This is a genomic window from Bradyrhizobium sp. USDA 4541 (assembly GCF_024171085.1).
Taxonomy (GTDB): Bacteria; Pseudomonadota; Alphaproteobacteria; order Rhizobiales; family Xanthobacteraceae; genus Bradyrhizobium; species Bradyrhizobium australafricanum.
The window spans coordinates 7,678,932-7,794,274 of the sequence record NZ_JALJZF010000001.1 but is presented as its reverse complement, the minus strand read 5'-3'; the positions used below and the strand labels follow the sequence as shown (position 1 = coordinate 7,794,274).

Below are 115,343 nucleotides of genomic sequence, written 5' to 3'. Positions count from 1 at the left end.
TCATCATCTTCATCGCAGCGAAAGCACTGCTGCCGGTGCATCCGGTGTTCGGTTTCATCGCCGCGTTTGCCGAGGCCGCAACCATCGGCGGCCTCGCCGACTGGTATGCCGTCGTCGCCTTGTTCAAGCGGCCGCTCGGCCTGCCGATCCCGCATACCGCGATCATCCAGAGCAATCAGGCGCGCATCGCCGAGAAGCTCGGCGAATTCATCGAGAACAACTTTTTGGAATCCGGGCCGGTCGAGGCCAAGCTGCGCGAGATCGATTTCGGTTCGTTCATCGCCGACTGGCTGCGCGACCGCAAACGTTCCGAGGATCTCGCCCGCTTCGTGCTGCGGATGCTGCCCGAGGCATTCGCGGCGACCGAGAGCTCGGGGTTGATGCAGTTCATCAGCCGCCGCGTCACGACGCAGGTGCTCTCGATCGACCTCGCGCCGCTCGCGGCCGGCGCGCTGCGCGGCTTCGTGCAGGAGGGCAAGCATGGCGGCCTGCTCGACGACATCCTGCGCGTGCTGCACCAGACGCTGACGCAGCAGGAGACCATGGCGGTGATCCGCGACAAGGTCCGCGCCGAGATGCCGACGCTGCTCAGGCTCTATCGTGCCGACAAGTTCGTGGTGAACCGGATCATCGCGTCCGCCACGAAATTCTTCGAGGAAGTGCGCAACGACCCGCAGCATCCGTTCCGCGGCGAGTTCGACCGCATGCTGCTGTCCTTTGTCGACCGGCTCGGCAGCGACAAGGCATTCGCCGACCGCATCGATGGTCTCAAGCGCGATTTGATGGCGCGGCCCGAGCTTGCCAATCTCGGGCGCACCATCTGGGCCAACGTCAAGGACTTCATCGAACGCAGCGCCTCGGGCGAGTCGCAGGTGCTGCAGCATCAGCTGGCGCGAATGTTGGTCGAGGCCGGCGACGCGCTCGACGGCGACACCGACCTGCGCGGCGAGATCAATCAGGGCCTGGTGGCGATCCTGCGCACCGTCGTCGCCGAGCAGAAGTGCGGCGTCTCGGGCTTCATCGCCGACCAGATGAAGAGCTGGGACATGGAGCAGCTGATCTCCCTGATCGAGGTCAATGTCGGCAAGGATCTGCAATACATCCGCTTCAACGGCGCGCTGATCGGCGGGCTTGCCGGCCTTGCGCTTTACACCCTGGAATACACGCTGCGGCTGCTGTGACCGATTGGGCACGAACGTCACTTTAGTTGTGGCAAGTGTGACCCGGACCGCTTGCACGAAAGTGTCCGGTTCCCTAGCTTTTCAGGACAGATTGTTGCGTTGCGGAACGATTCCGCCGGGTTTGAGTCAATCCCGTTGACCATTCTCGTTGGTCCCATTGCCGGCGGTCCTGCCGGAAGAGGAGCTGAAATGTCCGTTGCTGCGCAGACGCTACGCCCGCCGTCCAGGACGCTGATGTTTCTGGAAGGCCGCGCCATTCATGAGCTCGGCGCCTTTCTTGGTGCATTGCCGCTGCTCAGCCTCGCGCCGCGCGGCGATGGGCATCCGGTGCTGGTGCTGCCGGGGCTGATCGCTTCCGACATGTCGACCCGGCCGCTGCGCGACTTTCTCAGGAGCAAGGGCTACGCCGTCAGCGGCTGGCGCCAGGGCCGCAATCTCGGGCTTCGCGCCGGCGTGCAGGACGGGATGGTCGACCTGCTGCAGCAGATGAATGAGACGACCGGCCGCAAGGTCTCGGTGGTCGGCTGGAGCCTCGGCGGCCTCTATGCGCGCCAGCTCGCCAAGATGATGCCGGAGCGCGTGCGCCAGGTGATCACGCTCGGCAGCCCGTTTGCCGCCGGCCCGAAGTCGACCAACGCCTGGCGCGTCTATGAGATGGCCAGCGGCCGGCGCGCCGATGAAGAGGATTCGCGTTTCGGCGGCTCGCTCGCCAGCGCGCCGCCGGTGCCGACCACCGCGATCTTCAGCCGTACCGACGGCGTCTGCGCCTGGCAGGGCTGCCGCGAGCAGGCCTCGTCGATGACCGACAGCATCGAGGTCGAGAGCAGCCATTGCGGCATGGGTCATCACCCGGCCGTGGTCTACGCGGTTGCCGATCGCCTCGCGCAGAAGGAAGGCGAGTGGGCGCCGTTCGATCGCAGCGGCTGGCGCAGCATCGTCTATCCGGATCCCAATCGCTAGGTCTTGCGAAGGTCTCTCTTCACCTCGCCCCGCTTGCGGGGAGAGGCCGGATCGCATGAAGCGCAGCGCAATGCGATCCGGGTGAGGGGGAGTCTCCACGAGCGCAACTCGCACCGTGATTGCGGAGAGCCCCCTCATCCCGACCTTCTCCCCGCACGCGGGGAGAAGGAGAAGACCCTGCATTGTCGTGAATCGACAAAACGCGCTATGCGTTGGGCATGCCACAGCCGCTTGCCCGCATCGTCGATCAGCTGAAGCGCGAGCCGTCACGCACCGGCTCGCTCGTCATCACCGTGTTCGGCGATTCCATCGTGCCGCGCGGCGGCTCGGTGTGGCTCGGCACGCTGCTGGAATTCTTCAAGTCCCTCGACATCGACGGCAATGTGGTGCGCACCGCGATGTCGCGGCTCGCCGCCGACGGCTGGCTCGAGCGCAGCAAGGTCGGCCGCAACAGTTTTTATCGCTTGAACGCCAAGGGCCGGCAGACCTTCGACACCGCAACCCGGCACATCTACGATCCGCCGCCGTCGGACTGGACCGGCCGCTTCGAGCTGTTGTTGATCGGCAATGCCGAGGACCGCGACGCCGCGCGCGAGGCATTGAAGAATGCCGGCTTCGGCAGCCCGCTGCCCGGTGTGTGGGTCGCGCCGTCGGGCGTGCCGATCCCCGTTGAAGCGTCGCGCGTGATCCGGCTCGAAGTCTCCGCGGAAGATGACAGCGGACGCCGGCTGCTCAGCGAAAGCTGGCCGCTCGACCGCACCGCGGACGCCTATCTGAAGTTCATGAAGACGTTCGAGCCGCTGCACGGCTCGATCATCCGCGGCGAGACGCTGAGCGACGCCGACGCCTTCACCGCGCGCATTCTCTTGATCCACCATTACCGGCGGGTCGTGCTGCGTGATCCGCTGCTGCCGTATCAGCTGCTGCCGAAGGACTGGCCGGGCAGGGCGGCGCGGAAACTCTGCGGCGAGATCTATCGCGGGCTGCTTTCGCCGTCGGAACAATGGCTTGACGACCATGCAACCAACGAGAACGGGCCGCTGCCGAAGCCCAACGGGGCGGTGGCGCACCGTTTCGAGGGCGTCTGAACATATTACAAAAATTTCTTGCATTAGAAAATTTGTGTTATATATTCCTGCCTAACAACACATTGGGAGGTCGGCCATGTACACGCAGGCGCTCAACTCACCCGACGGCGACGATCGCGGCGTCGAGGATGTCGCCCGTGCCAGTCAGTTCCAGGCCCGCATCGATGCCGACGAGCGCATCGAGCCGAACGACTGGATGCCCGCCGCCTACCGCAAGACGCTGACGCGGCAGATTTCCCAGCACGCCCATTCCGAAATCGTCGGCATGCTCCCCGAGGGCAACTGGATCACCCGCGCGCCGTCGCTGCGCCGCAAGGCCGCGCTGCTCGCCAAGGTGCAGGACGAATGCGGCCACGGCCTCTATCTCTACGCCGCCGCCGAGACGCTCGGCACCTCGCGCGAGGAGCTGGTCGATGCGATGCTATCGGGCAAGGCGAAATATTCCTCGATCTTCAATTATCCGACGCTGACCTGGGCCGACATCGGCACCATCGGCTGGCTGGTCGACGGCGCCGCGATCATGAACCAGATCCCGCTGTGCCGCTGCTCCTACGGCCCCTATGCGCGCGCGATGATCCGCGTCTGCAAGGAAGAGTCGTTCCACCAGCGCCAGGGTTTTGAGATTATGGTGACCCTGTGTCGCGGCACCGCGGAGCAGAAGGCGATGGCGCAGAACGCGCTCGATCGCTGGTGGTGGCCGGTGCTGATGATGTTCGGTCCGCCGGACCAGGTCAGCCAGCACAGCGACACCTCGACCAAATGGAAGATCAAGCGCTTCTCCAACGACGAGCTGCGCCAGAAATTCATCGACGCCACCGTCCCGCAGGCCGAATTCCTGGGCCTGACGATCCCCGATCCCGGCATGAAGCAGAACGCTAACGGCAATTGGGAACACAGCCCGATCGACTGGGACGAGTTCAAGCAGGTGCTGGCAGGCAACGGCCCCTGCAACCGCGATCGTCTCGCCGCGCGCCGCAAGGCGCATGAGGAGGGTGCCTGGGTGCGCGAAGCCGCGATGGCCTATGCCGAGAAGCGCAAGCGCCGCCAGCTCGCGCAAGCCGCAGAATAAGGGAGCGCCGAGATGGCCACGCCGAACGTTCCGCTCTGGGAAGTCTTCATCCGCAGCCGCAATGGCCTGGCGCACAAGCATGTCGGCTCGCTGCACGCGGCCGACGCGACGCTCGCCCTGCAGGCCGCGCGCGACATCTACACCCGCCGCGGCGAGGGATTGTCGATCTGGGTGGTGCCCTCGAACGCGATCACCGCGTCCGATCCGTCCGAGAAGGGCATGATGTTCGAGCCGGCGGAATCCAAGATCTACCGTCACCCGACCTTTTACGACGTCCCCGACGAAGTCGGGCACATGTGAATTTCACCCGTCATGGTGAGGAGGCGCGCAGCGCCGTCTCGAACCATGACGCCCGATCGTAACCGCGGCCATCCTTCGAGACGCCTGCTGCGCAGGCTCCTCAGGATGACGTCGAGCAAGTGGATGCAGGTGGAATAGAGAACATGGCAACCGCCAACATCGAAGTCTCCGAAACGCCGCTGGTGCTCTACGCGCTGCGCCGCGCCGACGACGCGCTGATCCTCGGCCATCGGCTGTCCGAATGGTGCGGCCATGCGCCCGCCATGGAAGAGGACATGGCGCTCGCCAATATGGGCCTCGACCTGCTCGGCCAGGCTCGTGAGCTCTACACCTACGCGGCCAAGGTCGAAGGCCGAGGCAACGACGAAGACAAGTTCGCCTATCTGCGCGACGTCCGGCAGTATCGCAACCTGCTGCTGGTCGAGCAGCCGAACGGCGACTTTGCTCGCACCATGGTGCGGCAATTCTTCTACGCGGCATTCGCCGATCTCTACTGGCGCGCGATGATGGCCTCGTCCGATCCGACGCTCGCGGCGATCGCGGCGAAGTCGGAGAAGGAGAGCGCCTATCATGTCAGGCATTCGTCGGAATGGATCGTCCGGCTCGGCGACGGCACCGAGGAGAGCCATCGCCGCGCCCAGGACGCGATCGACGATCTCTGGGCCTATACCGGTGAGATGTTCACGATCGACGACGGCGAGCGCGGCCTGATCGATGCCGGCATTGCGATCGACCCGGCGGCGCTGCAGCCGCGCTGGCGGAAGACGGTCACCGGCATCATCAACGAGGCGACGCTGGCACTGCCGAAGAGCGATTGGATGCAGCAGGGCGGCCGCAGCGGCAGCCACAGCGAACATCTCGGCCATCTCCTCAGCGAGCTGCAATCGATGCAGCGGACCTTTCCGGGGGCAACATGGTGACCGTTGCGCTCAGCGATGCCGATCTGCGCCGGCGCGCCTGGAGCGCGGCCGCGCAGGTGGTCGATCCCGAGATCCCGGTGCTGACCATCGCCGATCTCGGCGTGCTGCGCGACGTCGCGGTCCACGACGGTCATGTCGAGGTCGCGATCACGCCGACCTATTCCGGCTGTCCCGCCATGAACATGATCGCACTCGAGATCGAGCTCGCTCTGGCGCGTGAAGGCATTCATGGGCCGAAGGTCCGCACCGTGCTGTCGCCGGCCTGGACCACCGACTGGATGAGCGAGGACGGCCGCCGCAAGCTGAAGGAGTACGGCATCGCGCCGCCGCTGCCGGGCTCCTCGCGCCGCGCGCTGTTCGGCGAGCAGGCGGTCGCGTGCCCGCAGTGTGGCTCGGGAGATACCGAGCTGCTGTCCGAATTCGGCTCGACGTCCTGCAAGGCGCTGTGGCGTTGCAGGAGCTGCCGTGAACCCTTCGACTACTTCAAGTGTCATTGACCATGTCGACACCACGATTCCACCGCCTGTCCGTCAGCGATCTGCGCCGCGAGGCGTCGGACGCGATCTCGATGACCTTTGCGATCCCCGACGATCTGCAAGGCGACTACCGTTTCACGCCGGGCCAGTATCTGACGCTGCGCACCACGATGGACGGCGAGGAAGTTCGCCGCTCCTATTCGATCTGTTCCGGCCCCGACGACGGCGAGCTGCGCATCGCGGTGAAGAAGGTCGACGGCGGCGCGTTCTCGAACTGGGCGGCCGAGGAATTGAAGACCGGCGACGAGCTCGAGGTGATGACGCCGACCGGCCGTTTCGGCGTCGCCCACGCGCCGGGCGAGGCGCGGACCTATGTCGGCTTCGCCGCCGGCAGCGGCATCACGCCGATCCTCTCGATCATCAAGGGCGTGCTGGCGCGCGAGCCGGACAGCCGCTTCTTCCTGTTCTACGGCAACCGTTCGACTGAGGGCGTCATGTTCCGCGAGGCGCTGGAGGAGCTGAAGGACCGCTTCATGCAGCGGCTCTCGGTATTCCACGTCATCTCGGGCGAGGAGCAGGACATTCCGATCCTGCACGGCCGGCTCGACGGCGAGAAGGTGCGGGTGCTGCTGCGCTCGCTGGTGCCGGCCGAGACGGTCGATCACGTCTTCGTCTGCGGTCCGGCCGCGATGAGCGAGACCATCGAGGCCACCTGCCGCGAGATCGGCATCGCCGACGAGCGCATCCATGTCGAACGCTTCGTGTCGGAATTCGGCGGCAAGCCGCGGGCGAAGGTCGTCGTTCCGGCCGGCGCGCCGCCGAAGGCGATTGCCGGGCTGATTATCGACGGCAAGCGCCGCGAGGTCCCGGTGGCCGACGGCGAGTCGATCCTCGACGCTGCGCTGCGCGCCGGCATGGACCTGCCGTTTGCCTGCAAGGGCGGCATGTGCTCGACCTGCCGCGCCAAGCTGGTCGAAGGCGAGGCGCCGATGGACCTGAACTATTCGCTGGAGCCGTGGGAGCTGAAGGCGGGGTTCATCCTCACCTGTCAGGCCAAGCCGTGCTCTGAGAAGGTCGTGGTCGACTACGACCACGTCTGAGATTGTGGTCATTCCGGGTTCGCTGCTTCGCATCGCCCCGGAATGACGGAAGTAGCGTTGACGCCTCGTGCGTCGCGCTTGAAATTGAAGTTCGGCACAAGAGACCCTCCGCAACGGGCCCGCGCACAGGGAGTTCGATGTGAACGTGAAGGCCACGCTATCGCCCGAGGACGTTGCCCGCGCCTGCGCGGACGCGATGTGGAAGGAAGACGACGCCAGCAAGGGCCTCGGCATGGAGCTCGTCGAGATCAGGCCAGGGCAGGCGGTGATGGCGATGACGGTGCAGCCGCACATGGTCAACGGCCAGCGCATCTGTCATGGCGGCTACATCTTCACGCTGGCCGATTCAGCCTTCGCCTTTGCCTGCAACAGCCGCAACGATCGCGCGGTGGCGGCGCAGGGCAACGTCACTTTCATCCGGCCCGGCAAGCTTGGCGACCGCCTGGTGGCGACCGCGCGCGAGATCTCGCGCAATGGCCGCTCGGGAATCTACGACGTGAGCGTGACCTCCGGCGACAGCGTGATCGCCGAATTCCGCGGGCATTCGCGCGTGATAGCGGGCACCTGGCTGCCCGACACGGACATCCAGGCATAAAGGCTTCAGGGGAAACGTCGATGGCAACGGCAAAGCTCAAGGTCAAGGACAGCGGTTATCACGCCGAGCTCGATGCGGCCGAGCGCGCCTCGCGCGACGAGATCATGGCGCTGCAGACCAGGCGGCTGGCCTGGTCGCTCAAGCATGCCTATGACAATGTCGCGCACTACAGGAAGGCGTTCGATGCCGCCGGCGTGCAGCCGTCCGACTTCAGGCAGCTTCCCGATCTCGCCAAATTTCCGTTCACGGTGAAGACGGATCTGCGCGACAATTATCCCTTCAACATGTTCGCGGTGCCGCGCGAACAATTGGTGCGGGTCCATGCGTCCTCGGGCACGACCGGCAAGCCGATCGTGGTCGGCTACACCAAAGCCGACATCGACACCTGGGCGGACGTGATGGCGCGCTCGATCCGCGCCGCCGGCGGCCGCACCGGCATGCTGATGCACAACGCCTATGGCTATGGCCTGTTCACCGGCGGCCTCGGTGCGCATTACGGCGCCGAGCGGCTGGGTTGCACGGTGATCCCGATCTCGGGCGGCATGACCGAGCGGCAGGTGCAGCTCATCAATGATTTCCGGCCCGACATCATCACGGTGACGCCGAGCTACATGCTGGCGATCCTCGACGAGTTCAAGCGACAGGGCCTCGACCCGCGCAAATCGTCGCTCAAGTTCGGCATCTTCGGCGCCGAGCCCTGGACCAATGCGATGCGCGTCGAGATCGAGCAGGCGTTCGACATGGACGCCACCGACATCTATGGCTTGTCGGAGGTGATCGGTCCCGGCGTCGCGCAGGAATGCGTGGAGACCAAGGATGGCCTGCACATCTGGGAGGACCACTTCTATCCGGAGGTGATCGATCCCCTGACCGGCAAGGTGCTGCCCGACGGCGAGAAGGGCGAGTTGGTGTTCACCTCGCTGACCAAGGAAGCCTTTCCGATCATCCGCTACCGCACCCGCGACCTGACGCGGCTGTTGCACGGCACGGCGCGGCCCGGCATGCGGCGGATGGAGAAGGTGACCGGCCGCTCCGACGACATGATCATCCTGCGCGGCGTCAACGTGTTCCCGACCCAGATCGAGGAAGCGCTGCTGGCGACCGACTGGTGCGGCGGTCACTTTGTCATCGAGCTGACCCGTGAGGGCCGCATGGACGAGATGACGGTGCTCGCCGAAGCCCGGCCGGAGAGCTGGGACGGTGAGGGGCTGACTGCACACGCCGAGAAGGTCTCCGCCTTCATCAAGAACACGATCGGCATCTCCACCCGCGTCCGCGTCGTTGCGCCCGAGACGCTGGAGCGTTCGCTCGGCAAGGCGAAACGTGTTTACGACAAGCGGCCGAAAGAATAGCCTAATCCCTGCAATTCAACAGGGCGCAGGGTATGGCCGACACCAATGAAACGACCGCTGCGGAGATCCTGGCTGATATCCGCGCCGGCAAGGTAACGGCGGTCAGTGTCGTCGAGGCCGCGCTCGATCGTGCGGAGCGGCTCAAGCACCTCAACGCCTTCATCGTGCTGAACCGCGACGGCGCGCTGGCCGCGGCGCGCGAGGTCGATGCCGGGACGCGGACCGGCGTGCTGGCCGGGCTTCCGATCGTCGTGAAGGACAATATCAACACATCAGAACTGCCGACATCGGGCGGCACGCCGGCGCTGCAACACGCGCGGCCTGCGCGCAATGCGCCGTCGCTGCAAAAGCTGCTCGATGCGGGTGCCGTCGTCATCGGCAAGACCAATCTGCACGAGCTTGCCTTCGGCATCACCAGTACCAATCTCGCACCGTTCGCGGGACCGGTGCGGAATCCATACGACACCAGCCGGATCCCGGGCGGGTCGTCCGGCGGAACGTCGGCGGCGATCGCCGCGCGCATCGCCACCTGTGGCCTCGGATCGGACACCGGCGGCTCGACCCGCGTGCCCGCGGCGTTGACCGGGACCGTGGGCCTTCGGCCTTCAGTCGGCGATGGCGGCGCCGAGCGGCGTTATCACGATGACAACCAGGTGGTTCCGATCAGCCATACCCGCGACACCGTCGGCCCGATGGGACGCACCGTCGCCGATGTCGCGCTGCTCGATGCCGTGATGACAGGCACGCCGCTGGCAACGAGCATCCCGCTACGCGGCGTGCGTCTCGGCATTCCCGCCTGTTTCTGGAGCGGCCTCGATCGCGATGTCGAAGCCGTCGCCCGCGCAGCCTGCGCCCGGCTCTCGGCGGCCGGCGCGGTGCTGGTCGATGTCGACATGCCCGATCTGTTTGAGCAGAACGGCAAGGTGTCGTTTGTGGTCGCGTTGCACGAGCCGATCGCCGATATCCCGGCCTGGCTCGCCGCCTCCGGGATTGAAGGGATCACGCTGTCCGACATCGCGGCCGGCGTCGCCAGTCCTGATGTCGTCGGCGCATTCGGTGCCATCACTACGGACGCCTTCGGTGCCGCCTATGATGATGCAATCAAAGTGCAGCGGCCGGTGCTGCAGGCGATCTATGCCACCTACATCAGGGACAACGGGCTGGATGCGATCCTGTTTCCGACCACGATCGCGCCTGCACCGGTCATCGACGAAAACAACGGATCCGGCGAGATGTCGGTCAATGGCGGCGCGCAGGTGCCGACCTTCGGCACCTTGATCCGCAACACCGATCCCGGCAGCAATGCTGGCCTTCCCGGGCTGTCGCTCTATGCCGGCATGACGTCCGATGGCCTGCCGGTTGGGCTCGAGCTCGACGGTCCGGTCGGCAGCGATGCAAGGCTGCTCGGGCTCGGCCTGTCGATCGAGGCGATCCTGGGCACGGCCCCGCCGCCGAAGCTCTGACTCGGCCGGCCGCAACAAGCCCCTTGAATTGATCGGTCAGTCGATTAGTCATGGCCCGAGGCCATCCGGCCGCCACCATCCGCGTGCCTTGCGGCGCGCTCCATGACCGAGACTGGAACGCTGATGCCGCCGGCCCCGCAAGCAAACCGTCATCCTGTCGACGCGCGCTGCGTCCGCCTGCTGACGAAGGCGGAGAACGCGGCGGCGGTGGCGCCAGCGGTCGAGACCCTTGCGTTGTCGCGCGCGGCGGACGATCTGCTCATCGAGGTGAGGGCCGCCGCGGTCAATCCGTCCGACGTCAAGGCCGCGACCGGGCTGATGCCCTATGCCATATTCCCGCGTACCTCGGGCCGCGACTACGCCGGTGTCGTAATCGATGGTCCCGCTGAATTCATCGGGCGTGAGGTGTTCGGCTCGTCCGGCGACCTCGGCATCCGCCGCGACGGCACCCATGCCACGCATCTGGTGGTCGAGCGCGATGCCGTGGTGGAAAAACCCGCGGGCTTTTCCTGGGACGAAGCCGCCGGGATCGGCGTGCCCTTCGTCACCGCGATGGAGGGCCTGCGCCGCGCCGGCCTGCCGAAGGCGGGCGAGACCGTGCTCGTGATGGGCGTCAACGGCAAGGTCGGGCAGGCCGCGGTGCAGATCGCGAGCTGGCACGGCGCGCGCGTGATCGGCGTGGTGCGCAAGAGCGAGCCCTATGAAGGCCACAGCAATTCGCCGGTCGAGGTGATCGACGCCTCGACCACCGACGTCGCCGCTCGCGTGCGCGAGCTGACCGGCGGCAAGGGCGCCAACATCGTCTACAACACGGTCGGCGATCCCTATTTCCAGGCCGCGCACAAGTCGCTGGCGCTGCGCGGCCGCCAGATCCTGATCGCGGCGGTCGACCGCATCGTGCAGTTCAACATCCTCGAATTCTACCGCGGCCAGCACACCTATGTCGGCATCGACACGCTTGCGCTGTCGTCGGTTGCGACCGGCGAGGTGTTGCGCGAGCTCGCGCCGGGCTTTGCCGGCGGACATCTGAAGCCATTCCCGATCAAGCCGAGCGCGATCTACCCGCTGGAACAGGCCAAGGCGGCGTTTGTTGCCGTGGCAGGCTCGTCGCGCGACCGCGTGATTTTGCGACCCTAGTTCACCGTCATTGCGAGGAGCGAAGCGACGAAGCAATCCATTTCTCTCCAGCGTGATAGTATGGATTGCTTCGCGTCGCTCGCAATGACGAACGTAATTGAAGGACTATTATGGACCCCGCCACGATCGTCATCATTGCCGCCCTGACCATCGGCCTCATCTATGGCTCGGTCGCGCTGCTCAGCGGCTTCTGCATGATGAGCGGCCTGCGCGGCTGGTGGGCGGAGGGCGACGGCCGCCTGGCGCGCACCTATGCGCTGGCGATGGGCGTCGCGATCGCGGCCTCGCAGCTGTTGGCGGCGGCAGGCCTCGTCGATCTCGGCAAGTCGATCTATCTGCAACCGTCCTTCTCGGCGCCGGTGATGTTCCTCGGCGGGCTCCTGTTCGGCTACGGCATGGTGCTGTCGAATGGCTGCGGCTCGCGGGCGCTGGTGCTGCTCGGGCGCGGCAATCTGCGCTCCTTCGTGGTCGTGATCGTGCTCGGCATTTTCGCCGAGATGACGCTGAAGGGCCTGATCGCGCCAACGCGGATCGCGATGGTGCAGGCGTCACAGGCCACAGTGTCAGCCAATTCGGTGCCGGCGCTATTGGCGGACATCGGCCTCGGCGCGGTGCCGGCGCGGATGGTGGCGGCCTCGGCTCTCGCAGCCGTCTTGATTATTTTCGCCTTTGCACATGCGCCATTCCGCAAGTCGCCGGGCCAGATCGCGGCCGGCCTGATCGTCGGCCTGCTGGTGGCGGGAGGCTGGTACGCGACCGGCTATCTCGGCGCCGATGATTTCAATCCGGTGCCGGTGACGTCGCTGACCTTCATCGCGCCGATCGCCGACGCCCTGCAATACGTCATGCTGTCGACCGGCTCGACGCTCAATTTCGGCATCGTCACCGTGTTCGGCGTGTTCGCCGGCAGCCTGATCACGGCCATCGCCACCGGGCGCTTCCAGCTCGAAGGCTACCGGTCGCCGCAGCATATGCTGCGCTCGGCGAGCGGCGCCGCGTTGATGGGCGCGGGCGGCGTGATGGCGTTCGGCTGCTCGGTCGGGCAGGGGCTGACTGGGCTGTCGACGCTCTCGCTGTCGTCCCTCATCGCGATCGCCGGCATCATGCTCGGCACCGGCGCCGGCCTGCGCGGGAGCTTGCGGGTCAGGCCGCTTGCGACGGCCTAGGCGTGTACTCATAACCGTCGGCTTCCCGTCATAAAGCGGAAGTTGCCCGGTTCGGTAGTTATCGGCGGCTTATGGCCCCTCAGCAGACATTCCGTTCGTGCCGATGCTCCGTTTTGGAGATAATATGCAGCATTGCGACGCGAGGGAAGAGAATGAATGAAGATCAAACCATTCGAGCGGCTTTGGATCATCACTGGGCAGCCTCAGATGCAAATGACTTCGAGGCGGAGCATGAGATTTACCGTGATGATGCCGTGCTTGAGTACCCTCAATCCGGGGAGAGAATCCGCGGTCGACGCAGTATTCAAGCGTCTCGTTTTGCGCAGCCGAACAAGAAGCGCTTTACGGTGCGACGCATACTCGGCGCTGCCGACCTTTGGGTTACTGAATTTGTCCTCACATACGACGGCTTGCCATCTTACACGGTGAGCATCATGGAATTCAGAGGCGGGAAGGTCGTTCGTGAAACCCAGTACTTCGGTGATCCCTTTGAGCCGGGGCCGTCGCGCGCCCAATGGATCGAGCCAATACGTTGAGATGTCTTTGCATTCAATCTCACCACCGCAGCGTGCTCCGGCTCATCATTCTCGTGCGTTGCCTGCCAATGCCGACGAGGTGATCGAGTAGGATGGTCATCGCACGCATGAGTCCGGGATGGCCCTAAGCTGATGGTCTGCATGACTCCCGAGAGGTTGGCTCTTCGAGGGTAACCGGAAGTCCCTCGCGCTTTTATCGAAGTTGAGTGCGGCTGCCTCTCACCCTACTCTCGCCCGGCCGGTTATCGGCAAGCTGGAGGAAATCATGAGAACTCAATACTTGATGGCATTGTCACTGCTCAGCGGCATCGCAATCGGCGGGTTCGCGTTCCAAGGTTTGCACGCTCAAACCAAGCTGAAGGCCTACAGTATCGGTGAGATCGAACCAATTGCTGGTGCAACTGTTTCGCCCGCTTATATCGAGGCAGCGAGAAGGGCACTGGCCGAGGCCGGTGGCCGCTCAATGGGGACTTTGAAAGGCAGAGTTTTCCACGCGGAGGGCGGGCCTGCTCCAATCAGTGTGGCCATGACCGAGTGGGGTAGCGCAGATGCCGCCATAGCATTTTTCCAGTCCAAGGTCTGGAAGGACCTTGCACCTGAGGGCGCGAAAACCGCGAAAACGATACGGCGATACATCGTGGAAGTTGAGAAGTGACTACCAACTTTGGTCACATGACTAGGCCGCCTCAGTTGGCGGCCTAATTCATTTCGATGTTGCCTGCTAGCCCTAAGCTGACGGTCTGCATGTCTAGCGCTCATTCCCTGCGATGTCGGTATGCGCCTCTTGGCGATGATGTTAAAGAAAGGGTGTTCGCGAAGCCCGCAAATACTCGCATTCTGCGGCATCGTCGGCGCACTGGTAAGGAGCCGCAGGATCACTTCTGCTCCCGCATGGTCGATGCGGCGCGCACACCTGAGGGCGTCTCGCCGAAGTGCCGGCGGAACGTGCGATTGAAATTAGAAACGTCACCAAAGCCGACTGCATACGCGATCTCGATGATGGCCAAATGCAGATGGTGCGGGTCAGTCAACATCGCGAAGGCACGCTCGAGCCGGCGTCCTGCAAGATGCTCGGTGAAAGACTTTCCGGTCCCCTCCTCGAGCAATTTTTGCACGTATCGCCGCGACATGCCGATCGCCCCAGCGACCTTGTTCAAATCGAAATTGGGATCGCTGTAGCGTCTCGCGACTTCCGCTAGGATCGCCTGCAGCTTTGCTGCCTTCACACCGCGCTCCGTAATGATGTCTGTTGCTTGGTCGGTCGGCCCGAGCGTCGCGGCGACAAGATCGAGGAGATGTACGCCGACGGTGGCGGCTAGCTCTGATGACGGAGGTTCTTTGAAGGATGCGAGCGACCGCAGGTAGCGGTTGAGAAGTCTCAGCGCCGGTCCGGAACGCACTGGCCGACCTGATAGGTCTTCCGGGTTGGCCACCAGAGACCTAAGGGCGGCAGCCTGCACGGTTACGAATTTGACGCTCCCCCCACGCGGCCCAAATACTCGCAGCGTCCTTCCCCGATCGACCAAACAAGCGGAGCCGACGTCATAGCCATACTCTTGGCCAGCATTTGCAAATTGGACCGGTCCAGCCTCGACGAGGTTCAGTCCGAATTGCTCACGGCTATCCTTGAGGTGGTGTTTGTGACGAATAAACTCCACCGGCGTCGTGACAAGGCTACAAACGCCAACCGCACCGAGCGACAAGCAGGTGACGTCGATACGTGGGCGGCCACCGCTGTGGTCTATCACGTCCAACGCGAGGTTCAGCCGCGCAAACTCCTCACGGAACGTGGAGAACCGCACGCGCTCCGGCAGCATCTCGGTCGACCATCGCAAAAGGTGAGATGACGTTGGCATCTCGACCTCCCGTTTTGGGGGCAGTCCCTCAAGTAATCATAATGGGCGGCGCTTCGCTACTGTGTGAAATGGCTTACAAAGGGAAGCCGGCTGCGCGACATTCGTCCTGTTGAGGACCGCTTGTGGCCCAAGGCCGACATGCAGCGCGTCGGTTTCGACGTCAGCTTCCGAGACCGAAGCGGACGTGACGAATCTATGAGCACAGGTCCTAATTACGCACGCGACGGCGCATCCGCGAGCGAGCTCAGCGCGATCCCACCGACGATCAGGGCCGCGGCAATCGCCAGCGAGAGATCGATCGGCTCGCCGAGCAAGAGGGCTGCGGTCACGATACCGACGATCGGCGTCGCCGTGGTGCCGAGCGAGGTGGTCAGTGCCGGCAGGCTCTTGTTGACCATGGACATCGCCCAATAGGCCAACGCCGTACCGATGAAGCCGGAATAGAGGAACAGCAGCAGGAGGTGTGGCGACCATTTCACCTCGGGCACGCCTTCGGTGACGAGCGCCGACATCGTCAGCACCAGCGTCGCGACCAGCACCTGCCACAGCAGCAATTGCAGCGGCGTCGCGATCCAGCGGTGCGAGCGGATATAGATGATGTTCGCGGCCCAGCAGATCGCGGCGATGATGATCATGCCGGCGCCGGCGAGGACATGCAGATTGCTCCAGTCCAGCGACGCCGGGTTGAGGATCACGCCGAGCCCGGCGAGTCCCAGCGCGACGCCGACAAGCTTGAGCGTCCCGAGCCGTTCGGTGCGCGCGGCGGCCGCGGCAAGCGCGACCCAGAGCGGCGTGGTGTAGCCGAGCACGACGCCCTTGCTGGCCGGGAGATAGCGCAGGCCGGCGGCGACCAGCGTCGAGAAAAACGTCATGTGCAGCAGCGCCACGCTGAGCACGACCGGGACATCGGCGATCCGCGGAATGATCAAATTGCCGCTGGCGCGCAGGATCACCAGCAGCGCGATCAGGGCGACCCAGCTGCGGATCGATGCGGTCCACAGCGGCGGCACCGCCTCGACCAGCGATTTCGTGACCGACCAGTTGATGCCCCAGGCCAGCACCACGACGATGAACAGGGCGGCGGCCTTGGCGGGGGAGAGTGACTGGTTCACGGCAGGATCCTTGCAGGCAATACCGCTTGTGAATAGGATCATGCTGGCTCTCTCGAAAGAGCCAGATTTGGTAGAATAGTGGAGCCAGATTGATCCTCGCCGAATTGCTCGCGCTGAAGCGATCGGACGATGCCGGGCTGGCCGCGCAGTTGACCCAGCAGCTGCGCGCGCTGATGGCGAGCGGCCGGATCAGGAGCGGCGCCATGCTGCCATCGAGCCGCAGCCTTGCGGCCGAGCTCGACGTGGCGCGCAACACCGTGACGCATGCCTATGAGCAGCTCGTCGCCGAAGGGTATCTGCGGGTCGCGGCGCGGCGGCGGCCGGTTGTGACCGACGATATCGAGGCGCGCTTCGCCAAGGCTCTGCCCGCGCCACGCCGTGATGCCGCCCGCAAGCCGCTGCTGTCGCCTTGGGCGTTGCAGCTCTCCGATACGGATTGGCCGCTGTCCTACCAGGCCGATTTCCGGCCGCTGCGTCCCGGGCTTGCGGATGCACGGGAGTTTCCGCACGAGATCTGGGCGCGCTGCCTGCGTCGCAGCGCATTGCGCCGCCGCTTCAATGACCAGACCGTGGTCAACCGGCCGAGCCTGCGCGAGGCCTTGCGCGATTATCTCGAAGTCAGCCGCGGCGTGCGCGCCGAGGCCGATCAGATCCTGGTGCTGCCGACGGCGCAGGCGGCGCTGACGCTGATCGCCGCGACCACCATCGTCGCCGGCGATGCGGTGTGGACCGAGGATCCCGGCTATCCCGGTGCGGCGGCGGCGTTTCGTGCCGCCGGTGCAAACGTCGTCGGTGTCAGCCTCGATCAATGGGGCATGATGCGGACGCGCGCGACGCGCGCGCCGAAGCTGATCTTCACCACGCCCTCGCATCAGCACCCCACAGGGCGCGTGATGCCGGTCGCGCGCCGCACCGAGCTGTTGGCTTCTGCCGAGCCCGGCAAGACCTGGATCGTCGAGGACGATTACGACGGCGAGTTTCACTATGACAGTCGCCCGATGCCGGCGCTGCAGGGGCTCGATCGCGAGGGACGCGTGCTCTATCTTGGCACCTTCGCCAAGGCGATGACCGCCGATATCCGCATCGGCTATCTGGTGGTGCCGCCATCACTGGCGCGGACGATGGAGATCGCGCAGCGCCATCTCGGGCTGATCGCCTCCGTGCATGTCCAGGAGGCGCTGGCCGGCTTCATGGCCGACGGGTATTTCCTGGCGCATGTCAGGCGGATGCGGCGGATCTATCGCGCGCGCCGCGATCACCTCGCGGCGGCGCTGGCGCGGCAGCTCGGCGAGGTGCTCACCGCCGAGGTGCCGCCGGGCGGCATGCAGCTGATTGCCCGTTTCAAGGATGGCCGTGCGGACCGGGATGCTGTGACGCGCCTGGTGGTCGCCGGCGTCGAGGTGCGCGCACTGTCGAGCCTCGCGCTGGAGCGGCCGCGCGACCACGGCCTGTTGCTCGGCTTCGCCGCCTGGCGCGAGAACGAGATCGGCGCCGCGGTGCGGATCATGGCGAACTGCCTGACCGGCAAGCGCGCGGCGCGCGGGCAAAGGGACGCTCGCACGATTTCGGAATAATGGAAGATATCCCTGAGTTGCCCGACGTGTCAAGTTGCCTTGTCGAGCGCCGGCGGCCGCCGGCACCTTTGCATGGGGTTGTTTTCGATATTTTTTAGCACGCCCCTGCGACGGCCCTCGTGCGGGAGAGGGACGCCGCCCAGATGCTGCTACGGCACGACCCGTCTCGCTGTGTCGCAGGCTTACTCCGCGGCCTTGGTGACGATCCGCACCTCCGACGTCAGCGTCTTGTGCACCGGGCACTTGTCGGCGATCTCCATCAGCCGCTTGCGCTGGTCGGCGTCGAGGTCGCCCTCGATCCTGATGACGCGGTCGATCTGGTCGAGCATGCCTTCGCGCGTCTCGCACTCCTCGCAATCCTTCGCGTAGATCTTGCTGTGCGTCAGCGTTACGGTGACGCGACCGAGCGGCAGCGACTTGCGGTCGGCATACATCCGCATCGTCATCGAGGTGCAGGCGCCTAGCCCGGCCAGCACGAAGTCGTACGGCCCGGGGCCGGAATCCTGACCGCCGACGGCGATCGGCTCGTCGGCCAGCATGCGATGCGGGCCTGCCGTGATGATCTGCTGAAACTTGCCGGCGCGGGTCTCCTGCACCACGACGTTGCGCGGCGCAGTGCCGGTATCCGCCGCCGGCTGCGGCGCGATATCGATGTAGCGTTCGGCCCAGGCGCCGATCACGTCGGCGACATAGTCGGCATCCTGTTTGCCGCTCAAGAGATGGTCGGCCTCGGCCAGCGAGACGAAGCTCTTGGGGTGCCTGGCGGCGCTGAAGATGTGCGTGGCGTTGTCGATGCCGACGGTGTCGTCGGTCGGCGAATGCATGATCAGCAGCGCCTTGTGCAGCTGCTTCACCTGCGCCATCAACTTCTGCTCGGCGACGTCGTCGAGGAATTCGCGCTTGATGCGGAACGGGCGGCCCGCGAGCGAGACTTCGCCTTCGCCCTGCGTGCGAATGTCCTCGATCCGGTCTCTGAAGAAATGCGTGACATGGACGGGATCTGACGGCGCGGCGATGGTCGCGACCGCCTTGGCCTCGGGGATTTGACCCGCGGCGGCGAGGATCGCGGCGCCGCCCAGGCTGTGGCCGATCAGGATCGCGGGTGCTGTGCGCATCTCGCGCAGATGGTCGGCGGCGCGGACGAGATCGGCGACGTTCGACGAGAAGGTCGAGTTGGCGAACTCGCCCTCGCTGGAGCCGAGGCCGGTGAAGTCGAAGCGCAGCGTGGCGATGCCCTTGGCCGCGAGCGCGACCGCGATGCGCTTTGCGGCCAGCACGTCCTTGCCGCAGGTGAAGCAGTGCGCGAACAGCGCATAGGCCTTGATCGGCCCGTCGGGCGTGTCAAGCGCGGCGGCCAGCTGATGGCCGCCAACACCGGTGAATTGAAAGCGTTCGTGCGGCACGGGCAGGCTCCATCATCTTGTTGGTGTGTCAGTCGCCAGAATAGCGCTGTTCGGCCCAGGGATCACCGCGATTGTGATAGCCACGGACCTCCCAGAAGCCGGGCGCGTCCTCGGTGAGGAATTCGATGCGCTGCAGCCACTTCGCGCTCTTCCAGAAATACAGATGCGGCACCACGAACCGCACCGGGCCGCCATGCTCCTGCTCCAGCGGCTTGCCCGACCAGCTATGGGCGAGCAGCGCGTCCTCGGCGGCAAAGTCCTCGATCGGCAGATTCGTCGTATAGCCGTCATAGGAATGCAGCGCGACGAAGCGCGCGTCCTCGCGCGGCTGGCAGGCGGCGAGCAGGTCGCTTGTGGCGAGCCCTTCCCACTGGTTGTCGTAGCGCGACCAGGTCGTGACGCAGTGGATGTCGGAGACGAATTGCGTTTGCGGCTGCGCCATGAACTGCTGCCAGGTCCAGTAGATGGTCTGCTCGACCGCGCCGTAGACGTCGAGCCGCCAGCGCTCCTGGGAGATGTTCGGCATCAGCCCGAGATCGAGCACCGGCCAATCCGCCGTCAGATGCTGGCCCGGCGGCAGGCGCTGCTCCTCCGGCCGGGTGACCTTGCCGGTGAGGAATTTGCCTTCGCGTGCCCAGCGCTGCTTGCTGCGCGTCAGCTTGCTCTCGGGCGGTTCGTTATCGTCGGTCATGGCGTCGTGCGATCATTCGTGGCGGTGCATCGCGGAGTCGCGCTTGGTATCGCGCATCGTCGAGTAGATCAGCAGCGACAGGAAAATCATGCCGCTGAGATAGTAGTAGAACCAGTCCTCATGCCCGATGCTCTTGAAATAGAGCGCGACCGCCGGCGCGGTGCCGCCGAAGATCGACACCGTGATGGCGTAGGGCAGGCCGACGCCGAGCGCGCGGACGTTGGTTGGAAACAGCTCGGCCTTCACGATCGCGTTGATCGAGGTGTAGCCGGCGACGAAGATCCAGGCGCCGCAGATCAGAAGGAAGGCCATGAACGGCGACTTGGTATCCTTCAGCGCGGTCAGGATCGGGATCGTGCCGAGCGTGCCGGCGATGCCGAAGAAGATCAGCAGCGGCTTGCGGCCGATCTTATCGGAGAGCCCGCCATAGATCGGTTGCAGGATGGTCGCGAAGATCAGCGAGCCGAAGATCACGAAGGTGGTCTGGTCCTCGGTGAGGCCGACCGACAGCTTCACGAAGGTCTGCATGTAGGTGGTGAAGGTATAGAACGCCGCGGTGCCGCCGGCGGTGAGGCCGACCACCAGCAGCAATTCGCGCGGATAGTTCAACAAGCCGACGATCGAGCCGGTCGGTTTGGAAACCTTCTTGGCCTCCTCGAAGGCCTCGGTCTCATGCAGGCTGCGGCGCATCACCGCCGCGACGATCGCGAGCATGGCGCCGATCACGAACGGAATCCGCCAGCCCCAGGCCTTCAGCTCGTCGGGCGTCAGGAACACCTTTTGCAGCAACAGCAGCACGATGATCGCGGTGAGCTGGCCGCCGATCAGCGTGACGTACTGGAAACTGGAATAGAAGCCGCGGTGCTTGGGATCGGCGACCTCGCTGAGATAGGTGGCGCTGGCGCCATATTCGCCGCCGAGGCTCAGGCCCTCGATCACGCGGGCCAGCGCCAGGATCGCCGGGGCCGCGATGCCGATCGAGGCATAGGTCGGCGTCACCGCGATGATCAGCGAGCCGAAGCACATGCAGACCACCGAGAGGGTTAATGACAGCCGCCGGCCATAGCGGTCGGCGATGAAGCCGAACAGCCAGCCGCCGAGCGGGCGCATGAGGAAGGTCGCGGCAAACAGCACGGCCGCATTGAGCTGCTGCACCACCGGGTCGCTGTGCGGGAAGAACGCCGGCGCGAAATACAGCGCAAACGCCGTGTAAGCGTAAAAATCGTACCACTCGACGAGATTGCCGACCGAGCCGATGAAGATCGCCTTCACCCGCCGCTCGACATCGTGGATGTCGAGATGATCGCTCGCGGGCTGAGCGGTTTGTTCGGTCATTGCATTGCTCCCGGACTCGTCGGTTCGATTCCGGGGCAAGCTACCTCATTGGGTGACGCGATGTAACCGCTGTCGGGTTCCTCAGGCGTTGTTGCCGAACAGAACGGGCAGTTGACGCGGGCCGCGGACCGTGCCTTCCGACCAGGTGACCTTGCCGGCCGGATCGAGCCGGAAATCAGGGATTCGCTTCAGCCATTCCTCGATCGCGACCTGCATCTCCATCCGCGCAAGGTTGGAACCGACGCAGCGGTGGATGCCGAGGCCGAAGGCGGCGTGGCGGTTCTCCTTGCGATCGATCACCACCTTGTCGGCATCGGGGAACATGGCGGGATCGCGATTGGCGGCGGGGAAGGACAGCAGCACCATGTTGCCTGCCTTCACAGGGCAGCCGGAGATCGTGGTCTCCTTCATCACCTCGCGCGCCATCGTCACCGGCGAATACGCGCGCAGGAATTCCTCGATCGCGGTCGGGATCAGCGCCGGCTCCGCAATCAGGCGCTCGCGATCGGCCGGCGTCTTGGCGAGGTGCCAGAGCGAGGAGCCGATCGCGCTCCAGGTGGTGTCGATGCCGGCGATCAAGAGCAGCCGCAGCGAGCCGAGCACATGCTCGTCTGTGAGCGGCTGGCCGCCGGGGCCCTTGGCCCGCAGCAGCTGCGAGATCAGATCGTCGCCCGGCTCGAGCTTGCGCTGCTCGAGATGGGCCACGAAGTAGCCGGTCATCTCGCGCACGCCGTTCATCAGCTCGTCTTCGTTCTTGATGCCGAGCTCGAGGATCTGGTGGATCCATTTGATGAACAGGTCGCCGTCCTTCTCGGGAATTCCCAGCATATGGGCGATGGCGCGCACTGGGATGTGCTTGGTGTAGCGCGCGGCGGCGTCGCAATGGCCATCGGCGATGAATTCGTCGATCAGCTCGTTGCAGATCGCGCGCACCCGCGGCTCCAGCCGCTTCATCGCGTCCGGCGTGAACGGCGGCAGCAGCACCTGCTTGGCGGGCTTGTGCTCCGGCGGATCGGAGGTGATCGGCGGCGCGCGAGCGGTGATCTCGGGGCGGATGTCGCGCACGATGACGCGGCGCGAGGAGAAGTGCTCGGTGTCGTAGGCGATCTCCTTCACCGCCTGATAGGTGGTCGGCATGTAGCAGCCGAGGAAGCGCTCGGTATGCACGACGGGCGAAGCCGCGCGCAGCGTCTCCCAGATCGGGAACGGGTCGTCGGTCCAGACCGGATCGGTATGGTCGAAATCATGGACCCAGTCGGAGACCGGGGGATGTTCGGGCAGATAGCTTGCGGACGGGGAATCGGACATCAGCTCGTTTCCTTCTCGTTCGATCAAACGCTGGTTGGCTCAACGGGCGGCGCACGGCCGTCCCCGGCTGGCCGTCATTCCTCGGTGACTTCGATCGCGATTTCCGGGCAATTGGTCTGCGCGAGCCAGGCCTTGTCCTCGAGCCCGGCCGGGACCGTCCCGTCGCCGACCTCATGGGCGTTGCCGTATTCGTCGAGCTCGAACAGTTCGGGGGCGAGTGATTTGCAGCGGGCGTGACCCTGGCACTTGTCCTGGTCGACGCGGATTCTGAGCTTGGACATGCAAGCACCTCCCTCGGCTCTGGCGCATTGTGGGTTGCGCCGGGTTCCTCATTCCGGTTTATGCAAGCCTTGTTTAGGCAAGTTCTTGTTTAGGCAAGCTCTTGGCTTGCTTGGGCGGCCGGCCTCTTAACCGGATCACCAAGTTATAGTATATTACATTATCGTCGCGCTTGCGCGTCAAGCGAAAATTCAGCGATCATTGCCGCAATGGGACAAATCGTTCGTAAGCCGTTCAAAACCTACCACCATGGCGACCTCCGCGAAGCCCTGATCCAGGCCGCGTTACGCGAGGTCGAGCTCGGTGGTCCCGAGGCGATCAGCATCAAGGCGCTGGCCAAGCAGCTCGGCGTCTCGCAGCCGGCGCCGTACCGGCATTTCGCCGACCGCGAGGCGCTGCTGGAGGCGGTGACCGCGGAAGCATTCCGGCAGTTCAACGTGATCATGCGCGAGGCGATCGAGCAGTCGAGCAAGGGCTCGAAGCTGTCGCGCTTTGCCCAGGCCGCGCTCGCCTTCGGGCTCGAGCGCCACGGCATCTACCGGCTGATGTTCGCGTCGCGCACCATGGCCTGCGCGCCCAAGGGCAGCGAGTTGCACACCGCGGCGATGGAAACGCTGGCACTGCTGATCGAGTCGTTCGAGGCGCCGGCGGTCGGCCTGCTGCGCGAGCGGCAGGCGCTGAAGATCTGGGCCGGGCTGCACGGCATCGTGATGCTCGCCGAGCAGGGACTGCTGACCGGCGAGTCCGCGCAGATCAGCCGCGAGGAGTTGCTGGACGAAATCGTCGAGCAGACCAAGGCGGCACTCACCGTGGCGCTGCAGGCGACCGAAGATAAGGCGTAGGGCAGGTCGTCTGCAGCCTATCCCTTCGTCCCATAGAGATAGGTAGCCCCGTCATTGCGAGGAGCTCGCGACAAAATTGCAGAGCAATTTTGCGCTGAAGCGACGAAGCAATCCATCGTTCTGCGCGCTCGGTGACAATGGATTGCTTCGCTTCGCTCGCAATGACGAAGTGGAGGGTATCGCCCGCCTCTCCACCATAAGGGTCAGGATCGCGGCGGCCGCGGATCGGTCGGGGTGGTGCCGCGCACGCCCAGAATGTCCTCCAGCACTTTCGCGCCGGCCAGAAGCTGCGCCTCGGCGCGCGGCTTTGCGACCATCTGCAGGCCGACCGGCAGGCCCGAGGCGGTGAAGCCGCAGGGCAGCGACAGCGCCGGGCAGCAGGCCAGCGTGATCGCGTAGACGATGCCGAGCCATTCGACGTAGTTGTCGAACTTCTTGCCGTCGCACTCGGCGACATAGCGGTTCTCGACCGGAAACGGCGCCACGATGGTCGCGGGCGCCAGCAGCAGGTCGTACTTGTCGAAGAATTCGAGCGCACGCGCCGTCATCGCGACGCGCTGCGCCTCGGCGCGTTCGAGCTTCTCGACCGTGAGCTTCAACCCTTCCTCGATGTTCCAGATCACCTCGGGCTTCAGCAGATCGCGTTTGGTGCGCAGCAGTTCGGCCTTGCTGATTGCGAAATCGAACGCGCGCAGCACGTGGAAGCATTCATGGGCTTCGCTGAAATCGGGATGCGCCTCCTCGACGATCGCACCGGCTGCCGCGAACCGCTCCGCCGCCTTGCGGGTCACCGCCTTGACCTCGGGATCGACCGGCGTGATGCCGAGATCGGGCGAATAGGCGATGCGCTTCGGCCTGCTGCCTGACCGCGCCGCCGACAGGAACGACGTCGGGAGTGCGGGCAGCGACAGCGGATCGGCGGCATGCTCGCCGCTCATCGCGTCGAGCAGCAGCGCGAGGTCCTCGACATTGCGTGCCATCGGTCCCTGCTGGCCGAGCGTGCGGTCGACGCCGAATTTCGGCGTCTGCGCGACGCGGCCGATCGACGGCCGGAGGCCGACGATGCCGCAGAAGCTCGCCGGGTTGCGCAGGCTGCCGCCCATGTCGGAGCCGTGCGCCAGCCACGCGGTGCCGCTCGCAAGTGCCGCCGCGGCGCCGCCGGAGGAGCCGGCGGCCGAGCGCGATGTGTCCCAGGGATTGCGGGTCGGGCCGAACACCTCGTTGAAGGTGTTGGCGCCGGCGCCGAATTCCGGCGTGTTCGACTTGGCGTAGATCACGCCGCCATTCTCTTCGAGACGCTCGACCAGGATGTCCGACTTCGCCGGGACGTTGTCCTTGAAGATCGGCGAGCCCAGCGTGGTCAGCACGCCGGAGACGGCGGTGAGGTCCTTGATCGGAACCGGAAGGCCCGCGAGCAGGCCGCGCTCGCTGACCGGTTTCTGCATCAGGGCCTTGGCGTGGGTGCGGGCGCGGTCGAAGCACAGCGTCGGCAGTGCGTTGACCTTGCCGTCCACCTCGGCGATGCGCGTCTCCAGCACGTCGAGCAGATCGAGCGGCGTAACGTCACCGGCCTTCAGCTTCTCGACGACGGCACACGCCGTTTCCTTCACCAAGCCCTGATCAGCCATGCGCCGTTGCTCCTATGCCTTCTGTTTGCTTGTGCTGTAGAACATTTCCTGCCGTCGTGGCAATGCGACGAGAACCGAAGGGACAGGGATGGCAGCGTTGTTTTCCGCGCTGGACTGGCGCGCGATGAGCCAGCAGGAGCGTGACCTCGGCTTGAACAACGGCGTTGCCGTCAAGGGCAGCGCCGAGATCGCCGCCGGCTGGGAGCAACGCTCGGCGGCACTGCGGCAAAAGCACGCCGGCCGTCTCGACCTCAGATACGGCTCGCGCGAGCGCAACCGGATCGACTTCCTGAAAGTTCGCGACGGCGCGCCGACGCTGCTGTTCATCCACGGCGGCTATTGGCAGACCCGTGCCAAGGAAGTGTTCACGACCTTCGCCGAGGGGCCGATGGTCCACGGCATCAATGTCGCGCTGATCGGCTATACGCTGGCGCCGGATGCGACGCTCGACGAGATCGTCGCCGAGATCCATGCCGGCATCGACTTTCTGGCCGGGCAGTTGCCCGCGCTCGGGGCCGCTGCCGAGGGCATCGTGGTGTCGGGCTGGTCGGCCGGCGGACATCTGACATCGATGGCGCTGTCGAACGGCCATGTCCGGGCCGGCATGGCGATCTCGGGCATCTACGACCTCGAGCCGATCAGGCATTCCTACCTCAACGAAAAGCTGAGGCTCGACGAAGCGGCGTCGCGGCGCAACTCGCCGATGATGGCGGAGGGCGGCACGGCAAAGCCGCTGTCGCTGGTAGTCGGCAGCGCCGAATTGCCGCTGCTGCGCAAGCAGACCGCCGATTTCGCCGGCCATCGCGCCCGCTACGGCTTGCCGGTGACCTATGAGGAGATCGCCGGCGCCGATCATTTCTCTATCATGAACCAGATGCTGGCGCCGCAGGGCCGCATCACGACGCTGATCCGGCAGCTGTTCGAGCGGACGGCGTCGTCCTGAGGTGCGAGCCTCTTCGGCGAGCCTCGAAGGATGGCGCAGCCCGTGGCCCATCCTTCGAGACGCCGCGCTACGCGCGGCTCCTCAGGATGACGGCGGTACAAGCGAAGGGGCGATTTCTAACCCCATCCCGACGTCAGCCCGCCATCCACCGTGTAGATCACGCCCGACGTATAGCCCGCGCGGTCGGAGGCGAGGAACGCCATCAGGTCGCCGATCTCGCGTGCATGTGCGGGCCGGCCGAGCGGCAGGCCCTTCTGGAATTCCTTGTAGCGGTTCTCGTCGCCGAACTGGTTCTTGGCGCGGGTCTTGAGCAGCGTGACGTGGCGGTCGGTCCCGACCGGGCCGGGATTGATGCCGACGACGCGGATATTGTCGGCGAGGCTCTTGCCGCCGAGCGCGCGGGTGAACGCCATCAGCGCGGCATTGCCGGCGCTGCCGCAGATGTAATTGGCGTCGAACTTCTCGCCGGCCGCGCCGATGTCATTGACGATCACGCCTCCGCCGCGCGCCTTCATCTGGGCGTAGATCGCGCGCGTCAGATTGACGTAACCGAACACCTTGAGCTCCCACGCATGCCGCCAGGTCGCCTCGTCGATCTTGTCGATCGAGCCGCCGGGGATATCGCCAGCATTGTTGACAAGGATATCGATGTCGGCGGCCTCCCCGGCGAGGCGCGCGAGATCCTCGGACTTGCGCAGATCCACCACGCTGGTCGCGGCAGATATCTGGTGCGCGGAGCGCAGCCGCTCGGCGAGCGCCTTGAGCTGGTCGCCGTTGCGGGCGGCGAGCAGGAGGTTGGCGCCTTCCTCGGCAAAGGCTTCGGCGGCGGCCGCGCCAATGCCCTTGGAGGCGCCGGTGATCAGGACACGCTTGCCGCGCAGATGCAGATCCATGGGATGTCTCGCTTGGTATGAGGAGTGGGTGTCGGCGAATTTGGTGGGGCAGGGTCGCGCCGCCTTCAACACTGCACTGCAGCGTTGCGCTCGCGCAAAGTTTGGTCCATTGCAGGACCATCAGAATAGGCGGCATTGCCGGCCGGGCAAATCACAAGGGTGTTCTCGATGAGCAGCGCAAAGAAGCAGTATCGGATTGCGGTCATTCCCGGCGACGGCATCGGCAAGGAAGTGATGCCGGAGGGCCTGCGCGTCATCGAGGCGGCGGCCAAGAAGCACGGCGTCGACGTGAAGTTCGACCATTTCGACTTCGCTTCCTACGACTATTACGAGAAGCACGGCGAGATGATGCCGGCCGACTGGAAGAACCAGATCGGCAAGCATGATGCGATCTATTTCGGCGCGGTCGGCTGGCCGGCGAAAATACCCGACCATATCTCGTTGTGGGGATCGCTCATAAAATTCCGCCGCGAGTTCGACCAGTACGTCAATTTGCGCCCGGTGCGGCTGATGCCCGGCGTGCCGTCGCCGCTGGCGAACCGCAAGCCCGGCGACATCGATTTCTGGGTGGTGCGCGAGAACACCGAGGGCGAATACTCGTCCGTCGGCGGCCGCATGTTCCCGGACACCGACCGCGAATTCGTCACCCAGCAAACCGTGATGACCCGCACCGGCGTCGACCGCATCCTGAAATTTGCGTTCGATCTGGCGCAGTCGCGGCCGAAGAAGCATCTGACCTCGGCGACCAAGTCGAACGGCATCTCCATCACCATGCCCTATTGGGACGAGCGCGTGGAGGCGATGGCCAAGAAATATCCCGGCGTGAAGTGGGACAAATACCACATCGACATCCTGACCGCGAACTTCGTGCTGCATCCGGACTGGTTCGACGTCGTGGTCGGCTCCAACCTGTTCGGGGACATCCTCTCCGATCTCGGCCCGGCCTGCACCGGCACGATCGGCATCGCGCCGTCGGGCAACATCAATCCGGAAGGCGACTTCCCCTCGGTGTTCGAGCCGGTCCATGGCTCGGCGCCTGACATCGCCGGGCAGGGCATTGCCAACCCGATCGGCATGATCTGGTCGGGCGCGATGATGCTGGAGCATCTCGGCGAGAAGCAGGCGGCGGCTGCGATCGTCGGCGCGATCGAGCGCACGCTCGGCGAACACACGCTGCGCACGCGCGATCTCGGCGGCAATGCCGACACCACGGCATGCGGCAAGGCCGTCGCGGAGATGGTGGATTAGGCTGCGCCGTCAAGCACGGGGTCGTCCTGGCGAAAGCCAGGACCCATTACCCCGAGTGCTTGTTGTGTTGCTGGGTCTGACCACCGCCCTGCGCGATGACGCAGGCCGGTGGTAATGGGTCTTGGATCGCGCTCGCTACGCTCGCTTGTCCAGGACGACGTCGTTATTGATTGCTTCGCAATCTGCGTAGGGCGGGTTAGCCACCCTACGGCCACTGTCGTCCATGCGAAAGCAGGGACCCATAACCACAGGGTCTCGTTGTTGGGGCTCGCTGTGCCCCCAGCCTTCGTGACAATGGGCAGTGATGGTTATGGGTCCCGGCTCGCGCGGAGCTTGTCATCGGGCGGCGCTTTGCGCCGACCCGTTGGCTTGGCCGGGACGACGGTGAAATTACCCTTTCACGATCCTTCGGCAGTGCTCCCACGCCGCGTGGATCAAATTCTCGCTCGCCTCGGGCGTGCGGAAGGCGGAGTGCGCCGACAGCGTCACGTTCGGGATCCTGGTCAGCGGGTGATCCTTCGGCAGCGGCTCGATGTTGTAGACGTCGAGGCCGGCGTGGCGGATGTGGCCCGAATTGAGCGCATCGATCATCGCCAGCTCGTCGACGATCGCGCCGCGCGCGGTGTTGATCAGCACCACACCCTTTTTCATCTTCGCGATCTTGTCGCGCGTGATCAGGCCGCGGGTCTCGTCATTCAGCAGCAGGTGGATCGAAACCACGTCGCTGCTCGCCAGCACGGTGTCGAGATCGACGAATTCGACACCCGGATGGCTCTTGGCCGACCGGTTCCAGGCGATCACCTTCATGCCGCTGCCGAGTGCGATGCGGGCGACCTCGGCGGCGATGCCGCCGAAGCCGACCAGGCCGAGTGTCTTGCCGGTGAGCTGCATGCCGTCCTCTCGCAGCCAGTTGCCGGCGCGCATCTCGCGGTCCATCTGCGCGATCACGCGCGCCGACGACCACATCAGCGCGATCGCTGACTCCGCGACCGCGGTGTCGCCATAGCCCTTGATCAGGTGCACGGAGATACCGAGCTCGGCAAGCTCTTCCGGGTTCATGTAGCTGCGCGCGCCGGTGCCGAGGAACACGACGTGCTTCAGGCCGGCGCACTTCTTCGCAACATCGGTCGGCAGCGCGGTGTGGTCGACCACCGCAATCTCGGCGCCGTCGAGCACCGCCGGATAGTCCTCGGACTTGATGTCCGGGTTGCGGTTGATCCGCATCCTGGGATCGCCGGGCTTTTCCAGTCGTTCCGTGATGACAGCAAGCGATTCATTGGCGTCGACAAACACTGCGCGCACGAAAGCCTCCATCCGATGAGGAGAAATGATGATCAGGACGCGACGCCGGCGAGCGCCAGCACCGTATGCATCAGGACGTTGGCGCCGGCGGCGCAATCTGTCTGCTTGGCATCTTCCAGCTCATTATGGCTGATGCCGTCCTTGCAGGGCACGAACACCATTGCTGCCGGCATCACCGTGTTGAGGTTGCAGGCGTCGTGGCCGGCGCCCGAGGTGATGCGGCGGTGCGAATAGCCAAGCTGCTTGGCGGCGTTCTCGACCGCGTCGACCAGCTTCGGATCGAAGTGCGTCGGCGCCTTGCGCCAGACGAGATCAAGCCGCACCTCGACCTTGCGCTTTGCTGCGATCTCGCTCACAGCGGCACGTAGGTCGCGATCCAGCGCATCCATGATCCCAGCGTCGGCGCTGCGGCAATCCACCGTGAAGGTGATCTCGCCGGGGATGACGTTGCGCGAGGGCGCGGCGATCACGGCCTCGCCGATGGTGCCGACCGCCTTCGGGCCGTGCTTCTTCGCGATGCTCTCCATCGCCAGAACGATCTCGGACAGCGTCGCCAGCGCATCGCGGCGCAGCGGCATCGGGGTCGAGCCGGCGTGGCTCTCGAAGCCGGTGATCTTGCCGTCGTACCACAACACGCCCTGGCCGGAATCGACCACGCCGATGGTCTTGTTCTCGGCCTCCAGGATCGGACCCTGCTCGATATGCAGCTCGACGAAGCTGGTGAACTTCTGGCGGCCGACGGGGGCGTCGCCGCGATAACCGATCGTGTCCAGCGCCTGCGCCACCGTGACGCCCTCGGCGTCCTTGCGCGACAGGATGTCGTCGGTGGTGAAATCGCCGACATAGGCGGCCGAGGCCATCATCGCCGGCGCAAAGCGCGAGCCTTCCTCATTGGTCCAGTTGCAGATGCAGATCGGCAGCTCGGTCTCGATCCCGGCATCGTTCAGCGTGCGCACCATTTCGAGCGCCGCCAGCGTGCCGAGCACGCCGTCATATTTGCCGCCGGTCGGCTGGGTGTCGAGATGTGAGCCGACGCCGATCGGCGGCTTCGACATATCCCGTCCTTTCCTCAACCCGAACATCGAGCCGAGCGCGTCGACCTGCACCTCGAGGCCGGCGTCCGCGCATGCCTTGCGGAACCAGTCGCGCACCTGCTTGTCTTCGGCGCTCAAGGTCAGCCGCCGCACACCGCCCTTGGGCGTTGCACCGAACTGCGCGGTTTCGTGGATGGTGCCCCAGAGGCGGGCGGAATCGATCTGCAGGTTGGTGGCGGCTCGGCTCATGCTGACATTCCATTTGTATTCGGTCATTCCGGGATGGTCCGAAGGACCAGACCCGGAATCTCGAGATTCCGGGTTCGATGCTCGCGCATCGCCCCGGAATGACAGTTCATCTCCGGCAATCGTTCAATGACGCGCCACTCTCGCGCCGTCAACCGCCACGCTCGTCTGCGCGATCTGCCTGGCGAGATTGGCGACGCGCTCGATGGCGACCGCATCGGGCGAGGCGAGCCAGCTCGCGGTGAAGGTGAGGGGCGGCAGCTTGAGGTCGGTATCGAGCAGCAGCAAGCGCCCGTCGGCAAGCTCGTTCTCGACGATCGCCGCCGGGATCACCGCGATGCCAAGCCCTTCATTGGCCATGTGGATCACGGTCGCGAGCGAGGTCGAGGCGTGCAGCCGGATCGGCGGCAGATCGGGGGCGTTGAACAGCGCGCGTACGGTCTCGTAGGGCTGGGTCTTGCGCGGAAAGGTGATGATCGGAAACCGCGCCAGGTCCTGCCGCGCCACCGGGCCGTCGCCGAGGCCGAGCGCCGGGCTCGCCAGGAAACCGATCGGGTAATCGCACAGCACGTGGTTGTGCGCGCCGGACGCCGAGACCGGTCCAAGCACGAAGGCGAGCTCGATCTCCTGCGCCAGCAGCCGCTGCGTCAGATTGGGCGTGATGTCGACCTCGATCTCCAGCGACAGGTTCGGGTAGACCTCGTTGACGCTTTTGACGAGGCGCGGCAGCCAGGTGTGCACGATGGTCTCCGCGACACCGAGCCGCAGCGCGCCGCGCATCGCCGAACGGTCGCCGACCTCGGCCATCATCTCCGAACGCAGGCCGATCAGCTTCTCGGCATAGATCATCATCAGCCGCCCGCTCGGGGTGGGCGAGGCCACCCGGTGGTCGCGGTTGAGCAGCTTGACGCCCATTTCGCGCTCGAGCTGGGCAATGCGCTGGGAGATCGCCGGCTGGGTGGTGTTGAGCCGCTGGGCGGCGCCGCGGAAGCTGCCGAGCTTGACGACCCAGAGAAATGTCTCGATCGAGCGGAAGTCCGTCATTGGAAGCATTTTCCCGATCGATAAATCTGCTTTATCGATTTTGATTAGAAAGGACGATTAGACATTATATCACGCTTGGTGTTGGTTTGTCCTTGTCGAGATTATGGGCAGGAGAATCCCATGACTGTTTTTGCGGCAGTGCAGCGATCTCAGGGGGAGCCAGTGCTGGCGAGCGTCGAAGCGCGCCGCGCTTGCCGTGACGGCGTGGCCTCGGCCACCACAGCCGGTCTCGCCAACGGTTTCGTCCAGGGCAATCTCGCGATCCTGCCGGAAAAGCTCGCCGGCGCCTTCCACCGCTTCTGCCAGCTCAATCCGAAGCCGTGCCCGATCATCGGCATGTCTGACGTCGGCGATCCCCGCATTCCCTCGCTTGGCCTCGACCTCGACATCCGCACCGACGTGCCGCGCTACCGGGTCTGGCGCGACGGCGAGGTGGCGGACGAGCCGACCGACATCACCAAATACTGGCGCGACGATCTCGTCACCTTCGTGCTCGGCTGCTCCTACTCGTTCGAGGAGGCGCTGCTGGATGAGGGCCTGCCGATCCGTCACATTGAACGCAATCTGCGTGTGCCAATGTACCGCACCAATATCGCCTGCAGCCCGTCGGGGCCGTTCGCTGGACCCATGGTGGTGTCGATGCGCCCGTTCAAGCCGGCGGATGCGATCCGCGCGGTGCAGATCACCTCGCGCTTCCCGTCGGTGCATGGCGCGCCGGTCCATCTCGGCCATCCGCATGCGATCGGCATCAATGATGTCGCCAAGCCCGACTACGGCGATGCGGTACCGGTCGCCGATGACGAGATCCCGGTGTTCTGGGCCTGTGGCGTCACGCCGCAATCGGTGATCGCAAGTGCGAAGCTGCCGTTCGCGATCACGCATTCGCCGGGCCTGATGCTGGTGACCGATCTCAGGAACAAGCAGCTCGCTGTGCTCTGAATAGGCAATTCGTGCAATTCATTGAGGCTTTACTGCGCGCTACAAGCGTCACATCGATAATAACAAGCTGACCAAGGGGAAATTTCGATGACGATCTCTCGCCGTAACGTGTTGCTGGGTGCCACTGCCGCCGCGGCGCTCGGTCCGATGGCCGCGCGCGCGCAGACCAGTGAAGTGGCAATCGGCGTGATCTATCCGCTCTCGGGCGCCAGCGCCCAGATCGGCGTCGATGCGCAGCGCGCGTTCGAGACCGCGGCAGACATCATCAACAAGAACTATGACTTCGCATTGCCGCTCGCCAAGGGCGAGGGCCTGTCCGGCCTCGGCGGCGCCAAGGTCAAGCTCGTATTCGCCGACCACCAGGCCGATCCGCAAAAGGGCCGCGCAGAAGCCGAGCGCCTGATCACGCAGGAGAAGGTCTGCGCCGTGATCGGCACCTATCAGAGCGCGGTCGCTGTCACCGTCAGCCAGATCTGCGAGCGCTACGGCGTTCCGTTCCTCTCGGCCGACAATTCCTCGCCGAGCCTGCATCGGCGCGGCCTGAAATACTATTTCCGCGCCTCGCCGCATGACGAGATGTTCTCGACCGCGATGTTCGACTTCTTCGATGCGATGAAGAAGAAGGGCCAGAAGATCGAGACGCTGGCGCTGTTCCACGAAGACACCATCTTCGGCACCGATTCGGCGAACGCGCAGACCAAGCTCGCCGGCGAGCGCGGCTACAAGATCGTGGCCGACATCAAGTACCGCGCCAACTCGCCGTCGCTGACCGCGGAGGTGCAGCAGCTCAAGGCGGCGAATGCCGACGTGCTGATGCCGTCGAGCTACACCACCGACGCGATCCTCCTGGTCAAGACCATGGCCGAGCTCGGCTACAAGCCGAAGAACATCATGGCGCAGGACGCCGGCTTCTCCGAGAAGGCGACCTACGACGCGGTCGGCGACAAGCTCGAGGGCGTGATCTCGCGCGGCAGCTTCTCGCTCGACCTGGCGCAGAAGCGTCCGATGGTCGGTCTCATCAACGAGATGTACCGCGCCAAGTCGGGCAAGGACTTCAACGACTATTCGTCGCGCCAGTTCATGGGCCTGATCGTGATGGCGGACGCCATCAACCGCGCCAAGTCGACCGACGGCGAGAAGATCCGCGAGGCGCTGGTCGCCACCGACATGCCGGGCGATCAGACCATCATGCCGTGGCGGCGCGTCAAGTTCGACGAGATGGGTCAGAACAACTTCGCCGATCCGGTGCTGTTGCAGTACTCCGCGAAGAACTTCGTGACGATCTTCCCGGAACAGGCCGCCGTCTCCGAGGCGATCTGGCCGATGAACAGCTGATCGGTCGGGCGCCAGAGCGTCCGTTCCGATCGTATCGGAACGGAGCTCTGGATTCTTGTTGCGACGCGTTTTCCTAGCGCGAACCGGTATCCACTTCGCTCGAAAACGCTATTGAGGGGGCAGACGGCGGTGACAGCCGAAGACATCATTCAGAGTCTCGCATGTTCCGTCATTGCGAGCGAAGCGAAGCAATCCACGTCTCCGCGAAAAGGAAGCATGGATTGCTTCGTCGCTTCGCTCCTCGCAATGACGGGGGCTAAAGACAATGGTCGGAACATGGAGCGTCGACGGTGACAGCCGAGACCATTATCCAGAGTTTGGCGAGCGGCCTGTTGATGGGGCTGCTCTACGGACTGATCGCCGCAGGCCTCGCATTGATCTTCGGATTGATGGACGTCGTGAATTTCGCGCACGGCGAGTTCCTGATGATCGCGATGTACGCGACCTTCTTCCTGTTCGCGTTCTTCGCGATCGATCCCTTGCTCTCGGCGCCGCTGGTCGCCGCGGCGCTGTTCGTGTTCGGCGCGGTGGTCTATCTGTTGATCGTCCGCTTCGCGATGCGCGCCAAGGCCAATGCTGGCATGGTGCAGATCTTCTCGACCTTCGGGCTGGCGATCGTGATGCGGGGCCTCGCCCAGTTCTTCTTCACGCCCGACTACCGCAGCGTGACCAACTCCTGGGTCGGCGGCAAGACCGTGTCGATCGCCGGCATCTATCTGCCGGAGCCGCAGCTGATCGGCGCGATGCTGTCGATCGCGGCCTTCGTCGCGCTCTACTTCTTCATCAATCGCACCGATTTCGGCCGCGCGCTCGAGGCGACGCGCGAAGACGCCGGCGCGGTGGCGCTGGTCGGCATCGACAAGAACCGCGTGTTCGCGCTCGGCTGGGGCCTCGGTGCGGCGCTGGTCGGCCTCGCCGGCGCCATCATGGCGATCTTCTTCTACGTCTACCCCGACGTGGGCGCGTCGTTCGCCCTGATCGCCTACGTCACCGTGGCGCTCGGCGGCTTCGGCAGCGTATTCGGCGCCTTTGCCGGCGGCATCATCGTCGGCCTGGTGGAAGCGACCACCGCGCTGATCCTGCCGCCGTCGCTGAAATCGGTCGGCATCTATGCCGTTTACCTGCTGGTCGTCTTCATCCGCCCGCGTGGCCTGTTCGGATCGATGTGATGGACACCCAGTTCGCCCAACGCCGCAGGCGTGACCTGATCGTGGCGGCCTGCCTCGCGGTGATCGCCGCGCTGGTGCCGCTGTTTGTCAAGGACGTCTACGTCCAGAACATCATGGTGCTGACGCTGATGTATGCGGCGCTGTCGCAGAGCTGGAACATCCTGTCCGGCTATTGCGGACAGATCTCGCTCGGCCATGCGCTGTATTTCGGGCTCGGCGCCTATACCACCGCGCTCTTGTTCACCAAGTTCGGCGTGCTGCCGTGGTTCGGCATGCTGGCGGGCGGGGCGATCTCCGCATTGATCGCGATGGCGCTCGGCTACCCCTGCTTCCGCCTGCGCGGGCATTATTTCGTGATCGCGACCATCGTGATCGCCGAGATCGCGCTGCTGTTGATCCAGAACTGGGATTGGGCCGGCGCCGCGCTCGGCATCGACATCCCGGTGCGCGGCGACAGCTGGCTGAAATTCCAGTTCACGCGCTCGAAGCTGCCTTACTTCTACTTTGCGCTGGCGCTGGCCTGCATCGCCTGGTTCGTCACCTGGTGGCTGGAGGATTCCAAATGGGGCTATTGGTGGCGCGCCGTGAAGGACAATCCCGATGCCGCCGAAAGCCTCGGCGTGGTCGTGTTCAATTCCAAGATGGGCGCGGCGGCGGTCTCGGCCTTCCTCGTTGCGGTCGGCGGCAGCTTCTACGCCCAGTTCGTCTCCTACATCGATCCTGAAAGCGTGATGGGCTTCCAGTTCTCGCTGCTGATGGCGCTGCCTGCGGTGCTTGGCGGCATCGGCACCTTGTGGGGCCCGGTGCTGGGCGCGGTCATCCTGATTCCGCTCACCGAGCTGACGCGCTCGTTCATCGGCGGCTCCGGGCGCGGCGTCGACCTCATCGTCTACGGCACGCTGATCATCGTGATCTCGCTGGCGCTGCCGCGCGGACTGGTCAGCGTGTTCTCCCTGCGCAAGGGAGCTGCACGATGACGGCGCTGTTGGAAACGCGCGGAGTATGGCAGCGCTTCGGCGGCCTCGTCGCCAACAGCGATGTCTCGATCTCGGTCGGGCGCGGCGAGATCGTCGGCCTGATCGGCCCCAACGGCGCCGGCAAGTCGACGCTGTTCAACCTGATCGCGGGCGTGCTGCCGCCGAGCCAGGGCTCGATCATCTTCGACGGCGAGGACGTGACCAAGCTGCCGGCGGCGGAACGCTGCCAGCGCGGCGTCGGGCGTACCTTCCAGGTCGTCAAGAGTTTTGAGACCATGACCGTGATCGACAACGTCATCGTCGGCGCGCTGATCCGCAACACCAAGATGCGCATCGCGCGGCAGAAGGCCTACGAGGTGCTGGAGTTCTGCGGCCTTGCCGCGCGCGCCGACAAGCTCGCCGCCGACCTCGTGCCGTCGGAGAAGCGCCGGCTCGAGGTGGCCCGCGCGCTCGCGACCGAGCCGAAGCTGCTGCTGCTCGACGAAGTCCTCACCGGGCTGACGCCGGTCGAGGCGCAGACCGGCGTCGAGCTGGTGCGGAAGGTCCGCGCCGCCGGCATCACCGTGCTGATGGTCGAGCATGTGATGGAGATCGTGATGCCGCTGGTCGATCGCGCCATCGTGCTGAATCTCGGCAAGGTGCTGGTCGAGGGCAAGCCGACTGAGGTCGTCCGCAATCCGGAAGTCATTTCTGCCTATCTCGGGGATCGTCATGCTGTCGGTGCGTGAAGTCACCACCGCCTATCAGGGCCTGGTCGCGATCTCCTCGGTGTCGATCGACGTCACCAAGGGCGAGATCGTCTGCGTCGCCGGCGCCAACGGCGCGGGCAAGTCGACGCTGTTGAAATCGATCGCCGGCGCCGAGCGGCCGCGCGCAGGGACCGTCACCTTCGACGGCAAGCGCATCGACGGCCAGCCGCAGCACGTCATCACGTCAAGCGGCATTGCTTACGTGCCGGAGAACCGCCGGCTGTTTCCGCGGCTCTCGGTGCGCGACAATTTGCGCCTCGGCAGCTATCTCTACCGCAGTCAGTCTGACCGCGACGCGCCGCTCGATCTGGTGTTCAAGCTGTTCCCGCGGCTTGGCGAACGGCTCGACCAGCGCGCCGAGACGCTGTCCGGCGGCGAGCAGCAGATGCTTGCGATCGGCCGCGCGCTGATGACGCGGCCGCGGCTTCTGATGCTCGACGAACCGTCGCAGGGCATCATGCCGAAACTGGTCGACGAGATATTCCAGGCCGTGAAGCGCATCCGCGACGCCGGCATGACGGTCCTGATCGTCGAGCAGCGCATGGCCGAGTGCCTCGAGATCGCCGACCGCGCCTACATCCTGCAGACCGGCCGCGTGCTGATGCAGGGCACCGCCGCCGAGATCAGCGGCAATCCCGACGTGCGCAAGGCGTATCTGGGGCTGTAGCGACGGAATATCTCCACGCTCGCACCTCCAGCGACAAGGGCTTTGCCTTTGCGCGGGGATGACGCCAGTGTATGTGGTGCGCGCAATCCAGCCCGTAGCCCGGATGAGCGCAGCGACATCCGGGGCGTCCCGCATATCGCTGCGCTCATGCGGGCTACTGATCCAGCCCACGCAGCCTACTTGCCCTCGTCGATCTTCTCGACCTTGGCGGCGAGGTCCGGCACGCGGCTGACGCGGTAGGTCGCGTTGCTGCATGTCAGCGTCCAGGCCTCGTTGTCGGGCTTCGAGAGCTTGTCGTCCCGCTCGGCCTTGAGCGGTTTGTCGCAGGCATAGCCTTGCGCGCGCAGCTGGGTTGCCAGCATGCCTTGCAAGGTCTCTTCGGTCCGTCCGTCCGACGCCGCAAGGCCGACGGCGAACGGAACCGCTAACGCCAAGCCTGTGAACCTCATCATGACTGTCTTCCGCATATCGATCCTCCGCTTGATCTAGTGAGGGTGATCCGGCAGCACGAGCCCGAACGTCCTGGTCAAATCCGCCACCTGGTCGGGCGACAAATAGCGCGGGTTCAGGCCGCGCAGCAGCAGATAGAGCTTTGCGGTTTCCTCCAGCTCCTCGGTCGCGAACACCGCCGTTTCCAGCGTATCGCCCGACACGACGGGCCCATGATTGGCGAGCAGCACCGATGAATATTTCCCGGCCAGTCCCCGGATCGCGTCGGCAACGGCCGGATCGCCGGGGCGATAATAGGGCACCAGCGCGGTCTGGCCGCACTTCATGACGTAATAGGCGGTCATCGCCGGCAGCGCGGCGCGCGGGTCGATCTCGGGCAGCATCGAGAGCGCGACCGAATGGGTCGAGTGCAGGTGCACCACGGCGCCGGCGGAGGCGCGCGTCTGGTAGAGCGCGGTGTGCAGCGGCACTTCCTTGGTCGGGGCGTCGCCGGAGACGAGCCGGCCGTTGCCGTCGAGCCGCGACATTTTCGCCGGATCGAGGAAGCCGAGCGAGGCGTTGGTCGGCGTCACCAGCCAGCCGCCGTCCGCGAGTCGGACGCTGATATTGCCCGAGGAGCCCGGCGTCAGGCCGCGCTCGAACAGCGAGCGGCCGAAGCGGCAGATGTCCTCACGAAGCTTTGTTTCGCTCATCCGGTTTCGCTCGCCGCGCCATCTTTGGCGCTATCCGTTTTCCGCTTTGTCTCATGCTTTGGCAGCGCGGCCAAGCCGTGATAGGCAAGCAGCAACGAGCATGAACCGGGCCCGGAAGGCCGCGCTGGCGCAAAGTGGCAGCCGGTTTTCCGAAAAGGTCATGCTCAAACAACTAAAAATGTTCAGGGATCGCCAAATGTCCAGTTCCGCAACATCACGTGTCGCCGTCATCGGGCTGGGCTCGATGGGATACGGCATGGCGACCTCACTCAGGCGGGCCGGTTTCGAGGTGACCGGCTGCGACGTCACGGCCGATGCGGTGGCGCGCTTCGTCGCCGACGGCGGCAAGGGCGCCAAGTCGCCGGCCGAGGCGGCCCGGGATGCCGACATTGTCGTCAGCGTCGTCGTCAACGCGGCGCAGACTGAAGGGATCCTGTTCGGCAAGGACGGCGTCGCCGAGACCTTGGCCAAGGACGCGGTCTTCATCTCCTCGGCGACCATGGACCCTGATATCGCGCGGCGCCTCGCAAAGCAGCTCGAGGCGACCGGCCGGCACTATCTCGATGCCCCGATCTCCGGCGGCGCGCAGCGCGCGGCGCAGGGCGAATTGACGATTCTCGCCTCCGGCAGCGCCGCGGCATTTGCGAAGGCGCGGCCGGCGCTGGATGCGATGGCGGCAAAGCTCTACGAGCTCGGCGATGCCGCGGGGCAGGGCGCCGCGTTCAAGATGATCAACCAGCTGCTGGCCGGCGTGCATATCGCGGCCGCCTCCGAGGCGATCGCCTTCGCCGCCAAGCAGGGGCTCGACATCCGCAAGGTCTATGAGGTGATCACCGCCTCCGCCGGCAATTCCTGGATGTTCGAGAACCGCATGCCGCATGTGCTCGACGGCGACTATGCGCCGCGCAGCGCCGTCGAAATTTTTGTGAAGGACCTCGGCATCATCCAGGACATGGCGCGCAATGCACGCTTCCCGGTGCCGGTCTCGGCCGCGGCCTTGCAGATGTTCCTGATGACCGCGGCCGCCGGCATGGGCCGCGACGACGATGCGTCGGTGGCGCGGATGTATGCGCAGGTTACCGGCACCAAGCTTCCAGGCGAGAAATAAGAGGATCCTGCAATGCCCCGTTTTGCCGCCAACCTCACCATGATGTTCAACGAGGTCCCGTTCCTCGATCGCTTCGAGGCGGCCGCGAAGGCGGGCTTCACCGCGGTCGAGTTCCTGTTTCCTTACGACCATCCGGCCGAGGAGGTCGGCAAGCGGCTGAATGGCAATGGGCTGACGCAGGCGCTGTTCAACCTGCCGCCGGGCGACTGGAACGCCGGCGAGAAGGGGTTTGCCGCGCTGCCGGACCGTTTCGCCGACCTCCAGCAAAGCCTGAAGACCGCGCTGCCCTATGTGCAGGCGACCGGCGTCAAGCGGGTGCATCTGATGGCGGGAATAGCCGACCGCAGCGATGCCAGGGCGGTCGCCGCGTTTCGCAAATCGGTCGCCCATGCCGCAGAGTTCTTCGCGCCGCACGGCCTCGACGTCGTGATCGAGCCGATCAATCCGCGCAACGTGCCCGGCTACCTCCTCAACGACTTCATCTTCGCGCGCGATCTGATCAACGAGCTTGGTATCGCGAACCTGAAGCTGCAGTTCGACATCTACCACTGCCAGATCATCCATGGCGACGTCACCATGCGGCTGCGTGAAATGATGCCGATCATCGGCCACGTCCAGATCGCGTCGATCCCCTCGCGCAACGAGCCCGACGGCGAGGAGCTGAACTATCCGTTCCTGTTCGGCGAGCTCGACCGGCTCTGCTACGGCGGCTTCGTCGGCTGCGAGTACAATCCGCGCGGCAAGACCACCGACGGTCTCGCCTGGTTCAAGCCCTATGCCGGAGTGAAGCCGTGACGCGAGCCGGAAAACTGTCTCTCGGTTGCATCGCCGACGACTATACCGGCGCCTCCGACCTCGCCAACACGCTGACCCGCGCCGGCCTGCGCACGGTGCAGACCATCGGCGTGCCTGCGGACGATCTCGCGCTGCCCGAGGTCGACGCCGTCGTGGTGTCGCTGAAGAGCCGTTCGATCGAGGCCGGCCTCGCCGTGACGCGTTCGCGCGCAGCGGAGGCCTGGCTGCGCGGCCGCGGTGCCAAACATATCCTGTTCAAGATCTGCTCGACCTTCGATTCAACCGATGCCGGCAACATCGGCCCCGTGATGGACGCGCTGCGCGCCGATTCCAGGGATGCCATCGTGCTGGTGACTCCGGCATTCCCGGAGACCGGCCGCACCGTCTACCAGGGCAATCTGTTCGTCGGCTCGGTGCCGCTGAACGAGAGTCCGCTGAAGGACCACCCGCTCAACCCGATGCATGATTCCAATCTGGTTCGCGTGCTGGCGCGGCAAAGCACGACCAAGGTCGGCCTGGTCGATCTGGCGACGCTGAGCCGTGGCGCGGACGCCGTCCGGGCAAAGCTCGCCGAGCTCACGCAAAGCGGCATCGGCGCCACCATCGTCGATGCGGTGTTCGACCGCGACCTCGAGACCATCGGGCAGGTCGCGCTGGATCACCGTCTTTCAGTCGGCGCTTCCGGGATCGGGCTTGGCCTGGCGCGGGCGCTGGTCGCCGCGAGCAAGGCCAAACCGGACAGCGCGGATGCGATGCTGGCGACGCCGGTCGGCGGCCCGGCGGCGTGCCTTGCCGGCAGTTGCTCGCAGGCGACCCTGCGCCAGATCGCAAACGCCGAGAAAGTGATGCCGGTCCTGCACCTCGATCCCGAGCAGGTGGTCGCCGGCAAGGACGAAACGCAGCGTGCGCTCGCCTGGGCCAGAGACCGGCTCGGGGCGGGGCCAATCCTGATTGCGAGCAGCTCGACCCCGGATCAGGTGGCAGCTGTGCAATCCCGTCATGGTCGCGATGCAGCCGGGCATGCCATCGAGCAGGCGATGGCCGACATCGCGGATGGTCTGGTGCAGTCGGGCGTGCACAGGCTGGTGGTCGCCGGTGGTGAAACTTCGGGCGCCGTGGTCGATCGCCTGCGCATTCCTGGATTCCTGGTCGGTGCGGAAATCGCCGCCGGCGTGCCGGTTCTGCGAGCGGTCGGCGCCGGGAGAGGCGAGATGGTGCTTGCCCTGAAATCAGGCAATTTCGGCGGGCCGGAGTTTTTCTCGGATGCGCTCGTGTTGATGCCTTGATGCGGCTGGCGCGCATCATGCCACGGTGTCGAAGAGCGCCTCCGTAGTTCAACGGGGAACCAAATTAACCCTACTTAAGGAGGGGGGCTGGCTTTGATGTCTGCGGCGTCCCGCCACGCCCCCAGCCATTCGATCGGGCTTCGCGAGCCCGATATCAAGAGACCCCCACGATGTTCGCCAAATTCTCGATCCGCGCCAAGATTATTGCCGTGGTTGCGTTCCTGCTTGTCGCGATGACGGGCATGGGCCTGCTCGCGGTCGTGAATTTACGGTCGATCAACGCCAACACTGTCGACATCACGACGAGCTGGCTGCCGAGCGTGCGTGCGCTCGGCGATCTGCGCGCCGGCGTCATCACCTATCGCAACGTGATCCGCGAGCACATGCTGTCCGAGACGCTAGAGGACAAGCTCGCGCAGGAGAAGACCCTGACCTCGGTGGTCGACGCCAACCTCAAGGTCCGCGCGATCTACGAGCCGCTGATCGCGACCCCCGCGGAGCGCGCGCTCTACGATCAATGGGTCGATGCCTGGACCCGTTACAAGAAGGGAACCGAGGAGGTGATGGCGCTGTCGCGCAGGGATGTCGGCAAGGCCCCGCACGATGCGCATGAGCTGAACGCCAAGACCGTCAACAAGATCGGCCTCGAGGCCGACGAGATCCTGCGCAAGGACATCGAGCTCAACAATGCCGGCGCCGACAAGGCGGCGCAGGAGGCGGCAAACAGCTACGCGTCGGCCGTCATGCTGCTTGCGATGATCCTTGGCGCCGCCATCATCGTCGGCGTCGGCGTCAGCTTCCTGATGATCCGCGACGTCTCGGCCGGCATCGCCTCGATCGTGAGCCCGATGCAGGCGCTGGGCCGCGGCGACCTGACCGCAAACGTCCCGCATCAGGGCGAGAAGACCGAGATCGGCGCGATGGCCGATACGCTGCAGGTGTTCAAGGAAGCCCTGGTCGCCAAGAAGGCGGCCGATGAAGCCGCGGCTGCCGACGCCGAAGCCAAGATCGAGCGCGGCCGCCGGGTCGACACCATCACCCGCAATTTCGAACAGATGATCGGCGAGATCGTGCAGACCGTGTCGTCGGCCTCGACCCAGCTCGAAGCCTCCGCCGGCACGCTGTCGTCGACCGCCCGGCGTTCGCAGGAGCTGACCACCTCGGTTGCCGCGGCGTCCGAGGAGGCCTCGACCAATGTCCAGTCGGTGGCGTCGGCGACCGAGGAGCTGTCGTCGTCGGTGACCGAGATCAGCCGCCAGGTGCAGGAGTCGGCACGGATGGCCGGCGATGCCGTCGGCCAGGCGCGCACCACCAACGATCGCGTCAGCGAGCTGTCGAAGGCCGCCGCGCGGATCGGCGACGTCGTCGAGCTGATCAACACCATTGCCGGCCAAACCAATTTGCTGGCGCTGAACGCCACCATCGAGGCGGCACGCGCCGGCGACGCCGGCCGCGGCTTCGCCGTGGTGGCGTCCGAGGTGAAGGCGCTGGCCGAGCAGACCGCCAAGGCGACCGGCGAGATCGGCCAGCAGATCGCCGGCATCCAGACCGCGACCCAGGAGTCGGTCGGCGCGATCAAGGAAATCTCCTCGACCATCGAACGGCTGTCGGAAATCTCGTCCACCATTGCGGCCGCGGTCGAAGAGCAGGGCGCGGCGACGCAGGAAATCTCCCGCAACGTGCAGCAGGCGGCGCAGGGCACCCAGCAGGTCTCGGCCAACATCACCGACGTCCAGCATGGCGCCAACGAGACCGGCTCGGCGTCGAGCCAGGTGCTGTCGGCGGCCCAATCGCTCTCGGGCGACAGCAGCCGCCTCAAGCTCGAGGTCAGCAAGTTCCTCGACGCCGTCCGCGCCGCCTGATCCGGCGGCGCCGCTCGGGCGGCCGCCATCCTTCGCCTAACCGATGCCGACGTGGTGGGCTGACCCGGCCCACCACGTTTTACATTTTCGCAGAGCAGCGATGCGTTAACCTCGCGTCGGCCGAAATAGCATCCTCGGCCGGCTCGCATTCGCAGCAGAGCCGTCTCTTTTTGACGATGATCCGCACGCGATCGGCGGCACTGCGCCCGGCATGGTCGCTCGGAGCGCGCAGCCTCACGCACTATGCCGAGGAAGTGAAAGCCGCCGCGGCTCCGCGGGTTGGCGTTTTGCCCGGCATCGGGTAAATCGGCCGCTACGGAACGGCTTTTGCAATGTCGATTCCTCTGCCTGGGCGGGCTTCATTTCGGGAACGCTTGTTTTATGATCGCACTGGTCCGTATCGCGCTGAGCCGGCCATATACTTTCGTCGTGCTCGCGATCCTGCTGTTGATTATCGGACCGCTGGCGGCGTTGCGCACGCCGACCGACATCTTCCCGGACATCCGCATCCCCGTGATCGGCGTGGTCTGGCAGTACACCGGCCTGCCGCCGGACCAGATGTCCGGCCGCATCACCACGCCGTTCCAGCGCGCGCTGACCACGACCGTCAACGACATCGAGCACATCGTCGCCAATTCCTATAACGGCGTCGGCATCATCAAGATCTTCTTCCAGCCCAACGTCGACATCCGCACCGCCAATGCGCAGGTCACCGCGATCTCGCAAACCCTGCTCAAGCAGATGCCGCCGGGCGCGACGCCGCCGCTGATCCTGAACTACAGCGCCTCGACGGTTCCGATCATCCAGGTCGCGCTGTCGGGCGAGGGACTGACCGAGCAGAACCTCGCCGATATCGGCATCAACCAGCTGCGCACGCCGCTGGTCACGGTGCCTGGTGCGGCGATCCCGTATCCGTTCGGCGGCAAGCAGCGCCAGGTCCAGATCGATCTCAATTCGACCGCGCTGCAGGCGCGCGGCCTGTCGGGCCAGGACGTCGCCAACGCGCTCGCCGCGCAGAATCTGATCACGCCGGTCGGCACGCAGAAGATCGGCAATTTCGAATACACCATCAACCTCAACAACTCGCCGCTGCGGCTCGAGGAGCTCGGCGACCTGCCGATCAAGCAGGTCAACGGCGCGATGGTCTATGTGCGTGACGTCGCCTCGGTCCGCGACGGCAATCCGCCGCAAACCAACATCGTCCATGTCGACGGCAACCGCTCGGTCTTGATGATGGTGCTGAAGGCCGGCGCCACCTCGACGCTCGATATCATCTCCGGCATCAAGCAGAAGGTGATCGAGGTCAAGGACCAGATGCCGGATGCGCTCAAGATCGGCTTCATCGGCGACCAGTCGGTGTTCGTCCGCGGCGCGATCACCGGCGTCGCCTTCGAGGGCGTGATCGCCGCGCTGCTCACCAGCATCATGATCCTCTTGTTCCTCGGCAGCTGGCGCTCGACCGTCATCATCGCGGTGTCGATCCCGCTGTCGGTGCTCGGCGCCATCATCATGCTGTCCCTGATCGGCGAGACGCTGAACATCATGACGCTCGGCGGCCTCGCGCTCGCGGTCGGCATCCTGGTCGACGACGCCACGGTGACGATCGAGAACATCAATTATCACCTCGAGCAGGGCAAACCGGTCGAGCAGTCGATCCTCGACGGCGCCAACCAGATCGTGACGCCGGCCTTCGTCTCGCTGCTCTGTATCTGCATCGTGTTCGTGCCGATGTTCTTCCTCACCGGCGTGGCGCGCTTCCTGTTCGTGCCGATGGCCGAAGCGGTGATGTTCGCGATGATCTGGTCGTTCATCCTGTCGCGCACCCTGGTGCCGACCATGGCGAACTATCTGCTGCAGGCGCATGTGCATCACGAGGGCGCGCCGCCGAAGTCGCGCAATCCCCTGGTCTGGTTCCAGCGTGGCTTCGAGGCGCGGTTCGAGCGCATCCGCGCCGGCTATCGCGGCCTGCTCGCGATGGCGCTCGGTCATCGCACGGTGTTCGTGAGCTGCTTCCTCGCGGTGGTCGCCGCGTCGTTCCTGCTGGTGCCGTTCCTGGGGCGCAACTTCTTCCCGTCGGTCGACGCCGGCAACATCCTGATGCATGTCCGCACCCAGGTCGGCACCCGCGTCGAGGAGACCGCCAACCAGCTCGCCGACATCCAGAAGGCGATCCGCAAGCTGGTGCCCGGCGAGATCGAGACCATGACCGACAACATCGGCATGCCGATCTCCGGCATCAACATGACCTACAACAACACCGGCGTGATCGGTCCGCAGGACGGCGACATCCAGATCCGCCTCAAGGAAGGCCACAAGCCGACCGAACAGCATGTCCGCGCACTGCGTGAGCAATTGCCGCGGCTGTTCCCGGGCACCAACTTCGCGTTCCTGCCGGCCGACATCGTCAGCCAGATCCTGAACTTCGGCGCGCCGGCGCCGATCGACCTGCAGATCCGCGGCGCCAATCTCGAGGCCAACTTCGCCTATGCCAACAAGCTGCTGGCCGGGATCAAGCGCATCCCCGGCATCGCCGATGCGCGGATCCAGCAGTCGCCGAACAACCCGACCTTCAACATCGATGTCGACCGCACCCGCGCGCAATATGTCGGCCTGACCGAGCGCGACGTCACCAACTCGCTGGTGGTCAACCTCGCCGGCTCCTCGCAGGTGGCGCCGACCTATTATCTCAATCCCGATAACGGCGTGTCGTATTCGATCGTGATGCAGACGCCGCAATACCAGATCGACTCGCTGAGCGCGCTGCAGACCCTGCCGATCACCGCGACCGGCAACACCCAGGCACCGATCCTCGGCGGCATCGCCGACATCAAGCGCGCGACCTCGAGTGCGGTGGTGTCGCAATATGACATCCAGTCGCTGGTGCAGATCTACGCCACGACGCAAGGCCGGGATCTCGGCGGCGTCGCGACCGACGTGCGCAAGCTGATCGCCGACACTGCCAAGGAGGTGCCGAAGGGCTCGTCCGTGGTGCTGCTCGGCCAGGTGCAGACCATGAACTCGGCCTTCACCGGCCTCTTGTTCGGCCTGCTCGGCGCCGTCGTGCTGATCTACTTCCTGATCGTCGTGAACTTCCAGTCCTGGTCGGACCCGTTCGTGATCATCACGGCGCTGCCCGCTGCGCTCGCCGGCATTGTCTGGATGCTGTTCACGACGGAGACCACGCTGTCGGTTCCGGCGCTCACCGGCGCCATCATGTGCATGGGTGTGGCGACGGCCAACAGCGTGCTCGTGATCAGCTTCGCCCGCGAGCGCTATGAGGAACTCGGCGATCCCGTCGCGGCGGCCCTGGAAGCCGGCTTCGTCCGGTTCCGCCCGGTGCTGATGACCGCGCTTGCCATGATCATCGGCATGGCGCCGATGGCGCTGGGGCTGGGCGAGGGCGGCGAGCAGAACGCGCCGTTGGGCCGGGCCGTGATCGGCGGCCTGATCTTCGCCACCTTCGCGACGCTGATGTTTGTTCCCGTGGTATTCAGTATGGTACACAAGAAGCAAGGCGCCAAAGCCGCCGCCTCATCGGAGATTCCGCATGCCGCCCACTGAAAAGCGCCCCCCGGTCTCACGCCGGAAGCTGGGCATCTTCGGCGTGGTGGCCCTGGTAGGGGCGGGCCTGATCGTCGGCACCGGGATCCGCGCCCGTGAGGAACAGGACACGCGGCTGAAGGAATGGACCGACGACCAGGCCATTCCGACCGTCGCGGTGGCGCTGCCCAATGCCAAGGCGCTGAGCCCCACGATCGACTTGCCGGGCCGGCTCGAGGCCTATTCCCGCGCGCCGATCTATGCCCGGGTGTCCGGCTATCTCAAGAACTGGGACGCCGACATCGGCGCCCGCGTCAAGGCCGGCCAGGTGATCGCCGAGATCGAGGCGCCCGACCTCGACCAGCAATTGCTGCAGGCGCGCGCCGATCTCGCCAGCGCCCAGGCCTCGGCCAAGCTCTCCGAGGCCACGTTGAACCGGCGCAAGACGCTGGTGGCCTCGAACTTCGTCTCCGCCCAGGAGATCGACGAGCGCACCGCCGACCTTTCCAACAAGAACGGTGCGGTCAAGGCCGGCCAGGCCAATGTCGAGCGGCTGGAAGCGCTCGCCGGATACAAGAAGATCACGGCGCCGTTCGACGGCGTGGTGACCTCGCGCGACACCGACGTCGGCGCGCTGATCAACGCCGGCGGCAACTCGGGCCCGGCGATGTTCACGATCTCGGACATCACCAAGCTGCGCGTCTATGTCAACGTGCCGCAGAACTACGTCCCGGCGATCAAGATCGGCGCTAAGGCGACGCTGGCGCTGCCGGATTACCCGAACCGCACCTTCCAGGCGACGGTGGAAGCCTCCTCGCAGGCGGTCGATGTCGCCTCCGGCACGACGCGGATGCAACTCGGGCTCGACAACTCCTCCGGCGAATTGATGCCGGGCAGCTATGCCAGCGTGAAGCTCAATCTGCAGCGCGAATCCACGCCGCTCAGCATTCCCGCCAGCGCGCTGATCTTCAACAGCAGTGGCCTGCGGGTCGCAACCGTCGGTCCTGACGACAAGGTGCTGTTCAAGACCGTGAAGATCGGCCGCGACCTCGGCAAGGAGATCGAGATCGCAACCGGCCTCGCGCCCGACGATCGCATCATCACCGCCCCGCCGGACGGCCTCGCCGACGGCGACCATGTCCGCGTCACCGGTGCCGGCGCCAAGGGCAAGCCGACCACGGCATCCGAAAAGCAGGACGTGAAGGGGTAGGGGAGGACAGGTAAGCTCGTTCCTGCCTCTCACCTCAAGCCGCTTGCTCTGCCGTCATCCTGAGATGCGCGCCCTTGCGCGCCTCGAAGGATGGGATCACGACGGTGTTCGCAGCCCATCCTTCGAGGCTCGCTCCGCTCGCACTTCAGGATGACGGCGGATTTTGCGGCGTGGCAGGAATTGTCAGCCCACCCGCCATTCCAGCATGCCATCGCCGGCGGTGACGATGTCGCCGGTGGTACCGACCGGCGTGCGGTCCATGTCCTGCAGATAGGCCAGCGTCGCCGTGTCGCTCGCCGGGATGCGGCCGAGCGTGCGCCGGCCGTCCTCGGTGCGCAGCATGGTGACGCCATGCTCGACTTCGCCATTGGCGCGATAGATCACGGTGAAGGCCTCGATCTTGCCCTTTCCCGCAGCCTCGGCGGTGAAGTCGGGCACGTTGCGCCTGTTGCGGTCGGCCTCCGTCTGCACGGACGTGTCCTGCTTGAGCGCGACGTTCGGCGCCGCGCGCGACAGCACGAGGCCATGATGCTTGGTGACGAAGCCGCCCTGGCCATAGAGCAGGCCGAGCGTGCCGCCGCTTCGGAGCTTGCGCACCATCGCGCAGGCCGAGTGCGTCATGTAGGTGTTGAGCGGCGCGCCGAAGAACGTCAGACCACCCGTCACGGTCGGCTGCACGTCGGCACCGAGGCCGAGCGTCCGGCGCGCCATCTTGGGCACGCAGGGGAAGCAGCTATAGAGCTCGATCGCGTCGAACTTCTTGCCGTCGCCGCCGACGAGATCCATCACCGCCTTCAGCACCGCGGTCTGCGCGTGGCTTTCGACGAACTGATCGCGGATCAGATAGTCGCGCGGCTCTTCCGCCGAGGCGCCGCCGAGCGGATAGATCAGCTTGTCCTCCGGCACGCCGGCCGCGCGCGCCTTCGCGAGGCCGGTCAGGATCAGCGCGCCGCCCATGTTCACCGTCGGGTTCGCCACCATCAGCTTTGTATACGGCCAGGCGATCATCCGGTTGTCGGGCGTGGCCGTGGTGATCTCGTCGCCGGTGAACGTCTTCTTCAGCCACGAGTTCGGATTGTCGGCCGCGACGCGCGCATAGGTCGACCATAGCTCGCCCGATTCCTTCAGCGCGTCGCGCGGCGTCTGGCCCCAATGCGCCGATGTTGCGGATTCATAGAGCGGGTAGACCGTGATCGGCCTGAACACGCCGAGGCTCACGGCCATCGGCTTCTGGAACGCGGCGCCGCGCTTCGGCTCCTCCACGTCGTGCGCGAACGGCGTCCACGGCAGCTCCACGCCGGCACGCTGCGCCTTGGTCGCCGTCGACTGCGCCTCCGCGCCACAGACCGCGGCGACGCTGCATTCGCCGCGCGCAATGCGTTGCGCAGCCTCGTGCAGATAGCGGATCGGACTCTCGCCGCCGACCGGGCCGTAATAGAGATGCGAAGGCTGAATGCCGAGCCGTGCGGCGAGCTGCTTCTCGGGATCACGGTAGCGCCAGCTCAGGAAGTTGACGACGTCGAGCGACTGCACGTCGGACAGCAGCCTGGCGCCGCTGTCCGCCTCGGCGCGCTTCAGCGCCTCCTCAAGCAGCGTGAGCGGCTCGAAGCCGGCGGCGATGTCCTTCGGACGATCGACAATTTCGCCGACGCCGACGATGACGGGAATGCGGTCTTCGGGGATGCTGTTCGACATTCTTGTTGGTTCACTCTGCGGTCTTGGGCTCGATGGTTGTTATGGGCGTCATTGCGAGCGAAGCGAAGCAATCCATGTTCCGACACGGGGAAAGGTGGATTGCTTCGTCGCTTCGCTCCTCGCAATGACGGCGGGGAGGGATCGTCACTCCGCCACCAGCGCGTTCATGTGCTCGACAGCTTCGACGAACTCTTCCTTGAACTCCTGCACCACGGCGCCGGCGGATTTGACGCTGTCGATCAGGCCGACGCCTTGGCCGACGAAATAGCTGACGAGATCGCGGGCCTTCTCGTTACCACCAGCTGCGGCGCGGTCGATCGCGTTGAAGGCGTCGCGGCTGATGATGCTTTGCAGCGGCATCGGCAGCGCGCCGGGGCTTTCCGGCGAGCGGTCCCAGGCATCGGTCCAGACCGAGCGGAGCTGCCGCGCCGGCTTGCCGGTGCGGCCCTTGGAGCGCACCGCGTCGCGCGAGGAGGCCGCGATCATCTTCTCGCGGAAGATCTCCGACGTCTCCGATTCCACCGTGGCCAGCCACACCGAGCCGGTCCAGGCGCCGGCCGCGCCCATCGCCATGCAGGCCGCCATCTGGCTGCCGGTCATGATGCCGCCGGCGGCGAGCACCGGCACGTCGCGGATCTTTTTGACCGCCTTGATCACCTCCGGCACCAGCACCATGGTCGAGACCTCGCCGCAATGGCCGCCGGCTTCGGTGCCCTGCGCGACCAGGATATCGACACCGGCCGCGACCTGGCGCAGCGCGTGCTCCTTGGAGCCGACCAACGCCGCCACCGGCACGCCGTGCTTGCGCCCCATCTCGATCATCGCCTTCGGCGGCACGCCGAGCGCATTCGCGATCAGCCGGATCGGATGCCGGAACGAGACTTCGAGCAGTTGCAGCGCGGTCTCGGCGTCGAACGGCTGCGGCTGGTTGTCGGCGACGTTGCGGCCGGTCAGCTCGATGTCGTATTTCTTCAAGAGATTGCGGGTGAAGTCGCGATGCTCCTGCGAGACCCGCGCCTCGAGGCTTTTCCAGGTGACGTTCTTCTCGCCGGCGGTCGAGATGTTTTCCGGGATCAGCACGTCGATGCCATAGGGCTTGCCGTCGACATGCGCGTCGATCCACTTCAACTCCTGCTCCAGCGTCTCCGGCGAATGCGCGGTCGCGCCGAGCACGCCGAAGCCGCCGGCGCGGCTGACCGCCGCCACCACGTCGCGGCAATGGCTGAAAGCGAGCAGGGGGAAGTCTATCCCCAGCATATCGCAGATCGGTGATTTCATGGACTGGTTCTCTCCCGGCGGCTGCTTCTTGTGCTTGTTGGCGTCAGCCGCTGCAACGCTAGCGCATCACGGTCCGCGAAGCCAAGCGGGTTTCGGCCACGGCGATCTTGCGTGCAGGCGCTGCTCCGGCTGCATCCCTCGCAGCGCATTCCGCTGGATAGAAAATGCGATCCGCGGGGTGGGCAAAGCGCAGCCCGCGCACCATCTAGTGCGGACATGGGGATGGGCACGGCGCCGCCGCGCCACCTGGCAAGAACATGAATCGGGAGCCAACGACGTGAATGACATTCCTGCCTACGAGCCGCCGAAAGTCTGGACCTGGAACAAGGAGAGCGGTGGGCGCTTCGCCAGCATCAACCGGCCGATCGCCGGTCCCACCCACGACAAGGAACTGCCGGTCGGCCGCCATCCGCTGCAACTCTACTCGCTGGCGACGCCGAACGGCGTCAAGGTCACCGTGATGCTGGAAGAGCTGCTGGCGGCGGGTCACAAGGGCGCGGAATACGACGCCTGGCTGATCAAGATCGACGGCAACCAGTTCGGCAGCGGCTTCGTCGCGGTCAATCCGAACTCGAAGATCCCGGCGCTGATGGACCGCAGCGGAAAGGAGCCGATCAGGGTGTTCGAGTCGGGCTCGATCCTGGTGTACCTCGCGGAAAAGTTCGGCGCGTTCCTGCCGACCGACGTCAAGACCCGCGCCGAAACCTTCTCCTGGCTGTTCTGGCAGATGGGCGCCGCGCCCTATCTCGGCGGCGGCTTCGGCCATTTCTACGCCTATGCGCCGACCAAGATCGAATACGCCATCGACCGCTTCGCGATGGAGGTGAAGCGCCAGCTCGACGTGCTCGACCGCCGGCTCGCCGACAACGAGTATCTCGCGGGCGATGTCTACACCATCGCCGACATGGCGGTGTGGCCCTGGTACGGCAGCCTCGCCAAGGGTCTGCTTTACGGCGGCGGCGAATTCCTCTCGGTGCAGGACTACAAGAACGTGCAGCGCTGGACCGATGCGATCGCGGCACGGCCCGCGGTGAAGCGCGGACGCATGGTCAACCGCACCTGGGGCGAGCCGTCGAGCCAGCTCCATGAGCGCCACGACGCCAGCGATTTCGAAACGAAGACGCAGGACAAGATCGGCGAGCCGGTGGCGTCGTGACGAAACGCGTCATGGCCGGGACAAGCCCGGCCATGACGAAATGACAGCTTTGCCAACCCGCCCTGCGATCACCCCAACAGATCGTCATACTCCGGATGCTTCTTCATGAAGCCCTGGATGAATTCGCATTTCACGACGAGCTTGATGCCCTGCGCGCGGACGGCGTCGAGCGTGGCGCGTGCGAGCTTGGAGCCGATCCCGCGGCCGCCAAGCTCCGGCGGCACCTCGGTGTGCACAAGCGTGATCGTGTCCGGCGTCTTTCGGTAGACCACGAAAGCGGTTGAGCCGTCGACGGCGAGCTCGAACCGGCTCTGCGCTTCGTTGTCGCGGAATGTTTCGCTCATTGTCTGATCCTCTATTTCTTTGTGCCCTCGGCCGCGGGAAACACCACGCGGTCGTCGGTGCGGCAGTAGCGGTCGGCGAACATGCGGCCGATCGGGTGGTAGCGCTCCATGTGGACGCGCATCGCCTCGCGGTCCCACAATTCGTCGCGAATGTGGAAATGGATGCCTTCGCCCATGATCAGCTGGCGGTCGCCATTGACGTCGATCAGCTTCCAGGTCTTGCACTCCATCGCGAAAGGCGCATCCGCAAGCCGGGGCACCGCGATCTTGCTCGATGGCGCGAGCTTGAGGCCGAGATAATCAGGCTCGCCGACCTCGGGCGGGAAGTCGCCGGAGGTCTCATGCATCGCGCGCGCCAGCGGCTCGTCGGTCAGGTTGACCACGAATTCGCCGAGACGCTGGATGTTGACCAGGGTGTCCTTCTCGCGGCCGTCGGGCCTGCGGTTGACCGCGAACATGCAGAGCGGCGGATCCTCGCAGAACACATTGAAGAACGAGAACGGCGCCGCATTGACCACGCCGTCCGCGCTCGTGCTCGTCACCCAGGCGATCGGCCGCGGCAGCACGAAGGAGGTCAGCACCTTGTAGCGTTCGCGCTGGGTGAGGTCGCTTGGGGAATATTCCATGGGATGTCCGGAAGTTCGTAGGGCGGGTTAGCGAAGGGTAACCCGCCGCGAGCGGACCGCAAAGCAAAAGGCGGGTTACGCTCGCGCGAACCCGCCTTGCAGACTTGCTTGTTTGTTCCTTGGAGCGCTCTTCCCTTACCTCGCCCCGCCTGCGGGGAGAGGTCGGATCGCATCGTCAGATGCGATCCGGGTGAGGGGGATTCTCCGCGAGACTATCTCTCACCGTGCTTGCGGAGGCAGCCCCTCATCCCGGCCTTCTCCCCACAAGAGCGGGGAGAAGGAGAAGAAGCGACTACGGCATGCTCAGTTCGTGGCGGCCGACCACCATCCAGTGCACCTCGTCCGGACCGTCGGCGAAGCGGAGATGGCGGACGTCCTGGTACATTTCGCCGAGCGGCGACCACTGCGAGATGCCGGTGGCGCCGTGCATCTGGATCGCCTGGTCGATCAGCTTGCAGGCGCGTTCGGGCACCATGGCCTTGACCATCGAGACCCAGACGCGGGCTTCCTTGTTGCCGAGCACGTCCATCGCCTTGGCCGCCTTCAGCACCATCAGCCGCATCGCCTCGATCTCGCAACGAGCCTGGGCGATGATCTGCATGTTGCCGCCGAGATGGGCGATCTTCTTGCCGAACGCTTCGCGGGTCAGGCCACGCTGCACCATCATGTCGAGCGCCTTCTCGGCCTTGCCGATGGTGCGCATGCAGTGATGGATGCGGCCCGGTCCGAGGCGGACCTGCGAAATCTCGAAGCCGCGGCCTTCGCCGAGCAGCATGTTTTCCTTCGGCACCTTGCAATTGTTGAAGCGCAGATGCATGTGGCCGCGCGGCGCGTGGTCGTGGCCGAACACGTGCATGGGCCCGAGGATCTCGACGCCGGGGGTGTCGATCGGCACCAGGATCTGCGACTGTTGCTTGCTCGGCGCGGCGTCGGGATTGGTCTTCACCATCACGATCATGATCTTGCAGCGCGGATCGCCGGCGCCGGAGATGTAATACTTCTCGCCGTTGATCACCCACTCGTCGCCGACGAGCTTTGCGGTGGTCGAGATGTTCTTGGCGTCGGAGGAGGCGACGTTCGGCTCGGTCATCGCATAGGCCGAGCGGATCTCGCCATTGAGCAGCGGCTTCAGCCACTTCTCCTTCTGCGCCTTGGTGCCGACGCGCTCCAGCACCTCCATGTTGCCGGTGTCGGGCGCCGAGCAGTTCATGGTCTCGGAGGCCAGCGGGCTCTTCCCGAGCTCGGCGGCGATGTAGGCGTAGTCGAGATTGTTGAGGCCTTCGCCGGTTTCTGCATCGGGCAGGAAGAAGTTCCAGAGGCCGACTTCCTTGGCCTTGTCCTTGGCCTTCTGCAGGATCGCGAGCTGCTCGTCCGTGAAGCTCCAGCGGTTGGTCTTCTTCTCGCCGGCGCGATAGAACTCGACCGACATCGGGTCGACCGTGTCGCGGATGAACTGCTTCACATGGTCGTAGAGCGGGCGGACCTTGTCCGACATGCGCAGGTCATTGAGCTCGTCGCCTGGACTGAGCGTGTAGTTCGTGGTGCGCGGCACATAGGCATGTTTCACTGTCTTTTCTCCCTCGCGAAGGCGCGTTTCGCGGCGGACAATAGACGCGTGCGACGCGAAGCGCGAGTACCGATTTTCCGATCACCGCTACCGCATCGCGGAATTTCGCGACGGCGTTTCAAACGTTGTTTGAACGCCGCCGCGTACAGCGTGAAAAGAGTCCGGCGGACGCCGGTTAGCTCATCCGATGCATCGCGCAGATCTTGTTGCCGTCGAGGTCGCGCAGATAGGCGAGATAGAGCTTCACGCCAGAACCTTCCCGTACGCCCGGCGGGTCCTCGCAAGGCTTGCCGCCATTGGCGACGCCGGCCGCGTGCCAGGCATGGACCTGCTCCGGCGAAGAGCAGGCAAAGCCGATCGTGCCGCCATTGGCATGCGTCGCCGGTTCGCCGTTGATCGGCTTGGACACCATGAAAATGCCGGCCTTGGTGAGGTACATGATGCGGTGACCGTCAACCCGGGCCGGCCGGACATCAAGCGTGCCAAGCAGCGCATCATAAAATGCCTTGGCCTTGTCGAGATCGTTGGTGCCAACCATCACGTGTGAAAACATCTGAAATATCCTCCCTGCTTGTTAAAAGCCGCCTCATTGCGTCCCTTGCGGCTCAAACGCTAGCAGCAGTTTTGCCGCGACGGAAGCGACGCTGCGTCGCGCGTTGTTCTATCCGTCGCTCTCCGGCCGTTATTCCACGCCGCGCAACTGCGCCGCGAGGGTGCGGATGTATGACTCAACCGCGCGCCACATATTCAGCGTCGTCCCGTTGAAGGCCGGGACCCATAACCACCGATGTCATTTGTGGTGCGATGCTGGTACGACGAGTCCCGTTCACAACATCCGCCGCGGCGTATGGGTCTCGGCCTTCGCCGGGACGACGGCGTTGATGCGGCAAGAGCCGGGCTAGAACGCCGTGTACCCGCCGTCGATCACAAAACAATCCGCCGTATGATAGGACGACGCCTTGCTCATGATGTAGACGGCGATGCCGCCGAAATCGCTCGGCTCGCCGAAGCGACGCAGGGGGATGCGCGGCATCACATTGGCGACGAACTTGTCGTTGGCCATGATGCCGGCGGTCATGTCGCTCTTGATCCAGCCGGGCAGGATCGCGTTCGCCGTGACGCCGTGGCGCGCGAGCTCGACGCCGAGTGCGCGGCACAGCGCGTTCAGCGCCGCCTTGGTGCCGGCATAGTGCTCATTGCGCGCGGTGCCGAACAGCGAGGCGAGGCTCGAGGTGGCGACCAGCCGGCCGAACTTGTCGCCGGCCTCGCCGCGGTCGGTCATGTGGCGTGCCGCAGCCTGGAATACGTGAAATACGCCGTCGAGGTTGGTCGCGAACATCTTGCGCCATTCCTCCTCGGTGCGGTCGATGAAGGCTCTACGTCCGCCGCCGCCGATGCCGGCGTTGGCGAAGCAGCCGTCGACGCGGCCGAAGGTGTCCAGCGTCGCCTTCATCGCGGTCTTGACCGAGCCGGGATCGCTGACGTCGCAGAATTGCGTCGCGACCTTGCCTGGGCCGGCCTTCATCGAGGCCGCGGCGTTGGCATTTTTTTCCGCGTTGCGGCCCCAGATCGAGACGTTGCAGCCGGCGGCGTTCAGCGCCTGCGCGATGCCGAGGCCGATGCCGCCATTGCCGCCGGTGATGACAGCGACGCGGCCGGTGAGATCGAAGATGCCACTCATTGGGGTTTCCATTTGGTTTGGTGCGCGCTAATCACGCGTTCACGGATGGGCTTGCCGCCGACCATGGACAAGCCCGGCACAAAAATCAAATATGGGTCGAAGCATCGACCTACCGCGGTACCCGCCGCCGAAACAAGGTGAAGAGGAAACCATGCAGTTCAAACACGTCACGCTCGACTTCGATGGATCGGTCGCGATCCTGAGGCTCGACCACCAGGAAGTCATGAACGCGGTTTCGATCGACATGCTGGGCGGGCTTGCAGAAGCGCTCGATGCGATCGACGACAGGCGCGATGAGGTGCGCTGCCTGGTGATCACGGGCGCGGGCCGCGCCTTCTGCACCGGCGCCAATCTGCAGGGCCGCAACCAGCAGAAGCCCGGCAAGAGCAATGCCGGCGCGGCGCTGGAGACCGCGTTCCATCCGTTCCTGCGCCGATTGCGTAAGCTGCACTGTCCGATCGTGACGGCGGTGAACGGTCCGGCCGCCGGCGCCGGCATGAGCTTCGCCCTGATGGGCGACCTCATCCTGTGCGCGCGTTCGTCGTATTTCCTGCAGGCATTCCGCCGCATTGGCCTGGTGCCGGATTGCGGCTCGACCTGGCTGTTGCCGCGGCTGATCGGCAAGGCGCGCTCGGTCGAGCTGTCGCTGCTCGGCGAGCGGCTGCCGGCCGAGAAGGCGCTGGAGTGGGGCCTCGTCAACCGCGTCTATGACGACGCCGCGCTGATGGAAGAAACCATGAAGCTCGCGCACGATCTCGCCAACGGCCCGACGGTGGCGTTGTCGCTGATCCGAAAGCTCTATTGGGACAGCCCGGAAAATACCCTCGAGGATCAGCTCAATCTGGAATTCGAGTCGCAGCGCCTTGCCGGCAGCGCCGAGGATTTCAAGGAAGGTGTCACCGCATTCCTCGAGAAGCGGCCGGCGAAGTTCAAGGGCAAATGATCGAGACCGAACTCACCCGCTGCGTCGCCTCGTTTCATCCCGGCGCGACCGGCGTCACCGGCGCCGCAAAACTCTCCGGCGGCGCCAGCCAGGAGACCTGGTCGTTCGACATCGTGCACCCGAACGGCACTGTCGGCGCGATCCTGCGCCGCGCGCCGCCGGGCTACGGTGCCGCGCCGGGCCGCGCCGCCGGCCTCGATGCCGAGGCGACGCTGATGCAGCTCGCGCATGACGCGGGCCTGCCGTCGCCGAAGGTGATGCATGTCTTGAGGCCGAAGGACGGCCTTGGCCGCGGCTTCATCATGGCGCGGGTCGAAGGCGAGACCATCGCGCGGAAAATTTTGCGCGACGAGGGATTTGCCGGCGCGCGGCCGATTCTTGCCCGCCAGCTCGGCCGCGTCATCGCCGGCATCCATGGCCTGCCGAAGGCCAAGCTGCCGAAGCTGCGCAGCCTGACCGCGACCAGGGAGATCGAGGATCTCTCCCGCGAGTATCACAGCTTCAACTGGCCGCGGCCGGTGTTCGAATTGGCGCTGCGCTGGCTGCGCGATCACGATCCCGGTCCGTCGTCGGAGACGACGCTGGTGCATGGCGATTTCCGCCACGGTAATCTGATCATCGGTCCCGACGGGGTGCGCGCGGTGCTCGACTGGGAGCTCGCGCATACCGGCGATCCGATGGAGGATCTCGGATGGATCTGCGTCAACTCATGGCGCTTCGGCGAGATCGACAAGCCGGTCGGCGGTTTCGGCACGCGCGAAGATTTGTTCGCGGGCTATGAGGAAGCCGGCCGCAGGGCCGACCCCGAGCGCGTGATGTTCTGGGAAGTGATGGGCACGCTGCGCTGGGGCGTGATGTGTTGCGGCATGATGCAGCGCTTCCGAAGCGGCCCGGATCACTCGATGGAGCGCGCGATGATCGGGCGGCGCGCGTCGGAGACCGAGATCGATCTGCTGCGGTTGCTGGCGCCGCGCGCATGATCCCGGAACGTGGAGACCGGTCTTCGGAATCGATCATGCGCAAGAAAGAGAGCAAGTGACATGCAGGACGAACCGACACCCACCGAACTGATCAAGGCCGTCGCCGACTTCCTGCGCAGCGAGATCGCGCCCGCGATCAAGGGGCACAACGGCTTCAAGCTGCGCGTCGGCATCAACGCGCTCGACCTGGTGACGCGGCAGCTCGCGCTCGCCGAGGCCGGCGATGCGACCGAGGCCGCGCGGCTGAAGCAATTGCTGGGCACCGACGGGACGCTGATGGAGCTGAACCGCGTGCTGTCGGAGAAGATCGCAGGTGGCGAGGTCGATCTGAAAACGCCGGGGCTATCGGAGCATCTCTGGCAGACCACGATGGACAAGCTCGCCGTCGACCAGCCGAACTACGCGTCCTACAAGCGGGAGCTCGGAAAGTAGGATGGGTAGAGCGAAGCGAAACCCATCAGGACCACGCGCCAAGCCTCGATGGGTTTCGCTACGCTCTACCCATCCTACGTCGTCATGAGAGGATTGCCGTCATTCCGGGATGGTGCGTCAGCACCAGACCCGGAATGACGAGATTCCGGGTTCGATGCTTCGCATCGCCCCGGAATGACAGAAGGGACGTGCTACCGCCCCAGCCACTTCGGCGGCCGCTTCTCCGAAAACGCCTTCGGGCCCTCGATGTAATCCTGCGAGGCGGCCATCGCCTTCACCGCCGGATAGTCGCGCTGCTCGGCCAGTGCCTGCTCGAGCGAGACTTCGAGACCCTTCTGGATCGCCTGCTTGGAGGCGCGGATCGACATCGGCGAGTTCTTGGTGATCGTCTCGGCCCAGCGCTCGGCCGCTGCCAGCGCCTCGCCCTGCGGCACCACCTCGTTGACGAAGCCGAGTTCGAGGCCTTCCTTGGCGCTGACATGGCGGGCGGTCAGGATCATGCCCATGGCGCGCTTCAGCCCGATCTGGCGCGGCAGCCGGTGCAGGCCGCCGGCCAGCGCAGCGAGGCCGACGCGCGGCTCGGGCAGGGCGAAGGTCGCATTCTCGGAAGCGATGATCAGATCGCAGGCCAATGCGATCTCGAAGCCGCCGCCCATCGCGACGCCGTTGACTGCGGCGATGATCGGCTTGTCGCAGTCGAAGCGGGTGGTCAGGCCGGCGAAGCCGCCCTTGTCCCAGCCGCGCTTGCCTCCGGCAGCCTGCCATTTCAGGTCGTTGCCGGCGCAGAACGCCTTGTCGCCGGCGCCGGTGACGATCGCGACCCACTGCTCGGGATCGGCGGAGAACTCGTCGAACACCTTGTTGAGCTCGAAATGCGCGTCGATATGCAGCGCGTTGTAGACCTCGGGCCGCGACAGCGTCACGATGGTGATGGGACCCCTGCGCGTCACCTTGGAGAATTTCAGATCCATGTTTGCTCCCGTCGATTTTCTGCGGCGAAGAATATTGCTGATATCCTAGCGCCTGCGCGTCGTTCCGTGCCATCCAATTACGCAAGGCGACCGCGCGTGCAAGCCTCGCTCGCCTGCTTGACTTGGCGACAGGCTTCTCACCTTAATCGATCCGAACGCGGATGCGCGACAGCGTCTAGACGCAAAATCAGAATCAACAATATTTCCGGGAGAGACCGCCTTGGATTTCAACTTGCCGGCTGACCTGACAGCCTATCTCGCCGAGCTCGATCGCTTCATCGAACGCGAGATCAAGCCGCTGGAAGAGGCTGACGACAACATCCGCTTCTTCGACCATCGCCGTGAATGGGCGCGCACCGATTTCGACAAGGGCGGCCTGCCGCGCCACGAATGGGAGCTCTTGCTGCGCAAGGCCAAGAACCTGGCCGATGCCGCCGGCCATCTGCGCTTCGCGATCCCGAAGCGCTATGGCGGCAAGGACGGCTCCAACCTGTGGATGGCCGTGATCCGCGAACATTTTGCCTCAAAGGGTCTCGGTTTGCACAACGACCTGCAGAACGAACACTCGATCGTCGGCAATCTGCCGATCGTGACCATGCTCGACCGCTACGGAACCGACGAGCAGAAGGCGATGATCGACGGCTCGATCACCGGCAAGTACCGCATCACGTTCGGTCTGACGGAGCCCGAGCACGGCTCGGACGCCACCCATATGGAAACCAGAGCGGTTCAGGCCACGCGCGACAACGTCAAGGGCTGGATCATCAACGGCGAGAAGATGTGGACGACAGGCATGCATGTCGCCACCCACTGTGCGCTGTTTGCCCGCACCTCGGGCAATGACGGCGACGCGCGCGGCATCAGCTGCTTCCTGGTGCCGGCGAAATCGGCGGGGGTGAAGGTCGAAGAGTATATGTGGACCTTCAACATGCCGACCGACCATCCGCGGGTCAGCTTCACCGATGTGTTCGTGCCGGAGGATGCGCAGTTCGGCGAGGTCGGCCGCGGCCTGTCGCTGGCGCAATGCTTCGTGCACGAGAACCGCATCCGCCAGGCGGCGAGCTCGCTCGGCGCCGCGGTGTACTGCATCAATGAGAGCGTGAAATATGCTCGCGAGCGCAAGCCGTTCGGCAAGGCGCTGGCCGAGAACCAGGCGATCCAGTGGCCGCTGGTCGAGCTCGCGACCCAGGCCGAGATGCTGCGGCTGTTGATCCGCAAGACCGCCTGGGAGATGGATCAACTGACCCAGGCGCAGGTCGAGCACACGCTGTCCGACCGGGTCTCGATGTGCAATTTCTGGGCAAACCGTCTGTGCTGCGAAGCCGCCGACCGCGCGATGCAGGTGCATGGCGGCATGGGCTATTCGCGCCACAAGCCGTTCGAGCACATCTACCGCCATCACCGCCGCTATCGCATCACGGAAGGCAGCGAGGAGATCCAGAAGCGCAAGGTGGCGGGCTTCCTGTTCGGCTACATGGGAGCCGGCAAGCACTAACGCAGAGGAGGCGGCATGAGCATGGAAGGTGGATGCACCTGCAGAAACGTCCGCTACCGCCTGACCGGCAGCCCGCTGATCGTGCACGCCTGCCACTGCACCTGGTGCCAGCGCGAGACCGGCACCGTGCACGCGCTCAACGCGTTGTACGAGGCCGAGCGGGTCGAGCATATCGCGGCCGAGCCCGAGATCGTCGACACGCCCTCGGCGAGCGGCAAGGGACAGAAGATCGCGCGTTGCTCCATCTGCAAGGTCGCGGTGTGGAGCAACTATCCGGGCGCGGGACCGGCGGTACGCTTCGTCCGCGTCGGCACGCTGGATGATCCGAGCCAGTGCCCGCCGGATGCTCACATCTTCACCTCGTCGAAGCAGCCCTGGGTGACGTTCCCGCCGGGCGCGAAAGTGTTCGCCGAGTATTACGATCGGAAAGAGGTCTGGCCGAAAGAGGCGCAGGAGCGGTGGCGCGTCTTGCGGGAGAGGACGGGGAAGAAGTGAAGTGCGACACTCCCTCCACCGTCGTCCCTGCGAAAGCAGGGACCCATAACCACAGTCGGCTATTGGTTGAACGAGATGTGGCCCCAGCGTCGCGCAACAACTCTCATTTGGGGTAATGGGTCCTGGCTTTCGCCCATAGGCGCTAAAATAGGATTTGCGTCTTGGATTCGCTTGTGATTCCAAGATGGAATGGCACACGAATCGCTTGTGAACAAAGATTGGGCGCGCGTTGTCGCCCGACTTGGCGGAGCCGAGGCTCTGAACATTAGCGCGCGCAAGACGAAGGCGTTTGTCCGTCCGCGGGAGATCAGCAATGCGGTCGACTTGCTGCGCCTGATCTTGGCTTATTGCCTTGGTGAGAAAGGGCTGCGGTTGACGGCGGCATGGGCCACGTCGGTTGGGCTTGTCGATATCTCCAACGTGGCTCTGTTGTATCGCTTACGTCAGTGCGGAGATTGGCTGGCAATCTTGGTCGAGCAGGCGCTTGCCGACGCGGCGCCGAAGGCGATCCGCGGTCGTCTGATCCGTATTGTTGACGCCACGACGGTCCCCAAGGCTGGGACGAGCGGCAGGAACAAGAACGCAGTGTGGCGTATCCATAGCGCGTTCGATCTTCCGCAGGAGCGCTTTGGTCACTTCGAACTGACCGATCAGCGAGCGGGCGAGACGCTGGATCGGATACCGGCGGTTGCCGGTGAGATCTGTCTTGCCGATCGCGCCTATCTGCAACCGGAGCGCATGGCGCATCTCGTCGATGCCGATGCGGACTTCGTGATCCGGGCCGGCTGGAAGAGCGCGCGCTGGCTCGATGCCGAAGGTAATCTTGTTGACCTCACTGCCGAACTGCGCAACGCCTCGGCGCGTGGCCTGATCGATCGGCCGATTTGGATAAAGCGCAAGTCAGGTGCGCCGCCGCTCGCAGTGCGTCTGGTTGCCGCGAAGAAGCCGGCGCAAGCTGCTGCGGCTGCGCGACGCAAGGCGCGCCGGACTGCACAAAAGGGAGGTCATCAGCTCTCCAGGCAAACACTTGACGCCGCAGATTGGGTGATCCTGGTGACCTCACTCAGGCCAGAGGACTTCACGACTGCAGATATCCTCGCCCTCTATCGGCTGCGATGGCGCATTGAGCTCGGCTTCAAGCGGCTGAAAAGCCTGATTGGCCTGAAGGGACCTCCCGGAACCGACGAGCGGTCCGCCAGACCCCATATCCTCGCTCATCTGCTGATCATTCTATTGCTCGAGCCGCTCGTCGACGAACTCGAAGACTCTCCCCGCTTGGCCGACGCCGCCTGACCCACCCAGTGACGTGGCGTCTGCTGCGCCAGCTCGTCGCTTCGCTACGGCAAGCGATCATTCCACAGCCCGCAATCGCTATACTCTGCAGAGCCAGTCACGCTCTCCGGCGACATCTACGCGAGCCACCCAGACATAAGCGCCACTATCAGACTATGATCAAACTATCTTAGCGCCTATGGGCCTTCGCCGGGACGACAGCGAGGGCTAATTCACCTGCCGGTCCTTGCCCGCCCAATACGGTTCACGCAGGCTCCGCCGCAAAATCTTGCCCGACGGGTTGCGCGGCAGCGCCGGGATGAAGTCGACCGATTTCGGTGTCTTATAGCCGGCGATCCGCTCGCGCGTGAAGTTGATGATGTCGGCCGCGGTCGCGGCTTTTCCCGGCTTCATCACCACCACCGCCTTCACCGCCTCGCCCCATTTGTCGTCGGGGATGCCGATCACGGCGGCTTCCGCCACGTCCGGATGGTCGCACAGCGCGCTCTCGACCTCGGCCGGATAGATGTTCTCGCCGCCGGAGATGATCATGTCCTTGATGCGGTCGTGGATGTAGAGATAGCCGTCCTTGTCCATGTAGCCGGCGTCGCCGGTGCGCAGCCAGCCGTCGCTGTCGATGGTGCGCGCGGTGGCCTCGGGCAGATTCCAGTAGCCGGCCATGTTGGAGCCGGAGCGGGTGGCGATTTCGCCGACTTCGCCCGGCGGCAGCGGCTTGCCGTCCGGATCGAGAATCGCAAGCTCGATGCCGGGCAACGCCTTGCCGGCGGAGCGCATGCGGTCGAGCCCTTCGATATGGTCTTCCGGCGGCAGCGCGACGATGGTGCCGGTGGTCTCGGTCATGCCGTACATCTGCACGAAGCCGCATTTGAAGACCTCGATGCACTCCTTCAGCAGCGCCGCCGGAATCGGTGAGGCGCCATAGAGCATGTATTTCAGGCGGGAGAAGTCGACCTGCCGCGCGCGCGGCTGCCGCACCACGAACTGCATCGCCGCCGGCACCATGAACAGCTTTGTGATGCCGGACTGCTCGAAGAAGTCGAGCACCTTGGTCGGGTCGAACTCGCGCGCGATTACACCGCGGGCGCCGTGATAGAGGCCCATCACGCCCCAGCCGGAGCCGCCGATGTGGAAGATCGGCATCGCGACCAGCGAGACGTCGTCGGTGGTCCAGCGGTTCCACTCCGGCTTCTCGGCCTCGCTGCCGCTTTGCACGAGGTTGAGGAAATTGGCGTGTGACAGCATCGCGCCTTTCGGCTTGCCCGTCGTGCCCGAGGTGTAGAGCTGGATCGCGATGTCCTTCGGCTCGATCGCAACGCGCGGGTCGTCGTCGCCCTGCGCATCGCGCCAGGCGACGAAGTCGGGCCATTCCGGCGCGCCGCCCTCGGTCGTGATGATGGTGCGAACGCTCGGCAGGTTGTCGCGGATGTTGCGCGCCTGCGTGATGAATTCGGGGCCGACGAACAGGACGGGGGCCTTGCAGTCGTCGACGATGAAGGCGACTTCGGGGCCTGCAAGGCGCCAGTTCACCGGCGCCATCACCACACCGGCCTTCATCGCGCCCATCAACAGCTCGAAATAGAAGTCACTGTTCTTGCCGAGATAGGCGATGCGCTCACCCTTCTCGACGCCCATCGCGATCAGCGCGTTGGCGACGCGGTTGGTCTTGATGTCGAACCCGGCGAAGCTGGTTTGCCGTCCCTCGAATTCATAGGCCAGCGCATCGCCGCGGCTCTTGGCGCGCTCGCGCACCATGTCGGCAAGATTGGTTAGTTTCTGCGCGTCGGACATGTTCCCCCGTGACGTCTTGTTTTGGTTGCACGGAGTGTGGCGGCATCGCGCGGGAAAAACAATACGGAGGAATTGGCCGCGCTGTTTCAACATCGTCGTCCCGGCGAAGGCCGGGACCCATAACCACGAATCTGTATGTGGCGCGACGCTGGGGCCACAACGAGCTCAACAACGCGCAGCGGTGGTTTGGGTCCCTGCTTTCGCAGGGACGACAGTAGTGATTGAGGAGCAAGCGCGGGCCTCAGCCCCGCGCCGCGCGATCCTTCTCGTTCTGCGCCTTGATCGACTCGCGCGCCTTGGTCCAGTCGTCGTCGCTCCAGTCGCGGAGCTGATAGAAATTGCCGCCCATCGCGAGCGCCTGCGCGCCGTCCATGGCGATGGTCTCGCCGTTGATCCAGTCGCAGCCGCCGGAGATCAGGAACACCGCGAGGTTCTGCAATTCCTCCATGGTGCCGACGCGGCCCATCGGGTTCATCGCCTTGGTGCGCGCACCGGCCTCGTCGCCGGGCTTGATGCGCTTGCTCATGCCCTCGGTCGGGATCTCGCCGGGCGCGATGGTGTTCAGGCGGATGCCGTGACGACCCCACTCGATGGCGAGCGACATGGTCATGGCGTGGATCGCCGACTTGCTCATCGCCGATGGCACCACGTAAGGCGAGCCGTTGCGCACCCAGGTCACGGTGATCGACACCACGTTGCCGCGATGCCCTCCGGCGATCCAGCGCCGGCCCACCGCGTGCGTCACGTAGAAGGTGCCGTGCATCACGATGTTGGCGACCGCATCGAAGCCGCGCGGCGACAATTCTTCCGAGCGCGAGATGAAATTGCCGGCGGCGTTGTTGATCAGATCGGTCAGCGGGCCGCTGGTGGTCCAGATCGCCTCGATCATCTCGTCGACCGCCATGGCGTTGCGGATATCGACGCCGTGGCTGACCACGCGCCCGCCATACTCGGCCATCAGCTCGGTCGCGGTTTCGTCGCAGACGCTCTTGCGGCGGCCGCAGATATGCACCTCTGCCCCGAGCTGCAGGAACCGCGAGGCCATGGACTTGCCGAGGCCGGTGCCACCACCGGTTACCAGTATGCGCCGCCCGGCAAGAAGCTGATCAGAGAACATCGTTTCCTCCACGGGGGTTGTCAGTTAATTGGTCGATTGACTAAAAGCGGACAACGGCCTTTCTGTAAAGCGCCAACAAGGAACAGCGGAGGAGATTTCAATGGAAGATCGCGTTTCGATATCGATTTCGGACGGTATCGCCGATGTCCGCCTGGTGCGGGCGGACAAGATGAACGCGCTCGACGCCGCGATGTTCGAGGCATTGGTGGCCGCAACCGACCGGCTTTCCAGGGAAAAAGCCGTTCGGGTGGTGGTGCTGTCCGGCGAGGGCCGGGCGTTCTGCGCCGGGCTCGACATGGGCCGTTTCGCCGCCATGAAGGATGGCGGTAACGGAGTACCGGGCGGCGAGAAGCGCGATCTCACCGTCCGCACCCACGGCAAGGCCAATTTCCCGCAGCAGGCGGTCTGGGGCTGGCGCCAGCTTCCGGTGCCGGTGATCGCAGCGGTCCACGGTGTCGCGTTCGGCGGCGGCTTCCAGCTCGCGCTCGGCGCCGACATGCGCTTCCTCTCGCAGGATGCACGGATGTCGATCATGGAAATCAAATGGGGTCTTGTGCCCGACATGGCGGGCACGCCGATTCTGGCGAGCCTCGTGCGCGACGACATCCTGCGCGAGCTCACCTATACCGGTCGCATCTTCTCGGCGCAGGAGGCCCAAAGTTACGGCCTTGCCACCCGCGTCTGCGACGACCCGCGCGCCGCGGCGCTCGAAGTCGCGCGCGAGATCGCCGGCAAGAGCCCGGATGCGATCCGTGCCGCCAAGCGCATGCTCAACAATCTGTCGGTCGACCCGGCGGCCGCGCTGCTCGCGGAATCGGTCGAGCAGCAGAACTTGCTCGGCAACCCGAACCAGACCGAATCCGTGCGCGCCAATCTGGAGAAGCGCGCGCCAAGGTTTGTGGATGCGGGGTAACGACCGCAGTCATTCCGCAGCGGTGCGCAGCATCGAACCATGGTGCGCAATTGCGCACCGGAGAATCTCGAGATTCCGCGTTCGCGCTCTGCGCGCCCCGGAATGACATTTAACCCGACGAAAGATCGGACAACGACAATGGAAACGTCCCAGCCCTTCCTCGGCATCGTCAGCGGCGGTCGCCGGCGCGATCACGCTGCAGTGGCCGAGCGCGCCGACCGTATTGCCAGCGGCCTCAACGGGCTCGGCGTCAAGCCGGGCGACAGCGTCTGCATGCTGATGCGCAATGACATCGCCTTCATCGAGGCTGCCTATGCCGCGATGCGGCTCGGCGCCTATGGCGTGCCGATCAACTGGCACTTCAAGCCGGAGGAGATCAACTATGTGCTGACGGATTCCGGCACGCGCGTCCTGATCGGTCATGCCGACATGCTGCATCCGCTGCGCGGCGCGATCCCGCCCGGCGTCATCGTGCTCAGCGTGCCGACGCCACCGGAAATCCTCGCCAACTACAAGATCAATCCCGATCATCTGGCGACACCGGATTTCGCGATCGATTTCGAAGCCTGGCTGGCGCAGTTCCCGCGCTATGACGGCCCGGTGGTGCCGCAGCCGCAGAACATGATCTACACCTCGGGCACCACAGGCCATCCCAAGGGCGTGCGCCGCTTCGCGCCGACGCCGGAGCAGACCGCCAATGCGGAAGCAATGCGCGCGATGATCTACGGCCTGAAGCCCGGTGCACGCGCGATCCTGCCCGGACCGCTCTACCATTCCGCGCCGAATTCCTTCGGCTTGCGCTCGGGCAAGCTCGGCGGCGCGCTGGTGCTCATGCCGCGCTTCGACGCGGAGGAGTTTCTGCAGTTGATCGCGCGCGAGCGGATCGACACCATCTTCATGGTGCCGACGATGTTCATCCGCCTGATGAAGCTGCCCGAGGAGGTGCGCCGCAAGTACGACATGTCATCGCTGCGTCACATCATCCATGCCGCCGCGCCCTGTCCGCCCGACGTCAAGCGCGCCATGATCGAATGGTGGGGGCCGGTGATCTATGAATTCTATGGCTCGACCGAGTCAGGCGCGGTGACCTTCGCCAATTCCGAGGACGCGCTGAAGAAGCCCGGCACGGTCGGAAAGATCTCGCCCGGTGCCGAGCTGCGCTTCATCGGCGACGACGGCAAGGAGGTGCCGCAGGGCCAGATCGGCGAGATCTATTCGCGGATCAAGGGCAATCCCGATTTCACCTATCACAATAAGGCCGAGAAGCGCGCCGAGATCGACCGGCAGGGATTCATCACCTCGGGCGACGTCGGCTATATCGATGCCGACGGCTACGTCTTCATCTGCGATCGCAAGCGCGACATGGTGATCTCGGGCGGCGTCAACATCTATCCGGCCGAGATCGAGGCGGTGCTGCATGCCGTCCCCGGCGTGCACGACTGCGCGGTGTTCGGCATTCCCGATGCCGAGTTCGGCGAGGCGCTGATGGCGGTGGTCGAGCCGCAGCCCGGCGTCGCGCTCGACATCGCCTCCGTCCGCGCCCAGCTGAAGACCACGCTCGCCGATTACAAGGTGCCCAAGCACATCGAGATCCAGACCAGCCTGCCGCGCGAGGATTCCGGAAAAATCTTCAAGCGCCGGCTGCGCGATCCGTATTGGGAGCGAGCGGGGCGGAGGATCTAGCGCCACAAAACTCGCCGTCGTCCCGGGCAAGCCAACGGGTCGGCGCGAAGCGCCGCCCGATGACAGGCTCCGCGCGACCCGGGACCCATAACCACCAATCTCCGTGTTGCGCGCTGCAGTAGCCCCAGCTTGCTTCGACCGCAGCCGCCGGTGGTTATGGGTCGGCTTTCGCCGGGACGGCGTTGGTGAGTGTGCACCGCCACCAAGTTCATCTTGCGCTGCGGCAAAAAAAGCGCACACTCGGGAGGAGCCGGGCAGCCTCCGGAGTAGCCGAGCCATGTCTCCCCAGGTAATGCCTCCCCAGACCATGCCGTCCGAGACCGAAATCCGCGCCAAGCGTGCCGCAGAGGCCAGCCTTCTGGAAGCGACTGCGCAGGAGGAGGATGCGCGGCTCCGGAACGACATCCGCCTTTTGGGGCGCGTCCTCGGCGACACCGTGCGCGACCAGGAAGGGGCCGATGTATTCGACCTGGTCGAGCGCATCCGCCAGACCTCGGTTCGCTTCCATCGCGACGAGGACAAGCTGGCGCGACGGGAACTGGAGAGCATCCTCGACGGCATGTCGATTGCCGAGACGCTGCAGATCGTCCGCGCCTTCAGCTATTTCTCCCATCTCGCCAACATCGCCGAGGACCAGAACAACATCCGCCAGATGCGCAGCCGCGGGCCGAGCGGGGCGCCGCGGCCGAGGACGCTGGAACAGACGCTGGTGCATGCCCGCCAGGCCGGCATCAGCCCGGCCGATTTGCGCAGCTTCTTCCGGAGCGCGCTCGTCAGCCCGGTATTAACCGCGCATCCGACCGAGGTCCGCCGCAAGAGCACGATGGATCGCGAGATGGAGATCGCGGATCTGCTCGACCGCCGCGAGCGGCTGCAGATGACGCCGGACGAAAGCGAGGCCAGCGACGAGCAGCTTCGCCGCGCCGTGGTGACGCTGTGGCAGACCAATCTGCTGCGCCGGACCAAATTGACCGTCCTCGACGAGGTCGCCAACGGCCTGTCGTTCTACGACTACACCTTCCTGCAGGAGGTGCCGCGGCTGCATTGCGCGCTGGAGGATCGCCTGAACAAGGAGGGTGGCGAGGCCGGCGAACTCGCTTCCTTCCTCAGGATGGGAAGCTGGATCGGCGGCGATCGCGACGGCAATCCCTTCGTCACCGCGGAGGTGATGCGCGGCACGCTGCGCCTGCAGTCGAGCCAGGCGCTCAACTTCTACCTCGAGGAGCTGCATGCGCTTGGCGCCGAATTGTCGCTGGCGGCGCATCTCGCCGACGTCTCGGACGAGCTGCGGAGCCTCGCCGGGCGTTCGCCCGACACCTCACCGCATCGCAGCGGCGAGCCGTATCGTCTGGCCGTATCGGGCATCTATGCGAGACTTGCGGCGACAGCCTCCCGGCTCGAGGTCGAGACCACGCGGCCGCCGGTCGGCAAGGCCGAGCCCTATGCGCGCGCCAGGGAATTCCAGGCCGATCTCGACGTGCTCAACCGCTCGCTGATTGCGAACAATTCCAGCGTGATCGCGCGCGGCCGGCTGCGGCTGTTGCGGCGGGCGGTGGATTGCTTCGGCTTCCATCTGGCGCGACTCGACATCCGCCAGAACTCGGCGGTGCACGAGCGCACCATCGCCGAACTGTTCGACACCGCCAATCCGGGGATGTCCTATCTGGCGCTCGGCGAGGACGCCCGCGTCAGCCTGCTGCTGGGCGAGCTGCGCAATGCACGGCCGATAGCCTCGCCCTTCGTGAAATATTCCGAGGAGACCCAGAGCGAGCTCGCCGTGTTCCGAGCCGCGGCCGAGGCGCATGCCAGGTTCGGGCCGGAGGTGATCTCCCAATGCATCATCTCGATGTGCCAGGGCATGTCCGACATGCTCGAGGTCGCGGTGCTGCTGAAGGAGGTCGGGCTCGTCAATCCGTCCGGCCGCAGCGCCGTCAACATCGTGCCGCTGTTCGAAACCATCGAGGATCTGCAGGCCTCCAGCGGCATCATGGACCGCATGCTGGTGCTGCACGATTATCGCAAGCTGGTCGACAGTCTCGGTAGCGTGCAGGAGGTGATGCTCGGCTATTCCGACAGCAACAAGGATGGCGGCTTCGTCACCTCGGGTTGGGAGCTCTACAAGGCAGAGATCGGCCTCGTCGAGGTGTTCGAGCGCCACGGCGTGCGGCTGCGCCTGTTCCACGGCCGCGGCGGTTCGGTCGGCCGCGGCGGCGGCCCGAGCTATGACGCGATCATCGCGCAGCCCGGCGGCGCCGTGAACGGCCAGATCCGCATCACGGAGCAGGGCGAGATCATCTCGTCGAAATATTCCAATGCCGAGGTCGGCCGCAGCAATCTGGAGATCCTCGCGGCTGCAACGCTGGAAACCAGCCTGCTGCAGCCTCGGCAGAGCGCGCCGCGCCCCGAATATCTCAAGGCGATGGAGGAGATTTCCGCGCTCGCCTTCAAGGCCTATCGCGGCCTTGTCTATGAGACCGAAGGCTTCGCCGATTATTTCTGGGGCTCGACCGTCATCAACGAGATCGCGACGCTGAACATCGGCAGCCGCCCGGCCTCGCGCAAGAAGACCCGCGAGATCGAGGACCTGCGCGCCATTCCGTGGGTGTTCTCCTGGGCGCAATGCCGGCTGATGCTGCCGGGATGGTATGGTTTCGGCAGCGCGGTCGAGAGCTGGATATCAGAGCATCCGGAGCAGGGCATGGCGTTCCTGCAGGAGCTCTATCGGGAATGGCCGTTCTTCCGCACGCTGCTCTCCAACATGGATATGGTGCTGGCGAAGAGCTCGATCGCGATCGCCTCGCGCTATGCCGAGCTGGTGCCTGACGTCGCGTTGCGCGAGAAGATTTTCGGCCAGATCCGCCGCGAATGGCATCTGTCGATCGAGACGCTGCTCGACATCATGGGGCATGACCGGCTGCTGCAGGGCAACCCGCTGCTGGAGCGCGGCATCCGCAACCGCTTCCCGTACATGGATCCGCTCAATCACGTGCAGGTCGAGCTGTTGAAGGAGTATCGCGCGCAGAACCCGGACGAGCAGGTGCTGCGCGGGATTCAGATCACGATCAACGGGATCTCGGCGGGGTTGCGGAATAGCGGCTAGCCACAGTGTCGTCCCGGCGAACGCCGGGACCCATAACCACGACCGGAGTGTCGTGAACGATGTGGGCCCCAGCTTTCTTCAACAACCAACTACAGTGGTAATGGGTCCCGGCCTTCGCCGGGACGACGGTTAGATCAACAGTTGTGCGCGCCCTTCGTCTCGACATAGACCGCGTAGAGCGACTGGCTTGCCGTCATGAACAGGCGGTTGCGCTTCTTGCCGCCGAAGGTGAGGTTGGCGCAGGTCTCCGGCAGCAGGATCTGGCCGATCCGCTGGCCGTCGGGCGCAAACACTTGCACGCCGTCGTAGCCCGGTCCGACCCAGCCGGCGCCGACCCAGATATTGCCGTCGACGTCGACACGCAGGCCGTCCGGGAAGCCTGACTTGCCGTCCAGCGTCATGTCGATCAGCGTGCGCGGGTTGGAGAGCTTGTCGCCGTTGAGGTCGTACTGCCAGACGATGTTCTTGGCATTCGGATAGTGCGTGATGCCGGTGTCGCAGACATAGACCTTCTTGTAGTCGTGGCTGAAGGCGATGCCGTTCGGCTTGAACGGCTCGTCGGCAACCTTGGTGATCTGACCGGTCGCGGCATCGATGCGATACACGGCTTCCTTCTGGTAGGGCTGCTTCGATCCCGTGTTGGCCAGTTGGCCCTCATAGATCGAGATCGCGCCATAGCCGGGATCGGTGAACCAGATCGACTTGTCGTTGGGATGCACGACCATGTCGTTCGGCCCGTTGAGCTGCCTGCCATTGGCCTGCTCCGCCAAGGGCGTGACGGTTCCGTCGTGCTCGTAGCGCACCAGCCGGGTGCGCTCGGCGGTGATCTGGCGACCCTCGAAATCGAAGGTCGAGCCGTTGGCCTCGTTCGACGGCTTGTGGAATTGCTCGGAGATGTGGCCGTCATCGTCGAGATAGCGCAACTGGCGGTTGGCCGGGATATCGCTCCAGACCAGATACTGGCCCTGCGCGTTCCAGGCCGGGCCCTCCGCCCACAGGCAGCCGGTGTAGAGCCGCTTGATCGCGGTGTTGCCGACCTTGGCCTTGAAGCGCTTGTCGTCGATCACGACGACGTCTGGATCGGGATAGCGCTGCGGCTCCGCGTTGGGGCCGAAGTCGCGCGCTGCGGCATCGGATGCGGCCATCGCGATTGCAGCAAGCGCGGTTGCGCCGCGCAAGATTGTCCGACGGTCGAACGCCTTCGCACCGTCGCCCTCGTGTTTCTGAATGTTGCTTGGATTTGTCACGAAAGTCCTCCCAGGCTTTTTGTTATCGGGAGGACGATCATACCCCCGCAATTCTGGCACAATGCGGGCACGCCATGATGAAACAACCAAAGAGTGTGTCGCCCCCGCCTAGCGCGCGATTGCGCGCGGAGTTCGCCGAGGCGACGATTTCATAAAACTGTCAGATCGGATCGGAGGATCAGATCAAGTTCAGATCGGATCCCAGGTGAAGACGTCGGCCGAGCGGTCGAGCTTGGCGAACGATCCCTTCAGCGCCGGCATGCCGTGTTCGGCAATGGTCTCGGGCGTCCAGCCTTCGCCGCGATGAACCGAGCGCACCGGACGATGCTGGCCGAACAGGAAGATTTCGTTCATGCGCACGCCGAAGATCTGTCCGGTGACGTCCTTGGCCGCGTCCGAGAGCAGATAGGCGCAGACCGGCGCGATCTTCTCCGGGCCCATCTGCTTGATCTTCTCGACGCGCGCCTTCTCTGCGTCGGTCTCGGTCGGGATGGTGCCGATCATGCGGGTCCAGGCGAACGGCGACACGCAGTTCGAGCGCACGTTGAAGCGGCCCATGTCGAGCGCAATCGATTTCGACAGGCCGACGATGCCGAGCTTGGCGGCGGCGTAGTTGGCCTGGCCGTAATTGCCGATCAGGCCGGAGGTCGAGGTGAAGTGCACGAAGGAGCCCGACTCCTGCTCGCGATAGATCCGCGCCGCGGCGTGGCTGACATAGAACGAGCCCATCAGATGCACCTTGATGACGGCCTCGAACGCTTCCACGCTCATCTTGTGGAAGATCATGTCGCGCAGGATGCCGGCATTGTTGACGACGCCGTCGAGCCGGCCGAAATGATCGGTCGCGGTCTTCACGATCTTGCTGGCGGGAATGGCTTCCGCCACCGACTCGAAATTGGCGACCGCGGTGCCGCCGCGCTTCTTGATCTCCTCGACCACCTCCTCGGCGGGCGCGGCACTCGTGCCGGCGCCATCGGCGGCTCCGCCGGGATCGTTGACCACGACCTTGGCGCCTTCCGCCGCGCAGAGCAGCGCGATTTCGCGGCCGATGCCGCGCCCCGCGCCGGTGACGATGATGACTTTATCCTGCAGTGATTTTGCCATGTCGGTTCTCCTGGTTTGCTCTCCGTCATTCCGGGATGGTGCGAAGCACCAGACCCGGAATCTCGAGGTTCCGGGTTCGCGCTTCGCGCGCCCCGGAACGACGGAGTTGTTACTTCTCGTTCGTAAAGATGATCGTGCCACTTGCGGCGAACATGCCGCCGACGCCGTGGCAGACCGAGATCTTTGCGTTCGGCACCTGCGCCGGCGCGATACCGCGCATCTGCCGCACGCTCTCCTGCAGCGCGTACATGCCGTACATGCCGGAGTGCATGTAGCTGAGGCCGCCGCCATTGGTGTTGAGCGGCAGCTTGCCGCCGGGGCGGGTGTTGCCGTCGGCGATGAACTTGCCGGTCTCCTCATACGGCATGAAGCCGAGGTCGCCGAGGCCGTAGAGCGGTAGATGCGCGAATGCATCGTAGATCATCAGATGATCGACGTCCTTGTGGGTGATGCCGGCCTCCTTGAAGGCCAGCGGCCCTGCCACTTTGAAGGCGCGCGATGAGTCGAACGTCTTCATTTGGCTGACCATCGGCGTTTCCACGCTCTCGCCGGTGCCGAGGATGTAGACCGGCTTGTTCGGGAAATCCTTGGCGCGGTCGGCCGAGGTGAGGATCAGCGCGCCGCCGCCGTCGGTGACGAGGCAGCATTGCAGCAGCCGGAACGGATAGGCGATCATCCGCGAGTTCAGGACGTCGGCGACGGTGATCGGGTCCTTCATGGTCGCGCGCGGGTTCTTCCCCGCCCATTCGCGCTGCACCACCGCGACCATCGCGAGCTGCTCATGCGTGATGCCGTGGGTCTTCATGAACCGCAGCACGGGAATCGGAAACATGCTCGGCGGCCCGTAGACGCCGAACGGCGCCTCGAACTGGCCGTTGAGGCTGTCGGCCGGCGTGAAGCGCGGCTGCTTGCCGATCATCGACTTGCCGCTTTCGGCATGCGTGATCAGAACGGTCTTGCACAGGCCGGCCTCGATCGCCGCAGCGGCGTGGCGGACATGCAGCATGAAGGAGCAGCCGCCGACCGAGGTGCCGTCGACCCAGGTCGGCGTGATGCCGAGATAGTGCGCCATCTGCTGCGGGGTCTCGACCGCAGTAGCGAAGCCGTCGATGTCGCACAGCTTCAGGCCGGCGTCCGCGATCGCATTCAGCGCCGCGTCCGCGTGCAGCTGGATCTGCGACATGTTCGGGATGACGCCGAGTTCGGTGGTTTCGGCCGCACCGACGACGGCAACCTGGTTCCTGCGCATCACATTACCCCTTTGCCGGACGGAACAAGGGAAGCGTGATCTTGTCGTCGAGCGCCTCGAAGGCGACTTCGAGCCGCATGTCGAGCTCGAGCGCTTCCGGCGTCTGCGGACAATCGATGATGTTGCTCATCATGCGCGGGCCTTCGTCGAGCTCGACCACGGCGATCGCGTAAGGCGGCGTGAAGCCGGGCGCGGCCGGACGGTGGTTGATGACGTAGCTGTAGAGCTTGCCCTTGCCGCTGGCCTTGAAGATCGAGACCTTGCGCGAGGCGCAGGAGGGGCAGAACGGCCGCGGCGGAAAGTAGACATTGGCGCAGGCATCGCAGCGCTGCAGGCGCAGCTCGCCAGCCTTGGTGCCATCCCAGAAATGCTGGGTCTCCGGTGTCGGCTTTGGTTTCGCGCGCGCGGGCTCGGCCATGTCTGATGTCTCCTCCCGAAATCGTTACAGTCTTGATGCGACATTGAACCAAGGCCCGTCAACGGTCCATCCATGCTCCGCGCAGCGGCCTGTGTCCCGCGCATGCCGCATATTCCGCCCCTCGCACAATTGCTAAGGCGGCGATGCTTGTGTCGCTCCGATCCGGCGCGTAGAAGGGCCGCGTCCAAGATACGTCCAAGACACGTTCAAGATAGCCGGGAGGAACATATCATGCTGAGGATCATCGGCGCGGCACTCGCTGCCAGCCTCGCATTCGCCACGCAGGCGATGGCCGCCGACGCACCGTCGGAGATCAAGATCGGCACGCTCTACGCATCCTCGGGGCGCTACGCCTCGATCTCGATGCCGGTCTACAGCTCGCTGAAATTGTGGGTCGAGCAGAAGAACGCCGAGGGCGGCGTCTTCGTGAAGGCGTTCGACAAGAAGATCCCGATCAAGCTCGTCTCCTATGACGACCAGAGCAACACCGCGACCGCCTCGACGCTTTATAATCAGCTCGTCACCCAGGATAAGGTCGATCTCCTGGTCGCCGATTCCGGATCGGTGCTGACGGCGCCCGCGGTTGCGATCGCGCGCGATCACAAGATGTTCCTGTTCGACCAGACCGGCACCGGCGCGAGCTTCTTCTCCAAGGACAATCCCTACATCGCGCTGATGGCCGATCCGGTGTCGACGGTGTGGCCGAAGCCGGTCGCCGACTTCATCAGCCATGACGGACCTGGCCTCGGCATCAGGAAGGTCGCGATCCTCTATTCGACCAACGAGTTCACCGGCACCCAGGCCAACGCGTTCCGCAAGTTCGTCAAGGAGTCCGGCGCGCCGATCGAGATCGTCTATGACCAGGGCGTTCCGACCGAGACCACCAACTACAACGTCATCATCAACAACATCAGCAACGCCAATCCCGACGCGGTGATCCATTTCGGCTATGCGCCGAACGACATCGCCTTCCTGCGCAACGTCCAGGACGTCGGCACCAAGTTCAAGATGCTGTTCGCGATCTATGCCGGCCTCGAGACCGAGTTGCTCGAGAAGAACGTCGGCGCCAAGGGTCTCGAGCACATCTGGACCTATGTGCCGCCGTCCGAATTGGACTATCCCGTCAATTTCGGGATGAACATGAAGGATTTCCGCGCCGCCTGGACCAAAAAGTACAACGACGGCAAGATGGAGTTCGGCTTCAACGCGGTGGCCGGCTACACCACGGCGCTGGTGATCGAGAAGACGCTGTCGGTAGCGACCAGCCTCGACCAGATGGAGCTGCGCCGCGCGGTGTTCTCGCTCAGCGGCCAGCTCAAGACGCTGGACGGCACCTTCGCGCTGGATGAGACCGGCGGCCAGATCGGCGAACTCACGCCGCTCGGCCAGCTCACGGTCGACGAGCACGATCACATCAAGTTCGTCTCGATCTATCCGCACGAGACCGCCACCGGCAAGCCGATCTACCCGGCGCCGTGATGCAGGTGGGTGCGGCAGGCGTAACCGTCGGCGGCGAGCGGTAGCATGACCTATGCGCTCGTTGCCGGCGTGCTGTTCGGGCTGTATTTCAGCCTGGTCGGCATCGGTCTCAATCTCGTGTTCGGCGTCATGCGCATCGTCAACCTTGCGCATGGCGACATCCTGATGCTCGGCGCCTTCATCGCGCTCGGCGTGGTCGGCCTCGCCGGCATCGACCCGCTGTTCGCGGTGCCGCTGGCCTTCGTGGTCTTCGTGCTGGTGGGCGTGCTGCTGTACTGGGTGCTGGTGCCGCGGCTGCAGGGCTCGGCCAATCCGGAAATGCTGTCGATCATCCTGTTCTTCGGTCTGTCGCAGGTGATCGAGGCCGTCACCACGATCTTCGCCGGCACCAGCGAGCGCTCGATCCAGAGCCGGCTGCTCGGCACCGTGTTCACGACCATCAAGGTAAAATGGTTCGGCGGCAAGGCGGGTGGGGCAGGGCCGATCCAGATCTTCGGCCAGGGTTTTCCCGCGCCTTGGGTGATCGCGGCCATCACCAGCCTGATCGCGATCGCGCTGGTCTACCTCTATCTCTACCACACCCGGCTCGGCACCCTGACCCGCGCCGTGATGTCACGGCGCGACGAGGCATTGGCGACCGGCATCGATGTCGATCGCGTCTCGGCGGCGGCGTTCGGTATCGGGCTCGGCATCGCGGCGGTCGCCGGCGTGTTCGCGCCTTTCATGTTCGGCTCGGTGACGCCGGCGTTCGGCGCCGACGCGACGGTGACGTCGTTTGCGATCGTCGTGCTGGGTTCGCTGGGCAATCCGCTCGGTACCGCGATCGGCGGTGTCGTCTACGGTCTCTGCTACATGCTGGTGCAGACCTATCTCAGTTCCTGGGCCGACTTGCTGCCCTATGTGTTGTTGATCGTGATCCTGTTGTTGCGCCCGAGCGGTCTGCTCGGAAGGCGGGTGCGCGTTGCATAACGCCTCGAAGCACCTGCTGTTCATCCTGGCGCCGTTGGTGGTGGTGTTCGCACTGCTGCCCGGCGTCTATCAAAACCATCTGCTGCTGTTCAACTTCGTGATCTTCCTGATCCTCGCGCAAGGCGTGAACATCATCTATGGCTTCACCGGCTATCTGCCGTTCGGGTATGTCGGCTTCTTCGGCGCCGGCGCCTATGGCTTCGCAATCATGGTGATGCATCTGCATACACCGGCGCCGCTCGCCGTGCTGGTCGGCGGCGTCGTGGCGGTTGCGCTCGGCCTGTTGCTGACGCCGCTGCTGCGGCTGTCGGGCGCGTATTTCGCGATCGCCAACCTCGCGGCCTCGCTCGCGGTGCTGCATTTCGTCGCCAACCCCGCGCTGGAGGGGATCACCAAGGGCCCCTACGGCGTGTCGCTCACCGGCACGTTCAACCCGACCCACGCCTACTATGCCGCGGTCGTCGTGATGGCGCTGACGGTCGGCGCCGTGGTCTATCTGAAGAACTCGCCGTTCGGGCTGGCGCTGCAGGCCGTGCGCGAGGATGCGGTGTCGGCCTCGATGGCCGGCGTCAATATCGTGAAGATGCGGGTGATTGCCTGGCTCGCCTCGGCGCTGGTCGCCGGCCTCGCCGGCGGCATCTATGCCTGGTACGTCTCGGTGTTCTATCCGGACAACGTGTTCTCCGGCGAGTTCTCGATCTTCGCGATCGTGTTCGCGCTGTTCGGCGGCGTTGCCACCATCACCGGCCCGATCGTCGGCGTGCTGATCCTTTACGGCATCTACAATCTGATCGGCTTCACCACGCCGCAATATTTCCAGCTGATCTATGGCCTTTTGATTATGGGCCTGGTGCTGTTCCTGCCCGCAGGCTTGGTGTCGCTGGCAACGCGCAGGGGGTGGTATGTCCCCTGAGAAAAGCCCGATCCTTGAGGTCTCCAAGCTGGTCAAGCGCTTCGGCGGTTTCCATGCGCTCGACGGCCTCAGCTTTCACGTCGTGCCGGGTGAGATCCTCGGCCTCGTCGGCCCGAACGGCTCCGGCAAGACCACGGCGATCAACGTGATCTCCGGTCTCTATGCGCCTGACGGCGGCGAGGTCGTGTTCGACGGCGCGTCCGCCGGCGGCGTCGCCTCGCACAAGCTCGTTCACCGCGGCATCAACCGCACCTTCCAGGTGCCGAAGCCGTTCCTGTCGCTCACGGTACGCGAGAACATCCAGGTGGCGCTGGCCTATGGCGGCGCGACCGGTGCGCCGTCGATTGCCGAACTGCTTGAGGATTTCAGGCTGAAGGAGGTCGCCGACCGTCCGGCCGCCGATCTCAACAGCGCGCAGCAGAAGATGCTCGATCTGACCCGTGCGCTCGCCACGCGGCCGCGGCTGCTGCTGCTCGACGAACTCGCGGCCGGCCTCAACCCGGCGGAGCTCGACTGGATCGCCGGCCGCATCAAGGCCTTGGCCGCGACCGGCATGGCGATCATCGTGGTCGAGCATCTGATGGGCTTCATCGAACAGATCACCGACCGCGTCATCGTGCTCAATGCGGGCAAGGAGATCTTCGAGGGCACGCTGGCGACCGCGGTACGCGAGCCGCAGGTGATCGAGGTATTTTTGGGAGGCGAGCATGCCCACTGATGCGGTGTCGCTTCTGGACACGAGGGGCGTCGATGCCGGCTACGGCACCATGCAGGTGCTGTGGGGCGTCGATCTCGACGTCCGCCCCGGCGAGACCGTGCTGCTGCTCGGCGCCAACGGCGCGGGCAAGACCACGTTCCTGAAGTCGCTGGTCGGCCTGATCGAGGCCCGCAGCGGCCACATCAAGCTCGGCGGTGAGGACATCACCAGGATGCGCTCGTCGGACCGCATGAAGCGCGGCATGACCTACATGTCGGAGCTTGCGGTGTTTCCCGACCTGTCGATCGAGGAAAATATCCGCGTCGGCGCGCAGGCGCTGGGCCATGCCAATCCGGGGGCGCGGGTCGACGAACTGTACGGCCTGTTCCCGGTGCTGCGCGACAAGCGCCGCGATCCCGCGTCCAGCCTGTCCGGCGGTCAGCGAAAGATGCTCGGCATCGCCAAGGCGCTGTCGGCCGAGCCGAAGCTGCTGGTGATGGACGAGCCCTCGGCCGGGCTGTCGCCGCTGTTCGTCAAGGAGTTGCTGCGCGCCTTGTCGAGCCTGCAGGGCCGCGGACTGGCACTCTTGATCGCGGAGCAAAATATCGGTTTTCTCGAGATTGCCACCCGCGTATTCGTGCTGGAAGGCGGGCGGATCCGCTTCTCCGGCACGGTTGCCGAGATGAGCGGCAATGAAGAGCTGCACCGCGCCTATTTCGGGCTGAAGTGATGCGAGGTGAGGCGCCGGCGGGCTGGAAATCGGCCTCGGTTCGCGCGACAATCAACTGCAAGCCATGAAGTGCAAGCCGTAAAGTGAAAGCCATGCCCAAGAATCCGACACTCGCCTCCCTGGCCGCCGATCTCGCCGGCGGCGCGACCTCTGCCCGCAAGCTCGTCGAGCAGTGCATCGCCAAAATCGCTGATCCCTCAGGCGAGGGCCAACGCACCTTTATCCATGTCGACCGCGACGCCGCGCTCGAGGCCGCCGACGCCATGGACCGGCTGCGCAAGGCCAATGCCGCGCCGTCGCCATTTGCCGGCATACCGGTCTCGATCAAGGACCTGTTCGACATCAAGGGGCAGGTGACGCGGGCGGGCTCGCGCGCGCTGGAGGATTCCGCGCCGGCGGATGCCGATGCACCTGTCGTGGCGCGGCTCAAGCGCGCCGGCTTCATCGTGATCGGCCGCACCAACATGACCGAGTTCGCCTATTCCGGCATCGGCATCAATCCGCATTACGGCACGCCGAAGAGCGCCTGGAACCGGAGCGCCGGCCACGTGCCGGGCGGCTCGTCCTCGGGGGCGGCGGTCTCGATCGCGGACGGCATGGCGTTCGGCGCGCTCGGTACCGATACCGGCGGCTCCTGCCGGATTCCCGCCGCCTTCAACGGCATCGTCGGCTACAAGCCGACGCAACGCCGGATTCCGCTCGATGGCGGCGTGCCGCTGTCGTTCACGCTCGACAGCTACGGCCCGCTGGCCAATTCGGTGGCCTGCTGCGCCGCGCTCGACGCGGTGCTGGCGGATCAACCGGTGACGCCGATCACGTCGCGCCCGGTGAAGGGCATGCGGCTCGCGGTGCCGACCACGGTCGCGCTCGACGACCTCGACGATGCCGTCGCAAAAACCTTCGAGCGCGCGCTTGCTTCGTTGTCGCGCGCAGGCGCCTTGATCGAGCGGATCGAGGTGCCCGAATTGCTCGATGTCGGCGTCATGAACGTCAAGGGCGGCTTTGCCGCCGCCGAAAGCTATGCCTGGCATCGCTTCCTGCTGGCCAGCAAGGGCGACATCTACGATCCGCGCGTCGCCGTGCGCATCCAGCGCGGCGAGGGCTTTCCGGCCGCCGACTATATCGATCTGCTCAACGCGCGCCGCTCCTTCATCGCCCGTACCGAGAAGCGGATCGCGCCCTATGATGCGATGGTGCTGCCGACCACGGCGAACCTGCCGCCTACGATCGCCAGCCTCGCCGACGACAAGGCGTTCGCCACCGAGAATTTGCGCGCGCTGCGCAATTGCACGCTGATCAATGTGCTCGACGGCTGCGCGATCTCGCTGCCCGCGCATCACGAGGGCGAGGCGCCGGTCGGCCTGATGCTCGCCGCCGCGGGCGGTTCGGATCGGCGCATTTTCGAGCTCGCTGCCGGAATGGAGACCGTGATCCGTGTTTGATCTCACCTTCAATGTCGACGACAAAGGCGTCGCCACTCCGCTCACACTGGAAATCAGGCAGGCCGTGATCGCCGGCTGGACCGGCCGCGATCCGGTGGCGCGCGACAAGCACATCGCCGAGCTCGAGGCGCTCGGCATCGCGCGGCCCGCGACCACGCCGATCTACTACCGCTGCTCGGCGCGCCGGCTCACCTTCGCCGATGCCATCGAAGTCTGCGGCGAGGACTCGAGCGGCGAGGTCGAGTTCGTGCTGATCGGCTGGCAGGGCCGCATCTTCGTCGGCTGCGGCTCCGACCACACCGACCGCAAGGTCGAGAGCTACAGCGTCACGGTGTCGAAGCAGATGTGCGACAAGCCGATGGCATCGGAGCTGTGGGAACTCGAGGACGTGATCGGCCACTGGGACCAGCTGGTGCTGCGTTCCTGGGCCGTGATCGGCGGCCAGCGCGTGCTCTACCAGGAAGGCACGCTCGATCACATGCTGCCGGTGAAGGACCTGATCGCGCGCGGCTTCGACCAAGGTGCGCTGCCCGACGGCTGCGCCATGTTCGGCGGCACCTTCGCGGCCAAGGGCGGCATCCGCCCCGCCAGCCGGTTCGAGTTCGAGCTGGAAGACCCGGTGCTGAAGCGGAAGATCAGCCACGGCTACGATGTGGTGACGCTGCCGGTGAGGGGCTGATTGCTCGCCGCGTTGTTGTTGTGAGGGAGATGATCGACGCTTTCTCCACGTGCGTCGTCCCGGCGAAAGCCTGGCCTTCGCCGGGACCCATAACCACAGAGTGTTGTGGTTGGCACGCTGTGGCCCCACCGATCTCAACAACTGACGACGGTGGCTATGGGTCCCGGCTTTCGCCGGGACGACACCGTAATTGTGGTGACGTTCTCTGCATCTTTCGATCGGAAATCGGGTGGCGCGGGCCGCAATCAGGGGCCAGATTCCGTCCCATGACAGCAACAGCCAAAACCATTACCCGCCCATCCACCGGCATCCCGGCCCGCTTCGACGGGCTCGACTGGGACCAGATCAAGACCGACCTCGACGATCAGGGATGCGCCGTCCTCAACGGCCTGCTGACGCCTGAGGAATGCGATGCCATCGCCGCGCTGTATCCCGACGACAGCCAGTTCCGCAGCCGGATCGTGATGGGCCGTCACGGCTTCGGTCGCGGCGAGTACAAGTATTTCTCCTATCCGCTGCCGGATTTGATCGCGGAGCTGCGGCCGGCGCTCTATACGCGGCTGACCGCGACAGCCAATCGCTGGAACGAGACGATGGGGATCGATATCCGATATCCTCCGTCGCATGCGGCGTTCCTGAAGCGTTGCCATGACGCCGGACAGACGCGGCCGACGCCGCTGCTGCTGCAATATGGCGAGGGCGACTACAACTGCCTGCACCAGGATCTCTATGGCGAGCACGTGTTCCCGATCCAGGTCGCGATCCTGCTGTCGCAGCCCGGGCGCGATTTTACGGGTGGCGAATTCGTGCTGACCGAGCAGCGGCCGCGGATGCAGTCGCGGCCCGAGGTGGTGCCGCTCACCAAGGGCGATGCGGTGGCCTTTGCCGTGCATCATCGACCGGTGCAGGGGACGCGCGGACCGTATCGTGTGAATCTGCGCCACGGCGTCAGCAGGATTCGCTCCGGCCATCGCCACACCGTTGGTGTGATCTTCCACGACGCGAAGTGAGTGCGAGAGAGGCGTGGCCACCGATCTGTTCGAGACCATTGGCGATGCCCGGCCATCGCGCGAGACGATCGCGGATGGCGCGGTGCTGTTGCGCGGCTTTGTCCGGCCGTTCGAGGCCGAGCTGATCCCGGCCTTGCGTGCCATCGTCAAGCAGGCGCCGTTCCGGCATCTGATCACGCCGGGCGGCCACCGCATGTCGGTCGCGATGACCAATTGCGGCAGCGTCGGCTGGGTCTCCGATCCCAGCGGCTATCGCTATGATCCGATCGATCCCGTCTCGGGACAACCCTGGCCTGAAATGCCGGAGGTGTTGCGCAGGCTCGCCGCCGACGCCGCTGATGAAGCCGGCTTCAACGGCTTCGCGCCTGAGGCCTGCCTGATCAATCGCTACGTCCCCGGCGCAAAACTGTCGCTGCATCAGGACAAGGACGAGCTCGACTACCGCGCACCGATCGTGTCGATCTCGCTCGGGCTGCCGGCGATCTTCCTGTTCGGCGGCCTGCAGCGCAGCGACACGCCGCGCCGCTATCGACTCGAACATGGCGACGTTGCGGTGTGGGGCGGCTCGTCACGGCTATTTTATCACGGCGTGGCACCGCTCGCAGATGGCGAGCACAGTGTGCTCGGCCGCCAGCGCATCAATTTGACCTTCCGCAAGGTGCGCTGAACCGCCGGGTGGTCTAGACTTGGCGGATGACCACCAAGGCCGACCGCGCCGTCAACCGTACCGGCGTCTATCTCGCCGTGCTGCAGCTCGTCTTCACGCTGGGCTGGACCACTTATCTGATCTATCTGCCGAAGCTGTGCGCCGATGTCGGCATCGCGCCGTCGACCGTGATCCTGATCCTGATGATGGATCAAGGCATCTTCACCGTCACCGACACGGCGATGGGCATGGCCGCCGACAGGATCTCGAGCCTGGTCGGCCGCCTTGGCTTGTTTGTCGGTATCCTTGCCGCGATCTCCTGCGCCGCCTTCGTCGCATTGCCTTACGTCGCCGGCACCGGGCCGGGCGCGAGGGTCTGGCTGATCGTGCTGATCGTGATCTGGGCCGTGACGTCGTCGGCCTTGCGGGCGCCGCCGCTGACGCTGCTCGGCAAGTATCGCGCGCAACCCTCGGTGCCGTTCCTCGCGGCGCTGGCGATGCTGGGTTATGGCATCGCGGGCGCGGTCTCGCCCTATCTTGGCGTCGTGCTGCGCAACCAGGATGCACGGCTGCCGTTCGTGCTGTCAGGCGCGGTGCTGCTGCTGACCGCGCTCGCCTTCTCAGGCGTCGAGCGCCGCATCGCGGCAGAGGCGCAGCCGGCGCGGCTGGCGCCCCCGGCGAAGCGGCTCGGGGCGGTGCCGATGTTCCTGATCGGATCGATGGTGCTGCTGTCGCTCGGCTACCAGCTGCACTTCAACATCAACAGCGCGCCGTTCTATTTGCGCTTTGCCAAGGCGGACGAGCTGCAATGGCTGATGCCGGTATTCTGGATCGGCTTCAACATCGCGATGTTTCCGGCAAGCATCGTCGTCAAGCATCGCGGCGGCCTGATCGTGATGGGCGCGGCGGGACTGCTCGGTGCCTTTGCGATCATCGCCGCCGAGATCGCCGGCAGTCTCAACGTCCTGATCGTGGCGCAATTCATGGCAGGGGCCGCTTGGGGCTGCATGCTGATGAGCGCGGTGTCCGCGGCGCTCGCGATCGGGGAGGCCGGCGCGGAAGGCAAGGTCACCGGCCTCGTGTTCTCGGCGCTGGCGCTTGCGACCTTTGCGCGGATGGCGGCCGTCGCGGGCGGCCTGCAGAAGATGCCGGACTATGCGCCGCTGGTGCATTGGGCGCCGGTCGCCTGCTGGTCGGTCGCCGGCGCCGGCCTGCTCGTGATCGCCGCCTCACGGCTGCAACGCGGGGTGAAGAGCGCTTAGCGTCGCCATTCCCGTGGCGCGAAACGAACCCGGAATCTCGAGAGTCCGGGTTCGATGCTGCGCATCGCCCCGGAATGACGAGCGTTTGGCTTAGTTATTCCGCGCCGGATGGATGAACGCCCAGGGCGAGACTTCCGAATCCGTCGGCACTTCCACCGAGATCACGTAAGGCCCGCCGTCGGCCAGCGCCTTCTCCAGCACGGGGCGGAAGTGATCCGGCGAGGTGACCCGCGCGGCGCCGACACCGAAGGATTCTGCAAGCTTCACGAAATCCGGATTCACCAGGTCGGAGGCGACGACGCGGCCGTCGAAGCGCTCGCGCTGGTCGCGGCGGACATTGCCATAGGCGTTGTTGTTGAACACCAGCGTCACCACGCCGATCTTGAACTGCACGGCGGTGGCAAGCTCCTGCACGCCGAACATGAAGCCGCCGTCGCCGGTGATCGCGACCACCGGCTTGTCCGGATTGGCGACCTTGGCGCCAAGCGCGGTCGGGAGACCCGAGCCGAGCGTGCCCTGATAGCCCGAGGTGACGAAGGTCCGCGGCTCGTAGATCGGAAAGCCGTACCAGGAGGCGAAACCGACCTGCGACAGCTCGTCGGTGACAATGGCGCTCGCCGGCAGCACCTCGCGCAGGATCTTCAGATAGGCCATCTGCGGCTGGATGCGCTGGATCTCCTGCTCGGTCGCGGCCGTCGCCTCGCGGATCGCGGCGCGGCGGCCGGAGGTCCTGCGGTAGCCCACCTTGCGCACAGCGGCGGCGAGATCGGCGGTGCCGGCCTTGGCGTCCGCGATCACGCCGGCATCGGCCGGCCAGCGCCGCAGCTCGACCGGATCGATGTCGATGCGCACGCATTTCAGTCCGGCGGGCTGGTAGGGCCAGCGCGACATCGTCGGCAGCTCGAGGCGCGTGCCGATGCCGATCATCAGGTCGGTCTTCGGCCAGAGCTTGTAGGCCGAAGCCATGGTGAGCCCGAGTTCATGCGCGTTGGAGACGATGCCGCGGCCGCTGCGGAAGGCGACGACAGGCGCGTCGATCATCTCGGCCAATTCGAGGATCTCCTCGCGCGCCTCGATGGCGCCGCTGCCGACGAAGATCATCGGCGCCTTGCTGCCGGCGATCAGGTCGGCGGCCGCCTTGATGCGGTCCGCATCGGGCTGCGGCGCCGGCAACGGATCGAACGGCTTGACGGCTGTGACCTGGGTGCGCTGGGTGAACACGTCCCACGGCATCTCCAGCGAGGCCGGGCCGCGCCGGCCCGACAGCATCTCCTGGAACGCGCGCGACACCAGCGCGGGGGCGTTATCAGGGTATTCGATCCGGTCGGCCCATTTCACGAAGGTGCGCAGCGTCGCGAGCTGGTCCGGCATCTCGTGCAGATGGCCGCGGCCCTTGCCGAGGAACTGCGTCGGCACCTGACCGGTCAGGCACAGCACCGGCTCGTTGCAGCCGAATGCGGTGAGCAGCGCCGCCGAGGCGTTGAGCACGCCCGGGCCGGGCACCACGCTGAACACGCCGGACTTGCCGCTGGAGCGCGCATAGCCGAACGCCATGTAGCCGCAGGCCTGCTCATGCCGGGCGCCGATCACCTTGAGCTGGGCCTGGTGGAAGGCATCGAACAGGCCATAGATCTGCGCGCCGGGCAGGCCGAACACGGTGTCGACGCCGTGGGCGACGAGGCCGTTGACGATCGCTTCGCCGCCGGATGTTGAGGTCATGGCACTGTCCACTTTGCTGGTGAGGTTAGGTGGCTTCGTCGACGACGCTGTTGCGCAGGATGCCGACGCCTTCGGCCTCGACCTCGACGACATCGCCGGGCTTCAGATAGCGCGGCGGATCGAACCGCGCACCTGCACCGGTCGGGGTGCCCGTGACGATGATGTCGCCGGGAACCAGCGTCGTGAAGGTCGAGATGTAGTTGATGAGGTAGCGGAAGCCGAAGATCAAGCGCGAGGTGCGGTCGTCCTGGCGGGTCTCGCCGTTCACCCGCGTGGTCAGACGGATATCGGCGATCTGCGCTTCACCGGTGTAGGGCACGATCCACGGGCCGAGGCTGCCGGTGGAATCGAAGTTCTTGCCCTGGGTGACGTTGAACTTGGCGTGCCGCACCCAGTCGCGGATGGTGCCTTCATTGCAGAGCGTGATCGCGGCGATGTGATCGAGCGCGGCGCTCTCCGCAATGTGCCGGCCGGCCTTGCCGATCACCAGAACCAGCTCGCCCTCATAGTCGAGCTGCGGCGAGATGCGCGGCCGCACCACCGGCGTGTTGTGGCCGACGAAGGAGCGCGGCACCCGCAGGAACATGCTCGGGTATTTCGGCGCGTCCGAGCCGTCCTTGTATTCGGCATTGCGGTCCGGGTAGTTGACGCCGATGCAGATGATCTTTTCCGGCGCCGGGATCGGAGGCTGCCAGTCGACTGCGTCGAGCGCGTGGTCGGGCGCGCGCCTGGCGGCGTCCTCCACGAGCCTGCTCAGCGCGCCGGCGGCGATCGCCTCGCGCAGCGTCGGATAGTCCTTGGCGAAGCGCGACGAGAGGTCGACGATGCCGGTGTCGGTGACGACGCCATAGCTGGTGGCGCCGTTGAAGGAATAGGTGGCGAGGCGAGGAGAGGGCATTAGTAGTCCCATAATTGGTGTCGTCCTGCGAAAGCAGGGACGACGTGAGGAGGAAGGCGCGCACTAGTCCGCGACCAGCACGTCGGCGACGAAGCGCGGCTCGCGCACCGCTTGGCCGGCGAAGGTCGAGCCTTCCTCGAACCAGGAGCGCGGCGCCGGCGCGCCCCACAGCGTCTGGCGGCGCGGATCGCGCAGCGACCAGCGCAGCGGCTCATGGTCGTGATCACCGGTGAAATAATCGCTGGTGTAGAGCTCGATGCGGTGGCCGTCGGGATCGCGGATGTACAGGAAGAAGGCGTTGGAGATGCCGTGCCGGCCAGGACCGCGCTCGATGTTCTTGAGGTAGCCGGAGGAGGCCATCACGTCGCAGAGATGCACGATGTTCATCGCGGTCGGTACCCAATAGGCGATGTGGTGCAGGCGCGGGCCGCGGCCGTTGGTGATGGCGAAGTCGTGGACATTGCCCTTGCGGTGCATCCAGGCGGCTGCGATGCGGCCGTTGTCCCCGTCCTCCTCGGCATATTCGGTGAGACGGAAGCCGAGCCGGGCGTAGAAATCGACTGTGTCCTGCACCTCGGCGGCGAACACGTTGAAATGGTCGAGCCGCTGCGGATGGCAGCCCTTGTAGAGATCGTAGCGCCGCAAGAGATGGGGGCGCTTCTCCATCGTAGCGTAAAGCTCGATCTGGAAGCCGAACGGATCGGTGAATTGCAGGGTGCGGCCCTGGAACGGCTGGTCGACGAAAGCGTAGGCGATGCCGTTCTCGGAGAAGAAGGCGGCGGCCTTGTCGAGGTCGCCGTCGTTGCCGACCTTGAAGCCAAGCCGGTTGCAGGCCGCCTTCGGCGCCTTGCGCAGCACCACCGAGTGATGCTGGTGCTCCTCGCTGGCGCGCAGATACACCGACTTGTCGTCGCGGTTCTCGATGTGGAGGCCGACCGTCTTCTCGTAGAAGGCGGCGCTCTTGTCGAGATTCGTGACGTCGAGCACGGCATGGCTGCAGCGGATGATGTTGAACGGCGGATCGAAAACGTGCGTTGGAACGGGCATCGGTGTTTCCCCTCAATTCTATCGTCATTCCGGGGCTCGCGAAGCGAGAACCCGGAATCTCGAGGTTCCGGGTTCGATGCTGCGCATCGCCCCGGAACGACGGCTGGCTAAATTCCCAGTTTCTGAATCTTGTGCGTCCCGCGCGCGAGCGAGACGTGCTTGGTTTCCATGTAGAAGTCGAACGAGTAGTCGCCGCCGTCGCGGCCGATGCCTGACGACTTCATGCCGCCGAACGGGGTCGGCAGATGGCGGACGTTCTCCGAATTGAGCCAGATCATGCCGGCTTCCAGCGCATCCGCCACGCGCAGCGCGCGGCCCATGTCGCCGGTCCAGACATAGCCGGTCAGGCCGTACTGCACGCCGTTGGCGATCTCGATGGCGTCAGCTTCGTCCTTGAACGGGATCACGGTCAGGAACGGGCCGAACACCTCCTCCTGCGCGACGCGCATTTTTGCGTTCGCGCCGGTCACCAGCGTCGGCTGCACATAGTGGCCGCCGCCAGGACCGTCATGCGGCTTGCCGCCGACCGCGATCGTGGCGCCGTCCTTCTTGGCGACGTCGAAATAGCTGCACACCTTGGCGAGATGCCGCTCATGGATCAGCGGCCCGATCTCGGTGGCGGGATCGAGGGGGTGGCCAACCTTGAGCGCCTTTACGCGTTGGGTCAGCTTCTCGATGAACTTGCCGGCGACGCTCTCCTGAACCAGCAGCCGGCTCGACGACGTGCAGCGCTCGCCATTGAGCGAGTAGATCATGAACACGACGGCATCGAGCGCGCGATCGAGATCGGCATCATCGAATACGATCACCGGGTTCTTGCCGCCGAGCTCGAAATGCACCCGCTTCAAGGTCGGCGCGCCCTGCGCCATGATCGCTGAGCCCGTCGCGCTCTCGCCGACGAAGCCGATCGCCTTGATGGCGGGGTGCTCGGTCAGCGCCTTGCCGGCCTCTTCGCCGAAACCATGCACGGTGTTGAGCACGCCGTCGGGGATGCCGGCCTGTTTTGCGAGTTTGACCAGCAGATCGGCGGTGACGGGCGACCATTCCGCCGGCTTGTGCACCACGGTGCAGCCGGCCGCGAGCGCCGGCGCGATCTTCCAGGTCGAGAGCATGAACGGCGTATTCCACGGCGTGATCACGCCGACCGGGCCGATCGGCACGCGGGTCGAGATGTTCCAGTGCTCGTCCGAAGGCGTGTTGAGACCGTCGCGGGCCTCGCCGCATTTGTCGGCGAAGAAGCGGAAATTCTCCGCGGCGCGGATCGCGGCCTTGGCCATGAAGCGGTGCGCCTGGCCGGTGTCGATGCATTCGAGCACGGCGATGTCGTCGGCGCGCGCCTCGATCGCATCGGCGACGCGATGCAGCAGCTTGCGGCGCTGCGCCGCCGGCATGTCGCGCCAGGCCTTGAAGGCCTCGGACGCCGCGGTTGCGGCACGGTCGATATCCTCGGCATTGCCGCGTGCGACCGTCGCCAGCACCGTGCCGTCAATCGGCGATCTCGTCTCGAAGGTCTGGCCGGAGGCCGCCGGCACGATCTTGCCGTCGATCACATGGCCGATGCCTTCGGCTTTCAAGCTTGCAAGCAGCGGGCCGGCGCGATCGCGGTTGGCCTGGAACACGTCGGCTGGCGATTTCGCTGTCGCTTTATCCATTGACCGTCTCCACCTTCAGTGCGTCGTGGATGTTGTTGCGTTTCCAGCTGGTTTCCTTGTCGTTGATCTGCATGTCGAACGACAACGCGAATTTGCTGTTGGCGAAGACCGGATCGAGATGAGCCGATAGCGCCTTGAAGATGTACTCGCCGGCCTTCTTGCGGGTGGCGAGATCGCGGCCTTCGCCGAGCCGCAGCACCATGTCGAGGAAACCGTAATTCTTGCGGCCGTCGGCGATCGCGTAGTGCTCGCATCTGACGGCACGGACGCGGATGCCGCCGAGCGGGAAGATGCCGGTCTCGACCGCGGCCTTGCGGACCAGTTCGACCGTCGCGCCCATGTCGACCAGATCGTCGAGATTGGCAGAGTATTCAAGCGTGAAATGCGGCATGCAGCGCTCCTGCTGAAGGCGTCAGGCGAAGTAGCAGCTTACGGAACCATACGGTCCGTAGTCGGCCTGGATGGTGTCGCCCGTGCGGGTCTCGATCGGACGGATGAAGGAGCCCGCCAGCACGACCTGGCCGGCTTCCAACGCCAGCCCGTTCGGCGCGATCTTGTTGGCGAGCCACGCCACCGCGGTCGCCGGATGATTCAACACGCCGGCGGCCAGGCCGGTTTCCTCGAGCTGGCCATTTCGGAAGCACAGCGCGCCGATCCAGCGCAGGTCGGCGTCCAGCGGGCGGATCGGCCGGCCGCCGAGCACGATGCCGGCATTGGCGGCGTTGTCGGCGATGGTGTCGAAGATCTTGCGGGTCGCCTTGGTCTCGGGATCGACGCGCTCGACCCTGGTATCCAGGATCTCCAGCGCCGGTACCACGAAATCGGTCGCGTTCAGCACATCGAACAGTGTGCAGTTCGGCCCGGTCAGGCGATGCTTCATCACGAAGGCAAGCTCGGCCTCGACGCGGGTGGCGATGAAGCGGTCGGTCGGGACCAGGCCGCCATCGGCGAAGAACATGTCGTCGAGCAGGATTCCGGAATCGGGCTCGTCGATATTGAGCGCGCTCTGCATCGCCTTCGAGGTCAGGCCGATCTTGTGGCCCTTGACGACGCGGCCCTGCGCCACCTTCATCTCGACCCAGGCCTTCTGAATCGCGTAGGCGTCTTCGAGGGTGATGCGGGGGTATTCCAGCGAGAGCTGGCGGATTTGCTTGCGGGTCTTTTCCGCGCCGTCGAGCCGTTCGGCGGCAGCGCGGATATCGTCCTTGGAGAGGGCCATGCGTGCTACACAAAAGTGGATGTCGGGAGATGATTAACATGTTAATTGAATTCCCGCAAACTGAATCAAGGCATGTTGCAACGCAAAATTTCGTTGCGCAGGATTAGGTAATGGCGCGCAAAAATTCGAACGACATTCGGCCGGGGCAGGGCGAGGACGTGGCGGCGCGACGGACACCGATGCGCGAGTTCTCGCGCTCGCTGCCGATGTCGCTGCTTCGCGCCCGCGAGGCGGTGATGCGGCAATTCCGTCCGTCGCTGCGCAATCACGGGCTGACCGAGCAGCAATGGCGGATCCTGCGCGCGCTCACCGCGGTCGACGAGATCGAGGTCACCGAACTCGCCCGCATGGCGTTTCTGCTCGGCCCGAGCCTGTCGCGAATCCTTCGCGATCTCGAGGGCCGCGCGTTGATCGAGCGCAAGGCAGCGGAGAACGACGCGCGGCGCGCAGTGGTTTCGATCTCCGCCAAGGGGTTGAAGCTGATCGAGGCGGTGGCGCCGACGTCGGAGACGATCTATGCCGAGATCACCCGGCGCTTCGGGGCGCGCAAGCTTGCCGAATTGCAGGAGATGCTGGGCGCGCTCGAAGCGAGCCTGGCCGGAATGGGCTCGTCCGATGACGCCGAGGTCGAGGCTGACGAGTAGCTTCGATCATGCGCGGCATTCGCGCTCAGGCCATGTAGGGCACGCGCGAAATCACGTTGATGGCGCGGAATTCGGCAATCCAGCCCGCGACCTTCGAGTGGGACCATTCGATATGGCGGCGCAAGATGGCTGCCGCCGCGTCGCCGTCACGCGTGCGCAAGGCCTCGATGATCACCAGATGCTCGTCCATGAAGGAATCGATCTGCGGCGCGGTCAGGGCGACCTGAATGTGCTTGCCGATCACGAAAGCGCAGTGGGTGCGCTTGAGGGCTTCGATCATCTCGCGATTGGCGCCGTAACCCAGGCAGCGGATATGGAGGTCGCCTTCGATCTCATCGAGTTCGCCGACGCCGACGCGGTCGCGGTGCTGGATCCCCTCGCGCAGCCGCTCCGCCATACGGTCGAGCAGGGCGGCAGGAATTGTCGCCGTCGCGGATTTGAGGAGCAGCGGCTCGAGCGTTGCGCGCACCTCGAAGATGTCGCGGAGGCGGTCCTCGTCCAACGGCACTACGTACCAGTGCGCCTTGGCGCCCTTCTCGAGGATGCCGATCGCCTGCGCGCGCAGCAGCAGGTTGCGCGCCACCGTGCGCCCCACCCGGAAATGCCGCGCCAATGCGAGCTCGCTGACGCGGAAGCGTCCGAACAGCGACCGGTAAATGATCTCACGTTCGAGCTTGTAGTAGAGCGTATCCCAAGCGTCGCTGCGCACGGCATCGACGGGGCCGTCGGTCAGCCCAAACATTTCCGGTGTGATCGGGACGCGCCGAGGGTCGACCTTGCGCTTGCCGGCGATGACGCCGCGACCGTCGAACCGCCGCACCAGGCCGATATGCTCGAGCTGTTCAAAAGCTTGCCGCACCGGAGAGCGGCTGGAGCCGAACAAGGTCGCGATCGCCGATTCGGAAAGGACCGTGCCAGGTGGCACGTGACCGGCGCGGATGTGCTTTGCCAATGCGCTCTTGATCAGCGCGTAGGCCGGCTGTTTTCGTCTGGTCTGCGATTTCGCTCGTGGAATCGACATGGAATGGCTGCCCGCTGGCCACACTATCACGTGATCGCGTCATGGTCGCTCGTAGCAGGCATTTACGCACCTCTGCCAGCGAACTTTTGACTATTGCGTGCAATGTGCAATCATGTTTAGCTGGGTCAAGCGCCAGATTGATGGTCGCCGTTGCACGGCTTGTGCGCTGCAGCGGTGCTCACGTTTGCTCGTCGCGCCGTTTGATGGCTGCGAACGGGCCAACAGATCGACGCGTCAGCTCGTCTCAACGCAGCCGACAGCAAGTTCGGCGCATCACAGGGAGGATGGAATGAAACTGACGAGACGTGAGTTTTCCGCTGGTTTGGCGGCAGGTCTCGCTGCACCCGCGCTGATGCGCAGCGCTTGGGCGCAGGGTGCGACGATCAAGATCGGCATGTGCGTGCCGGTGACCGGACCCGCGGCGGAGCAGGGGCTGTGGGCCCAGAACGGCGCCAAGCTGGCGCTGGCCGCGGTCAACAAGGCCGGCGGCGTGCTCGGCAAGCAGGTCGAACTCGTCATCGAGGACGATCAGACCACCAATCCGGGCATCGTGCTGGCATTCTCCAAGCTCGCCGCGCAATCCGACATCGTCGCCTTCCTCGGCTCGATCCGCTCGACCCAGGTGCAGGCGATGGCGCCCGACGTGATCAAGGTCGGCAAGCCGGTGATGATCGGCGGCACCAATCCCGACCTCACCCATTCCGGCAATCCCTGGCTGTTCCGCTTCCGTCCGAACGACAATTATTCCGGCCGCGTGATCGCCGACTTCGGCGTCAACACGCTCGGCAAGAAGAAATGGGCGATCGTGCATTCCACCGACGCCTTCGGCACCGCGGGCGGCAAGGCACTCTCGGAAGCGCTGACCAAGCTTGGCGCGCCGCCGGTGCTCGACCAGGGCTATGCCAATCAGAGTCAGGACTTCACCCCGGTCGTACTGGCCGTGAAGCAGTCCGGCGCTGACGTGCTCGGCACCTACTTCACCTTCGAGAACGATCTCGGCATCTTTGCCCGCCAGCTGCGCCAGCTCGGCGTCAATATCCCCTGGGTCGGCTCGCCCTCGGTGGTGGCGGTCTCCTCGACCAAGCTCGCCGGCCCCGCGCTGTTCAACACCTACGGCGTCGCCGACTTCGCCGAGGATTCAAGCGATGCGGCGAAGGCGTTCGGCAAGGCCTATCGCGATGCCTACAAGACCGCGCCCGACAACCAGAGCGCTTGGCCGTACGATGCGATCACCATCCTGTCGGCGGCGATCAACAAGGCCGGCTCGACCGATCCGAACAAGATCCGCGACGCCATCCTCGCGACGCAGAAGTTCGCCGGCGCCGAGGGCGAGTACAATTTCGACAAGAACGGCGACGGTCTGCACGGCTACAATGTCGTGAAGAACGACAAGGGCAAGATCGTCTACGACAAGCATATCGACTTCAACGATTGATAGCGGTTCGGCCTCTCCGGGCCACCTCGGAGAGGCCGTTCGCCCGCGACACAATTCTCAGATCGAGCGCTCGTCATGGATCTCGTCCTCCAACTGCTCTTTACCGGCATCGGCATCGGCGCGGTCTACGCGCTGGTCGCGCTCGGTTTCGTGCTGATCTTCCGTGCCACCAACGTGGTGAACTTCGCGCAAGGCGAGTTCTCGATGGTCGCCGCCTATCTGATGGTGGTGTTCTCGGTCGATCTCGGCTGGCCTTACTGGCTGTCGTTCCTGATCGCGCTCGCCGGCATGGCGTTGTTCGGCGTCATCTTCAATCTCGGCGTCTATTATCCGCTGCGCAATCGCACCTATCTGCCCGTGATCATCGCCACCATCGGCGCCTCGATCCTGCTGTCGAACTCGGTGCTTGCGATCTACGGCCCGCAGCCGCAGGTGCTGCAGGGCTGGTTCGATACGCCCGGCATCCAGCTCGGCCCGGTCTATCTCGACAGCCAGTATCTTCTGATCATCGGCGTCACGATCCTTCTGGTGCTGTTCAATTTTTGGTTCTTCGAGAAGACGCTGCTCGGCAAGAAGTTGCAGGCGACCTCGCAGGATAAGGAAATGGCCTCGCTGCTCGGCATTTCCGTTTCCACCATGATCATGATCACCTTCATCTATTCGGCCGTGCTCGGCGGTCTCGCCGGCATCCTGGTGGCGCCGGTGCTGTTCGTCTCGATCCAGATGGGCTCGACGATTGCGCTGAAGGCGTTTGCCGCGACCATCATCGGCGGCTTCGGTGACGTTGCCGGCGCCATCGTCGGTGGCCTCGCGCTCGGCGTCATCGAGACGTTCGGCGCCGCCTATATTTCGGTGCCGTACAAGGACGGCTTTGCCTTCCTGGTGCTGATCGCTTTCCTGGTGTTCCGGCCGCAGGGCATCTTCGGCGAACGCGTCGCGGAGAAAGCATGAGCGCCACCGACAACATGATCCCCGCGCCGGCCGTGCGCTCGAAGCCGCTGATCATCCGTCATCTGCCGTATTTCATCGGCGCCGCGGTGCTGGTGGCGCTCGCCGCCGGCATGCGGTTCGACGGGTACATCCTCAACATCCTGCTGCAGGCCACGACCTTCTCGATCGCGGTGTTCGGGCTGTCGGTCGTGCTCGGCCTGTGCGGCCAGATCAACCTGGCGCAGGCCGCGTTCTTCGGCTTCGGCGCCTATGTGGTCGGGCTCGGCACCGCGGACCTGCACCTGAACTTCTGGCTCTGCCTGGTTGGCGCCTGCGCGATCACGCTGATCGCCGGCGCGTTCCTCGGCATGTCGACGCTGCGGCTCGGCGGGCACTACCTTGCGATGGTGACGATCTCGTTCCAGCAGATCGTGACGCTGGTGATGATCAATGCCATCGGCGTGACCCACGGGCCGGACGGCGTCGCCAACATTCGCCGGCCGGAGCTGTTCCAGTCCTCGCAGAGCTACCTGGCCTTCTGCGTCGCGATGCTCGCGATCGTCGGTTATCTGGTCTGGCATCTGCCTGATACCAAGCTCGGCCGCGCCATGCGCGCGGTGCGTGACAACGAGCTTGCGGCGGGCGTCAATGGCATCGACGTGTTCCGCACCAAGATCTACGCCTTCGGCCTGTGCGCGTTGCTCGGCGGTCTGGCCGGTGGCCTGTTCGCCGGCGGCTTCGCCTATGTCAGCCCGGACCAGTTCTCGTTCGCAGAATCGATCGTGTTCCTGACCATGTCGCTGCTCGGCGGCGTGGCCTCGCCGATTGGCTCGGTGATCGGTACGGGCCTCCTGATCCTGATCCCGGAATGGCTGCGCTTCCTCAAGAGCGTGCCGGGACTTTATCTGGCGATCTACGGCCTGTTCGTGATCCTGATCATCCGCTTCATGCCCGACGGCATCTGGGGTTTTGTGTCGGACGCATTCACGCGCTGGCGTGCGCACACCAAGGCGCCGCCGGCCGCGGCGGCCTTACAGCTCAAGCCGGCGACGTCAGGCGGCGACATCGTGCTCGAAGTGACCGGGCTCTCGAAGCACTTTGGCGGCCTCAAGGCGGTCGACGGCGTCGATATCGCGGTGAAGCGCGGCAGCGTGCATGCGCTGATCGGGCCGAACGGCTCCGGCAAGACCACGACGCTGAACGTGCTGTCCGGGCTCTACAAGGCGACCGCGGGCAGGATCGTGCTCGACGGCACCGACATCACCAACATGGCGCCGCATCAGCGCACGGCGGCCGGCCTCGGACGCACCTTCCAGAACATCCGCCTGTTCCGCTCGATGACCGCGCTGGAGAATGTCGAGATCGGCGCCGAACGGCCCGGCAACACCATGATCGGGAAGGGCGAGGACGCGCTGACCGAGCGCGCGATGGAGGCGCTGACCTTCGTCGGGCTCGGTAACCGCGCCAACGAATTGATCTCGAGCTTCTCCTACGGCCACCAGCGCCTGATCGAGATCGCGCGGGCGCTGGCGTCGAACCCGACGCTGCTGCTGCTCGACGAGCCGGCGGCCGGTCTCAACTCGACCGAGAAGCTGGAGCTGCATGAGCTGCTGAAGCGCATCGCTGCCCAGGGCCTCACCATCCTGATCATCGATCACGACATGACGCTGGTGTCGGAGGCCGCCCAGCACATCACCGTGCTGAACTTCGGACGCCGCATCGCGGACGGCGAGTCGATGGCGGTGCTGCGCCATCCCGACGTCGTCTCCGCCTATCTCGGGAGCGAATGATGCCGCTGCTCGAAATCCGCAATCTCGTGGTCCGCTACGGCGAGATCGAAGCGCTGCGCGGCGTCACCATCGCCGTGGAGCAGGGCCAGGTGGTCACGCTGCTCGGCGCCAACGGCGCCGGCAAGTCGACCACGCTGCGCGCGATCTCAGGCCTCGCCAAGCCCGCCTCCGGCGACATTATGTTCGACGGCCACTCGATCGCGGGCCTCGGGCCCGAAGCGATCGTCCGGCTCGGCATCTCGCACGTGCCGGAAGGCCGCCGCGTGTTTCCGGGCCTCACCGTGAAAGAGAACATCATGCTCGGCGCATCGAACCGGAAGGTGCCGGCGTCGCAGATCTCGCGCGAGGCCGACGCGATGTTCGATCTGTTCCCGGACATCCGCGCCTTTTCCAACGCGCTCGGCTGGACGCTGTCCGGCGGCCAGCTGCAGATGGTCGCGGTGGCGCGCGGCCTGATGGCCAAGCCGCGGCTGCTGCTGCTCGACGAACCGTCGCTCGGGCTGGCGCCTGTGATCGTGCAGGCGGTGTTCCGCATCATTTCGCAGATCAGGAAGGACACCACGGTCTTGCTCGTCGAGCAAAATGCGCGCATGGGACTTTCGGTCGCCGATCATGGCTTTGTCCTGGAAACGGGGCGGATCGTGCTGGGCGGCAAGCCCGACGAATTGTGGGGCAATGAGGCTATCGCCGCGGCCTATCTCGGCGGCCACGCCAAAACCCACGCCTGACAACGTCCCGTGCTTTACTGAGCGAGCTGGTTTTTCATGGTCACCATCAAGGTCGATAACCTCATCAACTTCGTGTCCGAGGTGTTTTCCCATTCGGAGTCCTCTCCGGAAGAGGCGAAGCGCATCGCGACCTATCTGACGACCGCGAATCTTACAGGTCATGACAGCCACGGCGTGATCCGCGTGCCGGTTTATGTCAGGTGGAAGAAGATGGGCTCGATCGTGCCGAACCAGTCTCCCGAGGTGGTGGTCGACACGCCATCGCTCGCGGTGGTCGACGGCAAGTTCGGCTATGGCCAGACCGTCACGCCGGTTGCGGTCAGACTCGGCATCGAGAAGTGCAAGAAGGCGGGGCTCGCCGCGGTCGCGCTGCGCAACTCCGGTCATCTCGGCCGCGTCGGCGACTGGGCCGAGATGGCCGCCGCCGAAGGTCTTGTTTCAATTCATTTCGTGACCGCGGCCGGCTCGCTGCTGGTTGCGCCTTACGGCGGCGTCGAGAAGCGCCTGTCCACGGCGCCGTATTGCGTCGGCATTCCGCGTCAGGGCCAGGATCCGATCGTGCTCGATTTTGCGACCTCGGTTGTCGCCGAGGGCAAGTGCCTGGTGGCAAGCCGCGGCGGCAAGAAGCTGCCGATCGGCGCGCTCGTCGATGCCGACGGCACGCTGAGCGAGGATCCCCACGTGCTGTATGGGCCGTACACGCCGGACGGACCGCGCGACCACACCAAGGGAACTGGCGCGATCCGCGCCTTCGGCGATCACAAGGGCTCGGGTCTCGCCTTCATCTGCGAACTGCTGGGCGGCGCGCTGACCGGCACCGGCGCGACGTCGTCGGACCGGCGCTTCGCCAACGGCATGATGGCGTTCTACATCGACCCCAAGGTGATCGACACCAGCAATTTCTTCGATGGAGAAATCACCCGCTACACCGATTTCATCCGCGCCACCAAGCCGATCGCGGGCACGGATTCCGTGCTGGTTCCAGGCGATCCGGAGCGGAAAACCCGTGCCGATCGCACCAGGAATGGCATCCCCTTGCCTGACGACACGTGGGCGGCGATAGTGAATACCGCGCGCGAAGTCGGCGTCAGCGAAGTTTCTATCCAGCGGGCGACCAGCTGAAGGCTCGTCCCCCAATAAACCGCAAAGGGAAACGCGATCAATGGCAAACAAGGTCAAGCAAGTCTGGGCATCGGGCAAAGCGGTGGTGAACGCGTGGCTCGCGATCCCCTCGGGATTCTCGGCCGAAGTGATCGCGCAATGCGGCTTCGACAGCGTCACCGTCGACATGCAGCACGGTGTGCAGGATTATCAGTCGATGGTGCAGTGCTTTCAGTCGATGCACGCCCATCCGGTGACGCCGATGGTCCGCGTGCCCTGGAATGAGCCCGGCATCATCGGCAAGGTGCTGGACGGCGGCGCCTATGGCGTGATCTGCCCGATGGTCAACACACCGCAGGAAGCCAGAAACCTCGTCTCCTACGCCAAATATCCGCCGAAGGGCGTGCGCTCCAACGGCCCGATCCGCGCCGGCATGTACGGCTCGGCCGGCACCTATCAGCAGACCGCCAACGACGAGATCGTGCTGCTGCCGATGATGGAGACCAAGACCGCGGTCGAGAACATGGAAGCGATCCTCGATGTCGAAGGCATCGATGGCGTCTATATCGGCCCGTCCGATCTCGGCTTCTCCTACGGCCTGGTGCCGAAGCTCGATCGCGACGAGCCGGAGATCCTCAAGATCTACGAGAAGATCATCAAGGAATGCGGCAAGCGCGGCCTCAATCCGGGCATCCACTGCTCGGGCGCCGAAGGCGCGGTGCGCGCGATCAACATGGGCTTCAAGCTCGTGACGCTGTCGAACGAGGTCGGCCTGATGCAGGTCTACGCCAAGATGCAGGTCAACGCGACCCGCGAGAAGTCCGGCGGCAAGGCGTAAGCTCTGTCCGCGATGTTAGCTCTGCTCCCTCGCCCTGCTTTTGCGGGAAGAGGGTTGGGGTGAGGGGCTCTATCCGGCTAGCACCGTCTTTGTAATTGGCAACGTGCGTCGCCCCTCACCCGAATTGTCGCTGTGCGAGAATTCGACCTCTCCCCGTAAAGGACGGGGAGAGGTGACTAACTCCAAAGGAGAACTCCGATGGCCTCGGCACAAGTGATCCGCCTGCACGCCGACGACAGCGTCCTGATCGCGCGCGCGAGCCTGCCGCCGGGGCTTGAGGTGACTGAGGGCATCACGACGGTCGATCGGATCCCCGCGGGCCACAAGGTCGCGATCAAGCCGATCGCGCAAGGCGAGCCGATCCGGCGCTACGGCCAGATCATCGGCTTTGCGACCCAGCCGATCGCGCCCGGCCAGCACGTACATACGCAGAACTGCGGCATGGGTGATTTCGCCAAGGATTATGCCTATGGCGTCGACGTCAAGCCGGTGCCGAACTTCGATCTGCCGGCGACCTTCGAAGGCATCCGCCGCGCCGACGGCCGCGTCGCGACCCGCAACTATATCGGCATCCTCACCTCGGTGAATTGCAGCGCCCATGTCGCCGGCATCGTGGCCGACATGTTCAAGAAGAATCCGTTCACCGGCGACAATCCGCTCGCCGATTACCCGAGTGTCGACGGCGTCGTCGCGCTGACCCACAAGACCGGCTGCGGCATGACCCAGGACGAGCCCTTGGCGCTGCTCCGCCGCACGCTCGGCGGCTATGCGCGGCACGTCAATTTCTCCAACGTCATCGTGCTCGGCCTCGGCTGCGAGGTGAACCAGATCGGCGGCCTGATGCAGGAGCAGAAGCTCGCCGGCCGCCTCCGCGCGATGGACATCCAGGAGGTCGGCGGCACCCGCAAGACTGTGGAAGCCGGCGTTGCCTTCGTGAAGGAGGCGCTCGCCGATGCCAACAAGGTCAAGCGCGAGGCGGTGCCGGCGTGCGAACTCACCGTGGCGCTGCAATGCGGTGGCTCGGATGGTTACTCCGGCGTATCTGCCAATCCGGCGCTCGGCGCGGCGAGCGATTTGCTGGTCCGTCACGGCGGCACCGTGATCCTCTCGGAGACGCCCGAGACCTATGGCGCGGAGCATCTTCTGACTCGCCGCGCCGTCAGCCGCGAGGTCGGCGAGAAGCTGGTCGGCCTGATGCGCTGGTGGGAGGAGTACACCCAGCGTGAGGGCGCCGAAATGAACGCCAATCCGAGCCCGGGCAACAAGGCCGGCGGTCTCACCACCATCCTTGAGAAGTCGCTGGGCGCGATGGCCAAGGCCGGCAGCACCAACCTCGTCGACGTCCTCAACTACGCCGAGCCCGTCACCAAGAAGGGCTTTGTGTTCATGGACACGCCCGGCTACGACCCGGTCGCCGCGACCGGGCAGGTCGCGGGCGGCGCCAACCTCGTCTGCTTCACCACCGGCCGCGGCAGCGTGTTCGGCTGCAAGCCGGCGCCGTCGATCAAGCTCGCCACCAACACGCCGATGTTCAAGCGGATGGAAGACGACATGGACGTCAACTGCGGCACCATCCTCGACGGCGAGGAGAGCGTGCAGGAATGCGGCCAGCGCATCTTCGACCTCATCCTCAAGACCGCCTCGGGCCAGCCGACCAAGAGCGAGAGCTTTGACTTCGGCGGCGCCGAATTCGCGCCGTGGGTGCTCGGCGCGACGATGTAGAATTGGGCCACGATCTAGCCTTTTACTCCGCCGTCGTCCCTGCGAAAGCTCTAGGACCGATCGACATTCAGGATTCCCAAGCGGTTTGATCGCTGATTCATAGAGTTCCGTGATTTGAGACACGGAGCAGATGGTGGCGGCGAAACGATATGAGCTGACGGAGGCGCAATGGGCGAGGATTGCGCCACTGCTGCCGGGGAAAGCTGGCGACCCGGGACGTACGGCTGCGGACAATCGACTGTTCGTCAACGGATGTTTGTGGGTTTTGCGATCGGGCGCACACTGGAGCGACCTGCCGGAACGGTACGGCAAGTGGAAAACGGTGCATCAGCGCTTCAGCCGCTGGTGCCATGCCGGCGTCTGGGAGCGCGTGTTCGCTGCTCTGACCGCCGATCGCGACAACCAGTATCTGATGATCGACAGCACCATCGTTCGCGCCCACCAGCAGGCGACGAGCGGAAAAGGGGGGCCAAAGATCAGGCGCTGGGGCGTTCCCGAGGTGGACTGACCACCAAGATCCACATGCTGGCTGATGCGCTCGGCCGTCCGCTCCGCTTCATCGTCACGGCTGGGCAAGTTAATGACATCACCCAGGCGCCGGCACTGCTCCACGGCCAAAGCGGCGATGCCGTGCTCGCCGACAAGGCCTATGACGGCAACGCCCTGCGTGCGATCATCGCGGAAATCGGCGCAACGGCGGTGATCCCGTCAAACCGCACCCGCAGGATCATCATTCCGCACGACGCCGACGCATACAAACAGCGCAACCGCATCGAGCGCTGCTTTTGCCAGCTCAAACACTTCCGACGCTTGGCAACCCGTTATGACAGGCGATCTGACAACTTTACCGGCTTCATCCATCTCGCTGCCGCAATGATCTGGATGCAATGAATGTCGATCGGTCTGCGAAAGCTGGGACCCATAACCACCGGCCGTAGTGATGTGCGAGGCGTCTGCCATCGTCTTTCATCATTAGGACCACGCGGTCTGGGTCCCTGCTTTCGCAGGGACGACAAGGAAGTACGTTGGCGAATGAAGCTTCCCGGACTACGCTGCGCTCCATCCGGGCTACGGAGGGGACAGAGGAAGCATGCGCGCGCGTTGGTTGGGAATTGTTGGATGCATTGCATTTCTCGCCGCTTTGAGCCTCGGCGCCGCTTCGGCTGACGCCGCAACCATAGTCGCGCTTGGCGCGAGCAATACCTACGGCAAGGGCGTGGCGCGCAACCAGGCCTATCCCGCGCAGCTCGAAGCGATCTTGCGGGCGAAGGGATTGAGCGTCCGCATCGTGAACGCCGGCATCAACGGCGACACCACGGAAGGGATGCTGCAACGCCTCGACCGCGCCGTCCCGAACGGGACCCGTGCGGTTATTTTGCAGCCAGGCGGCAATGACCGGCGCAAGGGCAGCCCTGACCGGACCGCGGATATCCAAAGTCGTCTCAGCGCCCGTGGCATCGCGGTGATCATGCTCCCTAACGGGATGCTGGGTGGACTCCCCCATCAGCCCGATGGTGTGCATTTGACCCCCGAGGGCTATCATATGCTCGCCGAGCAGCTTGCTTCGCAGGTATCCGGCGCAATCGGCCGCTAGCAATCGCGTAGATGGGGTAACGGGCCGGCCGCCCGCTCGCTACGGCGCAATTTGGAAGCGCGCTCGCGAGCGGCCTGTTGGTTGGAAGGCGGTCGTCCCTCAAACTGATGGTGTTCAACGGAGTCGGGCAAGCCCGCTCCAAGCATCATTAAGGGACGACCATGTGCCACTATGCAGGAATTGACGTGTCTTTGGAATGCTCGAGCGTTTGCCTTGTCGATGGGACAGGCAAGATTTTGCGCGAGACGAAGGTTGCGAGCGAGCCGGCGGCGCTGATCGCCTGGTTCCGGTCGCTGGGTCTGGTACTGGAACGGATCGGGCTGGAGGCAGGCCCCTTGTCGCAATGGCTGTATGCGGGTCTGCGAGACGCAGGGCTTGCGGTCGAGCTGCTGGAAACGCGGCACGTTCGCGAAGCCTTCAAGTCGATGCCGGTGAAGACGGACCGCAACGATGCCCGCCGGATCGCGCAGTTGATGCGGCTCGGCTGGTTCCGGCCGGTGCACTGCAAGTCGGTCGCGGCGCAGGAGACCCGCGCCATCCTGACGGCGCGCAAGCTGCTGCAATCCAAGCTTCGCGATGTCGAGAACAGCCTGCGCGGCATACTTCGCGGTTTTGGCCTGAAGGTCGGTGCGACCACCGAGCGCACGTTCGCCGGACGCATCCGCGAGCTCGTGACCGGCCATCCCGGACTGGAGTTGGTCGCGGCGGCGCTGCTCCAAGCCCATGCGGTGCTGCTGCGGGAGTTCAAGAGCCTGGACAAGCACACCCAGAAGCTCGCCAGGACGCATCCATCCGCCAAGCTCCTGATGACAACGCCGTCCGTTGGTCCGATCGTGGCGCTCACCTATGCCGCGGCGATCGACGACCCGAAGCGCTTCCGCTCCTCGAAGGCCACGGGAGCCCACTTTGGGCTCACCCCGAAGAAGTACCAGTCCGGTGAGACCGACTACACCGGCCGCATCAGCAAGATCGGGGATGCCTCCGTGCGCGAGGCACTCTACCAGGCAGCTCACGTCATGCTGACCAAGCCGGTCAAGAATTGCTCGGCATTGAAGAGCTGGGCGATGCGGATCGCCCGGCGCGCAGGCATGCGCAAGGCCAAGGTAGCGCTGGCTCGCAAGCTCGCCGTGATCCTGCATCGCATGCTCGCCGACACCAAACCGTTCAACCCGATGACCAAGGCCATCTAGCCAGGAGCAGCAATCGGTTCCGGGCGGGCCACGACACCAGGCTCTCCCCGAGCGAAGTCCCTCCGCTGGGACGATGGATCCGGTCAGGCCGCCATCCGGGAAGTGGCTCACGACCACGCAATCCGTAGATTGGCCGGCCGGCTCCTCAATGCACCCCATCAGGCGACGGCCTTCGCGCCGATCCCGTACAGAAGCAAGTGCCCGGCGAGTGGATGACGCGAAAAGGGATTGACTAACCAAGGCCTGTTACAGAAGCCCGGATGAAGCGAAGCGTAATCCGGGACAGCGTCTCATGCGGACGGGGCAGACCCCGGATTTCGCTTTCGCTCCATCAGGGCTACGGATCGCGCCCTTACCTTGGGCACCCCGTGCCCGTTGTTAGTGCTTGATGTCGACCGGCAGCAGTGTTCTGCTCAAAAAAGCTGCTGGAGCCCTCGGTCCGTGTCGATATCAGTCGCACTGCATCACGTCACGCACTACAAATACGACCGGCCGATCGATCTCGGGCCTCAGACCATTCGGCTTCGGCCCGCGCCGCATACGCGCATGCCGATCACGAGCTATTCGCTCAAGGTCACGCCCGCCAATCACTTCGTGAACTGGCAGCAAGACCCGCAGGGCAACTGGCTGGCGCGCTACGTCTTTCCAGAGAAGACCACCGAGCTCAAGGTCGAGGTCGATTTCACCGCTGACATGACGGTGGTCAATCCGTTCGACTTCTTCGTCGAGCCCTTTGCCAACAGCTTTCCGTTCGAATATCCCGGCGACCTCAAGACCGAGCTCGCGCCCTATCTCGAGACCGATGAGGCCGAGCCGCTGCTCGCGGCTTACCTGAAGGAGATTCCGCGCCAGGCTGACAGCACCGTCAACTTCCTGGTCGGGCTGAACGCGCAGCTGCAGAAGAAGATCAGCTACGTCATCCGCATGGAAGCCGGCATCCAGACGCCGGAGGAGACGCTTGCCGCGGGCTCCGGCTCCTGCCGCGACTCGGCGTGGCTCTTGATCCAGACGCTGCGCCACCTCGGGCTCGCCGCGCGTTTCGTCTCCGGATATCTCATTCAGCTGCGGCCGGACATCGATCCGCTCGAGGGGCCGCTCGAGGTCGAGAGCGATTTCACCGATCTGCACGCCTGGGCCGAGGTCTATCTGCCGGGGGCGGGCTGGATCGGTTTCGACGTCACCTCCGGCATGCTGACGGGCGAGGGCCACATCCCGGTCTGCGCCACGCCACACTATCGTTCGGCCGCGCCGGTGACCGGCACCGCGGGCGTTGCCAATGTCGAGTTCGGCTTCGAGATGAGCGTCAAGCGCATCGGCGAGGCGCCGCGCATCACCAAACCATTCTCCGATGAATCCTGGGCGCGGCTCGACCAGCTCGGCGAGCAGGTCGATGCCGACCTGAGGAAAGACGATGTGCGCCTGACCATGGGCGGCGAGCCGACCTTCGTTTCTGTCGACGATCTGGAATCGCCGGAGTGGAATGTCGCCGCGGTCGGCCCGACCAAGCGCGCGCTCGCCGACGAATTGATCCGCAAGCTGCGCACGCGGTTCGCGCCGGGCGGCCTGCTGCATTACGGCCAGGGCAAATGGTATCCCGGCGAGAGCCTGCCGCGCTGGGCGTTCGGTCTCTACTGGCGCAAGGACGGCAAGCCGATCTGGAAGAATGCCGAGCTGATCGCCGGCATTGAGAATTCGCGCAGGGCCGAGATCGCGGAGGCCCAGCGTTTCGTCAAAGTAACAGCAACCAAGCTTGGTCTCGGCGTCGACTATGCCATGCCGGCTTATGAAGATCCCGCCTTCTGGCTGCAGCGTGAAGCCAGCCTGCCGGCCAATGTCAGCCCGGCGAATTCCAAGCTGACCGATCCGGAAGAGCGCGCCCGGATGGCGCGGGTGTTCGACGAGGGGTTGACCACGCCGAAAGGTTACGTGCTGCCGATCCAGCGCTGGAGCCCGCTCGGTGATCGCGTGCCGGCACGCTGGCGCAGCGAGCGCTGGAAGATCCGGCGTAGCCATCTGTTCCTGTCACCCGGCGACTCGCCGCTGGGCTTGCGGCTTCCGATCGCCTCGCTCGAATATGTGCCGCCGGACGATTATCCCTACGTCGTCGAACGCGATCCGATGGCGACGCGCGACGTGCTTTCCGACGAGCTGCAGCAAGCCTTGAAGGAGATTCCCGAGCCGCTGCCGGTGCGCACCGCGATGTCGATCGAGGTTCGCGACGGCGTGCTGTGCGCCTTCAAGCCGCCGGTCGAGAAGGTCGAGGATTATCTCGACCTGATCGCAGCGATCGAAGCCGCGGCCGAAGAGTTGCAGCTGCAGGTGCACGTCGAGGGTTATGCACCGCCCTTCGATCCGCGCATCGAGGTGATCAAGGTGACGCCGGATCCCGGCGTGATCGAGATCAACGTGCAGCCGGCGCAAAGTTGGCGCGAGGCCGTCGACATCACGCTCGGCCTCTATGAGGACTCCGCCAAGACGCGGTTAGGGGCCAACCGTTTCCTGATCGACGGCCGCCACACGGGCACCGGCGGTGGCAACCACATCGTGGTCGGCGGCAGCAGGCCGGAGGATTCACCGTTCCTGCGCCGGCCCGATCTGTTGAAGAGCCTCGTGCTGTACTGGCAGCGGCATCCGTCGCTGTCCTACCTGTTTTCCGGGATGTTCATCGGCCCGACCAGCCAGGCGCCGCGCATCGACGAGGCGCGGCATGACGGGCTCTATGAGCTGGAGATTGCGCTGTCGCACGTGCCGCCGCCGGGCATGGATGCGCCGCTGTGGCTGGTCGATCGCCTGTTCCGGCATATCCTGGTCGACATCACCGGCAACACCCACCGCGCCGAGATCTGCATCGACAAGCTGTATTCGCCCGACGGCCCGACCGGCCGGCTTGGCCTGGTCGAATTCCGCGCGCTCGAAATGCCGCCCGACCCGCGGATGTCGCTGGCGCAGCAACTGTTGATCCGCGCGCTGATCGCAAAGCTGTGGCGTGAGCCGCAGCAGGGCAGGTTCGTGCGCTGGGGCACCGCGCTGCATGACCGGTTCATGCTACCGCATTTCCTCTGGGAGGATTTCCTCGGCGTGCTCGCCGAGCTCAAGCAATCCGGTTACGACGTCGAGCCGGAATGGTACCAGGCACAACTCGAATTCCGCTTCCCCGCCTTCGGCCGCGTTCATCACGGCGGCGTCGGTCTCGAACTGCGGCAGGCGCTCGAGCCCTGGCATGTGCTGGGCGAGGAGGGCACCTCGGGCGGCACCGTGCGCTACGTCGATTCGTCGGTCGAGCGTCTCCAGGTGAAGGCGACCGGATTCGTCGATGGGCGCCATGTCATCACCTGCAACGGCAGACGGATGCCGATGACCGAGACCGGCCGTGCCGGCGAGGCGGTCGCTGGTGTCCGCTTCAAGGCCTGGCAGCCGGCCTCCGGCCTGCATCCGACCATTCCCGTGCATGTGCCGCTGACGTTTGACCTGATCGACACCTGGAACGGACGCTCGCTCGGCGGCTGCGTCTATCATGTCGCCCATCCCGGCGGCCGCAACTACGAGACCAAGCCGGTCAATTCCTACGAGGCCGAGGCGCGGCGGCTGGCGCGCTTCCAGGAGCACGGCCATACCCCCGGCAAGATCGAGACGCCGCCGGAGGAACGCACAATTGAGTTTCCCTTGACCCTCGACTTGCGGACGCCGCTCCTGCACTAATTGTGTCAAGGGGAAGTGGAATGTCCGCATCGGGTGGCAATAGTCCAGGCAGCAGTCAGGAGAGCAGGGCCCGTCCCGGTCAGCGCCGGATGGCGCAGTGGACCCGCGACTATGTCCGGCTGCCCGGCATTCCCGACGAGTATATTGCAGACAACGGCGCGCCGCGGCCGGTCTGGGCCCGCTTCTTCGACGCCTTTGCCGCGCTGTCGCCGGCCGATATCGAGCGCCGCTTCGCCTCCGCCGATCGCCATCTGCATGAGGCCGGCGTCACCTATCGCGCGCCGGGCGACACTTCCGACCGGATCTGGCCGCTCAGCCATCTGCCGCTGATCATCGACGCGGCGGACTGGCGCCAGCTCGCCGCCGGTGTCGCGCAACGCGCGCAGCTGCTGGAGATGGTGCTGGCCGACCTCTACGGCGAAGGCCGCCTCGTTGCGGACGGCGCCATCCCTGCCGCGGCGATCGCCGGCAGCAGCGAGTATCTGCGCGCGGTCAGCGGCATCAAGCCGCCGGGGGGCCGCTATCTGCATCTCTATGCCGCCGACATCGGCCGCGGGCCTGACGGCCGCTGGTGGGTGCTCGGCGATCGCACGCAGGCACCGTCGGGCGCGGGCTATGCGCTGGAAAACCGCCTGGTGCTGTCGCGCGCCTTTTCCAATCTCTACAAGTCGATGAATGTCGAGCGCGTCGCGCCGTTCTTCGAGGCGTTCCGCGATTCGCTGCGCGCCAGCGCCGATCGCGACGAGCCGCGGATCGGCCTGCTGACGCCCGGCGCGTTCAGCGAGACCTACTTCGAGCACGCCACGCTGGCGCGCTATCTCGGTTTCCTGCTGGTCGAGGGCGACGATCTCGCGGTCTCAGGCGATCGCGTCCACATCCGCACCGTCGCCGGGCTGAAGCGGCTCGACGTGCTGCTGCGCCGGGTCGATTCCAACATGCTCGATCCGCTCGAGCTCGACGCGTCCTCCTATCTCGGCGTGCCCGGGCTTGTCGAGGTTCTGCGCAAGGGCGGCGTCGTGGTCGCCAACATGCCGGGCTCCGGCGTGATGGAGGCGAGGGCGCTGCTCGGCTTCCTGCCCAATCTGTGCCGGCGCCTGCTCTCTGAAGACCTGATGATGCCGCACATCGCGACCTGGTGGTGCGGCCAGAAATCCGCCCGCGAAGAGGTGCTGTCGCGGCTCGACGAGTTCGCGATCGAAGGCGCCTATGGCCGCGGCGTTGCGGATTTTCCCGGCAACGGACCGGTGCTCCCGGGCGAATTGTCGGCAGCGGACCGCGACCGCCTGAAGGATGCCATCAGCCATCGCGGCATCGATTATGTCGGTCAGGAGCTCGTGCGGCTGTCGACCACGCCGGTATGGGAGAACGGTCGCATCGCGCCGCGTCCGTTCGTGTTGCGGGTGTTCGCGGCGGCGACGCCGAGCGGCTGGACTGTGCTGCCCGGCGGCTTCTGCCGGATTGCCGATCGGGCCGATGCGCGCGCGGTGTCGATGGGCGATGGCGCGGTGTCCGCCGATGTCTGGGTGGTTTCCGACAAGGCGGTTGAGACCTCGACCCTGCTGCCAGCAGTCGACACCGTCCGCATCCGCCGCATCGCCGGCGTGCTGCCGAGCCGCGCCGCCGACAATCTGTTCTGGCTCGGCCGCTATCTGGAGCGCGCCGAGGCCACCATCCGCCTGATCCGCGCGCTGTGCACGCCGCTGCGCGATCCCGCGCGCGCGAATTCGAACGGCGCGGCGCCGGCGATGCATTCGGTCGAGCGCATCCAGCGCATGCTGGTCGCCTGGGGCGCGGCCTCGCAGACCGCGCGCGCCAATCTCGCCAAGGTCGCGCTCGAAGCGCTGCAGAGCGAGGAGAAATTCGGCTCGGCGCTGTCGCTGGTGCGATCCGCGCAGCGCACGGCGACCTCGCTCCGCGAGCGGCTGTCGCCGGACGCTTGGCAGGTCATCACCGAGATGGCTGATCGGCTGGCCATCGAGGTTCATGACGATGACGGCGTCGTCAGCGCCGCCGAATTGACCTTGCAGGAGCTCGCAAGCTTCGCCGGCCTCGCGCAGGAAAACATGAACCGTGCCGCCGGCTGGCGTTTCCTCGAGATGGGCCGCCGCGCCGAGCGCGCCGTCAACACCACGCGCTTTGCCCGTCAGTTCGCCTATGACGAAGCCGGTGACGAGGACCTCGACGTTCTGCTCACGCTGGTCGACTGCCAGATCACTTATCGCTCGCGCTATCTGGTGCAGCCGCTGCTCGCACCGGTGCGCGATCTGGCGGTGCTCGACCCCTACAATCCGCGCTCGGTCGCATTCCAGGTCGCGGCGCTGAACGAGCATATTGCCGCGCTGCCGAGCCTGAAGGAGCATGGCCTGATCGAGCGGCCGCAGCGTCTTGCCGTCGCGGTCGAGGCAATGCTCACAACGGCTGAAGCCTCGAGCCTCGACGTCAAGACGCTGTTCGCGCTGGAGCAGGATCTGCTCAACCTCGCCGACGCGATCGGGCTGCATTATTTCCCGCACGGACCGAATGCCAGCCGGCCGGAGAAGCTCACGGGGCTGGCGTGATCTACGACATCCGTCACGTCACGACCTACAGCTACGAGACCCAGGTCAGCTTCGCGCGCTGCTCGCTGCGGCTGGAGCCGGTCACTGGCGACGGGCAGCAGTTGATCTCGCATTCGGTCGAGATCCGTCCGAGGCCCGCGGAACGCACCGCAAGGCGCGACTTCTTCGGCACGCTCACTGAAAGCGTCCTGATCGAGACCGCGCATCGCAGTCTGCGCATCGATGCCCGCTCGCGGGTCTCGGTGGCGCGACAGCCGCCGGCGTGCGACGCCGCCAGTCCGCCCTGGGAGGACGTGCGTGACAACGCGTTCGAGGCATTGAGCCTCGATGCGGCCTCGCCGGTCGGCTACGTCTTTGCCAGCGCACTGGTGCCGGTGCTACGGCCCGTGACGGCCTACGCTTCCGCGAGCTTTTTGCCCGGCGGCGGCATCCTCACCGGGGCGGCCGACCTGATGCGCCGCATCCGCAACGACTTCAAATACGATCCCAAGGCGACCGTGATCTCGACACCGCTTCGCGACGTGTTCGAGAAGCGCCACGGCGTGTGCCAGGACTTTGCCCATGTGATGATCGCGGGGCTGCGCGGCCTCGGCCTGCCCGCGGCCTATGTCAGCGGCTATTTGCGCACCATTCCGCCGCCGGGCCAGCCGCGGCTGCAGGGCGCCGACGCCACCCATGCCTGGGTCTCGGTCTGGTGCGGCAGCGCGCTCGGCTGGGTCGGGTTCGACCCGACCAACGATCTGATGGTCGGGAGCGACCACATCATTCTCGCCATCGGCCGCGACTTCGCCGACGTCTCGCCGGTCGATGGCGTCATCGTCGGCGCGCGCAAGCAGAAGCTCGCCGTTGCGGTCGACGTGCTGCCGGTGGGGTGAGCCGGGATGGGCGCGCGGCGCGCTCGACCGCGCCAATGCGGTCGCGATCAGGCGACGTGCCGCTTGCCCGATTTGTCCCACCCGATCGGGCTGACGATGACGCGGTCGCGGCCTTCACGCTTGGCTTGATAGAGCGCGAGGTCCGCGGCCTTGAGCAGATCGCGCGACGTGCGCTCGTGGTCCGGGACGAGGCAGGACAATCCGATGCTGACGGTCGGCAATTCAGGCTCGGATTCCCGCGCAGCCGCCAGCTTGGTGCGAATCCGTTCGGCAATTTCCAGGGCGCCCGTCTTGCCGATGCCCGGCAGCAACACCGAAAACTCCTCGCCGCCATAGCGGGCACCGAGATCAGTTGCACGCTTGGCGCTGCTTGCGATGCACCGTCCCACGGTGGTGAGCACGGCGTCGCCGGCCTGATGCCCGTACGTGTCGTTGTAGATCTTGAAATGATCGACGTCGATCATCAGAAGCGAGACCGGCGCCTTTGCACGCATGCCACGGCGCCATTCGACGTCAAGGGTATCGTCGAGGCGGCGACGATTGGCGAGGCCCGTCAGTGCATCCGTGCTCGCGAGGTGCGCGAGCCGGTCTTCCGCGGCGGCCCGCCGTTTGAGAGCGGCCACCAGGTAGAACATCAGCACGATCGAGAAGCCGCAGAGCGCTGCCACCACGCTGCCGATCAGCCAGAGCTGCTGCCACCAGTCGGCATAGATGCCGTCGAGCGCAAGACCCTCGGCGATGAGCAGGCGATTGTGTCCGACCGCCTGGAAAACATAGAGCCGGCTGACATGATCGACGATCGATTTCGTGATGTAGGAGCCGGATTGTCGTGCCGGAAATTGCTTGAAGACCAGAGAGTCCTTGATGCTTTGCCCGATCTTGCTGATGTCGAACGGGGCGCGCATCAGTATGACGCCATCGCTGTTGAACAGCGCCATGCTGTCGCCGAAGCCGAAATTCAGCTTGCGAAACAGATTGTGGAAATAGCTGAGCCGCATGCTGCCCGCGACCACGCCGGCAAAGGAACCATCGTCATTGTTGATGCGGCGGCTGAGGCTGATCAGATATTCGCCGTCAGAGGTAATCCACGGAGCGCTGATGAACAGCCCGCCGTCCGCTCGCGTCTGATGTGCCCGGAAGAAGTCTCGATCGGCGAAATTTGCGGCCCGCGGCGTCAACGTCCTGGAATCGAGCGTAACGTCCCCCGCCGCATTCAGCACAAGGATCGAGCCGAGATCCTTGGCCGTGGCGGCGCGGTCGAACAGCACGACCTGGCGAAGCTCCGGGCTGATCTTGCCGAGTTCCTGCAGCTTGACGCCGTCGGCGACCGCCTGGAGCGAGAGGTCGTAGAGGTCGATGTTGCGGTCGATCTCGCTGGCGATGGAGGCGACGAGGTTGGTCGCACCTTGCTTCGCATGCTGATAGTCCTTGCCCGCCATCTCCCAGAGGATGGATGCGCAGATCGCCGAAAAGCAGAGAACGAGGCCGATCCCGAGCGCAAGGAGCCGTTTGGTCGGCACTGCCTTCGGCTTTGGCAAAAGCCCGTTCATTGCTCGGTTCCACTTCCCCGCGCCCTCGCGCAGCGACGCTTTTCTATGGAGGCATCAAATTGAGAAATGCGACCCGAAGCGGAGGCAATTTGTGTCCGTGCGTTGGGAGAGTCTTAACCATCCGGATTGCCGGGGCCCTGTCGCAGGCCCCGCCAGATCGCCGCTCAGGTTCCGGTCCGCTGCAGGCCGTCGGCCGCGTCGCTGCGCAGATTGCGGAAGAACTGCTCGACCTCGCGCGACAGCGTCTCGGCAGTTGTGGTCAGATCGTTCGAGGCCGCGAGCACCGATTCCGCCGCCTTGCTGGTTTGGTCCATGTCATCGCGGAGCGAGCCGACATTAGTGACCAGGGTCTCGTTGCCCTGGGCGGCCATCTGGGCATTGGCGGAGATTTCGCGCGTCGCCGCGTCCTGCTGGCCGACCGCGCTCGCGATGTTCGCGGTGACGTTGCTGATCTCGCGCACCGCCTGACCGATCTCGCGCACGGCGGCCACCGAGTTGCGGGTCGAGGCCTGGATCAGGCCCACATTCTCGCTGATCTCGGCGGTTGCCTTCGCGGTCTGGCCGGCCAGCGCCTTGACCTCATGCGCGACGACGGCGAAGCCACGGCCGGCATCGCCGGCGCGGGCGGCTTCGATGGTGGCGTTGAGGGCGAGCAGGTTAGTCTGCTCGGCGATCGCCTGGATCAGGCTCAGCACCCCGTCGATGCGCTGGGTGGTGGCGGCAAGGCCCTCGATCTCGGTGATCGAGCGGTCGGTGCGCGCACCGGCCTGATCGACTGCGCCGGACGACTGCTTGACCTGGCGGCCGATCTCCTCGACCGAGGCGGAGAGTTCTTCGGCTGCGCCCGCCACCGCGGAGACGTTGCTCGAGG

Annotated in this window: 102 protein-coding genes (2 of these 102 cut by a window edge); 65 read left to right on the top strand and 37 right to left on the bottom strand. The window is 65.1% G+C overall.

The features are described from left to right. From J2R80_RS37470 to J2R80_RS37400, 15 genes are all read left to right on the top strand, one after another. Positions 1 to 1,181: the 3' portion of a DUF445 domain-containing protein gene (locus J2R80_RS37470; protein WP_253640346.1), read on the top strand. Its footprint begins 103 nt before the window's first position; only the last 1,181 of its 1,284 coding nucleotides appear in the window; its start codon lies off the left edge, out of view; it ends in the stop codon at positions 1,179 to 1,181. A 189-nt stretch (positions 1,182 to 1,370) separates the two neighbouring features. Further along, positions 1,371 to 2,141 (top strand): triacylglycerol lipase, encoded by a 771-nt coding sequence (locus J2R80_RS37465; RefSeq protein WP_168857784.1) that lies wholly within the window; start codon positions 1,371 to 1,373, stop codon positions 2,139 to 2,141. Positions 2,142 to 2,359: 218 nt separating this feature from the next. Continuing rightward, positions 2,360 to 3,229, top strand: coding sequence for a phenylacetic acid degradation operon negative regulatory protein PaaX (gene paaX, locus J2R80_RS37460; protein ID WP_253640345.1), 870 nt, complete (start codon positions 2,360 to 2,362; stop codon positions 3,227 to 3,229). Between the two features lie 76 nt (positions 3,230 to 3,305). Then, positions 3,306 to 4,298 (top strand): 1,2-phenylacetyl-CoA epoxidase subunit PaaA, encoded by a 993-nt coding sequence (gene paaA, locus J2R80_RS37455; protein WP_253587438.1) that lies wholly within the window; start codon positions 3,306 to 3,308, stop codon positions 4,296 to 4,298. Positions 4,299 to 4,310: 12 nt separating this feature from the next. Continuing rightward, the gene (gene paaB, locus J2R80_RS37450; protein WP_016842890.1) at positions 4,311 to 4,598 is read left to right on the top strand and encodes a 1,2-phenylacetyl-CoA epoxidase subunit PaaB; all 288 of its coding nucleotides are present in this window, start codon (positions 4,311 to 4,313) and stop codon (positions 4,596 to 4,598) included. A 143-nt stretch (positions 4,599 to 4,741) separates the two neighbouring features. Continuing rightward, the gene (gene paaC, locus J2R80_RS37445) at positions 4,742 to 5,518 is read left to right on the top strand and encodes a 1,2-phenylacetyl-CoA epoxidase subunit PaaC (protein WP_253640344.1); all 777 of its coding nucleotides are present in this window, start codon (positions 4,742 to 4,744) and stop codon (positions 5,516 to 5,518) included. Next, a complete protein-coding gene (gene paaD, locus J2R80_RS37440; protein WP_229190392.1) occupies positions 5,512 to 6,015 on the top strand; it encodes a 1,2-phenylacetyl-CoA epoxidase subunit PaaD in 504 nt (167 codons plus the stop codon). Before paaC ends, paaD begins: the two co-directional genes overlap by 7 nt. A 2-nt stretch (positions 6,016 to 6,017) precedes the next feature. Continuing rightward, positions 6,018 to 7,094: a 1,2-phenylacetyl-CoA epoxidase subunit PaaE gene (gene paaE / locus J2R80_RS37435; protein WP_253640343.1), complete on the top strand. Its 1,077-nt coding sequence runs from the start codon at positions 6,018 to 6,020 to the stop codon at positions 7,092 to 7,094. A gap of 139 nt (positions 7,095 to 7,233) precedes the next feature. Continuing rightward, positions 7,234 to 7,689: a hydroxyphenylacetyl-CoA thioesterase PaaI gene (paaI, locus tag J2R80_RS37430; RefSeq protein ID WP_076827156.1), complete on the top strand. Its 456-nt coding sequence runs from the start codon at positions 7,234 to 7,236 to the stop codon at positions 7,687 to 7,689. 20 nt (positions 7,690 to 7,709) lie between these two features. Next, entirely contained in the window at positions 7,710 to 9,041 is a 1,332-nt protein-coding gene (paaK, locus tag J2R80_RS37425; protein ID WP_057017628.1) for a phenylacetate--CoA ligase PaaK, read from the top strand. Positions 9,042 to 9,073: 32 nt separating this feature from the next. Continuing rightward, positions 9,074 to 10,504 (top strand): indoleacetamide hydrolase, encoded by a 1,431-nt coding sequence (gene iaaH / locus J2R80_RS37420; RefSeq protein WP_057017629.1) that lies wholly within the window; start codon positions 9,074 to 9,076, stop codon positions 10,502 to 10,504. Between the two features lie 102 nt (positions 10,505 to 10,606). Beyond that, on the top strand, positions 10,607 to 11,641 hold the full coding sequence (locus J2R80_RS37415) for a zinc-binding alcohol dehydrogenase family protein (RefSeq protein WP_371852123.1): 1,035 nt from the start codon (positions 10,607 to 10,609) through the stop codon (positions 11,639 to 11,641). Positions 11,642 to 11,751: 110 nt separating this feature from the next. Then, positions 11,752 to 12,807 carry a YeeE/YedE family protein gene (locus J2R80_RS37410; protein ID WP_253640342.1) on the top strand — a complete coding sequence of 352 codons (1,056 nt, stop codon included), beginning with the start codon at positions 11,752 to 11,754 and terminating at the stop codon, positions 12,805 to 12,807. Positions 12,808 to 12,959: 152 nt separating this feature from the next. After that, on the top strand, positions 12,960 to 13,343 hold the full coding sequence (locus J2R80_RS37405) for a nuclear transport factor 2 family protein (protein ID WP_253640341.1): 384 nt from the start codon (positions 12,960 to 12,962) through the stop codon (positions 13,341 to 13,343). Positions 13,344 to 13,608: 265 nt separating this feature from the next. After that, complete coding sequence (locus tag J2R80_RS37400) at positions 13,609 to 13,998, top strand: DUF1330 domain-containing protein (protein WP_253640340.1); 390 nt, start codon at positions 13,609 to 13,611, stop codon at positions 13,996 to 13,998. 220 nt (positions 13,999 to 14,218) lie between these two features. Here J2R80_RS37400 and J2R80_RS37395 read toward each other — a convergent pair whose 3' ends face one another. Next, positions 14,219 to 15,199 carry an AraC family transcriptional regulator gene (locus J2R80_RS37395; RefSeq protein ID WP_253640339.1) on the bottom strand — a complete coding sequence of 327 codons (981 nt, stop codon included), beginning with the start codon at positions 15,197 to 15,199 and terminating at the stop codon, positions 14,219 to 14,221. 212 nt (positions 15,200 to 15,411) lie between these two features. Next, positions 15,412 to 16,353 carry a DMT family transporter gene (locus tag J2R80_RS37390; protein ID WP_076827162.1) on the bottom strand — a complete coding sequence of 314 codons (942 nt, stop codon included), beginning with the start codon at positions 16,351 to 16,353 and terminating at the stop codon, positions 15,412 to 15,414. A 47-nt stretch (positions 16,354 to 16,400) separates the two neighbouring features. Here J2R80_RS37390 and J2R80_RS37385 point away from each other — a divergent pair, with 47 nt between their 5' ends. Then, positions 16,401 to 17,885 carry a PLP-dependent aminotransferase family protein gene (locus tag J2R80_RS37385; protein ID WP_082653809.1) on the top strand — a complete coding sequence of 495 codons (1,485 nt, stop codon included), beginning with the start codon at positions 16,401 to 16,403 and terminating at the stop codon, positions 17,883 to 17,885. A gap of 182 nt (positions 17,886 to 18,067) precedes the next feature. On the opposite strand, the gene J2R80_RS37380 is transcribed toward J2R80_RS37385, so the two are convergent. The 5 genes from J2R80_RS37380 to J2R80_RS37360 form a co-directional block, all read right to left on the bottom strand. Then, positions 18,068 to 19,288 (bottom strand): bifunctional alpha/beta hydrolase/OsmC family protein, encoded by a 1,221-nt coding sequence (locus J2R80_RS37380; protein ID WP_253587430.1) that lies wholly within the window; start codon positions 19,286 to 19,288, stop codon positions 18,068 to 18,070. Positions 19,289 to 19,316: 28 nt separating this feature from the next. After that, the gene (locus J2R80_RS37375; RefSeq protein WP_076827168.1) at positions 19,317 to 19,979 is read right to left on the bottom strand and encodes a sulfite oxidase-like oxidoreductase; all 663 of its coding nucleotides are present in this window, start codon (positions 19,977 to 19,979) and stop codon (positions 19,317 to 19,319) included. 12 nt (positions 19,980 to 19,991) lie between these two features. Next, entirely contained in the window at positions 19,992 to 21,314 is a 1,323-nt protein-coding gene (locus J2R80_RS37370) for an MFS transporter (protein WP_076827170.1), read from the bottom strand. 81 nt (positions 21,315 to 21,395) lie between these two features. After that, a complete protein-coding gene (locus tag J2R80_RS37365) occupies positions 21,396 to 22,622 on the bottom strand; it encodes a cytochrome P450 (RefSeq protein WP_141340861.1) in 1,227 nt (408 codons plus the stop codon). Positions 22,623 to 22,696: 74 nt separating this feature from the next. Continuing rightward, a complete protein-coding gene (locus tag J2R80_RS37360; RefSeq protein ID WP_016842874.1) occupies positions 22,697 to 22,903 on the bottom strand; it encodes a ferredoxin in 207 nt (68 codons plus the stop codon). Positions 22,904 to 23,110: 207 nt separating this feature from the next. Between J2R80_RS37360 and J2R80_RS37355 the strand changes: the two genes are divergently transcribed. Continuing rightward, positions 23,111 to 23,743: a TetR/AcrR family transcriptional regulator gene (locus J2R80_RS37355; protein WP_076827173.1), complete on the top strand. Its 633-nt coding sequence runs from the start codon at positions 23,111 to 23,113 to the stop codon at positions 23,741 to 23,743. A gap of 203 nt (positions 23,744 to 23,946) precedes the next feature. Here the strand turns inward: J2R80_RS37355 and J2R80_RS37350 are convergent, their stop codons facing one another. Beyond that, positions 23,947 to 25,371 (bottom strand): amidase, encoded by a 1,425-nt coding sequence (locus J2R80_RS37350; RefSeq protein WP_253640338.1) that lies wholly within the window; start codon positions 25,369 to 25,371, stop codon positions 23,947 to 23,949. Positions 25,372 to 25,459: 88 nt separating this feature from the next. On the opposite strand from J2R80_RS37350, the gene J2R80_RS37345 reads away from it, so the two are divergent. Beyond that, on the top strand, positions 25,460 to 26,314 hold the full coding sequence (locus J2R80_RS37345; protein ID WP_253640337.1) for an alpha/beta hydrolase: 855 nt from the start codon (positions 25,460 to 25,462) through the stop codon (positions 26,312 to 26,314). Positions 26,315 to 26,430: 116 nt separating this feature from the next. Here J2R80_RS37345 and J2R80_RS37340 read toward each other — a convergent pair whose 3' ends face one another. After that, entirely contained in the window at positions 26,431 to 27,207 is a 777-nt protein-coding gene (locus tag J2R80_RS37340) for an SDR family oxidoreductase (RefSeq protein ID WP_057017642.1), read from the bottom strand. 168 nt (positions 27,208 to 27,375) lie between these two features. Between J2R80_RS37340 and J2R80_RS37335 the strand changes: the two genes are divergently transcribed. Then, complete coding sequence (locus J2R80_RS37335) at positions 27,376 to 28,455, top strand: tartrate dehydrogenase (protein WP_253640336.1); 1,080 nt, start codon at positions 27,376 to 27,378, stop codon at positions 28,453 to 28,455. 390 nt (positions 28,456 to 28,845) lie between these two features. Here the strand turns inward: J2R80_RS37335 and J2R80_RS37330 are convergent, their stop codons facing one another. The 3 genes from J2R80_RS37330 to J2R80_RS37320 form a co-directional block, all read right to left on the bottom strand. Next, positions 28,846 to 29,757, bottom strand: coding sequence for an NAD(P)-dependent oxidoreductase (locus J2R80_RS37330; protein WP_076827234.1), 912 nt, complete (start codon positions 29,755 to 29,757; stop codon positions 28,846 to 28,848). A 32-nt stretch (positions 29,758 to 29,789) separates the two neighbouring features. Next, positions 29,790 to 31,040, bottom strand: coding sequence for a Zn-dependent hydrolase (locus J2R80_RS37325; RefSeq protein ID WP_253640335.1), 1,251 nt, complete (start codon positions 31,038 to 31,040; stop codon positions 29,790 to 29,792). Positions 31,041 to 31,163: 123 nt separating this feature from the next. After that, complete coding sequence (locus J2R80_RS37320; protein WP_057017643.1) at positions 31,164 to 32,081, bottom strand: LysR family transcriptional regulator; 918 nt, start codon at positions 32,079 to 32,081, stop codon at positions 31,164 to 31,166. A 120-nt stretch (positions 32,082 to 32,201) separates the two neighbouring features. Here J2R80_RS37320 and J2R80_RS37315 point away from each other — a divergent pair, with 120 nt between their 5' ends. The 6 genes from J2R80_RS37315 (at position 32,202) to J2R80_RS37290 (ending at position 37,917) form a co-directional block, all read left to right on the top strand. Continuing rightward, entirely contained in the window at positions 32,202 to 33,020 is an 819-nt protein-coding gene (locus J2R80_RS37315) for a putative hydro-lyase (RefSeq protein ID WP_253640334.1), read from the top strand. A gap of 87 nt (positions 33,021 to 33,107) precedes the next feature. Continuing rightward, positions 33,108 to 34,355, top strand: a complete 1,248-nt coding sequence (locus J2R80_RS37310; RefSeq protein WP_141339423.1) for an ABC transporter substrate-binding protein — start codon at positions 33,108 to 33,110, stop codon at positions 34,353 to 34,355. Positions 34,356 to 34,645: 290 nt separating this feature from the next. Further along, complete coding sequence (locus J2R80_RS37305) at positions 34,646 to 35,524, top strand: branched-chain amino acid ABC transporter permease (RefSeq protein WP_026192487.1); 879 nt, start codon at positions 34,646 to 34,648, stop codon at positions 35,522 to 35,524. Next, a complete protein-coding gene (locus J2R80_RS37300; RefSeq protein WP_253640333.1) occupies positions 35,524 to 36,501 on the top strand; it encodes a branched-chain amino acid ABC transporter permease in 978 nt (325 codons plus the stop codon). The genes J2R80_RS37305 and J2R80_RS37300 overlap by 1 nt, the downstream gene beginning before the upstream one ends. Further along, positions 36,498 to 37,229 carry an ABC transporter ATP-binding protein gene (locus J2R80_RS37295; RefSeq protein ID WP_253640332.1) on the top strand — a complete coding sequence of 244 codons (732 nt, stop codon included), beginning with the start codon at positions 36,498 to 36,500 and terminating at the stop codon, positions 37,227 to 37,229. The genes J2R80_RS37300 and J2R80_RS37295 overlap by 4 nt, the downstream gene beginning before the upstream one ends. Then, positions 37,213 to 37,917, top strand: coding sequence for an ABC transporter ATP-binding protein (locus tag J2R80_RS37290; protein WP_018270525.1), 705 nt, complete (start codon positions 37,213 to 37,215; stop codon positions 37,915 to 37,917). The genes J2R80_RS37295 and J2R80_RS37290 overlap by 17 nt, the downstream gene beginning before the upstream one ends. Before the next feature lie 176 nt (positions 37,918 to 38,093). Here J2R80_RS37290 and J2R80_RS37285 read toward each other — a convergent pair whose 3' ends face one another. After that, a complete protein-coding gene (locus J2R80_RS37285; RefSeq protein ID WP_229190449.1) occupies positions 38,094 to 38,369 on the bottom strand; it encodes a hypothetical protein in 276 nt (91 codons plus the stop codon). A gap of 33 nt (positions 38,370 to 38,402) precedes the next feature. Next, positions 38,403 to 39,059 carry an aldolase gene (locus tag J2R80_RS37280; protein ID WP_057017647.1) on the bottom strand — a complete coding sequence of 219 codons (657 nt, stop codon included), beginning with the start codon at positions 39,057 to 39,059 and terminating at the stop codon, positions 38,403 to 38,405. Here J2R80_RS37280 and ltnD point away from each other — a divergent pair. From ltnD to J2R80_RS37250, 6 genes are all read left to right on the top strand, one after another. Further along, on the top strand, positions 39,031 to 40,167 hold the full coding sequence (gene ltnD / locus J2R80_RS37275) for an L-threonate dehydrogenase (RefSeq protein WP_375162622.1): 1,137 nt from the start codon (positions 39,031 to 39,033) through the stop codon (positions 40,165 to 40,167). The two genes, J2R80_RS37280 and ltnD, sit on opposite strands and share 29 nt — an antisense overlap. Positions 40,168 to 40,179: 12 nt before the next feature. Beyond that, complete coding sequence (gene otnI / locus J2R80_RS37270; RefSeq protein WP_253640331.1) at positions 40,180 to 40,962, top strand: 2-oxo-tetronate isomerase; 783 nt, start codon at positions 40,180 to 40,182, stop codon at positions 40,960 to 40,962. After that, entirely contained in the window at positions 40,959 to 42,248 is a 1,290-nt protein-coding gene (gene otnK / locus J2R80_RS37265) for a 3-oxo-tetronate kinase (RefSeq protein WP_057017650.1), read from the top strand. Before otnI ends, otnK begins: the two co-directional genes overlap by 4 nt. 170 nt (positions 42,249 to 42,418) lie before the next feature. Beyond that, entirely contained in the window at positions 42,419 to 44,110 is a 1,692-nt protein-coding gene (locus J2R80_RS37260; RefSeq protein WP_057017651.1) for a methyl-accepting chemotaxis protein, read from the top strand. A 381-nt stretch (positions 44,111 to 44,491) separates the two neighbouring features. Next, the gene (locus J2R80_RS37255; protein WP_253640330.1) at positions 44,492 to 47,671 is read left to right on the top strand and encodes an efflux RND transporter permease subunit; all 3,180 of its coding nucleotides are present in this window, start codon (positions 44,492 to 44,494) and stop codon (positions 47,669 to 47,671) included. Continuing rightward, a complete protein-coding gene (locus J2R80_RS37250; RefSeq protein ID WP_057017653.1) occupies positions 47,658 to 48,860 on the top strand; it encodes an efflux RND transporter periplasmic adaptor subunit in 1,203 nt (400 codons plus the stop codon). The genes J2R80_RS37255 and J2R80_RS37250 overlap by 14 nt, the downstream gene beginning before the upstream one ends. 183 nt (positions 48,861 to 49,043) lie before the next feature. Here the strand turns inward: J2R80_RS37250 and J2R80_RS37245 are convergent, their stop codons facing one another. Both J2R80_RS37245 and J2R80_RS37240 read right to left on the bottom strand, forming a co-directional pair. Further along, positions 49,044 to 50,555 (bottom strand): acetyl-CoA acetyltransferase, encoded by a 1,512-nt coding sequence (locus J2R80_RS37245; protein WP_253640329.1) that lies wholly within the window; start codon positions 50,553 to 50,555, stop codon positions 49,044 to 49,046. A 144-nt stretch (positions 50,556 to 50,699) separates the two neighbouring features. Then, positions 50,700 to 51,833, bottom strand: a complete 1,134-nt coding sequence (locus J2R80_RS37240) for a nitronate monooxygenase (RefSeq protein ID WP_057015745.1) — start codon at positions 51,831 to 51,833, stop codon at positions 50,700 to 50,702. Between the two features lie 277 nt (positions 51,834 to 52,110). Between J2R80_RS37240 and yghU the strand changes: the two genes are divergently transcribed. Beyond that, positions 52,111 to 52,989: a glutathione-dependent disulfide-bond oxidoreductase gene (gene yghU / locus J2R80_RS37235; protein WP_076827192.1), complete on the top strand. Its 879-nt coding sequence runs from the start codon at positions 52,111 to 52,113 to the stop codon at positions 52,987 to 52,989. A 68-nt stretch (positions 52,990 to 53,057) separates the two neighbouring features. Here the strand turns inward: yghU and J2R80_RS37230 are convergent, their stop codons facing one another. The 5 genes from J2R80_RS37230 to J2R80_RS37210 form a co-directional block, all read right to left on the bottom strand. After that, complete coding sequence (locus tag J2R80_RS37230) at positions 53,058 to 53,333, bottom strand: GNAT family N-acetyltransferase (RefSeq protein ID WP_050386047.1); 276 nt, start codon at positions 53,331 to 53,333, stop codon at positions 53,058 to 53,060. 11 nt (positions 53,334 to 53,344) lie between these two features. Continuing rightward, the gene (locus J2R80_RS37225) at positions 53,345 to 53,959 is read right to left on the bottom strand and encodes a flavin reductase family protein (protein WP_253640328.1); all 615 of its coding nucleotides are present in this window, start codon (positions 53,957 to 53,959) and stop codon (positions 53,345 to 53,347) included. Positions 53,960 to 54,251: 292 nt separating this feature from the next. After that, positions 54,252 to 55,526 carry an acyl-CoA dehydrogenase family protein gene (locus tag J2R80_RS37220; RefSeq protein WP_057015742.1) on the bottom strand — a complete coding sequence of 425 codons (1,275 nt, stop codon included), beginning with the start codon at positions 55,524 to 55,526 and terminating at the stop codon, positions 54,252 to 54,254. 175 nt (positions 55,527 to 55,701) lie between these two features. Continuing rightward, positions 55,702 to 56,079 (bottom strand): VOC family protein, encoded by a 378-nt coding sequence (locus J2R80_RS37215; protein ID WP_057015741.1) that lies wholly within the window; start codon positions 56,077 to 56,079, stop codon positions 55,702 to 55,704. A 345-nt stretch (positions 56,080 to 56,424) separates the two neighbouring features. Next, positions 56,425 to 57,207 (bottom strand): SDR family NAD(P)-dependent oxidoreductase, encoded by a 783-nt coding sequence (locus tag J2R80_RS37210; protein ID WP_253640327.1) that lies wholly within the window; start codon positions 57,205 to 57,207, stop codon positions 56,425 to 56,427. Between the two features lie 151 nt (positions 57,208 to 57,358). On the opposite strand from J2R80_RS37210, the gene J2R80_RS37205 reads away from it, so the two are divergent. The 3 genes from J2R80_RS37205 to J2R80_RS37195 are packed head-to-tail and all read left to right on the top strand — an operon-like array spanning position 57,359 to position 59,562. Continuing rightward, complete coding sequence (locus J2R80_RS37205; RefSeq protein ID WP_057015740.1) at positions 57,359 to 58,150, top strand: enoyl-CoA hydratase/isomerase; 792 nt, start codon at positions 57,359 to 57,361, stop codon at positions 58,148 to 58,150. Then, positions 58,147 to 59,130: a phosphotransferase family protein gene (locus tag J2R80_RS37200; protein WP_253640326.1), complete on the top strand. Its 984-nt coding sequence runs from the start codon at positions 58,147 to 58,149 to the stop codon at positions 59,128 to 59,130. The genes J2R80_RS37205 and J2R80_RS37200 overlap by 4 nt, the downstream gene beginning before the upstream one ends. 60 nt (positions 59,131 to 59,190) lie before the next feature. Then, positions 59,191 to 59,562 carry a DUF6285 domain-containing protein gene (locus J2R80_RS37195; RefSeq protein WP_076827200.1) on the top strand — a complete coding sequence of 124 codons (372 nt, stop codon included), beginning with the start codon at positions 59,191 to 59,193 and terminating at the stop codon, positions 59,560 to 59,562. A 191-nt stretch (positions 59,563 to 59,753) separates the two neighbouring features. Here the strand turns inward: J2R80_RS37195 and J2R80_RS37190 are convergent, their stop codons facing one another. Continuing rightward, positions 59,754 to 60,533, bottom strand: a complete 780-nt coding sequence (locus tag J2R80_RS37190) for an enoyl-CoA hydratase-related protein (RefSeq protein ID WP_076827202.1) — start codon at positions 60,531 to 60,533, stop codon at positions 59,754 to 59,756. 220 nt (positions 60,534 to 60,753) lie between these two features. Between J2R80_RS37190 and J2R80_RS37185 the strand changes: the two genes are divergently transcribed. From J2R80_RS37185 to J2R80_RS37175, 3 genes are all read left to right on the top strand, one after another. After that, on the top strand, positions 60,754 to 62,028 hold the full coding sequence (locus J2R80_RS37185; protein ID WP_076827204.1) for an acyl-CoA dehydrogenase family protein: 1,275 nt from the start codon (positions 60,754 to 60,756) through the stop codon (positions 62,026 to 62,028). Between the two features lie 15 nt (positions 62,029 to 62,043). After that, entirely contained in the window at positions 62,044 to 62,523 is a 480-nt protein-coding gene (locus tag J2R80_RS37180) for a GFA family protein (protein WP_253640325.1), read from the top strand. A 189-nt stretch (positions 62,524 to 62,712) separates the two neighbouring features. Next, complete coding sequence (locus J2R80_RS37175; protein ID WP_253640324.1) at positions 62,713 to 63,816, top strand: IS4 family transposase; 1,104 nt, start codon at positions 62,713 to 62,715, stop codon at positions 63,814 to 63,816. Between the two features lie 207 nt (positions 63,817 to 64,023). Here the strand turns inward: J2R80_RS37175 and J2R80_RS37170 are convergent, their stop codons facing one another. Then, entirely contained in the window at positions 64,024 to 65,604 is a 1,581-nt protein-coding gene (locus J2R80_RS37170; protein ID WP_253640323.1) for a fatty acid--CoA ligase, read from the bottom strand. A 241-nt stretch (positions 65,605 to 65,845) separates the two neighbouring features. Further along, on the bottom strand, positions 65,846 to 66,721 hold the full coding sequence (locus J2R80_RS37165) for an SDR family oxidoreductase (RefSeq protein WP_225641612.1): 876 nt from the start codon (positions 66,719 to 66,721) through the stop codon (positions 65,846 to 65,848). A gap of 100 nt (positions 66,722 to 66,821) precedes the next feature. Between J2R80_RS37165 and J2R80_RS37160 the strand changes: the two genes are divergently transcribed. From J2R80_RS37160 to ppc, 3 genes are all read left to right on the top strand, one after another. Beyond that, positions 66,822 to 67,634: a crotonase/enoyl-CoA hydratase family protein gene (locus tag J2R80_RS37160; RefSeq protein ID WP_253640322.1), complete on the top strand. Its 813-nt coding sequence runs from the start codon at positions 66,822 to 66,824 to the stop codon at positions 67,632 to 67,634. Positions 67,635 to 67,772: 138 nt separating this feature from the next. Continuing rightward, entirely contained in the window at positions 67,773 to 69,317 is a 1,545-nt protein-coding gene (locus J2R80_RS37155) for an acyl-CoA synthetase (RefSeq protein ID WP_253640321.1), read from the top strand. 292 nt (positions 69,318 to 69,609) lie between these two features. Further along, entirely contained in the window at positions 69,610 to 72,417 is a 2,808-nt protein-coding gene (gene ppc, locus J2R80_RS37150; protein WP_253641061.1) for a phosphoenolpyruvate carboxylase, read from the top strand. Between the two features lie 134 nt (positions 72,418 to 72,551). On the opposite strand, the gene J2R80_RS37145 is transcribed toward ppc, so the two are convergent. From J2R80_RS37145 to J2R80_RS37130, 4 genes are all read right to left on the bottom strand, one after another. After that, on the bottom strand, positions 72,552 to 73,664 hold the full coding sequence (locus tag J2R80_RS37145) for an SMP-30/gluconolactonase/LRE family protein (protein WP_253640320.1): 1,113 nt from the start codon (positions 73,662 to 73,664) through the stop codon (positions 72,552 to 72,554). Between the two features lie 189 nt (positions 73,665 to 73,853). Continuing rightward, positions 73,854 to 74,768: an SDR family oxidoreductase gene (locus tag J2R80_RS37140; RefSeq protein ID WP_018270553.1), complete on the bottom strand. Its 915-nt coding sequence runs from the start codon at positions 74,766 to 74,768 to the stop codon at positions 73,854 to 73,856. A 109-nt stretch (positions 74,769 to 74,877) separates the two neighbouring features. Next, positions 74,878 to 76,017, bottom strand: a complete 1,140-nt coding sequence (locus J2R80_RS37135) for a thiolase (protein WP_229189424.1) — start codon at positions 76,015 to 76,017, stop codon at positions 74,878 to 74,880. 4 nt (positions 76,018 to 76,021) lie between these two features. Beyond that, positions 76,022 to 76,435, bottom strand: coding sequence for a Zn-ribbon domain-containing OB-fold protein (locus J2R80_RS37130; protein ID WP_016841161.1), 414 nt, complete (start codon positions 76,433 to 76,435; stop codon positions 76,022 to 76,024). 231 nt (positions 76,436 to 76,666) lie between these two features. On the opposite strand from J2R80_RS37130, the gene J2R80_RS37125 reads away from it, so the two are divergent. The 10 genes from J2R80_RS37125 (at position 76,667) to J2R80_RS37080 (ending at position 86,262) form a co-directional block, all read left to right on the top strand. After that, positions 76,667 to 77,914 (top strand): amino acid ABC transporter substrate-binding protein, encoded by a 1,248-nt coding sequence (locus J2R80_RS37125; RefSeq protein WP_253640319.1) that lies wholly within the window; start codon positions 76,667 to 76,669, stop codon positions 77,912 to 77,914. 45 nt (positions 77,915 to 77,959) lie between these two features. Then, positions 77,960 to 78,883: a branched-chain amino acid ABC transporter permease gene (locus J2R80_RS37120; protein WP_253640318.1), complete on the top strand. Its 924-nt coding sequence runs from the start codon at positions 77,960 to 77,962 to the stop codon at positions 78,881 to 78,883. Next, on the top strand, positions 78,876 to 79,796 hold the full coding sequence (locus J2R80_RS37115; protein ID WP_253640317.1) for a branched-chain amino acid ABC transporter permease: 921 nt from the start codon (positions 78,876 to 78,878) through the stop codon (positions 79,794 to 79,796). Before J2R80_RS37120 ends, J2R80_RS37115 begins: the two co-directional genes overlap by 8 nt. Further along, a complete protein-coding gene (locus J2R80_RS37110; protein ID WP_225163929.1) occupies positions 79,786 to 80,514 on the top strand; it encodes an ABC transporter ATP-binding protein in 729 nt (242 codons plus the stop codon). The genes J2R80_RS37115 and J2R80_RS37110 overlap by 11 nt, the downstream gene beginning before the upstream one ends. Further along, positions 80,504 to 81,223 (top strand): ABC transporter ATP-binding protein, encoded by a 720-nt coding sequence (locus J2R80_RS37105; protein WP_253640316.1) that lies wholly within the window; start codon positions 80,504 to 80,506, stop codon positions 81,221 to 81,223. Before J2R80_RS37110 ends, J2R80_RS37105 begins: the two co-directional genes overlap by 11 nt. A gap of 92 nt (positions 81,224 to 81,315) precedes the next feature. Continuing rightward, positions 81,316 to 82,665, top strand: coding sequence for an amidase (locus J2R80_RS37100; RefSeq protein WP_076833562.1), 1,350 nt, complete (start codon positions 81,316 to 81,318; stop codon positions 82,663 to 82,665). Then, positions 82,658 to 83,344 (top strand): DUF2848 domain-containing protein, encoded by a 687-nt coding sequence (locus J2R80_RS37095; RefSeq protein ID WP_028331749.1) that lies wholly within the window; start codon positions 82,658 to 82,660, stop codon positions 83,342 to 83,344. Before J2R80_RS37100 ends, J2R80_RS37095 begins: the two co-directional genes overlap by 8 nt. Before the next feature lie 266 nt (positions 83,345 to 83,610). Next, positions 83,611 to 84,354, top strand: coding sequence for a 2OG-Fe(II) oxygenase (locus J2R80_RS37090; RefSeq protein ID WP_057015726.1), 744 nt, complete (start codon positions 83,611 to 83,613; stop codon positions 84,352 to 84,354). 13 nt (positions 84,355 to 84,367) lie between these two features. Further along, positions 84,368 to 85,021: a DNA oxidative demethylase AlkB gene (gene alkB, locus J2R80_RS37085; RefSeq protein WP_057015725.1), complete on the top strand. Its 654-nt coding sequence runs from the start codon at positions 84,368 to 84,370 to the stop codon at positions 85,019 to 85,021. Between the two features lie 26 nt (positions 85,022 to 85,047). Beyond that, the gene (locus tag J2R80_RS37080) at positions 85,048 to 86,262 is read left to right on the top strand and encodes an MFS transporter (RefSeq protein WP_253640315.1); all 1,215 of its coding nucleotides are present in this window, start codon (positions 85,048 to 85,050) and stop codon (positions 86,260 to 86,262) included. A 90-nt stretch (positions 86,263 to 86,352) separates the two neighbouring features. On the opposite strand, the gene J2R80_RS37075 is transcribed toward J2R80_RS37080, so the two are convergent. From J2R80_RS37075 to hpaH, 6 genes are all read right to left on the bottom strand, one after another. Beyond that, a complete protein-coding gene (locus J2R80_RS37075; RefSeq protein ID WP_253640314.1) occupies positions 86,353 to 87,981 on the bottom strand; it encodes a thiamine pyrophosphate-dependent enzyme in 1,629 nt (542 codons plus the stop codon). Between the two features lie 25 nt (positions 87,982 to 88,006). Further along, positions 88,007 to 88,879 (bottom strand): fumarylacetoacetate hydrolase family protein, encoded by an 873-nt coding sequence (locus tag J2R80_RS37070; RefSeq protein WP_057015722.1) that lies wholly within the window; start codon positions 88,877 to 88,879, stop codon positions 88,007 to 88,009. A gap of 63 nt (positions 88,880 to 88,942) precedes the next feature. After that, on the bottom strand, positions 88,943 to 89,926 hold the full coding sequence (hpaD, locus tag J2R80_RS37065) for a 3,4-dihydroxyphenylacetate 2,3-dioxygenase (RefSeq protein ID WP_057015721.1): 984 nt from the start codon (positions 89,924 to 89,926) through the stop codon (positions 88,943 to 88,945). A 107-nt stretch (positions 89,927 to 90,033) separates the two neighbouring features. Then, positions 90,034 to 91,578 carry a 5-carboxymethyl-2-hydroxymuconate semialdehyde dehydrogenase gene (gene hpaE, locus J2R80_RS37060; RefSeq protein ID WP_253640313.1) on the bottom strand — a complete coding sequence of 515 codons (1,545 nt, stop codon included), beginning with the start codon at positions 91,576 to 91,578 and terminating at the stop codon, positions 90,034 to 90,036. After that, complete coding sequence (locus J2R80_RS37055; protein ID WP_076832987.1) at positions 91,571 to 91,969, bottom strand: 5-carboxymethyl-2-hydroxymuconate Delta-isomerase; 399 nt, start codon at positions 91,967 to 91,969, stop codon at positions 91,571 to 91,573. The genes hpaE and J2R80_RS37055 overlap by 8 nt, the downstream gene beginning before the upstream one ends. A 21-nt stretch (positions 91,970 to 91,990) precedes the next feature. Continuing rightward, entirely contained in the window at positions 91,991 to 92,797 is an 807-nt protein-coding gene (gene hpaH / locus J2R80_RS37050) for a 2-oxo-hept-4-ene-1,7-dioate hydratase (protein ID WP_076832990.1), read from the bottom strand. A 110-nt stretch (positions 92,798 to 92,907) separates the two neighbouring features. Here hpaH and hpaR point away from each other — a divergent pair, with 110 nt between their 5' ends. Then, a complete protein-coding gene (gene hpaR, locus J2R80_RS37045; RefSeq protein ID WP_057015717.1) occupies positions 92,908 to 93,441 on the top strand; it encodes a homoprotocatechuate degradation operon regulator HpaR in 534 nt (177 codons plus the stop codon). A 25-nt stretch (positions 93,442 to 93,466) separates the two neighbouring features. Here hpaR and J2R80_RS37040 read toward each other — a convergent pair whose 3' ends face one another. Continuing rightward, entirely contained in the window at positions 93,467 to 94,462 is a 996-nt protein-coding gene (locus J2R80_RS37040) for a GntR family transcriptional regulator (protein ID WP_076832993.1), read from the bottom strand. 289 nt (positions 94,463 to 94,751) lie between these two features. On the opposite strand from J2R80_RS37040, the gene J2R80_RS37035 reads away from it, so the two are divergent. From J2R80_RS37035 to J2R80_RS36975, 13 genes are all read left to right on the top strand, one after another. Further along, complete coding sequence (locus J2R80_RS37035) at positions 94,752 to 95,897, top strand: ABC transporter substrate-binding protein (RefSeq protein WP_028331737.1); 1,146 nt, start codon at positions 94,752 to 94,754, stop codon at positions 95,895 to 95,897. A gap of 75 nt (positions 95,898 to 95,972) precedes the next feature. Continuing rightward, the gene (locus J2R80_RS37030) at positions 95,973 to 96,848 is read left to right on the top strand and encodes a branched-chain amino acid ABC transporter permease (protein WP_016841141.1); all 876 of its coding nucleotides are present in this window, start codon (positions 95,973 to 95,975) and stop codon (positions 96,846 to 96,848) included. After that, complete coding sequence (locus J2R80_RS37025; protein WP_141339479.1) at positions 96,845 to 98,617, top strand: ATP-binding cassette domain-containing protein; 1,773 nt, start codon at positions 96,845 to 96,847, stop codon at positions 98,615 to 98,617. Before J2R80_RS37030 ends, J2R80_RS37025 begins: the two co-directional genes overlap by 4 nt. Beyond that, positions 98,617 to 99,345, top strand: coding sequence for an ABC transporter ATP-binding protein (locus J2R80_RS37020; protein ID WP_057015754.1), 729 nt, complete (start codon positions 98,617 to 98,619; stop codon positions 99,343 to 99,345). Before J2R80_RS37025 ends, J2R80_RS37020 begins: the two co-directional genes overlap by 1 nt. Positions 99,346 to 99,381: 36 nt before the next feature. Continuing rightward, the gene (locus J2R80_RS37015) at positions 99,382 to 100,467 is read left to right on the top strand and encodes a malate/lactate/ureidoglycolate dehydrogenase (RefSeq protein WP_057015713.1); all 1,086 of its coding nucleotides are present in this window, start codon (positions 99,382 to 99,384) and stop codon (positions 100,465 to 100,467) included. Between the two features lie 40 nt (positions 100,468 to 100,507). Beyond that, positions 100,508 to 101,284, top strand: a complete 777-nt coding sequence (locus J2R80_RS37010) for an HpcH/HpaI aldolase/citrate lyase family protein (RefSeq protein WP_229189433.1) — start codon at positions 100,508 to 100,510, stop codon at positions 101,282 to 101,284. Between the two features lie 198 nt (positions 101,285 to 101,482). Then, positions 101,483 to 103,006 carry a UxaA family hydrolase gene (locus tag J2R80_RS37005; protein WP_253640312.1) on the top strand — a complete coding sequence of 508 codons (1,524 nt, stop codon included), beginning with the start codon at positions 101,483 to 101,485 and terminating at the stop codon, positions 103,004 to 103,006. A 130-nt stretch (positions 103,007 to 103,136) separates the two neighbouring features. Beyond that, positions 103,137 to 103,897, top strand: a protein-coding gene (locus tag J2R80_RS37000; protein WP_253640311.1) for an IS5 family transposase whose coding sequence is annotated in 2 segments (ribosomal slippage) — positions 103,137 to 103,482 and positions 103,482 to 103,897 — 762 coding nt in all. Because the reading frame shifts where the segments join, the coding sequence is not laid out codon by codon here. 199 nt (positions 103,898 to 104,096) lie between these two features. Further along, positions 104,097 to 104,600: a GDSL-type esterase/lipase family protein gene (locus tag J2R80_RS36995; RefSeq protein ID WP_057015711.1), complete on the top strand. Its 504-nt coding sequence runs from the start codon at positions 104,097 to 104,099 to the stop codon at positions 104,598 to 104,600. A 161-nt stretch (positions 104,601 to 104,761) separates the two neighbouring features. Next, positions 104,762 to 105,790 (top strand): IS110 family transposase, encoded by a 1,029-nt coding sequence (locus tag J2R80_RS36990; RefSeq protein WP_253638818.1) that lies wholly within the window; start codon positions 104,762 to 104,764, stop codon positions 105,788 to 105,790. A gap of 441 nt (positions 105,791 to 106,231) precedes the next feature. Beyond that, positions 106,232 to 109,489: a DUF2126 domain-containing protein gene (locus tag J2R80_RS36985; protein WP_253640310.1), complete on the top strand. Its 3,258-nt coding sequence runs from the start codon at positions 106,232 to 106,234 to the stop codon at positions 109,487 to 109,489. Positions 109,490 to 109,509: 20 nt separating this feature from the next. Then, on the top strand, positions 109,510 to 112,047 hold the full coding sequence (locus tag J2R80_RS36980; RefSeq protein WP_253640309.1) for a circularly permuted type 2 ATP-grasp protein: 2,538 nt from the start codon (positions 109,510 to 109,512) through the stop codon (positions 112,045 to 112,047). Beyond that, on the top strand, positions 112,044 to 112,922 hold the full coding sequence (locus tag J2R80_RS36975) for a transglutaminase family protein (RefSeq protein WP_141339487.1): 879 nt from the start codon (positions 112,044 to 112,046) through the stop codon (positions 112,920 to 112,922). Before J2R80_RS36980 ends, J2R80_RS36975 begins: the two co-directional genes overlap by 4 nt. A gap of 47 nt (positions 112,923 to 112,969) precedes the next feature. Here J2R80_RS36975 and J2R80_RS36970 read toward each other — a convergent pair whose 3' ends face one another. Together J2R80_RS36970 and J2R80_RS36965 are read right to left on the bottom strand one after the other, a co-directional pair. Further along, on the bottom strand, positions 112,970 to 114,472 hold the full coding sequence (locus J2R80_RS36970) for a sensor domain-containing diguanylate cyclase (protein ID WP_253640308.1): 1,503 nt from the start codon (positions 114,470 to 114,472) through the stop codon (positions 112,970 to 112,972). Between the two features lie 164 nt (positions 114,473 to 114,636). Further along, positions 114,637 to 115,343, bottom strand: the 3' portion of a protein-coding gene (locus J2R80_RS36965; protein ID WP_253640307.1) for a methyl-accepting chemotaxis protein. It continues 1,000 nt past the right edge of the window; the window shows 707 of its 1,707 coding nt (coding positions 1,001–1,707); its start codon lies beyond the right edge, outside the window — the gene reads right to left on this strand; it ends in the stop codon at positions 114,637 to 114,639.

Coding starts and splice junctions, on each gene's coding strand:
- J2R80_RS37225 (WP_253640328.1), bottom strand. CDS start 53,959: ATGGAATATTCCCCAAGCGACCTCACCCAGCGCGAACGCTACAAGGTG.
- J2R80_RS37335 (WP_253640336.1), top strand. CDS start 27,376: ATGAGCAGCGCAAAGAAGCAGTATCGGATTGCGGTCATTCCCGGCGAC.
- J2R80_RS37075 (WP_253640314.1), bottom strand. CDS start 87,981: ATGACCTCAACATCCGGCGGCGAAGCGATCGTCAACGGCCTCGTCGCC.
- J2R80_RS37465 (WP_168857784.1), top strand. CDS start 1,371: ATGTCCGTTGCTGCGCAGACGCTACGCCCGCCGTCCAGGACGCTGATG.
- paaB (WP_016842890.1), top strand. CDS start 4,311: ATGGCCACGCCGAACGTTCCGCTCTGGGAAGTCTTCATCCGCAGCCGC.
- paaA (WP_253587438.1), top strand. CDS start 3,306: ATGTACACGCAGGCGCTCAACTCACCCGACGGCGACGATCGCGGCGTC.
- iaaH (WP_057017629.1), top strand. CDS start 9,074: ATGGCCGACACCAATGAAACGACCGCTGCGGAGATCCTGGCTGATATC.
- J2R80_RS37020 (WP_057015754.1), top strand. CDS start 98,617: ATGCCGCTGCTCGAAATCCGCAATCTCGTGGTCCGCTACGGCGAGATC.
- J2R80_RS37190 (WP_076827202.1), bottom strand. CDS start 60,533: ATGGATCTGAAATTCTCCAAGGTGACGCGCAGGGGTCCCATCACCATC.
- J2R80_RS37240 (WP_057015745.1), bottom strand. CDS start 51,833: ATGAAATCACCGATCTGCGATATGCTGGGGATAGACTTCCCCCTGCTC.
- J2R80_RS36980 (WP_253640309.1), top strand. CDS start 109,510: ATGTCCGCATCGGGTGGCAATAGTCCAGGCAGCAGTCAGGAGAGCAGG.
- J2R80_RS37100 (WP_076833562.1), top strand. CDS start 81,316: ATGCCCAAGAATCCGACACTCGCCTCCCTGGCCGCCGATCTCGCCGGC.
- J2R80_RS37170 (WP_253640323.1), bottom strand. CDS start 65,604: ATGTCCGACGCGCAGAAACTAACCAATCTTGCCGACATGGTGCGCGAG.
- paaK (WP_057017628.1), top strand. CDS start 7,710: ATGGCAACGGCAAAGCTCAAGGTCAAGGACAGCGGTTATCACGCCGAG.
- J2R80_RS37130 (WP_016841161.1), bottom strand. CDS start 76,435: ATGGCCGAGCCCGCGCGCGCGAAACCAAAGCCGACACCGGAGACCCAG.
- J2R80_RS37035 (WP_028331737.1), top strand. CDS start 94,752: ATGAAACTGACGAGACGTGAGTTTTCCGCTGGTTTGGCGGCAGGTCTC.
- J2R80_RS37005 (WP_253640312.1), top strand. CDS start 101,483: ATGGCCTCGGCACAAGTGATCCGCCTGCACGCCGACGACAGCGTCCTG.
- J2R80_RS36970 (WP_253640308.1), bottom strand. CDS start 114,472: ATGAACGGGCTTTTGCCAAAGCCGAAGGCAGTGCCGACCAAACGGCTC.
- J2R80_RS37345 (WP_253640337.1), top strand. CDS start 25,460: ATGGCAGCGTTGTTTTCCGCGCTGGACTGGCGCGCGATGAGCCAGCAG.
- J2R80_RS37340 (WP_057017642.1), bottom strand. CDS start 27,207: ATGGATCTGCATCTGCGCGGCAAGCGTGTCCTGATCACCGGCGCCTCC.
- paaD (WP_229190392.1), top strand. CDS start 5,512: ATGGTGACCGTTGCGCTCAGCGATGCCGATCTGCGCCGGCGCGCCTGG.
- J2R80_RS37300 (WP_253640333.1), top strand. CDS start 35,524: ATGGACACCCAGTTCGCCCAACGCCGCAGGCGTGACCTGATCGTGGCG.
- hpaE (WP_253640313.1), bottom strand. CDS start 91,578: ATGGATAAAGCGACAGCGAAATCGCCAGCCGACGTGTTCCAGGCCAAC.
- J2R80_RS37210 (WP_253640327.1), bottom strand. CDS start 57,207: ATGAGTGGCATCTTCGATCTCACCGGCCGCGTCGCTGTCATCACCGGC.
- J2R80_RS37255 (WP_253640330.1), top strand. CDS start 44,492: ATGATCGCACTGGTCCGTATCGCGCTGAGCCGGCCATATACTTTCGTC.
- J2R80_RS37415 (WP_371852123.1), top strand. CDS start 10,607: ATGACCGAGACTGGAACGCTGATGCCGCCGGCCCCGCAAGCAAACCGT.
- J2R80_RS37055 (WP_076832987.1), bottom strand. CDS start 91,969: ATGCCGCATTTCACGCTTGAATACTCTGCCAATCTCGACGATCTGGTC.
- J2R80_RS37410 (WP_253640342.1), top strand. CDS start 11,752: ATGGACCCCGCCACGATCGTCATCATTGCCGCCCTGACCATCGGCCTC.
- J2R80_RS37290 (WP_018270525.1), top strand. CDS start 37,213: ATGCTGTCGGTGCGTGAAGTCACCACCGCCTATCAGGGCCTGGTCGCG.
- paaX (WP_253640345.1), top strand. CDS start 2,360: ATGCCACAGCCGCTTGCCCGCATCGTCGATCAGCTGAAGCGCGAGCCG.
- J2R80_RS37175 (WP_253640324.1), top strand. CDS start 62,713: ATGGCACACGAATCGCTTGTGAACAAAGATTGGGCGCGCGTTGTCGCC.
- J2R80_RS37200 (WP_253640326.1), top strand. CDS start 58,147: ATGATCGAGACCGAACTCACCCGCTGCGTCGCCTCGTTTCATCCCGGC.
- J2R80_RS37395 (WP_253640339.1), bottom strand. CDS start 15,199: ATGCCAACGTCATCTCACCTTTTGCGATGGTCGACCGAGATGCTGCCG.
- J2R80_RS37405 (WP_253640341.1), top strand. CDS start 12,960: ATGAATGAAGATCAAACCATTCGAGCGGCTTTGGATCATCACTGGGCA.
- J2R80_RS37320 (WP_057017643.1), bottom strand. CDS start 32,081: ATGACGGACTTCCGCTCGATCGAGACATTTCTCTGGGTCGTCAAGCTC.
- paaE (WP_253640343.1), top strand. CDS start 6,018: ATGTCGACACCACGATTCCACCGCCTGTCCGTCAGCGATCTGCGCCGC.
- J2R80_RS37230 (WP_050386047.1), bottom strand. CDS start 53,333: ATGAGCGAAACATTCCGCGACAACGAAGCGCAGAGCCGGTTCGAGCTC.
- ppc (WP_253641061.1), top strand. CDS start 69,610: ATGCCTCCCCAGACCATGCCGTCCGAGACCGAAATCCGCGCCAAGCGT.
- J2R80_RS37325 (WP_253640335.1), bottom strand. CDS start 31,040: ATGAGCCGAGCCGCCACCAACCTGCAGATCGATTCCGCCCGCCTCTGG.
- J2R80_RS37390 (WP_076827162.1), bottom strand. CDS start 16,353: ATGATCCTATTCACAAGCGGTATTGCCTGCAAGGATCCTGCCGTGAAC.
- J2R80_RS37010 (WP_229189433.1), top strand. CDS start 100,508: ATGGCAAACAAGGTCAAGCAAGTCTGGGCATCGGGCAAAGCGGTGGTG.
- J2R80_RS37375 (WP_076827168.1), bottom strand. CDS start 19,979: ATGACCGACGATAACGAACCGCCCGAGAGCAAGCTGACGCGCAGCAAG.
- J2R80_RS37280 (WP_057017647.1), bottom strand. CDS start 39,059: ATGAGCGAAACAAAGCTTCGTGAGGACATCTGCCGCTTCGGCCGCTCG.
- J2R80_RS37365 (WP_141340861.1), bottom strand. CDS start 22,622: ATGTCCGATTCCCCGTCCGCAAGCTATCTGCCCGAACATCCCCCGGTC.
- J2R80_RS37285 (WP_229190449.1), bottom strand. CDS start 38,369: ATGATGAGGTTCACAGGCTTGGCGTTAGCGGTTCCGTTCGCCGTCGGC.
- J2R80_RS37155 (WP_253640321.1), top strand. CDS start 67,773: ATGGAAACGTCCCAGCCCTTCCTCGGCATCGTCAGCGGCGGTCGCCGG.
- J2R80_RS37125 (WP_253640319.1), top strand. CDS start 76,667: ATGCTGAGGATCATCGGCGCGGCACTCGCTGCCAGCCTCGCATTCGCC.
- J2R80_RS37165 (WP_225641612.1), bottom strand. CDS start 66,721: ATGTTCTCTGATCAGCTTCTTGCCGGGCGGCGCATACTGGTAACCGGT.
- J2R80_RS37030 (WP_016841141.1), top strand. CDS start 95,973: ATGGATCTCGTCCTCCAACTGCTCTTTACCGGCATCGGCATCGGCGCG.
- J2R80_RS37105 (WP_253640316.1), top strand. CDS start 80,504: ATGCCCACTGATGCGGTGTCGCTTCTGGACACGAGGGGCGTCGATGCC.
- hpaR (WP_057015717.1), top strand. CDS start 92,908: ATGGCGCGCAAAAATTCGAACGACATTCGGCCGGGGCAGGGCGAGGAC.
- J2R80_RS37215 (WP_057015741.1), bottom strand. CDS start 56,079: ATGTTTTCACACGTGATGGTTGGCACCAACGATCTCGACAAGGCCAAG.
- J2R80_RS37205 (WP_057015740.1), top strand. CDS start 57,359: ATGCAGTTCAAACACGTCACGCTCGACTTCGATGGATCGGTCGCGATC.
- J2R80_RS37250 (WP_057017653.1), top strand. CDS start 47,658: ATGCCGCCCACTGAAAAGCGCCCCCCGGTCTCACGCCGGAAGCTGGGC.
- J2R80_RS37080 (WP_253640315.1), top strand. CDS start 85,048: ATGACCACCAAGGCCGACCGCGCCGTCAACCGTACCGGCGTCTATCTC.
- J2R80_RS37110 (WP_225163929.1), top strand. CDS start 79,786: ATGTCCCCTGAGAAAAGCCCGATCCTTGAGGTCTCCAAGCTGGTCAAG.
- J2R80_RS37310 (WP_141339423.1), top strand. CDS start 33,108: ATGACGATCTCTCGCCGTAACGTGTTGCTGGGTGCCACTGCCGCCGCG.
- J2R80_RS37360 (WP_016842874.1), bottom strand. CDS start 22,903: ATGTCCAAGCTCAGAATCCGCGTCGACCAGGACAAGTGCCAGGGTCAC.
- J2R80_RS37400 (WP_253640340.1), top strand. CDS start 13,609: ATGAGAACTCAATACTTGATGGCATTGTCACTGCTCAGCGGCATCGCA.
- J2R80_RS37140 (WP_018270553.1), bottom strand. CDS start 74,768: ATGGCAAAATCACTGCAGGATAAAGTCATCATCGTCACCGGCGCGGGG.
- J2R80_RS37070 (WP_057015722.1), bottom strand. CDS start 88,879: ATGCCCTCTCCTCGCCTCGCCACCTATTCCTTCAACGGCGCCACCAGC.
- J2R80_RS36995 (WP_057015711.1), top strand. CDS start 104,097: ATGCGCGCGCGTTGGTTGGGAATTGTTGGATGCATTGCATTTCTCGCC.
- J2R80_RS37355 (WP_076827173.1), top strand. CDS start 23,111: ATGGGACAAATCGTTCGTAAGCCGTTCAAAACCTACCACCATGGCGAC.
- ltnD (WP_375162622.1), top strand. CDS start 39,031: ATGTCCTCACGAAGCTTTGTTTCGCTCATCCGGTTTCGCTCGCCGCGC.
- J2R80_RS37090 (WP_057015726.1), top strand. CDS start 83,611: ATGACAGCAACAGCCAAAACCATTACCCGCCCATCCACCGGCATCCCG.
- J2R80_RS36990 (WP_253638818.1), top strand. CDS start 104,762: ATGTGCCACTATGCAGGAATTGACGTGTCTTTGGAATGCTCGAGCGTT.
- J2R80_RS37245 (WP_253640329.1), bottom strand. CDS start 50,555: ATGTCGAACAGCATCCCCGAAGACCGCATTCCCGTCATCGTCGGCGTC.
- J2R80_RS37135 (WP_229189424.1), bottom strand. CDS start 76,017: ATGCGCAGGAACCAGGTTGCCGTCGTCGGTGCGGCCGAAACCACCGAA.
- J2R80_RS37370 (WP_076827170.1), bottom strand. CDS start 21,314: ATGACCGAACAAACCGCTCAGCCCGCGAGCGATCATCTCGACATCCAC.
- hpaH (WP_076832990.1), bottom strand. CDS start 92,797: ATGGCCCTCTCCAAGGACGATATCCGCGCTGCCGCCGAACGGCTCGAC.
- J2R80_RS37015 (WP_057015713.1), top strand. CDS start 99,382: ATGGTCACCATCAAGGTCGATAACCTCATCAACTTCGTGTCCGAGGTG.
- J2R80_RS37180 (WP_253640325.1), top strand. CDS start 62,044: ATGAGCATGGAAGGTGGATGCACCTGCAGAAACGTCCGCTACCGCCTG.
- J2R80_RS37040 (WP_076832993.1), bottom strand. CDS start 94,462: ATGTCGATTCCACGAGCGAAATCGCAGACCAGACGAAAACAGCCGGCC.
- J2R80_RS37260 (WP_057017651.1), top strand. CDS start 42,419: ATGTTCGCCAAATTCTCGATCCGCGCCAAGATTATTGCCGTGGTTGCG.
- J2R80_RS37195 (WP_076827200.1), top strand. CDS start 59,191: ATGCAGGACGAACCGACACCCACCGAACTGATCAAGGCCGTCGCCGAC.
- otnI (WP_253640331.1), top strand. CDS start 40,180: ATGCCCCGTTTTGCCGCCAACCTCACCATGATGTTCAACGAGGTCCCG.
- J2R80_RS37315 (WP_253640334.1), top strand. CDS start 32,202: ATGACTGTTTTTGCGGCAGTGCAGCGATCTCAGGGGGAGCCAGTGCTG.
- J2R80_RS37350 (WP_253640338.1), bottom strand. CDS start 25,371: ATGGCTGATCAGGGCTTGGTGAAGGAAACGGCGTGTGCCGTCGTCGAG.
- hpaD (WP_057015721.1), bottom strand. CDS start 89,926: ATGCCCGTTCCAACGCACGTTTTCGATCCGCCGTTCAACATCATCCGC.
- J2R80_RS37160 (WP_253640322.1), top strand. CDS start 66,822: ATGGAAGATCGCGTTTCGATATCGATTTCGGACGGTATCGCCGATGTC.
- J2R80_RS37120 (WP_253640318.1), top strand. CDS start 77,960: ATGACCTATGCGCTCGTTGCCGGCGTGCTGTTCGGGCTGTATTTCAGC.
- J2R80_RS37025 (WP_141339479.1), top strand. CDS start 96,845: ATGAGCGCCACCGACAACATGATCCCCGCGCCGGCCGTGCGCTCGAAG.
- paaC (WP_253640344.1), top strand. CDS start 4,742: ATGGCAACCGCCAACATCGAAGTCTCCGAAACGCCGCTGGTGCTCTAC.
- J2R80_RS37295 (WP_253640332.1), top strand. CDS start 36,498: ATGACGGCGCTGTTGGAAACGCGCGGAGTATGGCAGCGCTTCGGCGGC.